The sequence below is a fragment of the Hyphomicrobium sp. genome, assembly GCF_019744875.1.
Classification (GTDB): domain Bacteria; phylum Pseudomonadota; class Alphaproteobacteria; order Rhizobiales; family Hyphomicrobiaceae; genus Hyphomicrobium_C.
This window is the reverse complement of sequence record NZ_JAIETU010000002.1, coordinates 1,014,929-1,130,271: the sequence shown is the minus strand read 5'-3', so window position 1 is coordinate 1,130,271 and position 115,343 is coordinate 1,014,929. Positions and strand designations below refer to the sequence as shown.

Here is a 115,343-nt window from a genome sequence, read left to right as displayed (position 1 = left end):
TTGCGATCTCGAAGGAGGAGGCCGCGACCTTCAAGGCATTCAAGTCGTCGCTCGACGACGCCACGCGCTTCATCCCGCTGTGGGTGAAGGTGGCGGTCGCCATCGCGCTCGGCCTCGGCACCATGATCGGCTGGAAGCGGATCGTGGTCACGGTCGGCGAGAAGATCGGCAAGTCGCACATGACCTACGCACAGGGCGCGTCCGCGGAGCTCGTTGCCGCGGGCACCATCGGCCTCGCCGACGTCTACGGCCTGCCGGTCTCGACGACGCACGTGCTGTCATCGGGTGTCGCAGGCACCATGGCGGCCAACGGCTCGGGCCTGCAGATGGCGACGGTTCGCAATCTGCTCCTGGCCTGGGTGCTGACGCTCCCGGTCGCGATCCTGCTGTCGGGCTCGCTCTACTGGGTCCTGGCGCACGTCTTCTAGGCTCTAACACGCTCCGATCGCCGCGCGGCCTATCCCGCGCGGCGATTGCCTTTTCGCCTGCTCGATTGTGACGCCACGCGCCTGAAATCGGGTAGTCTCCCCCGATGAACTGGTCCGATGAAGGCGTTATCCTCTCTGTCCGTCCGCACGGCGAAACCGCAGCCGTCGTGGAGGTCTTCACGCGCGCGCACGGGCGCCACCTTGGCCTCGTGCATGGCGGACGCTCGCGCCGCGCCCGCCCCGTGCTGCAGATCGGCAACCACGTCGACGTGAGCTGGAAGGCGCGGCTCGCCGATCACCTTGGGCACATCAACGTCGAGCTGATCCGCGGCTACGCGGCCGCCGCCATGGAGGATCCCGCAGCGCTTGCGGGCCTGACCTCGCTGAGCGCGCTCGCCCGCCTGCTGCCCGAGCGCGATCCCCATCCCAATCTCTACGAGGTGACGCTGTTCGTGCTCGCCTACCTCGATGACGCGAGTGTCTGGCCGGCGCTGCTTGCGCGCTGGGAGCTGGCACTGCTCGACGAGCTTGGGTTCGGCCTCGACCTCACGCAATGCGCCGCGACCGGCGTCAACGACGACCTGATCTACGTCTCGCCGAAAAGCGGCCGTGCCGTGTCGGCCTCGGCCGGCGAGCCCTACCGCGACAAGCTGCTGGCGTTGCCGCCGTTCCTGCTGCCGGGCCGGAAGGCGGCGCTCGCTCCGGGCGACGTCGAACGGAGCTTCGAGCTGACCGGCCATTTCCTCGAAACGCGCGTGCTCGGCAGCCGCGAAGAGACGATGCCGGAGCCGCGCGCGCGCATGCTCGCCCTGCTCAAACGCATGAATGCGGATGGGACGGCCGCCTAGCGCAGGCGCGTCAGCGGACGCGCTCGATCGGCGCGATTTCGATTTTGAGCCCGTTCGCGCTGTCCGGCTTCAGCATGTACACGAGCCCGTCGAGCGCCTGATAGCGCATCGAAAGCCGGCGCCCCCCGAACGTATCGAACGAGATCTCGCCCGGATTGCACGCCGAGTGCGTCATCGAATGAGAGGGCTGGAGATCGTGCGTCTCGCCGCCGAACGCATATCCGATGGTGTTCCGCGTCGTGTTCGAAATCTGGAACTCGTATTGGAGCGACTGCGGACGGCCGAACAGTTGCACCGAAATGAACTTCGGGTCCTTGCCCGGCGCACGCGCCACACCGACGCCGATTTCGGTCATGTCGGGCGCGACGAGGTTGGCCCGGTGCGGCGGCGAGTTGATCCAGCCTTCGACGGACTTCTGCGCCAGCGCCCGCGATTCGAACCCGGCGCTCGAGAGGTTCATGGCAAGGTTCTCGCCCACCTGGCACCATTCATACCCGGCCGACGTGATGCGGTCGCCCACGGCCCGTCCGTCGGCCGTGTGCGAGAACTGGCCGGACTTGGCGAGGTAGGCGGCATAGGCCCGCGCCGCCGCCCTGAGTTCCGGGTTGGCCGTCAGCGCGCCGAGCTTCTGGCGGCCGCGGAACGTATTCGTCAGTTCGATGATGGCGGCTTCGACGACCGGAGTTTCGGGGATAACGGCGGGCATGGATCTCTGCGGGCGGCATTGGATACTGGCCGAGGATCGAGCCTGAGCGCGGCAAAGGCAAGGCGGGAGGCCGGCCCCGTCTAGGGAAAACGCCGCGCATGCGGGCGGCCGGACAACGGGCCGCCTTTTCGCTGAGACAAATTGTGTGTTGGTGCAACTTGTTGCCCTCCAGCACTTGAGGGGAGCCGCGGGGAGACGTAACCAGACGCCATGACAGACAAACCGATTCTTCCGGGCCCCGGCCCGATCGAGCCCGTGATGCTGAAGGATGCGCTCGAGGAGCGCTACCTGGCGTACGCGCTCTCGACCATCATGCACCGCGCGCTGCCCGACGTGCGCGACGGCCTGAAGCCGGTGCACCGGCGCATCCTCTATGCCATGCGCGAGCTGGGGCTCGACCCTGACAAGGGCTACCGCAAGTGCGCCAAGATCGTCGGCGAGACGATGGGCAACTACCACCCGCACGGCAACCAGGCGATCTACGACGCGCTTGCCCGTCTCGCCCAGGATTTCGCCGTGCGCTATCCGCTGGTCGATGGCCAGGGCAACTTCGGCAATATCGACGGCGACAACCCCGCCGCCGACCGCTACACGGAAGCCCGCCTGACGAGCGTCGCAGCGGAGCTTCTCGACGGCATCGAAGAAGACACGGTCGCCTTCCGCCCCAACTATGACGGGCGCGAGCAGGAGCCGACGGTGCTTCCGGCGGCCTTCCCGAATCTCCTTGCAAACGGCGCGGCCGGCATCGCCGTCGGCATGGCCACGAACATTCCCCCCCACAACACCGACGAGCTGTGCGCGGCGCTGCTGCACCTGATCAAGCATCCGAACGCGTCCATCGAAAAGCTGGTCGAGATGATCCCCGGGCCGGACTTCCCGACCGGCGGCGTCCTCGTTGAGCCGCGCGAGCAGATCCTCGAAGCCTATCGCACCGGTCGTGGCGGCTTCCGCCTGCGCGCCCGCTGGGAGCGCGAGGACACCGGACGCGGCGGCTACCAGATCGTCGTCTCCGAGATCCCCTATCAGGTCCAGAAGGCGAAGCTGATCGAGAAGATCGCCGAGCTGATGACGGAGAAGAAGCTGCCGCTGCTGGGCGACATCCGCGACGAGTCGGACGAGAAGGTCCGCCTCATCCTGGAACCCAAGACCCGCACCATCGACCCCGTGCTGCTCATGGAAAGCCTGTTCCGGCTCACGGAGCTGGAGGTTCGTTTCGGCCTCAACATGAACGTGCTGTCGGCCGGGCAGATCCCGAACGTGCTGTCGCTGCGCGACGTGCTGCGCCAGTGGCTGGAGCATCGCATCGAGGTGCTCGTCCGCCGGTCGGAGTATCGCCTCAAGAAGATCGAGCATCGCCTGGAGGTGCTCGACGGCTACCTGATCGCCTACCTCAACATCGATGAAGTGATCCGGATCGTCCGCTTCGAGGACGATCCCAAGGCGAAGCTGATCGCCCGCTTCAGCCTCTCCGAAGTCCAGGCCGAAGCCATCCTCAACCTGCGGCTCAAATCGCTGTCGCGGCTGGAAGAGGTCGAGATCAAGGCCGAGCACGACAAGCTCTCGAAGGAACGGCGCGACATCAAGCAGCTCCTGAAATCGGATGACCTGCAGTGGGAGCGCATCTCGGAAGAGGTGCGCGCCACGCGCGAGCGCTATTCGAAGAAGACCGAGCTCGGCCGCCGCCGCACGAGCTTCGCCGACGCCCCCGAGGTCGATATGGATCTCGAGGCCGCGCTGGTCGAGAAGGAGCCGATCACCATCATCCTGTCCGACAAGGGCTGGATCCGCGCCTTGAAGGGCCACCAGGACGATCTCGCGAAGCTCGAATTTAAGCAGGGCGACAGCCTGAAGCGCGCGGTCAAGGCGCAGACCACCGACAAGCTCATTCTGTTTGCCACCAACGGCAAGTTCTTCACCCTCGATGCGAGCCAGCTTCCCGGCGGCCGCGGCCACGGCGAGCCCGTGCGCCTGATCGTCGATCTGGAGGAGAACCAGGACTTCACCGAGTGCTTCGTGCACGCGCCGGGCCGCAAGCTGCTGGTCGCCACCACGGGCGGCTACGGCTTCGTCGTGCCGGAGGACGAGGTCATCGCGTCGACCCGCAAAGGCAAGCAGGTGCTGAACGTCGGGCCGGGCGAGGAAGCCTGCGTCTGCGTTCCGGTTGAAGGCGATCACGTCGCGACCATGGGCGACAACCGCAAGATGCTGGTCTTCCCGCTCGACGAGATGAACGAGATGACGCGCGGCAAGGGCACGATCCTTCAGCGCATCAAGGACGGCGTGCTGACCGACGTGCGCGTCTTCACCAAAAAGGAAGGCTTGACGTGGCTGGACCCGGCCGGGCGCACCTTCACGCTGGCGTGGAGCGACCTGCGCGACTGGGTGGGGCAGCGCTCGCAGGCCGGGCGGATCGCGCCCAAGGGATTCCCGCGGTCCAACAAGTTCGGCCCGCCTTTCGGCTGACGACACCCGATCCCGAAAAGCCACGCTTCGCCGGGTCCGTGACGGAGTGAACTTGCGCCGCGCGGAGCGCCCCGGTAGGACAGTCGAAGGGGGCATTGCCTGCCTAGACGCGCGTACGGGGCGGCTGCTAGAAACGCGCCCCAACGAAGGGCCACGGTGTGAAGCGGGACGACGACAAGCGGGGAAGCCGCGCCGGTAAGCGCGTGCGGGGCGTAGTGGCCGCCTGGGCATCGCAGCTCGTGGTGGCGTTTGCCGTGACGAACGCGGCACCCGTTGCCGCCTGGGCGCAGGACGCCGCGCCCGCCGCACAGGAACAAGCTCCCGCGGCCGAGGGAACGCCGCCTGCCGCCACGCCGGGCACGTGCACCAAGTCGGAATTCGAAAGCGCCGTGGACGAAGCGGCCGAAAAGCTGCGCGACCTTAACAACACCCACCGCCCGACGTTCCAGGCCAAGCTGCGCCAGCTCAAGGACAAGCGCGCCTGGGACAATGATCAGTTCCTGAAGGAAGCCGCACCCTTCGTGAAGGACGACCAGATCACCATCTTCGACGACAAGTCGAACGAGCTGCTGGCATCCATTTCGACCATGGGCCAGGAAGGCGCGAACGCGTCCGAGCCCAACTGCAAGATGCTGGCTGACTTGCGCAGCCTGATGGGCGTGCTGGTCGAGACGCAGGGCGCGAAATGGACCTACATGTTCCAGAAGCTCGACACGGAGCTCGCAAAGTAGGCCTGTAGGCGCAGGGCAGGGTCTTGCCGCTTAGGATCGCGGGCGCAGAGCAATTTCCGATCACACGGCTTTGCGCTCGTTCGCTCAATGAGCACAGCTTGAAACGTGACTTTGCAGCGTGACTGGGCCCTGACCTTCGTCAGGGTGACGGATATATTGGTCGCGACGGACTGCCCATTCTCAACGTCATCCTGGCGGAGGCCAGGATCCAGTCACCTAGCCTCTTGCGGTTCTGTCAGACCGGAAATTGCCCGGTGCCGTGGCTCCGCCGCTCTCTTACTTCCGCGGCTCCGCCGCTCTCTTACTTCCGCGGCTCCGCCGCTCTTTACTTCCGCGGCTCCGCCATGCGCGTCCAGCCGCTGGGGCCCAGGTGCTCCTGAGGCTGATAGCGGGTCTTGTAGCTCATCTTGCGTGAGCCCTCGATCCAATAACCGAGATAGAGATACGGCAGCCCGAGCCGTCGCGCGTAGTCGATGTGCTCGAGGATCATGTACGTGCCGAGGCTGCGCTCGTCCTCGAGCGGCTCGTAGAAGCTGTAGACCATCGAGATGCCGTCAGACAGCCGGTCGCAGAGCGCCACGGCCGCCAGCGGCCAGGTCTCGGCGCGCTCTTCGAGCGGGTTCTCGGGCCGCGCGCGATACTCGGTGAGGAACGTGCGCACGACGCTGTCCTCGATCATCATCGCGTAGTCGAGCACGCTCATGTCGGCCATGCCGCCGTCCGAATGGCGCGCGTCGATGTAGCTGCGGAACAGGCTGAACTGCTCGGAGGTCGGGATAGCGGAGACGCGACGAGCCGTGAGGTCGCGGTTGCGCTCGATTGTGCGCCGCATGGTGCGGGCCGGCTGGAAGTCGTCGACGAGAATGCGCACCGAGACGCAGGCGTGGCAGCCTTCGCAGTACGGCATGTAGGCGATGTTCTGGCTGCGCCGGAAACCGCCCTTGAGAAGGTTGTCGATCAGCGCCAGCGGCTTTTCGTGGGTGAGATGCGTGAAGAGCTTGCGCTCCTGCCGTCCTGGCAGATAGGGGCAGGGTTGAGGGGTGGTGACGTAGAACTCGGGAAAGTGCTTCTGCTGTTCCGTCATTCGGAGTTCATCCTGCCTGCCGCCGGGGTGTTCGAGCCTGGCCTGAACGCGGCGGTAGCGGCAACGGTTCTGCCCGGCCGGATACGCGGCACGGAGGCAGTCGGGCGTTGAGCCACCGAAGCAAAGGATAATCGAGCACACCGGCCTCGATCAAGCCCGGCCTCAGCCACCACCGACCAAGGGAGTACCGGTGGAGGGAAAGGCCGGATCAGGGAGCGGCGAGCAAGCGTCCCCGGCGCTACGGCCCGCCGCTGCGGCGGCGGAGGTGGGGTTCAACCCTTGATGCCCTTGGTTTCCGTCCGCCCATGCGCGGCCGACTGCTCGATAAACCGGATGATTTCGCCGGCGACGTCGGCACCGGTCGCGCGCTCGATGCCCCCGAGGCCCGGCGACGAGTTAACCTCGATCACCACCGCCCCGCGATTGGAGCGGAGCATGTCGACGCCCGCGAGATTGAGCCCGAGCACGGATGCCGCCCGCACGGCCGTGTCACGCTCCTCGTCGCTGATGTGGGCCACTTCTGCGACCCCGCCGCGATGCAGATTGGAGCGGAATTCCCCCGCGCGCCCGACGCGCCGCATGGCCGCGACCACCCGCCCGCCGACCACGAGCGCGCGCACGTCGCTGCCTTCTGCTTCCGCGATGTACTCCTGGACCAGGATGTTGATGTTCGCGGCGCTGAAGGCTTCGACGATCGATTTCGCCGAAGCCTCCGTTTCCGCCAGGATCACGCCCATGCCTTGCGTGCCTTCCACGAGCTTGATGACGACCGGCGCCCCGCCCACCTCGCTGATGACGCTCTCGGCTTTCTTGGGCTTGTGGGCGAAGGCGGTGGCAGGCAATCCGATGCCGGCGCGCGCGAGAAGCTGCAACGCCCTCAGCTTGTCGCGCGACCGCCCGATGGCCACGCTCTCGTTGAGCGGAAACACGCCCTGCATCTCGAACTGCCGCAAGACGGCGAGGCCGTAGTGCGTCACCGAGGCTCCGATACGCGGGATGACGGCGTCGTAGAGCGGCAGCGCCTTGCCGCCGTACCGCAGCACCGGCTGGTTCGACGTGATGTTCATGTGCACTTGCAGCGTGTTGATGACGTCGAGCGTATGCCCGCGCGCGTGCGCGGCCTCAACGAGACGCTGGTGTGAGTAGAGACCCGCGTTGCGGGCCAGCATGGCGAGACGCATGGGAGAAACGGCCTGTTCGAGCGCCTGGGATCGTCAGGGTGGGCGATGCCCTGCCTCTAGTCGATAGAGGCATGCAGCACATTTATGCAATCGCGAAGACGGGCCTCGCGCGATCGCGGAAAATCACTCCGACTTGAGGCCGGCCGCGGCAGGGGGTGGCTTGGAAGAGCGCCGCGGCGGCGGGGAGCGATCGCCCGGCGGCGCGCCCGCATCGGCCCACGATCCGCCCGCATCGGACGGCGCGCGGTTGATGCTCGGTCCCGGCAGCGGCTGGGCGGTGTCGGGCCGATAGCTCGGCTCGCGCTCGCCGCGCTCGCTCAACGCCTTGAGGCGCCCGACTTGATAACCGGCGTAAAATGCGCCGGCGGCCACGAGGACGACGAGTACCAGATCATAAGGCGACATCGAGAGGATCCCGGAGGCCGTTGAAATATCGTCGAGATGCTAGCGCGCTTCCCCGGCGGTGGAAACCGCCAAACTCAAAAGCGGGTGGAAACCGCCAAACTCGCAAGCGGTGAAAACCGCTCAACGGCTCTGGATGGCACGGCTAGAGGGTTGTCGGCGCGTCCTAGAAGCCGACAGGAACCGGCTTGACCGGCGAGGGCGCAGCCGCGGTCGCGGCTTCCGCATCGAGCGTCGGATCGATCGAGGCATAGGTCAGCCAGGCCAGTCCGCCCATCGCGACGAGCAGGATAGCGATGCCGAGCAGCGACCTTTTGACGAACCAGCCCAAGGTGACGTCGCGCGCCGGGGGCACAGGAAGACCCTGCACGACTTGTGCGTCGCGACCTGTCATTGCCATGAACGTCCCCCACATTGCGGCGGATCGAGCATCCGTCCGCAGCCAACATTATTGAAAGCCTGATGAAACCGGCCGTCGTCGCCGCCCCAGGCTCTTCCCCATTTGACAGTATATACCATCTTGGATGAAAGAGCTTGGCCCTCGGGTCAAGCCGTCGTTTGACGGCCCGTCTTCTTCCGCGGCCGTGCGTGCTGCGCGGGCCACGGTGGGTCGAGAGTGCGGCCCGAAAATAGGCCTTACGATGGCCACGGACGGGTAGCGTCACCGCGACACGCCGCCGACGCCTCGCCGCAGGCTTCTCGTGTAACAATGACCCCATGATGGATTTGGCGCCGAACTGGAAAAGGCTGGCCGGTGTCGCGCTGCTCGCGCTCGCCGTGCTTCCGGCGCGCGGGGTTGAGGCTGCGGACACCCACGCCGGGCCCACACCCGTGGCCGAGGCAAAGACCCAGACCCAGACCAAGGCCGAGACCGAGACCGAGACCGAGGAGGCCGCGCCCACGGCCGCCCACGAGCCGGCGCCGGGCCGTGCCGCCGTCTGGCGTGCAATCTTTGCTCGCCCCGCTGCACCACCCCAGGGCGCGGCGGACGACCCGGCCAAGATCGCGCTCGGCTACGATCTCTTCCGCGACACGCGGCTTTCCGGCGGCGGGGCGACCTCGTGCGCGAGCTGCCACGATCCCGCCCGCGCCTTCACGGACGGCCGGCGCACAGGGCAGGGACCGGCAGGAGCTGGCCTCTCCCGCAACGTGCCGTCTCTCTACAATCTGGCCTGGGCGACGAGCTTCTTCTGGGATGGGCGGGCCCAAACGCTCGCCGAGCAGGCGCGCGGACCGATCCTCGCCGAAAACGAAATGGCCGGACATTTCCCGGCCATTGCGGGCCGCCTGGAGCACGACCCGGCGATGATGGCGCGCTTCGCAACGGTCTTTCCCGCGTCGAAGCACATCGCAGAGCCGGAGATCGTCGATGCGTTGGCCGCATATGAGCGCTCGCTCGTCTCGCCCATGACGCGCTTCGATCGATGGGTCGCTGGCGATGACGGCGCGCTGGGCGAAAACGAGCAACGCGGCTTCGAGATCTTCGTCGGCAAGGGCGGCTGCATCTCCTGCCACGGCGGCTGGCGCGCCACCGATGACGGTTTTCACGATGTCGGAGTGCCGGGAGCCGACCTCGGACGCGGCGCCTTCGATGGGCCGATGAAGGGACTGCCGCAGTTCAAGACGCCATCGCTGCGGGAGGCCGCCCACACCGCGCCCTACATGCATGACGGCTCGCTCGCGACCCTGCTCGACGTCGTAGCGCACTATGCCGGCGGTCACGTGAAACGCCCGTCGCTCGCCCCGACCCTGGTGCCAGATCTCACGCTGGACGACGCCGAGCGCGCCGACCTCGTGGCCTTCCTGAAAACGATGTCCAGTGAACGTGGCCCCGGCGCCTCGGCCGATGAGACAACTCGTCCCGTGCTCAAGAAATGAGCCGATCGGCAAATCCGATCGAAACGGCAGGCCCCCCAAAAAAGCCAAACAAGTCCGCGGGGATTTGAAGATGGATGGGCGCGCGGCCCTAGATGCCAAAACAACTCAGCATAAAACATTAGCACATTCTGCTTAGCATTGTTTCTTGTGCGGAACCTGATTCGCCGCCTAGCGTTGGTACAAATAAAAAAAGAAAAGGGACGATGCGCCTCGAGGGTTCGGACCGCCACAAGCGGACAACTCAAATTGCCTGAGGTCGCAAATGCTGGAGCTCGTCGTCTCGGTCTGCCTCTTGGAAGATCATTCCCGCTGCAAGGAGGTCAGCCTCACGTACATGGCTGAAAGCATGACTCCGATGCAGTGCATGATGGCCAGTCCTGCCGAAATCGCCAAGTGGGCCGAAGGCCATCCGAAGTGGTTCGCCAAGAAATGGTCGTGCCGCCCAGCCGGACGCGTAGCCAAGATCTGAGACCGATTTCACAATGTCGATTGGCTTCGGTCGGCGTCGACGCAAAGCACGGCATTGATGAAGCGTAGGCGCCTTTCATCGCGGTGTTATATCGTTTCACAAAAACCGTGCGAAGGCGAAACGATCGCTTCGCAAAAACAACGGAATTTCGGATCGTAGGTTTGCAAGTCGCCGACGTTTGCAATGCACTTGCGTGTAAGAGTCACCTGAGACGGCGCGCGCCGCTCATCGATCCACGGTTTGTCGATCCACGCCCGGCATTCTCCTCGGATGCCCCGGCTGATGACCTCGCATCCGGCTCGCGAAAACGCGGCGGCCGGCATCGGCGCATAGTCCCCACAGCATCGCGCTCATAATTTCGATCGGTGCACGCCTGCCCCGTCGACGGCTGCCGCGAACCCGGGCAGAGTGAAGCGCCGCCTCCTGGGAGCCCCGCCATGCGCCTCGCCCGTGTCCTATCGCTTTGCCTGCTCGCGCTCGCGCCGGTGCTCGGCCAAGCGCCTGCAGTTGCTGGTGACATCCAGCAGCCCGCCAAAGGTTCGGAGCTGCGCACGACCCTTCTGAACGCGGCCCGCCCTACCTTCGAATCCGAGATCGGTGGTCCCGTCGAGTTCGTCGTGACGACGCTCAACGTGATGGACACATGGGCCTACGGCGACGTGAAGGTGCAGCGGCCGGGCGGCGCGCCGATCAATTGGAGTGCCACGAAATTCGCAGACGATAACGCGCAGGGCATGTTCGACCCCGAGCACAATCTGTTCCTGCTCACACAAGGCGCCAACGGCTGGTCGCTGGTCGAGGTCGCCATCGGGCCGACAGACGTGGCATGGGACTGGTGGCGCCAGCAGCACAACCTGCCGGCCGAACTGTTCGGCGCCTCGTCGGTAGACTATCCGCCCGTCGGCTCCCCCCGCCCGCGCCCCGGCAATTGACACCACCGGCCACCGAGCGACGCTACTGCCCGCTGCCTACTTATTCGTCAGCTTGAGCTCGATGCGGCGGTTCTTTCTGAGGCTGACCTCATCCACGCCGGATTCGAGCGGCTGGAACTCGCCATGGCCTGCTGCGACCAGGTTCTGGGCCGGCACGCCGCGGCTGATGAGATACTTCACGACCGCCACGGCACGCGCCGTCGACAGCTCCCAGTTGGAGGGGAACTGTGAGCTTGCGATCGGGCGGATGTCCGTGTGGCCGTCCACCTGCAAGGCCCACTGCAGTTCCGGCGGAATGGTCTTCGCGAGATCGACGATGGCCATGGCGAGCTGATCCATGGCGCCGAGGCCCTCGGGGGTCAGCGTCGCCTGCCCGGACGGGAACAGCACTTCGGATTCGAACACGAACCGGTCGCCGACGACGCGAATGTCCTTGCGATCCTTGAGCAGCTCACGCAGGCGGCCGAAGAAGTCGGACCGGTAGCGCTGCAGCTCCTGCACCTGGCGCGCCAGCGCCGCGTTCAGCCGTGCGCCGAGATCCTTGATGCGGTCCTGGCTGTCCTTGTCTTTCGTCTCGGAGGCTTCCAGCGCGTCGTTGAGTGCTGCGAGCTGGCGGCGAAGTGCGAGCATCTGCTGGTTCAAGAGGTCGACCTTCGCCAGCGCCTCGTTCGAGATGTTCTTCTGCGCTTCGAGGTCGGCCGAGAGCGACTGGATGCGCCCCTCGGCGGCCTTCGCCTTTTCGTCGCCCGTCAACGCGAAGCCGGAAAGCTTTTGATGCTCGGTCTTGAGGTCGGCCAGCGTCGATTGCAGCGCCGCGAGCTCGTCGGCCGACGAGCGCGACTTGCCCTTTTCCAGCGACAGGAGATTGGTGAGTTCCGAAATCTGCCGGTTGAGCCGCTGGAGCGCGGTGTCCTTGCCGCTCGCTTCCTGCGTCGCATAGAACTGCGAGACCATGAAGATCGACATCAGGAACGTCACGACCAGGAGCAGCGTGGAGAGAACGTCCACGTAGCCCGGCCAGAATTCGCCGTACTCGCCGCTGCGCCGTGAACGCCCGCGCGCCATGCTTATCAGCCCTTCTTGAGCATGTTCTGCGCGAGTTCGCGCAGCACGCTCGTCACTTCGGTCTGCTGCGAGGCCTGCTCATCGACCCATTCGCGCACCACCTTTTGCTCGGCGCGCATCTGGTTCACGAGCTGGTTCACGCCGCGCGCGAGGTCGCGCACTTCGTCCGGTCCGCCGCCCAGGCCGCTGCCGGGGGGCGACGAGGGCAGGAACGACGAGCCGCTGCCCTTGAGCCGTTCGGACAGGTCCTCGACAGCCCGCTGCATCTCGAACACGGCCGAAAGCAACTGGCGGCTGGCCTGCTCGTTGGCGCTCGACGTGCCGGGGGTGAGCTCCGTGATGCCCGACAGCCATTCTTCGAGCTCGTTATAGAAGCGGTTGTGCGCGTGGCTGGCCTGCAGCTCGAGGAAGCCCAGCACGAGCGATCCCGAAAGACCGAGCAGCGACGACGAGAACGCCGTGCCCATGCCCTTGAGTGGCGCGGCGAGGCCCGCCTTGAGTTCGTCGAACACCGCGACCGACTCGCCCCCGCCCGTATTGAGCGTGCCGATCACGCCGCCCACCGATTGGATGGTTTCCAGCAGGCCCCAGAAGGTGCCGAGCAGGCCGAGGAAAACGAGCAGGCCGACCATGTAACGGCCCGTGTCGCGCGCCTCGTCGAGACGCGACCCGATGCTGTCCATGATCGTGCGCATCGAAACGGTCGAGAGCGAGAGCGCCCCGGTCCGGTCGCGCAGCATCGTTGCCATCGGCGAGAGCAGCACCGGCTGGTGCGAGCCCGCGATGCCGGGGTCCGAGATGCGGAACGCGTTGACGAAGCGAATTTCCGGATAGAGCCGGATGACCTGCCGGAAGGCGTAGATGATGCCGATGGCGAGCACGCCGATGATGAGGCCGTTGAGGCCCGGGTTGGTCATCAGCGAGGTCGAGAGCTGCTCGTGCAGAATGGCGACCAGGAACGCGACCAGCGTCAGGAACACCAGCATGCGGACCAGGAACAGGCCGGGCGGCGTGAGCGTCTTGTGCATCGGCGCCCCGGCCGGGTCGTTACGCTTTCGTGCCATTCCAGGTCTCCGCCATGCACCGAGATGAAGCTCCCAGGTTGTGCGCCCTGCGAGGGTCGTGTGGCCTGGGAATGCGCGGCCCGACCTTAGCTGAACCCAATGTCACCGAAAACCGGCAACATCGTGCTCTGGAGCGCGCAATCCGGCTGATTTAGGGCACAGGCGGGAGCCAGCCCGCGAAAACGATCACGGTTCAGAGCATTTCCTTGATCGCGCGCCGCAGCTCGGCGGAGAGGTCCGCGCGTTCGAGGCCGTAGGCGACATTGGCCAGCAGGAAGCCGATTTTCGACCCGCAGTCGTAGATGGTGCCGTCGAAGCGGACCGCATGGAACGGGTTTGCCTTGGATTGGCTGAGCGTGATCATGGCGTCGGTGAGCTGGATCTCGCCGCCCGCGCCGGCCTCCTGCTTGGCCAGCAGCGGGAAAATCTCGGGCTCGAGAATATAGCGGCCCGTGATGTGCAGGTTCGAGGGCGCGGTGCCCTTGGGCGGCTTCTCGACCATGGTGGTGATGCGGCTCACCTTGGCCGCGCGGTCTTCGACGCCGACGATGCCGTACTGATGCGTCTGGTCGTCCGGCACGGGCGAAACGGCGACGAAGTTGCCGCCGCCGGTTTGCGCGTAGGCGTCCACCATCTCCTGCAGGCACGGCGTCTTGCCGTGATGAAGCATGTCGGGCAGCAGCAGCGCGAACGGCTCGTCGCCGACGAGATCGCGCGCGCACCAGACGGCGTGTCCGAGGCCGCGCGGTGCTTGCTGTCGCGTGAAGCTTGTCTCGCCTGCGCCCGGCAATTCCGAGAGCAGCTCTTCGAGTTCCTTCGTCTTCTTCTTGCCCGCAAGCGTCGCCTCGAGTTCGAACTGGTGGTCGAAGTGATCCTCGATGCAGGCCTTGCCCCGTCCGGTGACGAAAATGAAATGCTCGATGCCCGCCGCGCGCGCTTCGTTCACGACATGCTGGATCACGGGCTTGTCGACGACCGTCAGCATTTCCTTGGGCACGGCCTTCGTCGCCGGGAGAAAGCGGGTGCCGAGACCGGCAACAGGGAACACGGCTTTACGAATGCGCTTGGCTTTGGACATTAGGCACCGGTTTTTTGGGGGTCGATTTGGGGGGATCGGGGCTTGGCGGGAGAGACGTGGACTGTATCCGATTTTGCGGGGGCAACGGGCAAGGGCCAAAAGCGTCGTTACCTCGTCGGCCGCACGCTGAAAGGCCGACCGGCAACCGGAGCAAGCCAGACCCGCTTCCGGTAGGGATAATATCGAGGACGGCCAGCAGGTTCCAGGGGGCTCGGATGTGTGGGGCCCATCCGCTTTGAGGGTGCGGGGCCGTAAAAAAACCCCGAATCCGGGCCACGCAGACCGATGGTCCGGAGCCCGGGCGCCTCAAGCGCGTTGGAAGACCACCGGCCGACGTTCACTCAAGTCTCGAAACGGGACTGAAATCAGGCCGGACAACGAGACAGGATATTTTGGTGCGCATGATCTCTCGTGTTCTTACGCTGTCCGCCGCGATGCTCGTCGCGCTCGCCGCCGCTCTCACGGGTGCACCCGCTCCCGCCCGCGCCGATGCCAAGCTCGACGCGTGGATTGCTGCGCTCTGGCCCGATGCTGAGGCGGCCGGTGTGTCGCGCGCGACGTTCGATGCCGCCATGCGCGGCTTTACGCCGGATCTCAAGCTGCCGGACCTCGACCTGCCGGGCCGCCCCGCAAACGATGCGCGCGGCCAGGCCGAGTTCACGCGCGCGCCGTCTGAATATCTCGATCGCGCCTACCTGATGCGCCTTGCCGCCACCGGCAAGGAGCTGGCCGCCAAGCACAAGGCGACGCTCGAAAAGATCGAACGCGAGCTTGGCGTGGACCGCTATTCCGTGCTGGCCATCTGGGGCCGCGAAACCGCCTTCGGCAATCACAAGCTGCCCCATGACGCCATCAACGTCGTCGCCACCCAGGCGTACCTGGGACGGCGCAAGGACATGTTTCGCTTAGAGCTGATCGCCGCGCTGCGCATGCTGGACTCCGGCATTCCGCGCGCCAAGATGCGCGCCTCGTGGGCCGGCGCCATGGGCCTGACGCAGTTCATGCCGAGCGAGTTCTTCACGCACGCCCACGATCTCGACGGCGACGGCAAGGCCGACATCTGGAACTCCGTGCCGGATGCGCTCGCCTCTGCCGCCAGCCAGCTCAAGGGCAAGGGATGGGTCGCGGGCCAGACGTGGGGCTACGAGGTGATCCTGACCCCGCAGGCCGATTGCGGCCACGAAGGCCCGACGCAGGGGCGCACCATCGCCGACTGGGCCAAGCTTGGTCTCAAGCGCGCCAACGGCAAGGCCTGGACACCAGAGCAGCTCGCCCTCGAGGCCTACATGATGAGCCCGGCGGGCGGCTATGGGCCGTCGTTCCTCGTGCTTGAAAACTACAAGGTCATTCGCCGCTACAACATGTCGGACCTTTACGCGGTCTTCGTCGGCCATCTGGCGGATCGCATCGCGGGCGGCGGTGATTTCGTCACCCCCTGGGGCGGAACCGCACCGCAGAAGACCGCGAACATCGTGGAAATCCAGGAGCGGCTCGGTCCTCTGGGCTACGAAGTCGAGAAAGTCGATGGCAAGGTCGGCTCGAACACGCGCAAGGTGATCGGCCTCTATGAACGTGCCAACAATCTGAAGGTTGACTGTTGGCCATCGGATGCCGTTCTTAACCACATCCGCAAGGGTGGCGTTCGCGAGTCGCGCAGGTAGCGCCTGCCCGACGCGACGCCGATCGATCGAGAAACGGCCGGGACGATATGCTCGCGCGTTTGGGTCTGCCGCTGATAGCCGTGATCGCGTGCCTCTGGGCCGCGGTGCTGCCGGCTGGTGCGCAGGAGGACGCGGCCGGCGCGAGCTTCATCACGCCGTTCCCTCCCGGTGATACCTACAACCTTGTGATGATCGGCGACGACCTTGCGGAAGGGCTGCTCGCCGGCGCGCGCGAGATCTTCCAGAAGGATCCTCGCCTCGTCATCGGCACGCATCTGGCAGTCAACGGGCTGATGCGCAGCGACTACGCCGAAAAGCTGGTCGATCTCGAGGACAAGCTGAAAACCACGCCGCCCCAGATCGCGATTCTCATGATGGGCGCGTGGGATCGCGTCTCCGTGCGCCACGCGTCCGGCAAACGCCTGATGGTCGGCACGGACGCCTGGCGGCAGGAATACGCCGCGCGCGCCGACCGCCTGCTCAAAATTCTCCGCAAGTACAACATCGCCGTCTACTGGCTCGGCCTGCCCAACGTGCGCCGCTACGATGCCAACGAAGACGTGCAGATGATGAACAACACGCTGCGCGAGCGCGTCTACCTCAATGGCGCGAAGTACATCGACACCTACGCGGGCTTCGCCGATGAGAACGGCGGCTACAGCGCCTACGGCCCCGACGTGACGGGCAAGATCCGTCTGCTGCGCTCGGGTGACGGCGTCTACTTCACGTATGAAGGCAACCGCAAGCTCGCCTACTTCGTCGATCGCGAGCTGCGCCGCGATATCACGCAGGCCCGCGCCGATCGTGCCGTGCCGCTGGACGGCGCGGAAGCGGACCAGGCCAAGATCAATCCCGGCGCCGTGAAGCTCACCGGCCCCGCCGCGCCGAAGGGCCCGCAGGCGCCCGTCGCCGGAGACGTTGTCTCCGCCGCCAAGGCGAAAGAGGTCATCCCGGCCGGCATCGGCGATCAGAAGGCCGACAACGGCAAGATCAACCTGCGCATCGTGAGCGAAGGCGGGCGCGAGGAAATCGTCGCCCTCGATATCGTGCGCCCCGCCATCCCGGCGTCGGTCGTCGCCCTCGTGACGCGCCGCGAAAGTGCAGACCGCGCCTCGCAGCTCGGCGAGTCGATTGTCGATCAGATCTCGGGCGGCCTGACCGTTATGAGCACCGTGGCGCTCGCGACCGGCGGCGGAACGGCGAACAATCGCCGCGCGCTGGCGCCGTCTCAATCGCCGTACTTCCGGGTGCTGTTCAAGGGGGAGCGTCTGCCGCCGAAGCCCGGCCGCGCCGACGACTCAAGGTGGCCCCGGCCGGCTCCCCCGCCTGAGCAAGCCTATGTGCCGCTTGCCGAGCCCCTGGAAACGGGCGCAACGCCTGATCCCGCCGGCAAGCCGGGCGCAACCAAGCCGGACGACACCAGATCCGGCCGGCGCAAGAACTGACGCGCCGGCCTACTAGGGTCTTAAGCATCGCGGGCCTTAAGTCGCCCAGCCTCCGTTGAACTCCGGAAGCAGCCTAATCGAGTTCGGAAAGTTTCACGGGACGGCGGCGGCTGCGCTCCGCGCGCGAGGCGCCGTTCTTCTTGTCGACCAGTTCGTCCAGTCTCCGGTCTGCGGCATCGAAAGCATCGCGCAGCGCGATTTTCAGGTCTTCCTGCGCTTGCCCGACCGGCGACTCGTGCGTCACGATCAGCGGCGCGGCACCCGGGATGCCGATATCGATCTTGATCTCGTAAGTCTTGCCCTTGTGGGAGTGCTTGTGCGGCGCGGCCACGACGACGCGGCAGTGTGTCATACGATCGAAGTGCTTCTCGAGCCGGGCGGCCCGTTCCGCGATTTTGGCTTCGATCGCCGTGCTCCTATCCAAACCCTTGAACGAGATATCGAGCGGAGTATCCATTTGATTTCCCACGTTGGTTGGTGTCGACCCCCAACTTGGACCTGGGGATCGTCCCGCCCACGATCAAGGGCAACCGACAAACGAATCGGGCCATTGGCCGCGCTGCGGGGGAGATCATCGTAACATCGGACGCGTCAATGCGTCACGCGCCCAATAAGGAAGCGTCATACTGCCGATAAAAAAGCGTCAAGGAGCGTGCCGCGTCCAACGCTGAGGGCGTGAGCGGGGCGATCTCGATCAGCGCGGAAGCGTGGTGGAGCCCATCAGGTACTTGTCGATGGAGCTTGCGGCCTGCCGTCCCTCGCGGATCGCCCAGACCACCAGCGATTGTCCGCGGCGAACGTCACCGGCCGCGAACAGCTTGCCGCTGCCCGGCAGCTTGTAGTCGCGCTCGTTGGCGTCGACGCCCTTGAAACGGCCACGCGCGACCGCTTCGAGCCCGAGGCCGCTCAGCACGCCGCCGTCCGTCGGGCCCGAGAAGCCCATCGCGAACAGCACGAGATCGGCATCGAGCGAGGCATCCGAGCCCGGCACCGGCGCCATCGTGCCGTCCATCTGCACGTAGTTGAGCTTGGTGACCTTGCCGTTCTTGCCGGTGAAGCCCGTCGTCGAGACGGAGTACTCGACATCGGCGCCCTCGGCCTGGGACGAGGACACGCGCAGCTTCAGCGGCCAGTTCGGCCAGGAGAGCGCCTTGTTCTCGCGTACCGGCGGCTTCGGCATGATTTCGAGCTGCGTGACCGACTTGGCGCCCTGGCGGAACGACGTGCCGATGCAGTCGGAGCCGGTGTCGCCGCCGCCGATGACGACCACGTGCTTGTCCTTGGCCGAGATCTCCTTCGTGCCGGGAAGCTGCGCCTCACCCGCATTACGCCGGTTCTGTTGCGTCAGGAAATCCATCGCGTAGTGAATGCCGTCGAGATCGCGGCCCGGCGATTTGGCGAAGAAGTCGAACGGCGTCTCGGAGCCCATGGCGAGCAGCACGGCGTCGTACTTGTCTTCGAGCTCACGTGCCGTCACGTCGCGGCCGACATTGACGCCGCAATGGAACACGACGCCTTCGGCTTCCATCTGCGCGCGCCGGCGTGCGATGAGGCCCTTCTCCATCTTGAAGTCGGGAATGCCGTACACGAGCAGCCCGCCGGGACGCGCGTTCTTTTCATAGACATGCACGTCGTGGCCCGCGCGTGCGAGCTGCTGGGCGGCGGCAAGGCCAGCGGGGCCCGAGCCGACGATTGCGACGGACTTGCCGGTTTTGACGTCCGGAAGCTGCGGGATCACCCAGCCGGATTCGAACGCGCGGTCGACGATCGAGCATTCGATCGTCTTGATCGTCACGGGCGCGTCGTCGATGTTGAGCGTGCAGGCCGCTTCGCACGGCGCCGGGCACACGCGACCGGTCACTTCCGGGAAATTGTTGGTCGAATGCAGGTTCTCGGCCGCCGTCTTCCAGTCGCCCTGGTAGACGAGATCGTTCCAGTCGGGGATCTGGTTGTTGACCGGACAACCGTTGTGACAATACGGAATGCCGCAATCCATGCAGCGCGACGCCTGGGTTTTGACCTCCGGCTCCGGCAGCGGCACGACGAACTCGTGCCAATGCTTCACGCGCGCGTTCGCCGGCTCGTACTTGCGATCCGCGCGCTCGAACTCAAGAAACCCCGTCGGCTTTCCCATCGTCACTTCTTCTTTCTTTTCATTCCCTCACCCGCAGTTGCCGGAAGAGGGGCAGGATAGAGAGGCGGCAATTACTCCGCCTCGCACTCCAAACTAAGCTTGCACCCGCTCGGCAGCCGCGGCCTTGGCCTTCGCCATCTCCGTGAGTGCGCGCTTGTATTCGAATGGCATGACCTTCTTGAACTTGGCGACAGAGCCCGCCCAGTCGGCCAGGATCGCCTGCGCCTTCGTCGAGTTGGTGTAGTGCGCATGCCGCACGATCAGCGCATGCAGGCGCTCCAGATCCTGCTCGCGCATGTCGAGCATCAGCTCGGAGAGCTGCTGCGTCGCCTCGCGCGAGTTCTTGGCGAGCTTGTCGATCAGCGCCGCGTCGAGCGCGAGCGGCTCGATCTCGACCATTTCCTTGTTGAGGCGCGTTTCGAGATCGCCCGCTGCGTCGAACACGTAGGCGACGCCGCCCGACATGCCGGCCGCGAAGTTGCGGCCCGTCGGACCCAGCACCACTACGCAGCCGCCCGTCATGTATTCGCAGCCATGATCGCCCGTGCCCTCGACCACCGCGTAAGCGCCCGAGTTGCGCACGGCGAAGCGCTCGCCGGCGACGCCGCGGAAGTAGCACTCACCCGTGATCGCGCCATACATCACCGTGTTGCCCACGATGATGCTCTCCTCGGGCACGATGCCCGAGAGCGCGTTCGGCCGCACGATGATCTTGCCGCCCGAGAGGCCCTTGCCGACGTAGTCGTTGCCTTCGCCCACGAGATCGAGCGTGAGGCCGCGCGCGGCCCAGGCGCCGAAGCTCTGCCCGGCGGTGCCCTTCATGGTGAGCCAGATCGTGTCTTCCGGCAGACCCGCATGCCCGTAGCGCTTGGCGATCTGGCCTGAAAGCATCGTGCCGGCCGTGCGGTCGGTGTTCTTGATCGCGAACTCGGCCTTCACCGGCTTCTTCGCGTCGAGCGCGGGCAGGGCAGCCTTGATCAGCTCGTTGTCGAGCACCTTGTCGAGGCCGTGGTTCTGCGTCTCGCAATGGTGGATCGCCACGCCCTTGCCGGCGTTCGGCTTGTGGAACACCTTCTCGAAATCGAGCCCGCGCGCCTTCCAGTGATGAATGGCGCGATCCTTGTTCAGCCAATCCGTCTGGCCGACGAGCTCGGAGAGCTTGCGATAGCCCATGGCGGCCATCATCTCGCGCACTTCCTCGGCGACGAAGAAGAAGTAGTTGATGACGTGCTCGGGCGCGCCGGTGAAGCGCGCGCGCAGCACCGGATCCTGCGTCGCGACGCCGACCGGGCATGTGTTGAGATGGCACTTGCGCATCATGATGCAGCCGGCCGCGATCAGCGGCGCGGTCGCGAAGCCGAACTCGTCCGCGCCGAGCAGCGCGCCGACGATCACGTCGCGCCCCGTCCGCAGGCCGCCGTCGACCTGCACGGCGATGCGCCCGCGCAACCGGTTGATGACCAGCGTCTGATGCGTCTCGGCGAGGCCGATCTCCCACGGAGAGCCCGCATGCTTGAGCGACGTCAGCGGCGAGGCGCCGGTGCCGCCCTCATAACCCGAGATGGTGACGTGATCGGCGCGCGCCTTGGCGACGCCCGCCGCAACCGTGCCGACGCCCACTTCAGACACGAGCTTCACAGACACCTGCCCGTCGGGGTTGGTGTTCTTGAGATCGAAGATGAGCTGCGCCAGGTCTTCGATGGAATAGATGTCGTGATGCGGCGGCGGCGAGATCAGGCCCACGCCCGGCGTCGAATGGCGCACGCGCGCGATCGTCTCGTCCACCTTGTGGCCGGGCAACTGGCCGCCCTCGCCGGGCTTTGCGCCCTGCGCCATCTTGATCTGCATCATGTCCGAGTTGACGAGATACTCGGTCGTCACGCCGAAGCGGCCCGAAGCAATCTGCTTGATCGCCGAGCGCATGCTGTCGCCGTTCGGCAGCGGCTTGAAGCGGTCCGCTTCCTCGCCGCCCTCGCCGGTGTTGGACTTGCCGCCGATACGGTTCATGGCTATCGCGAGCGTGGTGTGTGCCTCGCGCGAGATCGAGCCGAAGCTCATCGCGCCCGTGGCGAAGCGCTTGACGATCTCGGTCGTCGGTTCGACCTCTTCGATCGGAATCGGCTTGCGTCCCATGCTCTCCGCCGAGCGGATGCGGAACATGCCGCGGATCGTCAGAAGCTGCTCGGATTGCGCATCGATGGCGCGCGCGTAGTCGCGATACTTCTGCGGCACCTTGCCGGCCTTGGCGTCGGCATTGTCGGTTGAGCGAACGGCATGCTGTAGGTCGGCAACGACGGACGGGCGCCACACATGCGCTTCGCCTCGTACGCGGTAGGCATAATCGCCGCCGACATCGAGCGCATTGGCGAGCACCGGTGAATCGCCGAACGCCGCCGCATGGCGGTCGAACGTCTCGCGCGAGATCTCGCGCAGGCCCACGCCTTCAACCGGCGTATGCGTGCCCGTGAAGTACTTCCGCACGAACGTGGAGCGCAGCCCCACGGCGTCGAAAATCTGCGCGCCGCAATAGGACTGATAGGTGGAGATGCCCATCTTGGCCATCACCTTCATGAGCGCCTTGCCGATGGCCTTGATGTACTTCTTCTGCACCGCCTCTGCCGTGAGGTCCGCGCCGAGGCTCGGCGCCATCACCGACAGCGTGTCGAAGGCGAGGTAGGGGTTGATGGCTTCCGCGCCATAGCCGGCGAGCGTGCAGAACTGATGCACCTCGTGCGCTTCGCCCGTCTCGACGACGAGACCGACAGACGTACGCAGGCCCTGGCGGATGAGATGATGATGCACGGCCGAGGTCGCGAGCAGCGCCGGGATCGGAATCCGGCCCCGGCCCGCGGCGCGGTCGGAGAGAATGATGATGTTGTAGTCGTTCGAGCGCACGGCCTCTTCGGCCTCGGCGCAGATCACGTCGACCGCGGACGCCATGCCGGCCGGACCCTTGTCGACCGGATAGGTGATGTCGATCGTGATCGACGCGAAGTGGTTGTCGCGCACTTCGCCGATCTGGCGGATGCGCTCCAGGTCCTCGTTGGTGAGGATCGGCTGGTTCACCTCGAGGCGCTTCACCTTCGAGGTGCCTTCGAGGTCGAGAATGTTCGGCCGCGGCCCGATGAACGAGACGAGGCTCATCACCAGCTCTTCGCGGATGCTGTCGATCGGCGGGTTCGTCACCTGCGCGAAGTTCTGCTTGAAGTAGGTGTGCAGCAGCTTGGGCTTGGAAGACATCGCCGAGATCGGCGTGTCGTTGCCCATCGAGCCGATCGCTTCCTCGCCGCGCGCGCCCATTGGCGTCATGAGGAACTTGAGGCTTTCCTGCGTGTAGCCGAACGCCTGCTGAAGATCGAGCAGCGAGGCGTCGTTGCGCGTGGCGGGGCCCTTCTTCGGCGAGAGCGGCAGATCCGAAACCATGATCTGCGTGCGCTTGACCCAGGTTTCATAGGGGTTCTGCGCCGTGATCTCGGCCTTCAGCTCTTCGTCCGAGATGATGCAGCCCTTTTCGAGGTCGATCAGCAGCATCTTGCCGGGCTGCAGGCGCCACTTCTTGACGATGTTCTCTTCCGGCACGGTGATGACGCCCGCTTCCGAGCTCATGATCACCATGCTGTCCTTGGTCACGATGTAGCGGGCAGGGCGCAGGCCGTTGCGGTCGAGCGTGGCGCCGATCTGGCGCCCGTCGGTGAACGCCATCGCTGCCGGGCCGTCCCACGGCTCCATGAGGCAGGCGTGATATTCGTAGAATGCGCGCCGCTTGGCATCCATCTGCGGATTGCCGGACCACGCCTCGGGGATCAGCATCATGGCGGCATGCGCCAGGCTGTAGCCGCCCATGGTCAGGAATTCGAGCGCGTTGTCGAAGCAGGCCGTGTCCGATTGACCCTCGTAGGAGATCGGCCACAGCTTGGAAATGTCGCCGCCGAACAAGGGCGAGGAAACGGACGCCTGGCGCGCCGCCATCCAGTTGACGTTGCCGCGCAGCGTGTTGATCTCGCCGTTGTGGGCGACCATGCGATAGGGGTGGGCAAGGCGCCAGGACGGGAACGTGTTGGTCGAGAAGCGCTGATGCACGAGCGCCATCGCCGAGACGACGCGCGGATCCGAGAGATCCTTGTAGTAGACGCCCACCTGGTACGAGAGGAACATGCCCTTGTACACGACCGTCCGCGACGACAGGCTGACGGTGTAGTGGCCGACGTCGCGGCCCTTATAGGTGTTGTGGATCGCGTTCGAGACGATCTTGCGCACGAGATAGAGGCGACGCTCGAACTCGGCCTCGCTGACGCCCGCTGGCCGCGCGATGAACACCTGCCGGTGGACGGGCTCGGTCGCGCGCACGAGTTCGGAGAGGCACGAGTTATCGACCGGCACGTCGCGCCAGCCGAGCAGACGCAAACCCTCATCGCGCAGCACGCGCTCCCAGGCGCGCATGCCGTGCGCGTTCAGGCGCTCGTCCTGCGGCATGAAAAGCTGGCCCACGGCGTACTGCAGCGGCTCAGGCAGAGTAATGCCGATCTTGGCGCATTCCTCTTTGAAGAATGCATGCGGAATCTGGATCAGCATGCCCGCGCCGTCGCCGGCCAGCGGGTCCGCGCCCACGGCGCCGCGATGCTCGAGATTGCAGAGCATGCTGATGGCGTCGGAAATCACGCGATGCGATTTTTCGCCTTTGAGATTGGCGATGAAGCCCACGCCACAGGCGTCGCGCTCGAAGCTGGGGTCGAACAGACCTTCCGCTTGGGGACGCTCATAGGTGCCACGAACGGGCATGTCATTGGTCATGGGGTGGTCCTCGGGTATCAACGCCGGCAATCGCAATGCCGGTTTCGTAACGCATCGCCGTATGGCCGCCGGCCGCAGTCGTCTGCCGGCGAGGGTGGTCTAGGCCGTGCGCGCTCGCGCCAGAGCAGTCGGCGCGGAGCGATAGCCTGCGCAAAGCAAGCTCGACCCGTAATCGGGCGGGCATCCACTCACGAGACGTGGCAGCTTTGCGACCACCGTATTCAATCTCCGCCGACGGATACGGGCTACGCAGTCCGCTGCCCAGCCAATGAGACAACCTCACTCTCCCCAGCGTAGCAGGCAAGGCGAGAGCGCATAAAGGACAGCAATGCTGACCTTTCGGGCCAATGTTGCAGATTTTGCCCTGCAACACAAGAGCGATTAGAGCGCGATAAGAGTCTAGACCGCGCCCCGGGCACAGGCTTGTCGAGGTGATGCGCCACTGAGGCGTTGATGTACCGGTGCGCGGGTGCTCGCCGCCTAAAAAGAAGGCGGCGGCATCGCTGCCGCCGCCTCCCTGGGAGGTCGCGAGCTAGGGGGAAGGGGTTAGCCCTGCGCCTCAATCTGCTTGGGCGCGTCGCTGCCGGTGCCGACGGCGATCGGAATGGACCGCGGCCGCATACGCTCGGGCAGGTTGCGCACGAGATCGACGTTCAACAGCCCGTCCTTGAGCACGGCGCCTTTGACCTCGACGTGGTCGGCGAGCTGGAAGCGCCTTTCGAAGCTGCGTGCGGCAATGCCGCGATGCAGGAAGCGCCGCTCGCTGTCGGTTGCCTCCGGCGATTTCTCGCCGCGCACCGTGAGCGTGCTTTCCTTGACGTCGACCTTGATCTCGTCGGTCGTGAAGCCGGCCACAGCCATGGTGATCCGGTACTCGTTATCGCTCAGCCTCTCGATGTTGTACGGTGGGTAGGCGACGTCCGCGTCGGAGCCTGCAGCGTTGTCGAACAACTGGGCGAGACGGTCGAAGCCGACGGTCGAACGGTAGAGCGGCGTGAGATCGAAATGTCGCATGACAAAAGTCCTCCATGAGAAGCGACTGATTTGGGACCCGGCCGATTGGCCCGGGCCTCTGGTGTTGCGCACCCGCTTCGGGCGTGCGCAGCCATTGATTTAGGTGGCGCGGGATCGGCTTCAAGAGGGGCCAGCTCTTTTGTCAGAACGGCGCAAAGGTCTTTGGACGCAGCAGGAATGCGGCGCCCTTCATGCCCCGTTCATGTTGCAGGGTGGATCCTAGATCAGCGAGCCGCGTTAGAATTTTCGCGCCGCTTCAGGACTGCTCGGATCCACGAGGGAGATCACCAATGAGAGCGTCATCGTCTCTGGCTGCGATTGCCTTGTCGGTTTTCACGTTCGCGGGCGCACCGGGCTTCCCGGTGGTGGCCCATGCTGCGGATCTCGATGGCGAGGCTTATGCAGAGCCGCCGTATGACGACAACGGATACGCCGACGAGAGCGCGGGCCCGGAGGACTATGCCCCCGCGGAAGACTACGGCGCGCGCGCCGAGCACGGCGTCACGAGAGACTACGACACTACGAGAGAGTACGGCGCCACGCGGCAGTACAATGGTCCTTCCAGAGAGTACGGCGCAGCCGAACCCCTGCCGGGATCGGTGAAGGACGGCTATCCGGTCCCGATGCCGCCGCCCGGTTACAGCGAGGAGCGCTCCTACCAGCGCGTCGAACGCATCGAGCGCCGCGACGACCGCCACGCCTGCCTTGGGCGCTGGCAGATCCGCCGCAGCCTGAACCGTGACGGCTGGGCCGACATCCGGCCGATGGGCGGCGACGGCGCCACCGTGCGCATCCGAGCCACCCGGTTCGACACGGGTCGCGTGTTCAATCTCCGCGTCGACAAATGCTCGGGCGAAGTGATCGCCGCCCGCCCGCACTTCCTGCGCAGCTACGCCTATCGCGACCGCCCCTGGCGCTAAGCGAACTGGCGGCCGTTCGCTTGGCGACGCTCGGCCAAGAACGCTGTCATGAACGCAGCCGAGGACGCTGGCCAAGGACGCTGGCCAAGGACGCTGGCATGCGCTCGGCCCCTCCATGCTATCCTTGCCGCAAAGTGATTTGCGGGGTCTGACCCATGAAGCTGGTTGCGCTGGCCAAAAATCCGGTTCCGGGAGGCGCGGTCCCGGGCGAGCTGATCGCGCATGACGGCGCGCGCCTTCGGTTCGTGCGCTGGGAAGCAACGCGCGGCCCTCGGCGGGGCACCGTCTGTCTCTTCGGTGGACGAGGCGAATACGCCGAGAAGTACTTTGAGGTGGTCGCCGACCTGCGCCGCCGCGGTTTCGCCGTCGCCACGATGGATTGGCGCGGCCAGGGCGGCTCGTCGCGCCCGCTGCCCAATCCCCTCAAGGGCCACGTCTCGAGCTTCAACGAGTTCGACAGCGATCTCACGCTATTCATGAAGGAGATCGTGCTGCCGGATTGCCCGCCGCCTTTCATCGCGCTGGGCCATTCGATGGGCGCGAACATCCTGCTTCGCAACGCCGCTCGCCCCGGCTCTTGGTTCGAGCGCATGATCCTGTGCGCGCCCATGATCGAGTTCGCCGAAAAGAAGGTGGGCTTTCCCCAGTCCGTCGCCCGCGCTTATGCCGAGGCGGGCTGCCTCCTGGGGTTCAGCCGCAGCTACGTGAAGGGCGGCTCCGACCGGGTCGTCGAGCGCGGCGCGTTCGAGGGCAATGAGCTCACGAGCGACCGCGAGCGCTGGTATCGCAACAAGGCCGTGCTCGACACCAATCCGTCGCTCGCTTTGGGATCGCCCACCATCGGCTGGCTGCGCGCCGCCTATCGGTCGATGGCGCTGGTGCAGTCGGAAGGCTTCGCGGCGTCGATCAGGGTGCCGATGATGGTGTTCGTCGCTGGCAAGGACCAGATTGTCTCCTCGCGCGCCGTCGAAGATTTTGCAGTGGGCCTCAAGGTCGGCACGCACGTGCTGCTGCCGGCAGCTCAGCACGAGATCCTTCAGGAAGCCGACACGATCCGGCTCCGCTTTTGGGCGGCCTTCGACGCCTACATGGGCCTCGACGAGGCGGCCGCTTAGTAGCCAGGTTCAAACCAACCCGCTGAACGCAGGAGGATAGACGAGTGCCTCGGCTGGGGTGTCGTCGCCGGGCCGCGCAATGAGTGTGTATTCGAGGGGGTAGGGAGACGTAAGGCTCTGCGCACGTGCCGCGCTGAAACCAGCCCGCTCATAGAAGCTCGGCCGGCCGACAACGACAATTGTTGTCGGAACGAGGGGCCCGCCAGCTCGAAGTTGCTCCGAGCAATTTACGATCGTTGCGATCTCGCGGACCAGTCGCGTTCCAATCGCGTAGAATCGCCGTTGGCTTTCATCCGGCGCGGCCGCTGCGCGCTGAAAACTTGGAAGAACGGCGAGCGGGGCAAGGCAAGCCCATCCTTCGGGTGCTCGCATCCGGGAAAGAGCTGCGTAACCAACAATTGCTCCAAGCCACGGCGTGACGAGTTCCACCCACATGTCTCCATCCGCACGGAGACGCCGAACAAGCTCGGCCTCGTCGGAGCGGCCGAACGCAGCGCTAAGGAGCGCTGCAATCTCCTCCTCGTCTCCTGCTCTTGCGTTACGGTAGCTGTCGGGTCCGATAGCCATGTGATCTCGAAAGGTCCTCGCGGCCACGGCAGGACGGCCCTCCCGCGACCTACCGATTGAGCAGTTTGAGCGCGCGATCGTGCAGCGCCGGATCGCCCGAGGCCAGGATCCGCCCGCCTTCCGTCGCCGGCCGCCCGTCCCAGGTCGTCACGCGCCCACCCGCGCGCTCCACGATCGGGATCAGCGCCACGATGTCGTAGTTCTTGAGCCCGGACTCGACGATGAGGTCGACGAAGCCCGCAGCCAGTAGGCAGTAGGAGTAGCAGTCGCCGCCGTAGCGCGTCATGCGGGCTTCCTTCTTCACGCGCAGGAACCCGTCGGTCTCGGCGCCCGCCTGGAACAGGTCCGGACTGGTCGTCATGAGGATAGAGTCCGACAGTCGCGGGCAGGCGCGCGTACGGATGCGGCGCGGCTTGGCCGTGCCCACCCCGAGATACGCGGCCGTCCGGTCCGACCAGAAGCGCTCGGCGGTGAAGGGCTGGTCCATGAGGCCCAGCACCGGCTCGCCCTCGCGCAGCAGGCCGATCAGCGTGCCCCAGAGCGGCGAGCCCGTGATGAACGACCGCGTGCCGTCGATTGGGTCGACCACCCACTGATAAGGCGCCTCCTGCCGCTCCCGGCCGTATTCCTCCCCGACCAGCCCGTGGTCGGGTGCGCGCTCTCGAATCAGCTTTGCGATGGCCCGCTCGGCGGCCCGATCGGCCTTCGTCACGGGATCGAACGCCTGAGCGCCCGCCTTGTTGGCGACGTCGAGCGGTTTGCGGAATTGGGGCAGGATCACAGCCCGGGATCGGTCGGCCAAGTCGTGGGCCAGCGAGAGAAGAGGTTTGAACTGCGTTTGGCTAGGCAAAGTCACAATGGATATCCGTCACTTAAGTTGACGCGGCTGCAACGTGATTACATCCACGAACAAACAACATTTGAAATACTCCCTTTGAGAGTAAAACAAACAGATGAATTACGCTGTGTTGCGAGGCCGCACCACGCCCCCAGTAATAGTCACCAAAGTTCGCTGCTTAAGTTGCTGACATTTGCGAACAGGAGCATAAAAAAAACGCAGCTTCGAAGCACACTTCTTCGCATCTGCAGCCCTATACGGGCGTTTCCTCCCTAGACTTGGGCCGTTCGCTCGTTCGAACGGTCCTCTTTTTGAGCCCACCGCCATGCGATGCGGGCTCCCGCAGTCTCCCAGCTTAGCCTCGAGACCGCTCCTGAACTGCCCTTAAGCGTGGCCCCCGGTTGCGCCACTCCAGATCCACACACCCCAGATCCACAAACCCAAGTGTGCCCCTCACGTTCGTAATGGCAGCTCTGCAGTTTTTGCACTTTTCTTTCATGCCGGTGGATCTGATATATTGCATTGCGACATCGCTGAGCTAGCGCTCGCGTGTCGTTGCCCTCCTTGGGCGTTTCCTCCCTAGACTTGGGCCGTCCAGCACCTGGACGGCCTTTTTTTTTACGTTTTTTCCGGCGGCTGAATAACTAAGTGAAATAGTTAGATAAATCGACCCATGCTTTGCGTCGGCGGATTGCGGGGCGTCCATTGCGCGATGTGTTGCAAATGAACCTCGCTAACGCGTCGCAGCAATTTATCCCTACTGGTGGGCTTGCGCTTTGACGCGCTGCAGCATACTTTTGGGATGTGAGAACGAGGTGCGGCCTCGCCGCTGCCTTGTGATCACAGCCCTCCTTGGGCGTTTCCTCCCTAGACTTGGGCCGTCCACTGGGACGGCCCCTTTTTTTGTTCGGAGCCGCGCATTGCGCATGCGCGTCGGTTAACAACGGCGCGGCGCGTGAACTATTCCGCAGCCGCCGGACGATCGATCGCCGGGCCGAAAGCCGGAAACAGCAAGCCGGCGATTTGCGTCAGATCCCGCTGAAGGCGCTCGAAGCCGGATGTCCGAACGAATGTCATCTCGTTGAGATACCGCGCGCGGTTGATTTCGATCTGCACCGCCTGAACGCCGCGGTAGGGGCGCCCGTAGTGCTCCGTGATATAGCCGCCCGCGTAGGGCCGGTTGAGCTGCACGTCGTAGCCGGCTGCCGCAATCGTATCCCTGAGAAAACGCGTCAGGCGCGGATCGCACGCCGCCCCGAACCGGTCGCCGATCACGAAATCGGGGCGCGGCGCGCTCGATTGCGCCATCTGCGCCGACGGCATCGAGTGGCAGTCGATGAGAATGGCGTGGCCGAACTTCGCCCGCGTCGCCTCGATCAGGGATTCGAGCGCTGTGTGGAACGGGAAGTACAACTTCTCGATGCGCGCGAGCGCTTCGTCCACGGTAAGCCGCGAATGGTAGATCTCCTCGCCGTCGGCGACGATGCGCGCGATGGTGCCGAGCCCGCCGACAACCCGCACCGACTGGCAATTGGCATAGTCGGGCAGCGGATCGGCGAACAGCTCCGGATCGAGTTCGTACGGCTCGCGGTTGACGTCGAGATAGGCGCGCGGGAAGCGCGCCGAAATCATCGGCACGCCAAGCTGGGCCGCGCCCTGAAACAGCTCGTCGACGAAGCAGTCTTCGGATTTGCGAAGCGTCAGCGGATCGAGCCGCGACTGGGCGAGAAAGGCAGGCGTATAGGTTCTTCCCGAATGCGGAGAGCAGAGCACGAACGGCGCGACCTGCGTTTCGGGCGTGAAGATCGTAAACGGCGGATCCAGCGGATCGCTGGCCGGTGAGAACGTCTGGGCGATCATTCGCTCCTGCTTTTCACGAGCGCCTCGGGACTGCGTGCCGATTGCTAACATTGAAGGCGCGAAGCCGGCGACGCAAGCGTTGCAGTGTGCCAACCTCGGTCGATGCTGTCCACGTCGCGGCGGACTTTTCGCGCGCCGGACGTGGAAAAATCGGCTAGACTATCGCCTTCGCCATCCTGGCCCGCCTCTTGCTCATCTCTTGAGTGGCCAAAGGTGCGAGTGGAATATCGGGGGATGCTCCTTCAGCTTCACGCTCCGTTTACCAAACTGGCGCCAGAGTTACGTGTTCCACCGTCTCATCAGTATGTAGTCATTTCGAGTAAGACATCCATGACAGCAAAGCCCTCAAGCCTCCCCAAGTGCCGAATTCTGCTTGCTGAGGATGATGACTCGATGCGCGGTTTCCTGGAGCGCGCTCTCGCCAAGGCCGGCTACGAGGTGACCTCGTTCGCCAACGGCGAAGAGGCCCACGAGCGCCTGCAGCAGGAACCGTTCACGCTTCTTCTCACCGATATCGTGATGCCGCGCATGGATGGCATCGAGCTCGCCCGCCGGGCCTCCGAGATCGATCCCGAATTGAAGATCATGTTCATCACGGGCTTCGCGGCCGTGATCCTGAACAACGAGCAATCCGCCCCCAAGGAGGCGCGGGTGCTCTCGAAGCCCTTCCACCTCAAGGATCTCGTGCGCGAGGTCGAGCGTCTGTTGGCTGCCTAAGCCCAACGGCGAAAGGGCGTTTTGTCTTCCCTGCGACGCCTTTGCAGATAGTTGGTTTCCGCGCTTGCGCGGCTTCGGCAATGCCAGTATAGGAGGCGCTGCCGAATGACTTTCTTGGCTCGGATGGGCACTTAGCTCAGCGGTAGAGCACTACCTTGACATGGTAGGGGTCACAGGTTCGATCCCTGTAGTGCCCACCATCCGCCCGCCTTGCCTCAAATGGTTGAGAACAATGAAGGTAAGAAACTCGCTTAAGTCTCTTCGCTCGCGCCACCGGGACAACCGTCTCGTGCGCCGCAAGGGCCGCATCTACATCATCAACAAGACGCACCGCCGCTTCAAGGCCCGCCAGGGCTAAGCTTGGAGGCCCGCCAGGGCTAAGCGCGCCGCAGTTTTGCAATCGAAATTCTCCGCCCGGCGCCCACGGCGCTCGGGCGGTTTTGCTTGTGCAGTTGGCGCGTGACGCGCCCTGCCGAAGCCCTTTGACGTCGCGAGCCGCACTTCCTATCTTTGACCGATGAAACATCGCCCCCTCGGACGTCCTGCGGCGCGCGCCGCTCGTAATGCCGCCGCCGCGATTCTCTTGCTGCCGGTTGCCGCCTTGGGGCACGCAGCCCTCGCTGTGGCCGCCCCGCCCTCCGAAAGGCCGCCGCCCGATTGGGCAGACCCCGGCCCAAGCGTGACCCCGGACGGAAGACCGCCTCGCCATCCCCCGCCGCTGGCCAGTCCCGATCGCTCGCGATCGGATCGGCTTCAGTCCGGCCCACAGGGGCCCGTTGGTCCGGCGCCAGGACCATCCGCACAGGAAAACCCCGCCAAACTCCTCGAAGAGCTCTATGCGCGCCTGGCCACTGCGCCCGACGAAACGACCGGCGCCGAAATCGCAGCCGCCGTCGAGCAGCTCTGGCAGCACTCGGGCAGCCCGACGGCCGACCTGTTGACGGCGCGCGCCGCGGCCGCAATGGAGGCGAACAAGCGCGACCTGGCCATGCAACTGCTGAACGCCGCAGTCGAGCTGCAGCCGGACTACGCCGAAGCCTGGAACCGCCGCGCCTACCTCTTCTACCTGGAAGACGACTACAAGCGCGCGCTCGGCGATCTGCGCCGCGTTCTCGCGCTTGAGCCGCATCACTTCAAGGCGCTCGAAGGCCTCGCCGGCATCTTGCTGCATCTCGGCGAGAAGAAAGCCGCCCTCGAAGCCTACGATGCCCTGCTCAAGGTTCACCCGCAGGTGCAGGGCGGCAAGAAGGCGCGCGACGACCTCAAGGTCGAGGTCGAAGGCCAGGGAATCTAAGGCCAAGGGAATCTAAAGGGCCGAGGCATCGGAAGCCCAAGGCAACGAGCGTCCCCCACTCCCAACTTCATGGGAGTGGCCGCGCATCGTTCTGAGAACTCTTATTCCGCGTTCTTGGGCGCCGTGCGGCGTTCCACCGGCACCTTGCCGCCGGTCGGAATGTAATCCGGGCTGTGACCGTCCGGCAGACCATGCTCGTCCACGAACGCGAGCCGGATCATGTTGGTCGCGCCCGGCGAGCCGAGCGGCACGCCGCACGTGATCACCACGCCTTCGCCCGGCTTCACGAAACCGCCTTCATAGGCGATCGTCGTCGCCTTGCGCACCATGTGCGCTAGGTCGTCCGGGTCGCTCGTCAGCACCGTTTCGATACCCCACACCAGCGACAGGCGCTGAGCCGTGCGTGCAATCGGCGTAAGACCGATGACCGGCAGGTTCGGACGCTCGCGCGCGACGCGCAGTGCCGTCGAGCCGGTCGCCGTGTAGCAGAGAATGGCCGCCACCTTGAGCGTGCTGGAGATGGCGTGCGCGGCGGCCGCGATCGCGTCGGCGCCCGTCGGGATCTTCGGAACTTCGATCGCGTGCACGTAGGCATCGTAGCTCGGGTCGGCCTCGACCGAACGCGCGATGCGATTCATCATCTCGATCGTCTCGACCGGGTACTGCCCGACCGCGGATTCGCCCGAGAGCATGATCGCGTCCGCGCCGTCGAACACCGCCGTCGCCACGTCGGACACTTCGGCCCGCGTCGGCATTGGCGATGTGGTCATGCTTTCCAGCATCTGCGTCGCGACGACGATCGGCTTGCCCGCGCTGCGCGCCTTGCGCGTGATCTGCTTCTGCAGGCCCGGCACGCGCTCCACCGGCAATTCAACGCCAAGATCGCCGCGCGCGACCATGAAGCCGTCGCCGGCGGCGATGATGTCGTCGATCTCGTCGATAGCCGAAGGCTTCTCGATTTTGGCGAGCACCGCGGCCCGGCCGTCGATGATCTTCTTGGCTTCGATGATGTCCTCGGCGCGCTGCACGAACGACAGCGCGATCCAGTCCGCCCCCAGCTTGAGCGAGGTATCGAGGTCGATGCGATCTTTTTCCGTCAGCGAGCTGATCGGCAGCAGCGTGTCGGGCATGCTGATGCCCTTGCGGTTCGACAGGATGCCGCCTGTCACGACCTCGGCCACCACGCCGGAGCCGTTGACCTCGATCACGCGCATGCGCAGCTTGCCGTCGTCGATCAGCAGCGTGTGTCCCGGCTCGACCGCCTCGAAAATGGCAGCATGCGGAAGGCTTACGCGCTGCGAGGTGCCCGGCGCGCCGGACTGGTCGAAGCGGAAGATTTCGCCCGGCTGCACCAGCGCGCGCCCGTCGACGAATTCGCCGAGGCGGAACTTGGGGCCCTGAAGATCGCACAGAACGCCGATGGAGCAGCGATGCTTGGCGGCCACGTCGCGCACGGATCGCACCAGCGTATGAGCCGACTCGGCGCTCGTGTGGCTCATGTTGACGCGGAATACGTCCGCTCCGGCGATGAACAGCTTCTCCAGCATCCCGGGCGCGGACGACGCGGGCCCGAGCGTCGCAACAATCTTGACCCGCCGATGACGTCTCATTGCCCGTTTGCCTCTTTATTGTCGGGATCGGTGAGGCGCACCGTCCACTCTTGTGCCTCTCCGGTGTCGACTTCGAAAAAACCCGTGCGCTTATAACCGCGCTTCGGGCAGTCTTGAACACCCCGGATTGCAAATGATTTATCGGCCGAGCACATGAAGTTCGAACCGGCCCATTCCCCGCCGCGGTCGTAATCGACTGCGTGGACGTAGATAAACCTGCTTGGCAAGGCACCTTTCAAGATTGTTTCGCATGCCTGCGACGCGATGTTCCACCATCCCTCTGTCGCCCAGCCATCGGCATCCTGATAGCCGATGGCAACACCCACTCGGCTCTGCGACGCGTTGCAGAACTTGAGGTCGGCCAATGCGGGATGCGGCACCGCCAGAAGCAGGGCGGTCGCGAGCAGGGGAATGGAGACGTTCCGTATCATGCCGTCACGGGTTTGAGGAAAGCGTGCCCTCACACGTCCGAATCTCGGATGGCCGAGACTGTGGCAACGAAAGCGGGCGTCTTTTGGGTTTGCGCCGCGAGTGGCGCCGCAGAAGCGTCCATTGAAGGCCGGGATACGCCATTACGCAACCCCCTGCCGGGTGGCGCGCTGAAATGGTAACAGGATCGGCACGGATGAGATGCTGATGCGACATTCCGGCTCGCGAGCTCAACGCGGCCGGGACGCCAGTAAAAGGAGGCAAAAATGCCGGAATCGACCCAATCGCGGGATCCCGCCACCGATCCGTCTCTGACGCTCGAGCTGGAAGCGGCGGCCTTCCGCCGGCTGGTGGCTCATCTCGGCGAGCGCACCGACGTCCAGAACATCGACCTCATGAACCTCGCGGGCTTCTGCCGCAATTGCCTGTCGCGGTGGTACCAGGAGGCCGCGGCCGAACGCGGCGTCACGCTCTCGAAGGATCAGTCGCGCGAGATCGTCTACGGCATGCCCTACGCCGAATGGCAGCAGCGCTACCAGACGGACGCTTCCCCCGAGGCACGTACCCGCTTCGACGCCGACGGTTCCCATCATGCAAGTGCGCCCCGCGATGCAACGGACAAGCGCTAACGGCAGAGCGGCGGATCCATCCACAGGATTAAACTCTGGATGACGCTACACCCTGCCTTGCTGGTGTCTGGAGCGGTCACTAGCTTCTCCTCCATGCGCGATCCCGGATTGGCGGATCGCGGAGGGACTGGACAAGTTGGGGGTATGCATGACCACGCTTCAAGCATCGGCGCAGAAGCAGCTTCGCCAAATGATTGAAAGCATCGAGCGCCTGGAAGAAGAGAAGAAGGCGCTCGCGAGCGACATCCGCGACAAATACCTGGAAGCGAAGGGCATTGGCTTCGACGTCAAGATCCTGCGCCAGATCGTGCGGCTGCGGAAGAAGAGCCAGACCGAGCGCCAGGAAGAAGAGGGCCTGCTCGAGGTCTACATGCATGCGCTCGGCATGCTGGACGGACCGATGTCGTCGGACGCGGAATCCGCCGCCGACCGGATGATCGCAGCCGAGTAGGCCACGAGACGTTAAGACGGGTGGGTGAGCAGGGCGGGCGCCGGGTCAGGTGCCCGCCCGCTTTTCGCTTGTTCGCGGAGTGCGCGGGCTGGGCGGAAATGAAAAACGTCTCGGGCCGGTTCGGCGCACGGCCCGAGACGCTAACGGACGAGAGAAAGCCGGAGCTTTTCCTGCCGTATCTGGGAAAACGTGATGCGTTAAGTGACCGCGATCACGATCGTTTGTTCACTGCGAACATAGACCGCAGGCTATATCAGAGCTAATCGTTATTTGTTTCTTCTCTGATCAGGCGGCCTTATGACGACGGTGACCCTCAAGCAGTTGCGCTACTTCGATGCGCTCGCCCGCGAACTGCATTTCGGCCGCGCAGCCGACGCCTGCGCGGTCACGCAGCCTGCGCTCTCCATGCAGATCCACGAGCTTGAGCAGAACCTTGGCCTGGTCCTCGTCGAGCGCACGCGATCGGGCGTGCAGCTCACCGCCAAGGGAGCGGAGATCGCGGCGCGCTGTGCGCGGGTGCTGGGCGACGTGCGCGACCTCGTCGCCTTTGCGCAGCACGCAAACCGGCTTCTCGCGGGCACGCTCCGTCTCGGCGTTATTCCGTCGGTCGCGCCGTACCTGCTGCCGCCGCTGTTGCCGCTGCTGCGCGATGCTTATCCCGATCTCGAGCTCCACGTGCGCGAAACGCAGACGCAGATTCTCACCGACGAATTGCTGGAGGGGAAGCTCGACGTCCTGCTGCTCGCGCTGCCTCTCAAGCATCCGGATCTCACCAACCTGCCGCTGTTCGAAGACAAGTTCCTGCTGGCCGCGCCCAAGGATCGCAAGATCTCGGGACGCGTTCGCGCGACCAAGGAACTGATCGAGCACGAGCGCCTGCTGTTGCTGGAGGAAGGGCACTGCCTGCGCGATCAGGCGCTGACCTATTGCAGCCTGCAGCAGGTGGACGCCGTAAACACGTTCGGCGCATCGAGCCTCGCCACCATCGTCGAAATGGTGTCGGCTGGCTTCGGCATCACGCTTCTGCCGGAGCTGTCGATCGGCGTCGAGGAACGCGGGCGCGACATCACGCTGGTGCGCTTCATCGAGCCGGAGCCTGCGCGCACCATCGGGCTCGTCTGGCGCACGACGTCGCCGCAGAAGCAGGATTTCGAGGAGCTGGGCCGGCTTGTCGCCAAGGCCTGGAGCGAGGGCGCGCTCGCCGCTACGCGGTCGGGCGCACGCGGCAAGAAACCTCTCAGCGCGTCTTGACGGAGCGCGAAACGAGCTGGCGGGCGGACGCGTTCGGGCTCTGAGGCGCGGCTGCGAGCGAGTCGAGATCGACCGAATCCCCGCGGAACTCCTGCGCCCACGCCATGGCCGTCTGCTGGTGCCCGGCGCCGAACCGCATCGGCAGCGCAACGCCTTCATCGTCGATCATGTCGATCGCCATGTCGGGGTCGGGGTGAACCAGCGTCTGCAGGGCGGGATCGTCGAACGAGGCCGTCTCCGTCAGCAGCGGAGCCAGCGCAAACGGCCGGTAAGACAGCTCTTCCGGATGGTCTTCGTCATACTCCGTCGCGGCGACCCAGCCGCTGCACCAGTCGGTCGAGCCTTCGCCGAGCGGATGCGGCTCGGCGCCTGCGCCGGCCACCGCCGGGCGCGGCTCGGCCGCGGCGGCGGTCACGGGCTTCTTCGGGAACGGCAGATCGGGCGTCATCGAAGCAGCCATGGCGTTACGGATCGGCGTCGAGCCGGTCACAAGCCGCGCCGGCGCTTTCGCGGCAGGCGGCACAACGGCTGCGGGAGGCGGCGGGCTCTGCGCGTCATGTTCGAGCGAGGCCAGCGTCACGAGCATGTCGAGGCGCGAGCGGTCGGCGTCGGGCAGCTTGCTTACGAACTTCGAGGGCTTGTCGACCGGCTTCGGAGCCGAAACGAGCTTGGGCGGCGGGGCCGGGGCTTCCACGATCGGATCGAGCGCCACGCGCGTCACTTTCGCGGCAGCAGGAGGCGGCGGCAGGGCGGCGACGGAAACCGGGTTGTTCTCAGGCGCGAGATCGGCCGGCGAAGGCTGCGGCGCGCCGACGGCCATGCGCTGGTGCGGCTGCGGCGGGCGGACAGCCAGTGACGGCCGTGGCGGCTGCGGCAGCGAGGCGACGACCTGCGGCTTTGGGAGGGCCGGCGCGGCTTCGGCGACCATCACGCTGGCGGGACGCGGATTGTTGTGCAGCTCCATGAACTGCGCGACCTCTTGCACGATGTCCTTGCGGCGCTCTCGCGCGGCGCGCGCGACCGCGGGACTTACGCTTCCGTGCTTCGAGCCGGAGGGAAAGAGGATGGCGAGTTCGTCTTGCGGCATGCGCGGCCAGTGGCGCACGCGGGCCGTGTCGACATGCACGAACGGAATGCCGGATGTGGGATAGTAGCCGACGCCTCCGCGCTCTCGGATCATCGCCGAGTAGCGCATGCGCTTGATGGGCACGTCAGGGAACGAGAGGTCGATTGCCTTGCCGGTCATGTGCTGGCTCTGGCTCGCCTGTCCGCCGCGGGTTCGCCGCAGCATCTCGTTGGTCGCGGGCGCGCGGTAGCCGCAGATGATGTGGACGGGTTGCTGCGAGCCGAGCTCGCGATGCATTTCCCAGATGATGTCGACGGTGTTCGGATCCATCGCGATCGACTTGCCGAGGCGCCAGTCGCGCATGATCCAGTTGATCTTCTCGAGCGCTTCGGGAACGAAGCGGCCGTCCTTCTTGTAGAGGACGGTCAACGTCTCTTTGGTGTGGATGTGGTAGAACGAGATGGTGCGGTCGTCGCGCGCCTGCGCCACCGCCACCTGCGCGATCAGGGCCAGGGTGGCCGTCGCGGCAGCGGATAGAAACCGGCAGGTCAAGGCTCCCGCCTTTACGCTCAAGCGATATCCCCCATCGAGAACACCAAGGTTAAGGCATACGCCCCGTTGCTTAACGGTTGGTAACCTTGGAATGCGCGATCAAGAGGGCCTGTAGGCGGCGTAAAAAGGGCGGGCGCCCGTAAAATCGGGCCCCGCCGCGGATCAGGGTTAACAAACCCTTTCCAGGATCGATCAAAAGCCGCCGAACAGATTGTTCATGAACGTCTCGAGCGGGTTGCCGCCGGTGTAGCGCGTCTGCGTGTATTTGACAGGCGCCAGGTGATCGTCGCCGCGCGCGATCTGGTCGAAGCGCCCGTCGAGCGCCAGCATCACGCGCTGCTCGTGCCCGTAGACGTCGGGATAGCGCAGCACGTCGCCGTTGTCGGCGATGACCTCGGTGAAATAGACGAGATGCACGGGAAGCTTCTTTTCGAGCGGGATCGGGTTCTCGACCGGCGGGCCCGAAACGAGCGCCGCGACCTTGTCGGCCGTCCATCCCTTGTCCGCTTCGAGCACGAGTTCGGCGAGCCGCTCCGGATTGCGCACGCGCACGCAGCCGTGGCTGAACGGACGGCTAGGCCGTTCGAACAGGGGCTTGGTCGGCGTGTCGTGCATGTAGACGATATGTTTGTTGTGGAACGTGAACTTGAACAGCCCGAGCACGTTCGACGGGCCCGGCGGCTGCTGCACGTCGTAGCTGCGGATGTCGGCCGAGCCCCAATCGATGGAGTAAGGATCGACGGGGCGGCCGTTGCGCGTCATGCGCAATCCCTGCTTTTCGAAGTAGGTGCCGCCGCGCGCGAGGCTGGGGTACAGCTCCTTGACCTTGATCGAGTCCGGCACGTTCCAGCGCGGATGCGCCGTCACCATGTCCATCTCGGCCGTGAACGTTGGCGTCTGCTTGTCGACGAGCCCGGTGATGACGCGCTCTTCGTGGACGACCTTGCCGTCACGCACGAACTGGTAGGTGAACGCGGGCAGGTTGACCCACACGTGCGTCGCGCCGAGATCCGTTGGAATCCAGCGCCACATCTCCATGTTGGCGCGCACCTTGTCGGGGCTCGGCACGTCGATGGCGTTCAGGGCCGCGCGCGTGCCGTTGCCGACGACGCCGTCGGGAGAGAGACCCTTTTCGGTTTGAAACGCACGCACGGCCTCGGCGAGCGTGTCATCGAACAGGGTGTCGGCCGGTGCATCGCCCGTCGCAGTGGGCGAGGGAACTTTCAATCGCTGCCGCAGCAGCGCGACATGCTCGTGGCGCTGGCCTGGCGAGATCACGGGCCCCTTCGGAATGAGCACCACCTCTTCGGCTTCTGCCGCGCGCAACAACGTCAGATAGCGCTGGCGCAGCTTCTCGAACTGGGGGTGCTGCGGGTGGAAGCCGCGCAGCGTCGCGTCCGGCGTGGTCGACGTGGCGAGCTGGTCGAGCACGACCTTGGGCTCGAGAAGCTGCGGCATCCGGTCGACGTAGGAGGAGAGCTGCACGGCCGGGTTCGTGATCCGCCCGCCGCGCGCGTGGCGGGCATAGGCGAGGGCCGCAAGCGAGAGCTTGAGCTCGGCCTCAGCGGCGCTGTCTTCGGACGGAAGCGCTGCGACCTCGGGCAGTGTGAACGCCGCGGCATCCAGCCCCCAGTCGTTCGCCTTCTTGATTTCGGCGAGCACGAGCACGGCGCGGTCGTTGAGCGCGCCGTCGGCAATCCAGAGCGGAGCATCCGCGCGCGCGAGATAGAACGCCTTGAGGGCCGCGCCGTCGCTGAGTTCCGCTTCCGAGGCTTGCGCCTCGCGCGCGTCGATCTTGGTGCGCACGAGCGCGCCGAGCTGAGGCTTGGCCGGTGGCGTCGGCGCTGCCACCGTTGCGGCGGGCGGCGCGGCAGCAGGCGCGGTCGCGGCGGGTGCCGGGGCGACTGGCGGAGCCTGAGAAGCAGCAGCCGGAGGTGTGGGGGAAGGAGCAACAGGAGCGGCCGCCTGCGCAGGAGGCGTCACCGCGGGTGCAGGTTGAGCGACAGCCGGAGCGGCTGCCGGAGTTTGAACGGGTGGTGCCTGAACGGGCGCGGCCTGGACGGCGGCAGCAGCCGGTGCCGGAGCTTGAGTCTGAGCCTGAACGGAAGGTGATGGCGCAGTAGGTGTTGCGACGGGCGGCGCCTGAACTACGGGAGCGGCCGGGCTTTGCGCGCTCGGGGCAGGGTCTGCCGGGTCGGCTCCGGCCAAGCCCGGCATCGCAGCCGCGGCCAGCACCAGCGCCAACGGGCGCGCAACCAAACTACCGTGACGCATAACACGTCCCCCAATGCGATCGTCCACGAAAAGCCGCGGTACGCTAGCCGAGGCCAGCCGCATTGAGAAGATCTCGAACGTCCAAGCCCATGGCAGCCTGGGACTTTGACTTCGGACTGTTGTGGAATTGTGATGCGCCGGCGTTCGTCAGCCGGCGCATATGGTTATCGGTCCGGAGACTTTAGTTCACGCGGGGCTCGAGCCCGTATTCCTGCATCTTGCGGTAAAGCGTCGAGCGGCCGATCTTGAGCCGTTTCGCGACTTCCGTCATGTGTCCGCGATAGCGCCCGAGCGCGAGGCGGATCATGTCGGCTTCGATGTCTTCGAGCGCGCGGATCTCGCCGCTCTCCGTCACCGCCGCGATGCCGAGAGCGGAGGCGCCGCCGGCGCGCACTTCGAGCGTCTGCGGAATGGTGTCTTCTGCGCCGAGCAGTGCCGGGCCCGTATAGGCCGCGGGCTTCTGGAGCGCCGTGGGCGCTGCCGGAATCTCCGCTTCGAAGCCATCAACCTGGCTCGCGATCTGCGGGAACTCGTCGACCGTGAGTTCGCTCCTGTCGGCAAGCACGACGGCACGGAAGATGGCATTCTCGAGCTGGCGCACGTTGCCGGGCCAGTCGTAGGCCATCATCATGCGCATCGCCTGATCCGAGAATCCTGAAATGCGCTTGCCTTCCTCGGCGCCGAAACGGGCGAGGAAATGCTGGGCCAGCTCCGGCACGTCTTCGCGGCGCTCGCGCAGCGGCGGCACCCAGACCGGGAACACGTTGAGACGGTAGTAGAGATCCTCCCGGAACTTGCCTTCCTTCACGAGCTGGATCATGTCGCGGTTGGTCGCCGAGACGAGGCGGAAGTTGACCTTCACCGGCTTCTTCGCGCCGACCGGATCGATCTCGCCTTCCTGAAGCGCACGCAACAGCTTCACCTGCGCGTCGAGCGGCAGCTCGCCGATTTCATCGAGGAACAGCGTGCCGCCGTCCGCTTCCTGGAACTTGCCGACGCGCCGGTCGACTGCGCCCGTGAAAGCTCCCTTTTCGTGGCCGAACAGGATGCTTTCGACGAGGTTTTCCGGAATGGCGCCGCAGTTGACCGTGACGAACGGCCGGCCTGCGCGCTCGCTTTCGCCCTGGATGGCGCGTGCGATCAGCTCCTTGCCGACGCCGCTTTCGCCTTCGATCAGAACGGGGATGTTGGAGGTTGCGGCGCGCTTGCCGAGCGCGATGACGCGCTGCATGCCCTCGCCGCGGATGATGAGATCGTCGAAGGTCAGCGTGCCTTCGGATTTCTTCTTGATGCGGGTGAGTTCGTCCGACAGCGCCTCGATCTTCATGGCGCTCTTCATCGAGACTTCCAGGCGCTCGGGCGAGGCAGGCTTGATGACGAAGTCGACCGCGCCGAGCCGGATCGCGCCGACCGCGGCATCGACCGAGCCGTTGGCCGTGAGCACGATGATCGGGGGCGAGGTGCGTCCCTTGAAGTGCTCGAGCACGGCCATGCCGCCGATACCGGGCATCACGAGGTCGAGCAGCACGAGGGAAATGGAGTTTCGCTCTGCGCCTTCGAGGGTTTCGATCGCTTGTTCCCCGGAATTGGTGGAACGCGTTTCAAAACCGAACCGTTTGACGGTTTCTTCGAGAATGCGACGCTGGGCAGGATCGTCGTCGACGATGAGAACACGCTTGACCATGAAACACTCGTTACACAACACGAACTGGAACACTTTGCCCGCTGGAACTCGCGCGCCTTCGAACACTGGGGCACACAGCAACCGGCAACTCAACTCGGCTTGAGATTGCCCCACAACGGTAAACAAGCTCTTTCGGAGAAGCCCACCTTGAACCTTTTTTGGCGCGCGGGGCCGGCGCCCCGCCGCGTCGTTATGCTCGGGGTGCGGCCCGGAAAGGGAGGACCCTCGGAGAAGGATGGAGGTCCCCATCGTGGCCGCCTGGCGTCCCGCGGGGGCTTGAACTTGTCCTGCGGACGCCTCAGATTGAGGCAACCTCATCCTCATTCACCGGAGCCTCTTGATGACGCCGATCTCGCGCGCACGCCCTTTTTCGGACCTCGCCCAGCCGGCCGCTCAGGCGGCTCACGGGGCGGCGGCCGATGCGCCCGATCTCGGCTCCATCCCCGAGTGGGATCTGTCTGACCTCTACAAGGGGATGGACGATCCGGCCGTGGCTGCCGATCTCGATCGCGCCGCGGCCGATGCGCTGCGCATCAAGGAAGCCTGCCAGGGCAAGCTCTTCGGCATGGCGGGGGATGGGGCGAAACTTGCCGACGCCATCGCCTCCTACGAGCAGATCTCCGACCTGATGGGCAAGCTCGGCTCGTTCGCCGGGCTCTTGTATGCCGCCAACCAGGCCGATCCCGCGCGCGCCAAGTTCTACGGCGACGTCTCCGAAAAGCTGACGCGGATCTCGACCGATCTCATTTTCTTCGAGCTTGAGCTCAATCAGATCGACGAAGCAGCCCTTTCGCCTTCGCTGAGCAACCCGAAGCTGGCCCGCTTCAAGCCCTGGATCGAGGATCTGCGCAAGGAGAAGCCCTATCAGCTCGACGAGAAGATCGAGCAGCTCTTCACCGAAAAGAGTCAGACCGGGCGCGGCGCCTTCGGCCGCCTGTTCAGCGAGACCATGACCGGGCTGCGCTTCGACGTCGAAGGCGCGCCGCAGCCGCTGGCGCTGGAGGCAACTCTCAACCTGCTGTCCGACGCCGCCGAACCGCGCCGCCACGCCGCGGCAGAGGCGCTGTCCAAGGTCTTCAAGGACAACATCCGCCTCTTCACGCTGATCACCAACACGCTCGCCAAGGACAAGGAAATCTCGGATCGCTGGCGCGGCTTCAGCGACGTCGCCGACAGCCGTCACCTCGCCAACCGCGTCGAGGCGCCGGTGGTGAACGCGCTGGTCGAAAGCGTGCGCGCGGCCTATCCGCGTCTCTCCCATCGCTACTATGCGATGAAGGCCCGCTGGCTCGGCATGGATCGTCTCTCGCATTGGGATCGCAACGCGCCCCTGCCCGACAAGCCGGAGCAGGTCTTCACCTGGCCGCAGGCCCAGAACATCGTCCTCAAGGCCTACGGGTCGTTCGCGCCCGACATGGCGAACATCGCAGGCGAGTTCTTCGACAAGGGCTGGATCGACGCGCCGCTGCGCGAAGGCAAGGCCCAGGGCGCGTTTTCTGCCGCCACCGTGCCATCGGTCCATCCCTATGTCCTGATGAACTATCAGGGCAAGCCGCGGGACGTGATGACGCTCGCCCATGAGCTGGGCCACGGCGTGCACCAGATGCTGGCCCGCGCGCAGGGGCCGCTGCTGGCGCCGACGCCGCTCACGCTCGCCGAAACGGCATCCGTGTTCGGCGAGATGCTGACCTTCCGCGCACTGCTCGCCGAGACGAAGAGCCCGCGCGAGAAGAAGGCGATGATCGCCGGCAAGGTGGAGGACATGCTGAACACGGTGGTGCGCCAGATCGCGTTCTACCAGTTCGAGCGCAAGGTGCACGAAGGCCGCCGCAAGGGCGAGCTGACGAGCGACCAGCTCAACGAGTTCTGGCTCGACGTGCAGAAGGAAAGCCTGGGCCCGGCGATCGATCTGAAGCCCGGCTATGAGGTGTATTGGGCCTACATCCCCCACTTCATCAATTCGCCGTTCTACGTCTACGCCTATGCCTACGGCGATTGCCTCGTGAACTCGCTCTATGGCCTCTACCAGGAAGCCCACCCCGACTTCGTCACCAAGTACTTCGACCTTCTGCGCGCGGGTGGCTCGAAGCACCACTCCGAGCTTCTCGCCCCGTTCGGCCTCGACGCCGCCGACCCGACGTTCTGGTCGAAGGGCCTCAAGGTGATCGAGGGCATGATCGACGAGCTGGAAGCGATGGACGCCGGGAGCGCGTAGCCCGTCTCGCCATCCGGGCGTTATACATTTTGTACAACGGCGTGCAGCTGTGTTATACAATTTGTATAACGCCCGGATGGAGCGCGCCCCATGAAGCTTGAGATCAAGAAAATCGGCAATTCGACGGGATTGATCCTGCCGAAGGAGCTGCTGGCCCGCCTTGGGCTTTCGCAAGGCGACCACGTCCTGGTCACCGAGGGCCCGGACGGGCTTCAGATCTCCCGCTACACACCCGATCTTGAGCGCGGCATGGAAATCGCGCGTGAGGCGATGAAGACTTACCGGGCGGCCCTCACCGAACTCGCGAAATGAGCGAGCCCTTCTGGCTGTTTCCGGAGCTTGTCGTCGCATTCCACGGCGAGCTTCTTCACGAGTTTGGCGGCCCCGCAGGCGTACGCGATCTCGACATGCTCGAATCCGCGCTCGACAGGGCGAGAAACAAATGGACCTACGGCGAGACGGACCTCGCCGCGCAGGCGGCCGCTTATGCCTTCGGCATCGCCAGGAACCATCCTTTCGTCGATGGAAACAAGCGCACCGCGCTATTGTCGATCGTGACCTTTCTCGGTCTCAACTGGATCGCGTTCGTCGCCGACAACGCCGAAGCGGTCGTGATCATCCAGGGCCTCGCCGCCGGCGAAATCGACGAGAGCGGTCTCACCCGGTGGATCAGGGACAACTGGCCGGCTCCGTGACGACAGGGCGCGCGCTGATGAATGCCCACGGCCGATGTCAAGCTGGAACCGTGCCGCAACGCCCGAATTTGTCCGCTGACAAGGTTTTGGGAACGGGCGTATAAGCGCCCAAAACTTGCTGCTTCTGCAGCGCAGTGGAAGAGGCCATATCGTGGCACGGCCCAAAGCCACCGAATCCGGTGGCGATCAAGGCGAGAAATCGCACGACGCGCACTTTTGGACGCTGGTCGTGGGATCCGTCGGGGTCGTTTACGGCGATATCGGCACCAGCCCCCTCTATGCGTTTCGCGAAGCCGTCCGTGCCGCGAGCGGTGGCAGCCCCGCCAACTCAGAAGCGGTCTTCGGCGTCCTGTCGCTCATCTTCTGGGCGCTGATCCTGATCGTCACCTTGAAGTACGTAATCGTGCTTCTGCGGGCCGACAACAAAGGCGAGGGCGGCACCTTCGCGCTGATGGCGCTCGGCCAGTCGGTCGCCAAGCGAAGCTCTCCGTTGATCCTGGCGCTGGGCATCGCCGGCGCGTCGTTTTTCTATGGCGACGCCGTCATCACCCCGGCCATTTCCGTGCTGTCGGCAGTCGAAGGCCTGAAGCTTGTTTCGCCGATATTCGAGCCGTGGGTGCTGCCGATCGCGCTCGTCGTCATCGTCGGGCTCTTCGCCGTGCAGTCACACGGAACGGCGCGCGTCGCGACGTTCTTCGGACCGCTTACCATTCTCTGGTTCCTGTCGCTGGCCGTCGGCGGACTGTTGCACATCTTCGACAGTCCCGGCGTCATCGCCGCGCTCAATCCGTGGTACGGCCTCAAGTTCCTGCTGACGCACGGCCTGCTCGCATTCACCGTGCTCGGCCTCGTCTTCCTGGCCGTCACGGGCGCGGAAGCACTCTACACCGATCTCGGCCACTTCGGCCGCAAGCCGATCCAGGTCGCATGGCTCGGCTTCGTCTTTCCCTGTCTGATGCTGAACTACCTCGGCCAGGGCGCGCTCGTGCTCGCCAACGCCGAGGCGTTGGAGAACCCGTTCTACCGGCTCTATCCGGACTGGGCGCTCGCGCCGATGGTGGTCCTGGCGACCTGCGCCACGGTGGTGGCCAGCCAGGCGGTCATCACGGGCGCGTTCTCGCTTGCGCGCCAGGCCGTCCAGCTCGGGCTGCTGCCGCGCTTCGCGATCAAGCACACGTCCGAGAGCATGGCCGGCCAGATCTACCTGCCGCGCGTCAACTGGCTCTTGCTGGTAGGCGTCGTCCTGTCGGTGATCACCTTCAAGAGTTCGTCCCACCTTGCCTCCGCCTACGGCGTCTCGGTGACGGCGGCCCTCGTCATCGACACGCTGATGGCGTTCTTCGTCGTGTGGAAGTACTGGAACTGGCCGCTTTGGAAGGCGGCGGGCCTGATGGTCCCGCTGCTGCTGATCGAGCAGACGTTCTTCGCCGCCAACATCCTGAAGCTGTTCGAGGGCGCCTGGGTTCCGCTCGCCATCGCCGGTGTTCTGGCCCTCATCATGTTCACCTGGGTGCGCGGCTACCGCATCCTCCTCAAGATCACGCGCCGCAACGAAGCCGATCTCGATTGGCTGGTCCGCAAGCTCGAAGCCAAGCCGCCGGTGCGCGTCCCCGGCACGGCCGTGTTTCTGTCGTCGGATGTGAATGCCGCCCCGACGGCGCTCATGCACAACCTGAAGCACAACCGCATTCTGCACGAGCGCAACATCGTGCTCTCCATCCGCACCGAGGACACGCCGCGCGTGCCGCGTCACGAGCGCGTCGAGATCGACCGGTCGAGCGAGACGTTCATCAAGGTCGTGGCGTCCTACGGCTTCATGGAAACGCCGAGCATTCCGAAAATCATGGAAAGCTGTCGCCGCAAGGACCTCAACATCGACATGGGTGGAACGTCGTTCTTCCTGTCGCGCCGCTCACTGCGGTCTACGACGCGATCTGAAATGCCCCGCTGGCAGGAAAAGCTGTTCATCTGGCTGGCGCGAACCGCTGAGGACGCGACGACGTACTTCCAGATTCCGACCGACCGTGTGGTCGAGGTCGGAACCCAGGTCGCCATCTAGCCAGTTTGCACCTAGGCCGCGTCAGCGCGCGCTCAGGCGGCTTCTGCCTCCCGCCGGCCGATGAGCGAGGCGGGCTGTCCGAACAGGAAGCCCTGCACGCTTTCGCATCCGCGACTGCGCAGGAATTCGAACTGCGCCTGCGTTTCCACGCCCTCGGCGAGAACGGGAATCTCAAGCGCCTTGCCCAACGCCAGAACCGCGAGCATGACGGCGCGCGCCTGCGCGTCCTTCTCGATCCCGTCGATGAAGGTCTTGTCGAGCTTGATCTTGTCGAAGTTGAACGCGCGCAGCGTCGAAAGCGATGAGTAGCCGGTGCCGAAATCGTCGATGGCGACAGACACGCCGAGCGACTTGATGCGGTTCAGAACGTGAATGGCACGCTCCGGATCCTGCATCAGCGACGTCTCGGTGGTTTCGAGTTCGAGACGAGACGCGGGAAGCCCCGTTTCAGCCAGGATCTGTTCCAGAACCTCCGGCAGATCCATCTGGTGAAGCTGGATCGCGGAGAGGTTCACGGCAACGGTCAGGTGATCGTCCCAATGGGCGGCGGCCTTGCAGGCCTCACGCAACACCCACTCGCCGATCGGCATGATGAGGCCTGACTCTTCCGCGAGATGAATGAATTCGAGCGGAGACACGAACCCCCGTTCCGGGTGGCGCCACCGCAGCAGCGCCTCGTATCCGATCGTCTTCTGCGTCGCGATGTCGACCTGCACCTGATAGTGCAGCTCGAACTGGCTGCGCGAAATCGCCTCCCGGAGGTCGCCGATGAGTTTGCGCCTGTTGCGGATGACCTCGTCCATGGTCTCGGCATAGAAGCACACCGTATCGGCCAAAGACCCCTTGGCGCGATACATCGCGAGATCGGCGTTGTTCATGAGCTGGGTGGCGGTCTTGGCATGCTCGGGGAACATGGCCACGCCGATGCTTGCACCGCACACCGCGTCGGTTTGTTCGAGCCGTACTGTCGAGAACAGCGGCTTCTCGATACGCTCGGCGAATTCCAAAGCCTCCTCGCGGCTCGTCGTACGCCGGAGGGCGACGAACTCGTCTCCGCCGAGGCGCGCCAGGAACTCCCCGTCGCGAAGCACGGCGAGCATGCGTTCGGACAGCGCGCGAAGCACGGTGTCTCCAGCCGCGTGCCCGTGCAGGTCGTTCACTTCCTTGAAGCGGTTGAGATCGATGGCGAGAAGCGCGAGCTGGTTTGTGCCGCGCAGCGCTGCGATTTCGGTGTCGAGATGCTCGAGGAACGCCGCGCGGTTCGAAAGCCCCGTCAACGCGTCGGTCTTGGCGAGCGTGGCGATGCGCCGTTCCTGTTCGAGACGCGGCCGGATGTCCCGCAGCGCATAGACGCGCAGGTTGTCGCCGGCCTTGCCGGCTTCCGTGTGGACGGTGATCTCGACCGGGATTTCCTCGCCGTCCGAGTGTCTCAGGCCGCGCCGGTCGATAGCGCCGTCGACGAGCGTCATGGGATCGAAGCCGGCCGCACCCACCACCTGGCCGATGAGGGCCTGGCGCGGCGTCCCGCTCAGATGTTCGAATGCAGCATTCACCTCGGCGATCACGCCGTTCTGCGTGATGATCATGCCATCGGCGGAGCTGCTCGCGAGGTGGCGCAGGCGCGACGACGCCTGGTGGCGCATGCCCGCGTCGAGGAAGTGGCTGACCCAGACGATCCCGACGACGAGAATCGCGACGCCGGTGACGGCGAAGGCCAGCATCTCACGGGCGACGGCGCTGGTGACGGCGCCCTCGGCCGGTGCAAGCGGCGTGATGGTCATCGCCGCCATGCCGACGAAATGCAGCCCAACGACCGCTACGACAAGAAGTGCGCTCGCAAAGCGTTGGGCCTGTAGGGGCTTGGAAAGATCCACGGCCTGAAAGGCCAGCACCGAGCAGGTCATGACCCAGGCGATTGAAATCGCGAGATAGAGCGCGCTCCACGTAACCAGGGCATCGATGGAGAATGCTTCCATGCCCACGTAGTGCATCACGGCGACGCCTGCGCCGAACACCACGCCGGCCATTTCGGCCGCGCCGAAGAAGCGCTGTGCTGCAATCAGGAAGCCGGCAACGCTCGTGCACACGATCAGCACCAGCGACAACGCCGTAAGCTCGGGCTCGTAGCCGACCGCCGTATTAGGCTCGAATGCCAGCATCGCGACGAAGTGCGTGCACCAGATGCTCGATCCGGCCGCGATGCCGCCCAGCAAGGCCCACGCATGCGAGAAGCTTACGTCGCGGTCTTTTGCGCGCCGCAGCAGGCTGATGGATGTCGATGCACCGAACGCGCAGATGAGCGCGGCAAGGGAAACGAGGAAGAGGTTATGCTCTTCGACAAAACAGGTAACAATACGCATTTACGCCCGCCCAAATACATTGCGGGGAAATGCATAAGACAAAAGTCGTAAGAAACAGTTTTAACTGAACGCCGTACTTCCGGCGCAACGCCCTAGGTAGCGGCTCAGTCCTGCCGGGCGGGGGTGAGGTTGACGCTTTCGCCGCAACCGCAGGCGCCCGACTGGTTCGGATTGTTGAACACGAACGTCGAGGAAAGCTTCTCGGTCTTGTAGTCCATCTCGGTGCCGAGCAAATACAACACGGCCTGCGGGTCGACGATTACGCGCGCCCCGTCCTGCTCCACGACCTCGTCGAACTTCTCGATCTTGTCGGCCCAGGTCATGGTGTATTCCATGCCGGCACAACCACCCTTTTTCACGCCGATCTTTAGCCCGGCAATGTCTGGCCCCTTGGAGGCCATGATTGCGCGCACGCGCTCGGCCGCGCGCGGCGTGAGCGTCATCACTTTGGGGCGCGGCCGCCGCGCCGGGGGCGCGGCCTCGGAGGTCGTGAGTGGGGTCGGGGTCTGGTCGGTCATGTCTGCGCTGCTGTCCTGGTTCAAGGCCAAGAAGTCACGAGGTTGAGTTCAGGTCATAATATAGCGTGCGTCGGGCCCGTTTGCGAGATCGCCCGCCCGGGCGCGCCGGCGCCCACCCGCTGGGGCGTTGCCAGCCCTTAGAACATGTTGAGGGCCAGGCGGGCCTCGTCCGACATGCGGCTCTGGTCCCACGGGGGATCGAAGGTCAGCGTCACGGTCGTGCCGCTGACGCCCGGAACCGCGTTGATGGCGTCCTCGACCCACTTGGGCATTTCGCCGGCCACGGGACAGCCCGGCGCCGTCAGCGTCATTTCGACAGCCACCTCGCGCTCGTCGCTGATGTCGATCTTGTAGATCAGCCCAAGCTCGTAGATGTCCGAGGGGATCTCGGGATCGTAGACGGTCTTGAGCGCCGCCACGATGTCGCTCGTCAACCGGTCGATCTCTTCCGGCGGCAACGCCGAAACCTGCTCGGCCGCGTCTCCTGTGGCGGCAGGCTCCGCCTGCGGCTCGGAAGGCTCCGCTTGTAGCTTGGCGGGCTCCGCCAGCGGCTTGGCGTCGTTTGAGGTCAGGTCTGTCATGGCGGTGCCCGCCTGTCTTTCTCGCTAGATCGTCGGTTATGCGAAGAAGTCCTTCGCCCGCAGCAGCGCGGCCGCCAGCGCGTCCACCTCCGCCTTGGTATTGTACATCGCGAACGAGGCCCGGCAGGTCGCCGAAACCCCGAGCCGCTCCATCAGCGGCTGCGCGCAGTGGTGCCCGGCGCGAATGGCGATGCCGGCGCGGTCGATGATCGTCGACACGTCGTGCGGGTGAAGCCCTTCGATCGAGAACGAGACGATCGCGCCTTTGCCCTTCGCCGTGCCGTGAATGGTGAGTCCCGGGACCTCGGCGAGCCGCGCTGCGGCGTACGCCCCGATCTCGGCCTCGTGGCGCGCGATGCGGTCGCGGCCCGTCTGCATCATGTAGGAAAGCGCCGCGTTCAATCCAACCGCCTCGACGATGCCCGGCGTGCCGGCTTCGAACCGGTGCGGAGGCTTGGCGTAGGTGATCCGGTCGACCTCCACCACCTCGATCATCTCGCCGCCGCCCTGGTAGGGCGGCATCCGGTCGAGGTGCTCCTTCTTGCCGTAGAGCACGCCGATACCGGACGGCCCATAGGTCTTATGGCCGGTGAAAACGTAGAAATCCGCGTCGAGATCCTGCACGTCCACCGCCGTGTGAACGGCAGCCTGGCTGCCGTCGACGAGCACCGGAATGCCGCGAGAATGCGCGATCTCGATGACCTCCTTGATCGGCACGATGGTGCCAAGCACGTTGGACATGTGCGTCAGCGCAACGATCTTGGTCCGCGACGTCAGAAGCCGCTCGAACTCCTCGATCAGGAACTCGCCCGTGTCCGAGATCGGCGCCCACTTGAGAACCGCGCCGCGGCGCTCGCGATGGAAATGCCAGGGCACGATGTTCGAGTGGTGCTCCATGATGGAGAGCACGATCTCGTCACCCTCGCCGATCTCGATCGCGCCGAACGACGATGCCACGAGATTGATCGCATCCGTTGCATTGCGCGTGAAGATGATCTGGTCGCCCGAGGGCGCGTTGAGAAAGCGGCGTGCCGTCTCGCGCGCCTCCTCGAAGTGCTGCGTCGCCGTGTTCGAAAGGTAGTGCAGCCCGCGATGCACGTTCGCGTACTCGAAGCGGTAGGCATGATCCATCGCTTCGATGACGGACTGCGGCTTCTGGGCCGAAGCGCCGTTGTCGAGATAGACGAGCGGCTTGCCGTAGACCTCCCGATAGAGGATCGGGAAGTCCGTCCGCACGCGCTCCACGTCGAAGGCCGCGCTCGGGGCCCCACGTGCGTGCTCGCCGCCGCCGTCAATAACCCCGTCGCGGGTGCGAGTGTCGCGAGTGCCAGCCATGTCGCGCGGCTCCGTCGTCATGTGTCGGTCCTTCTCTGGTGGCGTGGGGGCGGCTTCAGGCCGCGCCAGCCTCACCGGCAAGCCACTGCTGGGCCAGCGTGCGCAACGCGTCCTGCACCTCGGCCGGTTCCGCCTTGTCGATGGCCTCGCCGGCGAAGCTCTCGATCAGCATCGCCTGCGCCGTGTGGCGGGGAATGCCGCGCGACTGCAGGTAGAACACGAGCTCGGGGTCGATCTCCGCCACCGTGCTGCCGTGTCCGCAGACCACGTCGTCGGCGTAGATCTCGAGCTCGGGCTTGCTGTCGAACTCGGCATCCGGAGACAGCATCAGCGCCTGCGCCATCTGCTTGCCGTCGGTCTTCTGCGCATCCGGCCGCACGATCACCTTGCCCTGGAACACGCCGCGCGCCTGATCGGCCAGCACGTTCTTGACGAGCTCGCGGCTCGTGCAGTGCGGCACGGCATGATCGACCACCAGCGTCACGTCCGCATGCCCGCGTCCGCGCAAAAGCTGCGCCGCGCCGAGATCGAACGACGAATGCTGGCCGCGGAAGGTCACGGAGAGGTCGTTGCGCGTCAGGCCCTCGCCGATCACCATCTGGAACGGGCGGTAGCTCGTGTTGGTGCCGAGCCGCGCCACGGTGCGGCCGAGATGGATCGAGCCTTCCCGGTTGTTGATGACGGTGACGTGCACGACCTCGGCGCCATCGCCGATGTCGAGCTGGGTCAGCGTGTTGACCTGGCGCGCCGCCTTGGGCGTCATGTGGCATTCGACGAGCACGACCTTGGCGCCCTTGCCCACGCGAACGACGTTGCGTGTCACCGTGGTGCGCGGCGCGTCATCGTTGGAGGCGAAAATGAGCGCGATCGGCGTCTCGATCTCGCGGCCAGCCGCGATGTCGAGCACAGCGCCGTCAGCGAAGAGCGCCGTATTGAGCGCGAGCGTCGCCTCGGTCACATGCTGGCTGACCTCGGAGATCTCGTTTTCGAGCCAGGCTGGCGGATGATCGGCCAGAGCAGCGAGGAAAGGACGCTCGGCGTCGGAAACCTTCGACAGGCCGTTCTCCGCCACGCCGGTTCCATCCATGAAGATCGCGAACGCCTGCGAGACGTCGAGGCCCGGCAGCGCATCGCGCACCGAAGCGGCAATCGCCTGAGGGTCGTGCGAGCCGGTCCCGGTCGCCGCGAGCGGAAACGCCTCGCGCATGGCGGCGCGCAGGTCCGTGAACTTCCATTCTTCCACGCGCCGGTGCGGCAGGCCCTCGGCCGCGAACGCGCCGATCGCCGCGCGGCGAAGCTGCTTCAGCCAGTCGCCGCCCGGTAGCCGCGGTTCGACGGACGGGAAAGCTTCCGCCAGCGCCGTCTCCGCCTTGGTCTTGAGCACCTGCACGGGCGCAGGGCGCCCGGCCGGTTGCGTCTTGAGTTGAGGGGCTGTGCTCATCGTTATGCCGCCTTGCCCTGATAGCTCGCGTAGCCGGACTTTTCGAGTTCGAGCGCCAGTTCCTTGCCGCCAGTAGCCTGGATCTTGCCGTCCGCGAGCACGTGCACCTTGTCGGGCACGATGTAGTTGAGAAGCCGCTGGTAGTGCGTGATCACCAGCATCGCGCGGTCGGGGCCGCGCAGCGCGTTGACGCCATCGGCCACGATCTTGAGCGCGTCGATGTCGAGCCCGCTGTCGGTCTCGTCGAGCACGCAGAGCGTCGGCTCGAGCACGGCCATCTGCAGGATCTCGGCGCGCTTCTTCTCGCCGCCCGAGAAGCCGACGTTCACCGGCCGCTTCAGCATGTCCATGTCGATGTTGAGCGCCTCGGCCTTGCCGCGCACGAGCTTCAGGAACTCGGGCGTGGTCAGCTCGGCCTGTCCGCGCTTCTTGCGCACCGCGTTGGCGGCCGTGCGCAGGAACGTGAGGCCCGCGACGCCGGGAATTTCCATTGGATACTGGAAAGCCAGGAACACGCCCTTCGCGGCGCGCTCGTCGGGTTCGAGATCGACCAGGCTCTCGCCGTTCCACAGCACGTCGCCGCCCGTCACTTCATATCCGGCGCGGCCCGCGAGCACATGCGCGAGCGTCGACTTGCCCGATCCGTTCGGGCCCATGATGGCGTGCACTTCGCCCTTCGGCACGGTGAGCGAAAGCCCCTTGAGGATCTCCTTGTCCTCGTCCTCGAGCTTCACCTGCAAATTCTTGATCTCAAGCATTCCAAATTACCTCTGTCGTCTTTTTGTTCGGCCTGCCGTCGGCCATCAATTCGTGTTTCCGTTCATCGTCCCGGCTGGCCGGGATCCAGATCCTTGTCGCCCCACCGCCAGGCCCAATCGCCTTCGGTCTTGACCTTGCAGAGCCAGACGAACCCGGCGGCCAGAACCGCGCTGAGCCCGAACGTGGCAACGAGGCCGGCCGTCGTCGGCTCTTCGCCGGCCAACGCCGGCGACAGCAGCCACGGCCACAGGAGAGCGAACTGCGCGAGCATGAACACGGGGATCGACGCCCATCCTTTCCAGGTCTTGGGCGCGGCTCCGTATCCGTATGTCTTCGGCTTGAACCAGTAGTCGGTCATTGGCCTACGCTCCTCTCCAAACTCGTGCCGCGCGGTCGCTGGCGTACCGCGTCGTGGCTAGCCGACGCTCCCTTCGAGTGACACGCCGATGAGCTTCTGCGTTTCCGCCATGAACTCCATCGGCAACTGCTGCAGCACGTCGCGCACGAAGCCGTTGACGACCAGCGCCACCGCCTCTTCCGCCGAAAGCCCGCGCTGTTGGCAATAGAACAGCATGTCGTCCGAGATCTTCGACGTCGTCGCCTCGTGCTCGAAATGCGCGCTCGAGTTCTTGGCTTCGATGTAAGGCACGGTGTGCGCGCCGCACTTGTCGCCGATGAGCAGCGAGTCGCAGTTCGTGAAGTTGCGCGCGCCCGTCGCCTTGCGATGCGCCGTCACGAGCCCGCGGTAGGTGTTCTGCGAGTGCCCCGCCGCGATGCCCTTCGAGATGATGCGGCTCGACGAATTCTTGCCGAGGTGGATCATCTTCGTGCCGCTGTCGACCTGCTGGCGGCCGTTCGAAATCGCGATGGAGTAGAACTCGCCGCGGCTGTTGTCGCCGCGCAGGATGCAGCTCGGATACTTCCACGTGATCGCCGAGCCGGTCTCGACCTGCGTCCACGAGATCTTCGAGTTGTGGCCACGGCAGTCGCCGCGCTTGGTGACGAAGTTATAGATGCCACCCTTCCCATCCTTGTCGCCGGGATACCAGTTCTGCACCGTCGAGTACTTGATCTCGGCGTCGTCGAGCGCGATCAGCTCCACCACCGCCGCATGAAGCTGGTTCTCGTCGCGCATCGGCGCCGTGCAGCCTTCGAGATAGGAAACGTAGGCGCCCTTCTCGGCGATGATGAGCGTGCGCTCGAACTGGCCCGTGTTCTTCTCGTTGATGCGGAAGTAGGTCGAAAGCTCCATCGGGCAGCGCACGCCCTCCGGCACGTAGACGAACGAGCCGTCGGAGAACACGGCTGCGTTGAGCGCGGCATAGAAGTTGTCGCCCTGCGGCACGACCGAGCCCAGGTACTTCTTGATCAGCTCGGGATGCTCGCGCACCGCTTCCGAGATCGAGCAGAAGATCACGCCCGCCTTGGCCAGCTCCGCCTTGAACGTCGTCACGACCGACACGCTGTCGAACACGGCGTCCACCGCCACGCGTGCGCCCTCGACGCCGGCGAGCACGGCCTGCTCCTTCAGCGGAATGCCGAGCTTCGCGTAGGTTTCGAGCAGCTCCGGATCGACCTCGTCCAGGCTCTTCGGACCCTCGGTGCCCTTCGGAGCCGCATAGTAATAGAGGTTCTCGAAGTCGATCTTGGGATAGCTGACCTTGGCCCACGACGGTTCGACCATGTTGCGCCAGCGCGCATAGGCCTCCAGCCGCCAGTCGAGCATCCACTGCGGCTCGCCCTTCTTCTCGGAGATGAAGCGGACGATATCCTCGCTGAGGCCGCGCGGCGCCTTGATCGATTCAATCTTGGTTTCGAAGCCGTACTTGTATTGATCGACGTCGATCTGCCGGACCTGGTCGATCGTCTCTTGAACTGCTGCCATTCAAACCACCTCTTGTGCGCGGCTGCCGAAGCCGCGTCGTGAACCGAACCTGCTGACTAAGCGGCGAGCGATGCGCCGCCGTGAATTTTTCGCCATGCGGAAATCAATGCCCCGATGTCGTCATCCGTCGTCTCCGGGCCGATGCTGATGCGGATGGCGCCGCGCGCCAGATCCGGCGCAAGCCCCATCGCTGCGAGAACCGTACTTTCACCGACCTTGCCGGACGAACAGGCCGAGCCTGCGCTGACCGCGACGCCCATGAGGTCGAACTTGATGACGAGCGTTTCGGCCGAAACGCCCGCGACCGCGATCGAGGACGTGTTCGGAAGTCGCCGCGCGCCCGCGCCGACGACGACGGCCTGCGGCGTCATGCGCAGCACCTCCGCTTCGAGCCGGTCGCGCAGCGCCGCCACCCGCTGGGCGGCCTTGAGATCGTCGAGGGCCGCCCGTGCCGCCGCGCCAAACCCGGCGATCGCGGCCACGTTTTCGGTGCCCGCACGCCGGCGCATTTCCTGCCCGCCGCCTGCGAGCAGCGGGGCAAGCGGCGTGTTCCCGCTGACCACGAGTGCGCCGATGCCCTTAGGCCCGCCCATCTTGTGCGCGGAAAGGCTGAGCGTCGTCGCCCCGAGCGTCGGGAAGTCGATCGGGATGCGGCCCGGCGCCTGCACCGCGTCGCAATGGATCCGCGCGCCGTGCTCGGTCGCCCAAAGCCCCGCCCGCGCGACGTCCTGGATGATGCCCGTTTCGTTGTTGGCCATCTGCAGCGCAACCAGGAGCCCGTCGCCGTGTCCGGCGGATGCGACATCCACGGAGCCGTCCTGGGCAACGGGAAGCGCCACCACTGGCAGATTTCGCGACGCCGCCACCTGCGCGGCAGGCGCACGCACCGAGTCGTGCTCGACACCCGCGAGAGCAATCCGGTCCCAGCCCTGCGAGAGCGCCCAGACGTTGGCTTCGGTAGCGCCGCTTGTGAAAACGACCTCGGCGGGGCGCGCGTTGACGAGCTGGGCGACCGCCTCGCGCGCCTCATCCACGATGGCGCGCGCGCGCCGTCCTTCGCCGTGCACGCTCGATGCATTCCCGAACACGTCGAGCGCCGCAACGATGGCGTCGCGCGCCGCCGGGCGCAGGGGCGCCGAGGCGTTGTGATCGAGATATGTGCGGCTCGCGCTCACTGCGTCGGCCCCTCCAGGTTGGCCAGGTTGGAAACGGTGCTCGAAGCGGTGTTGGAAGGCGTGGCGGAAGCCGCGGGTGAAATGTGCCGCGATGGCGTCGCGGTCTCGCGCGGAATGCCTTCGAGAACGTCGGTGAGGCTCACGCCCGCAAGAAACGATTCGATGCGGTCGCCGAGCGCCGTCCAGAGCTCATGCGTCAGGCAGCGGCTTTCGCCGAGGCATCCGGCCGCCTGGTCGCCGATGCAGCGCGTCATGCGCGTGCCTTCTTCCACCGCCGACATGATTTCGGCGACGAAGATCTCGCTAGCCGGGCGGCCGAGCTTGTAGCCGCCGTGTCGGCCGCGCACGCTGTCGACGAGACCCGCGCGCCGAAGCTTCAGGAAAAGCTGTTCCAGGTAGTCGAGCGAGATGCGCTGGCGCAACGCAACCGCGGAGAGCGGCACGGACCCGCCGTTTCCATGCTTGGCCAGATCGGCCATTGCCATCACCGCGTAGCGGCCTCTGGTATTGAGTTCCATCTCGTCACCACCGTGGCCCGGCGAGGGCTCATACTGCTTGCAACGCACCACCGGTCGTGTGCTAAGAGACGCCACACGCCGGAAAACACGGGGCCCGAAAGTCGGCCGCTTATGCGGTCTTTCTTTCGAACCGTTCTAAACTTGTAAGCGGAATATGAAAATTCCGAGCGGGGAAATCAAGCATTCTCTTGGGAACATCCGCGTGAAGTGTCGATAACGCGCACCCCGGCAGAATTTCCCCCGCTGGGCCCCATGCAACCCTTCAGATTTTGGACCCGAAGCAGGACCTATGCCCGAGCTGATCATTAATGGGCCTGCGGGCCGCATCGAAGCCCGCTACCACCATGAGCCGGCAAGCGACAGCCCGATCGCGCTCATCCTGCATCCCCACCCGCAGTTCGGCGGGACGATGAACAACCAGGTCGTCTACAGCCTCTATTACACGTTCGCGCAGCGCGGATTTTCGGTCCTGCGCTTCAACTTTCGTGGCGTCGGCCGCAGCCAGGGCTTCTGGGATGGCGGCCCGGGTGAGCTGGCGGACGCCGCCTCCGCCCTCGACTGGCTCCAGATCGTCAAGCCGGACGCGAAGTACTGCTGGATCGCCGGCGTGTCGTTCGGCACCTGGATCGCCATGCAGCTTCTGATGCGCCGCCCCGAGATCGACGGCTTCATCTGCGTCGCCCCGCCGTCCAATCTGTACGACTTCTCGTTCCTCGCCCCGTGCCCGTCGTCGGGGCTGATGGTCAACGGCGACAAGGATCGCGTCGTGCCGTCCAACTCGGTGGCCGAGCTGACCGGCAAGCTCAAGACGCAGCGCGGCATCAAGATCGACCACGAGATCATCCCCGGCGCGAACCACTTCTTCGAGAACAAGACCGACGAGCTGCAGACGTGCGTCGGCGGCTATCTCGACATGCGCCTCGCCAAGGCCATCGCCGACCGCGAGCAGCAGAAGGATCGCGAGAAGGAGCGGGAGGCCGCCCGCGAGCGCGAGCGTGAACGCGAGCGCGAGGAAGCAAGCCGCGGCGTCCCCGATACCGACGACGGTGACGACGAATAGTCTCATCCCAATGCTCGGCTAGTCTTGCCGTTGCTGACCCACTAAAAAGACCCTCGCGGCAGCCTCGCGAGGGTCTTGTGATTCCAGCCAACAATACGATCCCTTACACCGCGCGCCCCTGGGCGACCGGGAGCCTGATCGCGCTTTGCGTGCTGGTCTTTGCCTACCAGTTGACGCTCTCCGGCGCGGCCGAGGAGGCGTTTATCCGCACCTACGCTCTGGTGCCCGCGCGCTGGGATCCGATGTCGTTCGTCACCTGCATGTTCCTGCATGGCGGCGTGATGCACATCCTGTCCAACCTCTGGACCCTCTGGGTATTCGGCCCCGCGCTGGAGGACCGGTTGGGGCCTCAGCGTTTCCTTGCACTCTATTTCGCGTCGGGGCTCGCAGCGGGCCTCATGCACGTCGTCTTCAACTTCTCGTCGGCTGTTCCGACCATTGGCGCGTCGGGCGCAATCGCCGGCGTCATCGCCGCCTATGCGCGCCGCTTCCCCTACGCCTGGGTCAACATCCTGCAGCCCATCGTCATCGTGCCGGTGTTCTTCATGATGCCGGCGCTGCTGTTTGCGGGCCTCTGGTTCTTCTCGCAGATCATGCAGGCCGCCGGATCGCTCGCGCTTCCGGCGGGTGCGGGCGGCATCGCCTGGTGGGCGCACATCGGCGGCTTCGTCGCGGGATGGTTTCTCGTCCGCCGCCTCAGTCCCCCACCGAACGCAACCGAGGAAGCGACCGCCGCCGCCCACTCGGCGCTGTGGCCGTGGACGACGTGGATGCGCTGGACGCGATGGTGGTGGCGGCGCTGACGCGCACTACGCACGACTGAGAGCTCTCTAACTTTACAGCATCGTAAGTCCACAACCGCCGCGCGTGGCTTGACACGAACCGGACGCTGGCTTTGCATCGGTTTTGTGAAAGTGTGCACATCCCGGCGGAGGTGGTGCGTTGCTGGAGCGTCTACGCAGAGAAGTCGAGTGGCATTGCGCGACGGCCGCGCGCATTTTGCGCCTGACGCCGTTCTGGGTGCTTGCGGTCCCAGCCGTCGCGGCAGCCGCCATTTACAAACTGAACACCAGCCCCGCGATCGCGCCGTACCTGACCAAGGATGCGGCCGAGTTCACCTCGCCGATTATTCTGGCCGTTGCATTGACGCTCGCAACGGTGCTCGCCGCTACGCGACCGCACGTCTATTTCAAATGGCAGGCGCTCTTCGCGCTCGCGCTGTTTTTGCGTGAGCTGCATTTCACGGGCACCAACAGCGGCTTCTACATCGCCATCGTTCTGTTGCTCGGCTGGGCGTCGTATGCCCGCGAGCGGCTCGAGCCGTATTTTTCGAGCCGCGCCATCGTGACGGTGTTGACGACGATCATCTGGGTCTACTTGGTCTCAAAGACATTGGACCGTCACATGTGGGACCGCATCCTGCCGGCCGGTACGACCAACGATCTCTTCGAGGAAAATCTCGAAATCGTAGGGCACGTCCTGTTTCTGGTGCTCACCGTCGTATCGGCGTGTATCGACGGCGCAAGCCCGCCACCTCCAAGGGAGTGACGCCCTCCTGCCCGCGTATTGAGGCCAATAAATCGTCTTAGGCCTTCGCGCCCTTCGATCCGGAGAACGGCAAGGTGACGATCTTGACGACAATCGCCGTCGCCGCGCCGGCAATCAGGCCGACGACAGCCGCGCCCGATGCGCCCGCAAGCCACGCGCCCACCTCGGTGAGCACCGGCAGGATGCTGCGCACGCCATCCTGCAGCGCGTGAATGATGTGCTCGGGCTGCGAGATGCCGTACTCGTTGAGGCCGTGGACGAGAATTCCGCCGCCGACCCAGAGCATGGCGATCGTGCCGACAACGCTGAGCGCCTGCAGGAACGGCGGCATGCCGTGCACCAGCGCGCGCCCGATCGGGCCCGAAATGAAACCATTGCGGCGCGCCAGCGCCACGCCGAGGTCGTCGGCCTTGACGATCAGCGCCACCGCGCCATAAACGCCGGCAGTGACCAGCAGCGCCACGACGGTCAGCACGAGCGCTTTGCTGGTGAGGTCGGGCGCCTCGGTGTTCGCGAGCGCGATGGCCATGATCTCAGCCGAGAGAATGAAGTCGGTCCGGATGGCACCCGCCACGCGCTTGTCTTCGAGCGCTTTCGCGTCCGCGCCTTCTGCCGCGGTTTCGGCAAGCGTGGCGACCGGCGTGGCAGTCACCCAGTGCCACACCTTCTCGAAGCCCTCGTAGGCGAGATAAAGTCCGCCGAGCATGAGCAGCGGCGTGATGGCCGAGGGCAGGAAGACGCTGAGCAGCAGCGCCGCCGGCAACAGGAAGAGCATCTTGTTCTTGAGCGAGCCGAACGCGATCCGCCCGACGATCGGCAACTCGCGTTTCGCGGCGAGCCCCGTGACGTAGCGCGGTGTGACGGCCGCGTCGTCGATGACGACGCCCGCCGTCTTGGCGCCGACCTTGACGGCCTGTGCGGCGGCATCGTCGATCGTGACGGCGGTAAGCTTCGCCAGCGCGACGACGTCATCCAGAAGTGCCAGCAGGCCGCTCATGCTTTCGTTCCCCGTTGTAGGCTCGTTGCCCACGACATTGCCTTGATCCGCGCACGCGGAGCAAGCGGGCCGTGTACCGGCGACGCCGCGTGGCGGAAATTGAGGCAGAAGCAAAGAAGTCTTTGTCGCAAAACGCGAATTAGGCTCCAACAGCCGGGAGGGCGTTGGCCTTCCGGCCTACCTAGGGAACATCTGAGGCGCCGCGGTGCGGTTTGCACGCCGCGCCGTTCCGCATGGGGCCTGCCATGACCAACGGGAAGACGCGCTGACCCGAGGCCGCGGCCTCACCCCGCGACATCCGCGAACACGCCCCCGGTCAGCGGCGACGTCACGCCCGTCGTGCCGGGAAACGTGATCGGAAGGCCAAGGCGGGAGCGCACCGCAAGATACGCCCAAGCCTCCGCCTCCACGCCGTCGCCGTCGAAACCGAAGCCTTCGGCAGGCAGCACCGGCGCGTCCACGCGCTCCGCAATCATGCCGAGCAGCGTCTCGTTCTTGCGCCCGCCGCCGGATGCGATCCAAAGCTCGGGACGCTGCGGAAAATGATCGAGCGCCCGCGCGACCGCCGCCGCTGAAAACGCCGTCAGCGTCGCCGCGCCGTCCTCCACCGAATGCCCGGCGATCGGCGCCGCATCGAACGCGTTGCGGTCGAGGGACTTCGGCGGCGGCAGGGCGAAAAACGGCGCAGCCAGCCATTGCCGCACGATTGCGTCGTCCGCCGTGCCTTTCGCGGCGAGGCGTCCTTCGGCATCGAATGGCAGTCCGGCCTTCGCCTGGCACCAGTCGTCGATCATCGCCGAAGCCGGGCCGGTGTCGAACGCAATCAACGTCCCGTCCGCCCCGATCCAGGTGACGTTTGCGACGCCGCCGAGATTGAGAATGACGAGCGGCCGTTGCTCGACCTCGCCGGCCAGCGCGCGATGATAGACGGAGGCGAGGGGCGCGCCTTGTCCGCCGGCCGCCACGTCGGCCGCCCGGAGATCGTAGACCACGGGCCGGCCGCAGCGCTCGGCCAGCAGGGCGCCGTCGCCGAGCTGCACGGTCAGGCGCGCTTCGGGCCGGTGCAGCACGGTCTGGCCGTGAAAGCCGATGATGTCGATGCTCTCGGGCGCGATGTCGTGATCCGCCAGATAGGTGGCCACGGCTTCTTCGTGCAACTCCGTGAGGTAGCATTCGAGAAGCTTGAGCCGGCCGGGCCGCGCGTCGCGGCTTTCGAGCCCGGCCGCCTCGGCAAGCCCGTCGCGAAGCTGGCGGCGAAACGCGTCCGAATAGGGGTAGGTGGCCGGAAGGCCGCGCCCGAGCACGCGCTCGCCGTCGGTCTCGATCACGGCCACGTCAATTCCGTCGAGCGAGGTGCCGCTCATGAGCCCCAAGGCGCGCCAGACCTCTCCCTGCTGCTTGCTCACGCGCCTCTCCTCATGCATGGTCCTGCCCGAAAGCGACCCCCGGCCGTCCGTCCGGCGACGATCGCGCCGATCACCGGAGTTTTGGCGGAGCGGCGCGGCGCCGGACATTAAGAAGGTTCCCGCACGCCGTCATGACGAATTTCCGATCCGACTTCCTCAACATTCTGACCGAGCGCGGTTTCATCCACCAGTGCTCCGATAGCGCCGGCATCGACGAATTGGCGCGCACCGGCAAAATCGTGGCCTACACCGGCTACGACTGCACGGCCCCGTCGCTCCATGTCGGTCATCTGCTTTCGATCATGATGCTGCACTGGCTGCAGAAGACCGGCGCCGGCAAGCCGATTTCCCTGATGGGCGGTGGCACGACCCGCGTCGGCGATCCGTCGGGCCGTGACGAGACCCGCAGGATCCTGACCCTTGAGACGATTGAGGACAACAAGAACCAGATCAAGACGGTGTTCTCGAAGTTCCTCTCCTTCGGCGACGGCAAGGCCGACGCGCTGATGCTCGACAACGCCGAATGGCTGGCCAAGCTCAACTACATCGATTTCCTGCGCGACGTCGGCCGCCACATGTCGGTGAACCGCATGCTGTCGATGGACTCGGTCAAGCTGCGCCTCGACCGCGAGCAGGAGCTGTCGTTCATCGAGTTCAACTACATGCTTCTGCAGGCCTACGACTACGCGGAGCTCGCGCGCCGCTACGGCACCAACCTGCAGATGGGCGGCTCCGATCAGTGGGGCAACATCGTCACCGGCATCGATCTCGGCCGGCGCATGGGCGTGCCGCATCAGCTCTATGGGCTGACCTGCAATCTGCTGACGACGGCCTCGGGCGCCAAGATGGGCAAGACCGCGGCCGGCGCCGTCTGGCTCAACGAGGACCAGCTCTCCGCCTATGATTACTGGCAGTTCTGGCGCAACACGGAAGACGCCGACGTCGCGCGCTTCCTGAAGCTGTTCACGACGCTGCCGATGGACGAGATCGCGAAGCTCGCAGCACTTGGCGGGGCCGAGATCAACGAAGCCAAGAAGGTGCTGGCCACCGAGGCGACCGCGCTCGTCCACGGCCGCGACAAGGCAGCTGCTGCGGCCGAAACGGCGAAGACGACCTTCGAGCAGGGCGTGACGTCGAAAGATCTGCCGACCGTCGAAATGGACTTTAGCGCTGATGACGAAGGTGTTGAGCAGGGATGGACCGAGCGTCGCGCGGAAGCCATCCTAAAAAAGTCAGGTATCGCTTCCTCGCTCAGCGACGCTCGGAGGAAAATTGCCGAGGGTGCAGTTAAGATCAACGATGAGCAGGTCAAGGACCCTGGGAAATTGTTCCGAAAATCTGATGTTGAAATCGAGACCAGGGCGTTCAAAGTCCAATACGGCAAGAAGAGAATTGTCCTCGTGAAGCCTGTCTGACGCGCTTACTTTTTCTTGGATGCCCCGCCCGGCGTCGTCTCTGACGACCAGCCGTCGACCACGGATCCGCGCTCCGGGCTCGTGCTCGACGCGCGCACCTTCGGCTCGGCGGCGGGCCGCTTCGGCTCGCGCACCTGAACCTGCGGATTGGGGCTCGTCAGCTCCATGATGCCGCGCAGAATTCCAGGCGTGAACATCGACAGCGGATTGACGATGACCTCCGGCCCCGACATCGGCCCCTGGATCGCATAGGTGATGCCGAACACGCCCTGGCAATCGAAACCCGCCACGAGTGGACCGAACAGGGGGATGTCGCATACGGCGGCGTTGATGCCCTGCAGCGGAATGTAGGTGCCGCCGAGATTGACGCGCTGGGCGTTGAAATCGACGCGCCCGCGGATCGATGCGCCCATCAACGGGCCGCGCAGATAGGAATCGTCCAGCACAAACTGGCCGTGCCCGATTTGGAACGGCACCTCCATGCGCTGGAACTCGAACACCTGCCGCTCTGTCGGCTTCTTGGGGCCAGGCCCGCCCTCGGCGCTCGAATACACTTCCGAAATGATGGGATCGCCGAGCACGCGGAAATTGTCGATCGAGAGCACGCCACTCTTGTCGGCCGCGCCCTGGCCGTCGAGCTTGACCTCGAGCTCCATGCGCCCGCCCTTGATGTTCGGATAGAGCCCGATCATCTTGAGCATCGATCCGGCATCGCTCGCTTTTGCATAAGCGACGCGCGGTCCGCCCGGCTTGAGCTCCATCATCACGGGGTTGCCCCCTTCGAGCGTACCGTCGGCTTCAAGCGCGATGATCCTGTCCGCGCGCTCCGAGTATTTGATCTTGGCTTTGCGCAGCGAGATCTCGGCGTTGCCGATCACGGTATCGATTTCACCCGTGAAATCGACGCCCGCCGCCGGATGGCGCGGCTTGATCTCGTCTTCCTTGTTGCCGAGCGCGAGCATCGAGCGGAACACGTCCTTCGCCTCGAAGGTCGAGCCCTTGGCGGTCACGGTCCAGATCCGCTTGTCGCTCATGGTGCCGCGCACGTCGAGGCGTGAGACGACGTTGATCGAGAAGTTGGGGAACGAGAACTCGCTCACCTCGCGCCCCTCGGGCCGGTCTTCGACAACGGCCGATCCATCGATGGCGATGTTGTCGCCGACGACCTTGAAGTTGAGCAGATCGACCCTGCCGGGCGTCCCCGTTCCGAGGTCGAAATCGAGCGAGGCGGGTTTTCCAGCGGGCTTTTTCCACGCCACGCTGGAGAACAGAAGCTCGGCGTTGGTCAGGTCGCCGTGCACGTGAACGAGAGCAGGGGCGTCGGGCTTTTGCGTCACCGTGATCTCGACGGGCATCGTGCCCTGGATCAGATGGTTGACGTCGAGGCCGAGCTGCGTCCGGTCTGCGTTGTCGAGCGAGGCCGTGATCTTGAGCGGCGGCTGGGCTTCAGGCGCACCCTCGAGGATGCGGTGCATGTTGAGCTTGGCCAGCACGCCGTTGATCGTCAGGTCGCCCTTTGCGACCACGCCAGCGTCCGAAGCTTCGACGTCGATGGTGCCGCCGTTGAGGGTGACATTGTAGTCTTTGCTCGTGCCGCGGATTTCGCTGATGCGCGCCTTGCCGACCGCCTTGGGCACGCTCGAGTCGTTGACGAGCGGCATCGAGATTTTCAGCTCGCCGTCGACCTTGCCCTCGATCCCCGCGATCGGCAGCGGCCCCTGTCCGGCCAGATGAAGCTGGCTGCGGTTCAGCGTCTCGATGAGCACCGGCAACGTCGTTTGCGATTTGAGCGCAAGCTCGGCAATCGGCGCCTCGTGCCGAACGTCCACCACCGTCAGGCGCACGCCTTTGAGCGGCAGCCGGGCTTCGGGCCCGGCAATGATCGCAGCCTCCGGCACGTTCACTTCGAGCGAGCTGTTTTCCATCCGCAGAATCGCGCGCGGCGCTTCGATCGGCAAGCTGCGCGGCAGTGGCTCCATGTTGAGATCGGCCACCTCGAGGCTGGCCGACAGCCGCTCGCGTGACGTGCCCGCAACAGGATCCGCAAGTCCATCCTCGGTATCGAGGAAGCGCCCGGACAGGAACTTCAACGACGCCGACTGCAGGCTCGCCTTGTTCACCTGCTCGCCGACCCAGGTCCGCGCGGTGGGGGCAACGGCGCGCGGCCAGATCGTCTTGAGGGTTGCGAGCGGCATCGGCGAAATGGCTGCTTCGATGCGGGTGCTCGGCGGCCCGGAGCCGCTGATCACCTCGCCGTTGGCCGTCACAGCGCCGCCCCCGGCCTTGAAGAGGAATTCGGAAAGCTGGACCAGTCCTTCGGCCGGAATGACGCGCCCTGCCGCCTTGAATTCATCGATGGGCATGGCCGGCAGCTCGAACTCCTGCGCCGAGAGCACGCCGTCGGTGCCCTTGAGGTCGAAATGCCACTGCGGGGGGCCGTCTCCTGGCGGGTCGCTCGCGACCGAGCCGGTGAGGGTGATGCGGCTGCTGCCGGCCCAGTTCAGCGTCGAAGGCGCAAGTGTCATCTGCTGTTTGCCGGCGTCGTAATGCAGCGCCACCTTGCCGCTGTCCAGCGCAACGGGCGCGTTGCCGAGCGACGAAAGGACGAGCGATCCCTGCTCCACGTCCAATCCGAGGTCGGCGGTGCGAAGAGTCCCGTCACTCGAAAGATCGACGTTGAGTTCGCCCGTCATCGGCATGTCGAGTGCTTCGAGCAGAGTGAGGCGCGGCGACAGTCTGGCGAGCGTGCGCGGCACGAGCCTGTCGACGTTGACCTTGAGATTGATGGCGTCCGCACCATCCGCCTCGTCCATTCGGAACGCAAAATGCCAGGGCTGCTCCGGCGAGCTGATCGTCGCTTCCCCGGAAATGACGCTGTGTCGCGCCGTGTGATCGAGGTCGACGGTCGCTTCCTGGACGTGGATCTCGCTGAGCCTGCCGTTGTCCGTGACGCTCACGATGGCATCCAGCACGCCGAACTTTCGCAGCAGCGTGTCGCTCTCGTCGCCTTGCCGCGCCCGCTGTGAAGCGTCCGACAGCACTTTCGCGATGTCGATGCGATGGTAGCGCGAGGCGTCGCCCGCGGTGCCGACGGCTTGCGCCGCCCCGCCGTGGAGGCCCGTTTGAGGACGCGAGGCAGATCCATCGCCGCCCTGTCCGCCGTTCGCGATGCTGAGCGAGAAGCCGTTCGCGTCGCTGTAGACCACGGCCAGCTTCGGCTGGATGAGATTGATCCGCTCCGGCACGGCATCCAGCCGCCACAGCGCCGCCTTGCTGAACTTCACGGCCGCTTCGGGCGCCGAGACGACATCGTCGCCGTCCGCTTCCTTGATGCGCAGGTTCGTGATCCTGAGCTCGACGCCCTTGTCGGCGCCGATGGCGAGATAGGCATCGTCGATGTCGGCGCGGAATCCGCTGAGCGACGCGTTGATCCGGGATTCGATGCGCTTGCTGAACGATTTAAGTGGCACCGGGCTGTGCATCAGCCAGACGTAGCCGACCGCCGCCGCGCCGAACGAAAGCAGCAGCACCGGCACGATGACATACAATCCAAGGACGCGGGCCGTATCGCAGGCGAACGCGGCGACCGGGCCGAGGCCGCGGTCGTCGTCGGCCGTCTCGGACACGCCGACGAACGGCGCTTGCTCGCGCCGCGCAGTGCCCCTTGAGGTGCCGGGCCGATGTGTCGTCATCCCCAAATACGTTCTCCGGCCCAGGTCACTGAAAAGGATGTCGCTGAAAGACTAAGAGCATTTTCCGGTCGCCTGGTCACTTTCCGCGACCGGTGGCTAAGGAACAGCATGCACCTGCGTTGCGACGGGCGGATGAGGATCGCGGCCCGCACCGGCAAATGCCGCGCGAAGGGTCTTCCGCGCCACGCATGTCGAGCTGTCGCCGCAATAGTCCGCGCCAGTTGAAATACGCTTACGGCCGAGGGCACCTTGCGCCCGGCCCGATGTAACCCTATTGCACGCTGACGTTCGCGGATTTTTTCCCCGGCGCCCACCGCCGAAGGCCGTGATTTGGCTCACAGAAAGCGACAAAAGAAAGGCGCAAACCCATGCTTCAGGACGGCGATTTGGCGCCCCTCTTCGATCTCCCGTCTGACGGCGGCGACCGGCTGGCGCTCGCGGACTTTCGCGGCCGTTGGGTCGTGCTTTACTTCTACCCCAAGGACGATACCGAAGGTTGCACCATCGAAGCCCGCGAGTTCAGCGCGCTGACGGCGGACTTCGCCGCCGCGGGCGCCGTCGTGATCGGCGTTTCGCCGGATGGGCCCAAGAGCCACCACAAGTTCAAGTGCAAGTACGAACTCGATCTTCTCCTGGCCGCGGACGAGGAGAAGACGGCGGCGAACGCCTACGGTGTCTGGGTCGAAAAGAAGATGTACGGAAAGACCTTCATGGGCGTCGAGCGCGCGACGTTCCTGGTCTCGCCCGAGGGCCGGCTGGCCCGCACCTGGCGCAAGGTTTCGCCGAAAGGGCATGCCGCTGAGGTGTTGGATGCCGTTAAGGCGGCAAAGCCTTCAGCTTGATGCAGAATGTGCGGGTTCGAGAGCGCGTGCGCCCCTCTGCACGCCAAGTCACGCACAGTACTTTTTCCCCATGTGCGCGAGATATGATGACCGCCTGATGAAACCGTGCTAGACGCCTGTTGGGGAAGGATGCCAATCGGTTAGCGCTTTCGAGGCGTGCCGGTTGGAGGGTTGCTCAAAGCCAAAAGCACCATAAAAAGCACCTTCAAAGGTGTGCTGATCAGAAAATTCGCGACAGGTCGAGCGTAACCGCGGAGGTTCAACGTATGCTGCCTCAATTCCGCAAGCCGGAAACTGATAGCCCCCAGTCCAACATTTCAAACCTCTCGGCGCCGCCGTCGACCCTTGGTCCGAGGCAGACCGCAGCGTCGTTCCGCCCGGGTGGACCTTCCGGCGCGTCCGTCATCGGCGTCGATCTCGTCATCCATGGCAACCTGACGTCCAAGGGTGAAGTCCAGATCGAGGGCGAGGTGCAGGGCGACATTCACGGCACCCACGTCGTGATCGGCGAGCGCGCGCGCGTCACGGGCGGCGTCATCGCAGAGGAATGCGTCATTCGCGGCCATCTTCTCGGCACGGTGCGCGGCCGTCGCGTGCTGTTGCAGAGCTCGAGCCACGTCGAGGGCGACATCTACCATCAGACGATGGCCATCGAGCAGGGCGCCTTCTTCGAGGGCAAGTCGCGGCGCACGGACGATCCGTTGGCTGGCGTGAGCCGGCCGGAGCGGGCACAAGGCGAGAGCTCGTCGTCGTCGCTTGCGAGCGAGGGCAGCCAGCCCGAACCGTACCGCTCCGAGACGCCGCCGCCGCTGGTCTGACGACGCACCATCCCATCATGCAAGGCCGCGCTGTCCCGAGAGGGGCGGCGCGGCCTTTATGCTTTGTGCGGAGGATCGACGCCGTAGGGCGCAAGCCGCGGGACGCCATCACCCCGGATCGGCCTTAAGACAACTGTGCAAAACCTCGCCTGCCGTGCCAAAAAACACTGTTCTATGTTTGTCCGAGCGAGTGCGAATCAGTGGATAGCCTGTGGATAACCTGTGAAAAGTGAGAGCTAGTTGGCTGTAGAAAAACAAGAAAATGAAAAAAAGAATCATTAGAGAACACGGCGTGGCGACGCGCCCAAGAGACACGCGTCAAGCAAGAGACACGCGTCAAGCCGGGCCATGACAGCGCCCGATGTCGAGACCGTCGTCGTGGGGGCAGGCGTCGTCGGACTGGCGGCGGCCCGGGCGCTCGCGCTCGCCGGCCACGACGTCCTGGTCGTCGAGCGTCACGCCGCGATCGGCCAGGAGACCAGCAGCCGGTCGAGCGAGGTCATTCACGCCGGTCTCTACTACCCGCCAGGCAGCCTGCGCGCGACGCTCTGCGTGGAAGGCCGCCGCCTCCTCTATGATTTTGCAGATGCCGCCGGCGTGCCGGTGGTCCGCTGCGGCAAGCTCCTCGTTGCGGCAACCGCCGAGGAAGGCCCCCGCCTCGACGCCCTGGCGGTGAACGCGCGCGCCTGTGGCGTATCAGACCTCGTCGCCCTGTCCGCCGCCGAGGCGCGCCGCCTCGAACCCGAGCTGGCCTGCGCCGCCGCCGTGCTGTCTCCGTCCACCGGCGTGATCGACAGCCACGCCCTGATGGTCGCGCTCGAAGGACACCTTCGAGCGGAAGGCGGCAGCGTCGTCCTGAACCATGCTGTTGAAGAGATCGGGATCGGCCGCGACGGCGCCTTCGAACTGACCATTGCAACCGGGACCCAGGCCCCGTCGCGTCTCTCCGCCCGAAATGTCGTTCTTGCAGCCGGATTGGGGGCAACCCGCCTTGGCGAACGCGCCCCGCGCCGCGCCGCCTATCGCGTCCCCGAGGTCTATCCGGCGCGTGGCCATTACTACGCGCTGGCCTCTCCGGCCCCGTTCCGCCACCTCGTGTATCCCATGCCCGAAACCGGGTGGCTCGGCATCCACCTGACCCTCGACGTGTCCGGCCGCGCCAAATTCGGCCCCGACCTCGAATGGCAGGCCAGCCTCAACACGCAACACTACGAGCCGAGCTATGTGTTCGACGAGAAGGACGGCGCGCGCCGCACGGCGTTCGAGGAAGCGATCCGGCGCTACTGGCCTGGTCTGCCCGGCAATGCACTGGAGCCGGCTTACGTCGGTGTCCGGCCGAAGCTCTATAAGCCCGGCGAGGCGGCGCCGGACTTCGCCATTCACGGGCACGCCCAGCACGGCATCGAACGCCTCGTGGCGCTCTACGGCATCGAGAGCCCAGGGCTGACGTCGTCGCTTGCAATCGGCGCTCATGTCGCCGCGATGCTCTGAGCGCGCCCCGGAAACGATCACGCGAACCGGAAACGAAAAAGGGCGGCTCGATGCGAGCCGCCCTTCTGATGTCGAGCCGTGCGACCTCTTAAGGCGCGGGCGTCGGAGCTGCCGGTGCCGGAACGATGTCCGTTGCGGCCGGGATCGCGATGCCTTCGCGGTCAGCCACGTAGGTGAGGCCGCCGAAGACTGCAGCGAACACGATCGCCGTCACGAGCGCGCTGACGAAGCGGTTCGAGAACGAGAGCAGGTTGCCGAGCAGATCGACGACGAACACGATGGCCGCAGCGATCAGAACGAGTTCAGCAACGGCGTATTCGCCGGGCAGGAAGTGCGGCGGCGGTGCGTTGACTTTGCTGACGAACGCGAGCGCGCCGAAAATGACGGCGAAGATCACGGCTGTCAGGAATGCGTTTCCTACGCGGCTCGAGAACGAGAGGACGTTGCCGATCAGGGCAACGACGAAAACGATTGCGGCTGCGATAACGACAGGTTCATAGATGACGTGTTCAGCAGGCAGAAACATGGAAATCCCCCAGTTTTGCGCCACCGGATTTTGTTTTTGATGGCGGCCAATCCTTATACCAGCAGGGCCGGGTTGTCATGCGTTCTGGGCTGGCGGGACTTTTGTCCTCAACGGCGATGGGACGTCTCGAGACGCCGTTCGAGCGTTGCCGAATAGCGCGACATTGCAAAACAGAACGCCCAAAACACCACTGCGGCGAAGAAATATCCGGTGGAGGCCGTTTGCGGCGAAAACCATTTCGCGTCCGCCTGGATGGACTGTTCCACGATGCCGATCAGATCGAACAGCCCGATAATCAGCACCAAACTCGTGTCTTTAAAGAGCGAGATGAAGGAGTTGACCAGTCCGGGAATGACGATCCGGATGGCCTGGGGCAGCACCACGAGGCCCACCTTTTTCCAGTATCCGAGCCCGAGCGCTTCGGCCGCTTCGTACTGTCCGCGCGGGATGGCCTGCAGTCCGCCGCGAATCACTTCCGCGATGTAGGCGGCCGAAAACAGCGCCACGCCGACCAGCGCCCGCACCAGTTTGTCGACGGTGACATCCGGCGGCAGAAACAGCGGCAGCATGACGGACGCCATAAACAAAACTGTCACAAGCGGCACGCCGCGCACGAGTTCGATGTAGCCGATCGAGAGCCAGCGCACGATCGGAAGCTCTGAACGTCGGCCGAGTGCCAGCAGCACGCCGAGCGGGAACGATGCGGCAATGCCGACGCTCGCAATCACGAGCGTGAGCAGAAGCCCGCCCCAGCGTTCCGTGCCGACATGCGCCAGTCCGAACGCGCCGCCATAGAGCAGCAGCGATGCCAGGATCGGAAAGACGACCAGCATGTAGAGCGACAGCGCCAGCTTGTGCGGCACGCGTGGCGTCATCAGCGGCACGAGCCCGCCGAGCGCCAGCACGCCCGTCAGGTGCACGCGCCAGAGTTCCGCCTCCGGATAGCGCCCGTAGAGAAACAGCCCCATCTTGTGCGTGATGAAGGGCCAGCAGGCGCCCGCGCCCGGAACCCGGCAGGCTGACCCGTCGCTGCCATGAAACACCGCGCTGACAATGGCCCAGTCGACGAAGGCGGCGACGATCCATGTGGCTGCGGCAAGCAAGACGACGCTGATCGCCGCCTGCCCCGGCGTCGGGAACAGCGTGCTGCGCATCGCAGCGACCCAACGGGCAGCAGGGATGCCGAATGCGGAGGCCCGGATCATCGCTCCCTCCAGGCCGTGCGCGCGTTGAGCCAGTTCATGAAGAGCGCGGTCGCGAGGCTGATCGCGAGATAGACGGCCATGGTGATGGCGATCACTTCCACCGCCTGTCCGGTCTGGTTGAGCACCGTGCCCGCGAACACGGAGACGAGATCCGGGTATCCGATGGCAACCGCGAGCGAGGAGTTCTTGATCAGGTTCAGATACTGGTTGGTGAGCGGCGGAATGACGATGCGGAGCGCCTGCGGCAGGATCACGAGCCGCAATGCCTGGCGGCGGTTGAGCCCCAGGGCGGCCGCCGCTTCACGCTGTCCTTCGGGCACGCCCAGAAGGCCCGCGCGAACGATCTCCGCGATGAAGGCGGCCGTGTAGATCGAAAGCCCGACCAGCAGCGCAAGGAACTCCGGCTCGATCGAAACGCCGCCGTCATAGTTGAAGCGGCCGAGCGTGGGCACGGTCACGGTCGTCGTCGATGCCGCGACCGCGAGCGCAATAAGAGGCGCCAGCGCCACCGCCGCCCACGCCGCGCGAATGACCGACGGGCTTCGCGCCGTCCCGCGTGCCCGCAAGCCGCGCGCGTCACGCCACAACAGCAAAGCGCCAACGATGGAAAGCGCGAATGTGAACGCGACCGCCGATCCGTGCTCGAATGCGAGCCGCGGCACATGCAGGCCCCGCACGTCGAGAACCGTACCGCCCGGCAGTTGGAAAGCCGCACTCGGCGCGGGCAGGCTGCGCAACACGGCGACGTACCAGACGAGCAACTGCAGCAGCAGCGGCACATTGCGAACGATCTCGACATAGACGAGCGCCAGCCGCGAGGCGAGCCAGTTGTCCGATACGCGCGCGATGCCGAGCGTGAAGCCGAGCACGGTCGCAAGCACGATGCCGAGCGCGCCCACGAGCAGGGTGTTGCTCAGCCCCACCCAGAACGCCTGCGCGTAGCTGCTTTTGCTGGAGTAGGGAACAAGCGCCTGCGAAACGTCGAAGCCCGCTGTGCGCGACAGGAAATCGAAACCCGAAGCGACGTTCTGCGCCTTGAGGTTGGCCGCCGTGTTGAGGCCGATCGTGACCGCGAGCATGGCCACCGCCATCAGCAGCAGCGCCTGCAGCGCGATCCCCCGCATGCGCGGGTCGTAGGCTGCGTCGATCCAGGCGGAGCGGTCTCGCCAGCGGAATGCGATGGGCTTGCTCATCGCGGCCTCAGCGCACCGGCGGGGCGTAGATCAGCCCGCCGTTGGTCCACAGCGCATTGCGTCCGCGCGCGATGTTGAGCGGTGACTGCGAGCCGAGGTTGCGCTCGAAGCACTCTCCGTAGTTGCCGACCGCTTTGACGATCGAGACGACCCAGTCTGTGTCCAGCCCGAGCGCCTTGCCGAATTCGCCTTCGCCGCCGAGCAGCCGGCGGATCTCCGGATTGGAGGATGCGAGCTGCTGATCGACTGTGTCCTTCGTGACGCCGAGCTCTTCCGCGTTGATCATCGCAAACAAGGTCCAGCGCACGATGTTGGACCACCCGGCATCGCCCTGGCGCACCGCAGGCCCCAGCGGCTCCTTGGATATGAGGTCGGGCAGCATTTCGTGCGTGTCGGGGTCCGGCAGCCGCGTGCGCTCGGCGATGAGCTGCGAGCTGTCGGTCGTGAAGGCGTCGCAGCGTCCGTTGACGTAGGCGCCCCGCACCTCGTCGAGGCGCTCGAACACGACGGGGCGATAGGTGGCGCCGCGCGTCGCGAAGTAGTCGGCGAGGTTGAGCTCGTTGGTCGTGCCGCTCTGCACGCAGATGCTGGCGCCGTCGAGCTCCTTGGCGGACTTGAGGCCGAGCGCCTTGCGCGTCATGAACGCCTGCCCGTCGTAGTAGATCACGCCCGTGAAGTTGAGCCCGAGCGAGGTGTCGCGGCTCATGGTCCAGGTCGTGTTGCGGCTCAGGATATCGACCTCGCCGGATTGCAGCGCCGTGAAGCGCTCCTTGGCGTTGAGCGGCACGAACCGCACCTTATCGCCGTCGCGGAACACGGCCGCCGCCACGGCGCGGCAGAAGTCGGCGTCGATGCCGGTCCAGCGCCCGCGGTCGTCGGGCACGCTGAAGCCCGCCAGACCCGTATTGACGCCGCAGTTGAGGAGACCGCGTTTGCGAACCGTATCGAGCGTCGGCGACTGCGCTGCCGCGATGGATGAGAAGAAGCTCACGGCCGCCAGCATGCTGGCGACGGCGGCCAAATTGGAGCCAAGCACGGAGGAAATGCGGAGCGCCATGTCAGTGCCCCAGAATCTGCGAGAGGAACGCGCGTGTGCGCTCGTGGCGCGCCGCCGTGAAGAGCACGTCCGGCGATCCGGACTCGACGATCTCGCCGTGGTCCATGAACACGACGCGGTCGGCGACGGCCCGTGCAAATCCCATCTCGTGCGTCACCACCAGCATCGTCATGCCCTGGCCCGCGAGTTCGATCATCACGTCGAGCACTTCCTTGACCATCTCGGGATCGAGCGCGCTCGTCGGCTCGTCGAACAGCATGATGCGCGGGTTCATGGCGAGCGCGCGGGCGATGGCGACGCGCTGCTGCTGGCCGCCGGACAGCTGGCTCGGAAACTTGCGCGCCTGGTCCGCGATGCGCACGCGATCGAGCAGGGCCAGCGCGGTCGCCTCGGCCGTCGCCTTACGCACGCCGCGCACCCATTGCGGCGCGAGGCACAGGTTGTCCATCACGGATAGGTGCGGAAACAGGTTGAAGCTCTGGAACACCATGCCGACTTCGGAGCGGATCTTGTCGAGCGTGCGCAGGTCGCGCGTCAGCTCCGTGCCGTCGACGACGATGCGCCCGCCGTCATGGCGCTCGAGTCCGTTGAGGCAGCGGATGAGCGTCGATTTTCCCGAGCCCGACGGCCCGCAGATGACGATCTTCTCGCCTTCCTGCACGGTGAGCGAGATGTCGCGCAGCACATGAAAGTCGCCGAACCACTTCTGGACGTTCTCGATCAGCACGGCCGGCGACGTGCCGGAACGGGGAGGGGCGGAGGGTTGCGAAGGGCTTGCGGTCATCGACCCTCATCTGAGCGCGGTAACGGCGGTTCGCGGAAATAGCGGCCCCGCGGAAACGGCGGTTCTTATCGAATTTACCGAACTATGCCCGAGACTTGCCGGCCGCGTCCAGTTACGGCGTCTGCATCAGGTGTCGCGGCAGAGGAAAAGCAGCTCGCGCCCGTTCATCACCGTCGCGCTGCGCTCCGCAAAGCCGTTGGCGAGATAGAAGCCGACGTTGCGCATGCCGCGCGTGCTGATCGCATGAACGCCTGGGGAGCCCACTTCACCCGCGAGCTCGACGAACGCGCTGACGAGGGCCGCGCCGACGCCCCGCCCGCGCCAGTCGGCATCGATATTGATGTGCAGTTGCGCCGGATAGCGGGCCGTCAGTTGGGCGAATTCGGCGAAGAAGGCGAGATCTGCGAACAGCGGGTCCTGGGCCGGATCGTCGAGACTGCCGACGACGTATCCGAACGCACGGCGATTTCCATCGAGCGCCACGATGGCGCATTCGGGAAAGTATTTGAGGTAGCGGCCGAGCCAGCGTTCGCGGAACTGGTCTTTTTCCTGGTCGGATTCGAACGACTGGCGCGCGCTGGAGGAAAAGAAAACCCGGTCCAGGTCGACGATCAGGCCGTCGCGCTCCGTCGGCGCGAGTTCGATCCAGCGGCAGATCTGGTAGTCGGACATGGACGTTCCGCTGCGATCGGTCGAAGGCCGCCTATTCGGCCGCCGTGCGCACCGGCTGGGGCGTCACCGTAGATAACGCCGCCGCCGCTGCCGACCAATACCGCGCCTCCGCCTCGGCCGCGAGCCTTTCCTTGCGGAAGGCGTCTATCCACTCCCACACGAGCATGGGGTTGGTTTCGGCGAGTGCGGCCAGATCCTCGGGCGATTTGCAAAGCACGGTGCTGGCAAGGCGCCGAAGCTGCGCCGCCTCGATCATGTCCGGCGCAACGTGGGTGACTTGGGACCGCAACGGGCCGGGTGTGGACGGTGTCGCCAGCAGCGGGCCAGATGGTGGGAGCGGATGATGACGCATGGCTTTGGCCTCCAACGCCATTCGACACTAGACCCGAGGCCGCCGAGAAATTGGGCAGCGCGAAATCTGTCCACAGCTTATGGATGCTGCAACGCAAAAATCGCTTGACAGAGAGTTGTGCAATGCAGAGCCGCGGGCAAGCGAACGCGCATGACACCACGTCTGCATTTGGCGGACAAGCCTATGACATGCAACGCGAAAGCGCTGACAGCACGCCGCCTGTGCAAGCGCGAAGCACTGGCATGCGGGCCTGTCACCTAGGGAATCGGAATGGCAATCGGAAAATGGCGGAGCGAGCCGTACGCGGCTCGCTCCCGATGCGAATCGGATCGCAGCTATTCGTTGGCCGCTTTGACCGCGCGCGGCGGGCGCCGCATGAACGCAGGCACGTTGCCGGCGAATGCACTGACGGCCGCCTTGCTGTCTGCAGCGTCTCCGGCACTGGCCGGGCGTGCAGAGCGGGCCGGACGCGACGCCTGAGCGGCAGGACGCGCGTCGCCCCGCTGCTGTGCACTGCGCGAAGGCTCGGGCTGGCCGCGCGGAGCATCCTGCGCGCGCTCGGGCTTGGCGTCGGCGGCGGGTGCGGCGCGCTCGCGGCGCGGCTCCTGCTGCCTGCGAGGTTCGGACCGCTTCGGCGCGGGCCGCTCGTCGCGCGGCTGCCGGGCCGGTGCCATATCGACCTGCGGCTGCTCGCCGGTTCCGTTGTCATGCAGCACTTCTGCTTCGGCGGCGACAGGTGCCCTCTCCGGGCGTCCCTCGCGACCGCGCTCGCCGCGCCGGCCGCCACGGTCTCCACGACCGGACGCGCCACGGCCTTCACCGCTGCGAGACTCACCCCGGCCGCCTTCACTGCGTCCACCCTCGCGCTGTGCGCCAGGACGTCCACCTCGGCCACCGCGACCCCGCTTGCGCTTGCCCGCATCGGCGAAGTCGTCGTCGGACGGCGGCGCGCCGATCCACTCGGCGTCGACACCGAGCATCTTCTCGATGTCCTTGAAGGATTTCAATTCGTCCGGCGTCACGATCGAATGCGCCGTGCCTTCGCGCCCTGCGCGTCCCGTGCGCCCGATGCGGTGCACGTAGTCGTCGGACTGCCAAGGCAGATCGAAATTGAAGACGTGCGAGACGTCCGGAATGTCGAGGCCACGGGCTGCAACGTCGCTCGCAGCCAAGAGGCTGATCTCGCCGTTGCGGAACTTGTCTAGCGTCTCCATGCGGCTCTTCTGGTCCATGTCGCCGTGCAGGGCGCCGGCGTTGAAGCCGTGCTTCTGAAGGGACTTGAGCAGGATCGCCACGTCGCGCTTGCGATTGCAGAAAATGATCGCGTTCTTGACGTTTTCTGTGCGGATCATGTCGCGCAGAAGTTCGCGCTTGACCCAATCCTCGCCGTCGGGCGTGAACCGGAAGCGCTGCGTGATGGTTTTCGCCGTCGTGGCCGGCCGCGCCACTTCGATCCGCTCCGGATCGCGCAGGAACTGGCTGACGAGGCGCGTGATCTCCGGCGGCATCGTGGCCGAGAAGAACAGCGTCTGCCGGCGCGGCGGCAGCAGCTTGCAGATTTTCTCGATGTCCGGGATGAAGCCCATGTCGAGCATGCGGTCGGCTTCGTCGATGACGAGGATTTCGACGCCCATCAGCATCAGGCGTCCGCGCTGGAAGTGATCGAGCATCCGGCCCGGTGTCGCGATCAGCACATCCACGCCGCGATCGAGCTTGCGGACCTGATCGTCCATCGAAACGCCGCCGATCAGGAGCGCGACGTTGAGCTTGTGATTGATGCCGTACTTCTCGAAGCTCTGCGCCACCTGCGCGGCAAGCTCGCGCGTCGGCGCCAGAATGAGCGAGCGCGGCATCCGCGCCCTGGCCCGGCCCGTTTCGAGCCGCGCGATCATCGGCAGAACGAACGAGGCGGTTTTTCCGGTGCCCGTCTGCGCGATGCCGAGAACGTCGCGCCCCGTGACCGCCACCGGAATGGCTGCTTGTTGGATGGGGGTCGGATTGGCGTAACCGGCGGCCTCGATGGCCGCCTGCACCTTGGGGCTGAGACCGAGCTCAGCGAACGTCTTCGTTTCCAAAAAACTAAGTCTCCATACTGCGATCTCAAGGCCCCGAGCGCACACCGAAATAACGAAGACCGACGGAGGTCACCGGGCGCAGCTGCAAGACGACGAGAGCGCAGGGGAATGGCAGATGCCGCAAGCGGGCAAATACAGGAATTGGGGCTCGAAAAGGGATCAATGAGATCGAAGCCCCTGCGCCCGAGCCGATGCCTAGCTGACATAGCCCCCCATAAAAAGCAAGAAAAAACAGTGACTTTTCAAGTGCGCAATGTCGCAGAGTTGAATTCGTTTGTCGGATCAATGCGAAAACGGCCGCCTCGGGAGAGGCGGCCGTTCGAAAAAATAGGGCGTTGAGTTCTTTAAGCCTATTCGTCGAGCCACTTGTAAATGAGCGCGCCGACAATTGCGCCGAGGATCGGCGCGGCAAAGAACACCCAGACCTGGGTGAGGGCTTCGCCGCCGGCAAAGAGCGCCGGCCCGAGGCTGCGGGCGGGGTTAACCGACGTGTTGGAGACCGGGATCGACATCAGGTGGATGGCGGTCAGCGTAAAGCCGATGGCGAGGGGCGCAAACCCGGCCGTCGCATTCGGACGCGTAGCCCCCATGATGACGATCAGGAAGAACGCCGTCAGCAGGGCCTCGATGATGAACACGCTGGTGAGGCTTGCATTCAGCATCGAAAGGGTGCCGTAGCCGTTGGCAGCGAATGTCGCGGGTGCGTTGCCGATCAGCGAGAACACGCCCGTGGCTGCGATCGCGCCGAGGCACTGCGCCACGATGTAGGGAACCGCGTCACCTGCCGGGAAGCGTCCGCCTGCAACGAGGCCGATGGTTACGGCGGGATTGTAGTGTCCGCCCGAGATGTGTCCGATCGAGCGCGCGAGCGCCATGACCGTAATGCCGATCGACAACGCGACACCGATGATGCCCGCCGCGCCCGAGGGTGCGCCGAACGAGTAGAATGCTGAGCCGAGTACCGAAGCGGTCAGCATGAATGTGCCGATAAATTCGGCCCCGAGTGCTTTAATTTTCATTTCAAGTCTCCCCTGCGTCGTCTCCAAGCTGGCGGCACGCCGATGCTCCGATCTTGGAAATTGCAGGCTAGGTGCTTTCGCCTTCCGACGATTGCGAATCGCGCGTTGCCAGCAAGCTGTCTCTAGCACGATTGCCGGTCACGCGCCGCCAGGGCGCACATCGCCCGCAGGCCCGCGAATCGAAGTCGCGCCGAGGCCCGACCAATCGATTCGGAGGGTCGCGAACATCACCACCGTCAGCGCCACGAAGCCGAGGCCGGCGCCGGCGAGCAGCGCATAATCCTCGAGTTGCAGGATGAGATAGAGGAAGCCGTAGAGGAGCGCGAACAGCGCGGCCATGATCAGGCCGCTGCGCGCGCTTTCCAGTGCGCGGCTGACATAGGTCGAGAGCATGCCGCCGGTTGCAACCGAGGCGGCGATGTAGGCGGGCGTAAAGCCGATGTGTTCGGCCAGAGACAGCAGCAGCACGTAGAAGAACACCATCGCCAAGCCGACAAACAGATACTGCACCGAATGCACGCGCTTGCCGGACAGGAGCTCGAGCATGAACACGCCCATGAAGCCCACCGCCAGGAACAGGATGCCGTACTTGAGCGCGCGCGTGACGAGCCCGTAGAAATCGAGCGGCTGATAGAATGCCACGCCGAACTGGTGTTGCGAGAAGCGCTCGAAGCCGCCATCGGCGAGCATCCAGGCCTGCGGCACGCTGCGCGCCAGATGCGGCACGCGCCACTTGGCCGAGAAGCCTTTCTCGCTCACCGTGCGGTCGACCGGCAGGAAAGCGCCCATGAAGCTCGGATGCGCCCAGTCGGATGTCAGCTCGAAACGTGTCTCGCGAGCGGCGGGTGCGATCGTCATCGTTCCCGATCCCGTGAAGACAAGGTTGGCCTGGAACGAAAAGTCTTTGAGGGCCGTGTCGCCTTCGATCGCGGACGGTGCGCCGGAAAGCTTGGCGTGCATGCCGCTCGTGTACGTGCCGGGCACGCCGAGGCTGGGCGCGAAGGGAATGGCCTCGCGCCCGTTGATGGTCACGGTGGCCGCTTCCTTCAATCCGGCGACGTCGCTGAGCGCGAGCACCAGCGTGGCGTCGCGCCAGCGCACGGAGATGGCATTCGGGTCGATCTCGTTCATGTCGGGCGCCGCGAAACGCCCCGAGACCGCGAGCGAGGCCGTATAGACATTGATGTCGAAAATCGAGCGATGCAGCACCTTCGAAGCGCCTGTGCCGGAGATCGTCAGGTCCTCGGGCAGAAACACGGCGCGCCGTTCTTGCGTCTGCGCGATCAGCTTGTCGCCGTCCTTGGTTTCGATCCGCACCATGTACGGCACGACGATGAACGGTCCCGTGAGCTGCTGCGCCCCGCCCCAGGTGCGCGCCACGTCCCGCTCGACCTCGCGCGAGCGCCCTTCACGTTCGGACACGAGGCCGGACACGATCAGCAGCGGAATGAGCAGCAGCAGGATCTGGAATGAGATCAGGAAGAACTTGAACGCAGGCGAGCGCGCCACGCGACCGGCGGAATACATGATATCGGACATGGAAGAACCTCGTGTGCTCGGATGTGCGTTCGAACTCGGATGAGCGTCGGAACGTGTGTCGGGATCTGTCCGGGCGAAACTGAGGCGCGGGCCCGTCGCGTGGCGGGGACTTCGGCTATCGGGAGTGAATTTGCTCCCAATGCGGAATTCCGGAAGTTAGCTGAACTTTCCGCGCGCGCGCCTGAGCCGCAAAATGCGGACGCGAGCATGAGCGTGACGGGTGCCGCCGGAAGGCCACCCGGTGAACGCACGGACCAGGAAGCGGTGGGCGGCCTCGCGCAGGAAATTCCGTCGCGCACCCCGTTGTGCTACACTGGAGCGCGACAGGCCCGCGAGGGCGGGGGCGAACAGATGACGCGACGCGCGATCAGGATTGCTTGGGTTGGCGTAGGCTTGTGCCTGGCGATCGGCGCAGTCGCGAGCATATTGACGTTCGTCGGCCCGCCGGATCAGCCCTGGCACCGCGGCCTACGCGAGCTCTCCACGTTGATGGACGTCGCCGCGTTGCTGTTCTGGATCGCGGTGTTCGCGATCTATTGGGCCAGAAAACGCCGCAACGGATAGCCCCCACGCGGACCATCAGACTGCTGTCCGGGTCGCTTCAGTGCGTCGTCTCTGCGGGTCTTCTCGCCGCGTTGCGTTACACTGCATTGCAATGGTCGCAGGGCCACCGTTAGACTTCACCGGTTTGGCGGTCAGGGCGCATGTGTCCTTGCGCCGTCGAACGAGCTTGCGAACTGCACTCCGACACGATGAGCCACACTGTGCCCGACCGCGACGTCCCTGCCCGCGATGCCCCGAACCTGAACGCCGTCGTCGAGGAGATCGCCGAAGAGATGCGCAAGCGCACCGATCGGGGTGAGGTTGCGACCTACATTCCGGAGCTGGCGCGCGTCGACGCCGGGGCGTTCGGCATGGTCGTGATCGATGCCGACGGCAACGTCGCGGCAGGCGGCGACAGCGATGTCCCGTTTTCGATCCAGAGCATTTCCAAGGTGTTCACCCTGACGCTCGCTCTCGGCAAGGCCGGAGACCGGCTGTGGCGGCGCGTCGGACGCGAGCCGTCCGGTAGCCCGTTCAACTCCATCGTCCAGCTCGAGCGCGAGTGCGGTATCCCGCGCAATCCCTTCATCAATGCCGGCGCCATCGCCGTGACGGATCTCATCCTCTCGGGCCATCAGCCGCGCGAGGCGCTGGGCGAGATCCTGCGCTTCATGCAGTTCCTGGCCGACGACACGACAATCACGATCGACAACGCCGTGGCCGCGTCCGAGCAGCGGACTGGGTTCCGCAATGCGGCCCTCGCCAACTACATGAAGTCCTTCGGCGTCCTGGAAAACCCGGTCGACTTCACGCTCGGCGTCTACTTCCACCACTGCGCAATATCCATGACCTGTCGGCAGTTGGCGGCGGCCGGGCGCTTCCTGGCACACCTCGGGCGCAATCCGGCGACCGGCATGTCGGTGGTCACGCCGGAGCGCGCACGCCGCATCAACGCAATCATGCTGACCTGCGGCCACTACGACGGGTCGGGAGAGTTCGCGTATCGCGTGGGCTTGCCGGGCAAAAGCGGCGTCGGCGGCGGCATCCTGGCCATCGCACCGGGCAAGGCGTCGATCGCGGTCTGGTCGCCGGGATTGGACGCTGCAGGAAACTCACATCTCGGTCGCGTCGCGCTCGAAGCGCTGACGAAGCGGATGGGCTGGTCGATTTTCGGCGTCTGAGCCACCGGAGCCATCGTGAGCCCGTCGCTCCTCATCAAGGGAGAGGCCGCGCTCCAATCATTGAAACGAGAAAATCCCGCTTAGTGCTTCCGGGCCTGGTCTTCCGCGTCCTGGATCGCCTCGTCGTGATACCAGCCGGCGCCGTAGACGATTTTGGCCGCGCGCGCGTCGGGTGCGGCGGCGGGACGGTCGGCCTTCGGCAGGCCGAGGTGGGGCTCGATTGGCCGCGATGCGCGCCCGCCAGTCGGGAATTGATAGATCTTGGCTGTAGTCCGCAGAGAATTCGAAGTCATCGTCAGCCTCTCATTTCGAACGGTCTGATGACGCGCGAATAAATGAGCGTCGATATGCCGTAGTTTGCATGAAGTTCGACCAGTTTGCCCGCAAAAAATCAGCAATTGCCTAAACTTTGTGCATGATTGTTTCTGCGTGTTTGAGTAGCATTTTTGTGAAGGCGAGTTTGTCTTTCTGCCTTCTCTCTGATCATGAAACACGCTCGGCAGGTGTTTTGTTCTCTGCCGGACAACGCTTCTTCCTTCGGGGAACACAGTGGCCGGATGAAACAGAGCGGTTTGCGGACGGAACCTCGCCGCCTCGGCGCAGAGCAGAGGCCCCCGCGCAGCCGCTAAGCGGACCACCATCCAGCCGCCACGCACGTGAGCCTCAGCCGTCGGTGGCGAGGCATCGAACTCTTGATCCAACTGGGAGCTGCCTATGACGAAGTACAAGCTCGAATACATCTGGCTCGACGGCTATTCGCCCGTGCCGAACCTTCGCGGCAAGACGCAGATCAAGGAATACAGCGCCTTCCCTGAGCTCTCGGATCTTCCCCTCTGGGGCTTCGACGGCAGCTCGACCATGCAGGCCGAGGGCCACAACTCGGATTGTGTGCTGAAGCCCGTCGCGGTCTACCCGGACGCGGCGCGCACCAACGGCGTGCTCGTCATGTGCGAAGTCATGATGCCGGATGGCGTCACGCCGCATGCCACGAACAACCGCGCGACCATTCTCGACGACTCCGGCGCCTGGTTCGGCTTCGAGCAGGAATACTTCCTGTACGAGAACGGCCGCCCCTACGGCTTCCCCGTTGCCGGCTACCCGGCTCCGCAGGGCCCGTACTACACCGGCGTCGGCTACAAGAATGTCGGCTCGCTCGCCCGCCAGATCGTCGAGGAGCATCTCGATCTTTGCCTCGCCGCCGGCATCAACCACGAAGGCATCAACGCCGAAGTGGCGAAGGGCCAGTGGGAATTCCAGATCTTCGGCAAGGGCTCCAAGAAGGCCGCCGACGAGATGTGGATCGCGCGCTACCTGCTGCAGCGCCTGACCGAGAAGTACGGCATCGACATCGAGTATCACTGCAAGCCGCTCGGCGACACCGACTGGAACGGCTCGGGCATGCACGCCAACTTCTCGACTGAGTACATGCGCACGGTCGGCGGCAAGGCCTACTTCGAGGCGCTGATGGCCGCCTTCGACAAGAACCTGCAGGACCACATCGCGGTCTACGGCCCCGACAACCACATGCGCCTCACCGGGAAGCATGAGACGGCTCCGTGGAACAAGTTCAGCTACGGCGTCGCCGACCGCGGCGCATCGATCCGCGTTCCGCACAGCTTCGTCAACAACGGCTACAAGGGCTACCTCGAGGATCGCCGCCCGAACTCGCAGGGCGACCCCTACCAGATCGCTTCGCAGATCCTGAAGACGATCGCCTCGGTTCCGCTCACGGGCTCCATCGCCGCGGCTGCTTAAGCCCCCGCACGCCCACTGTTCGTCGCGGCACCGGACTGACCGCTGGTGCCGCGACGTGCCTCCCGCCCAAAGGCGACACTCCCCGTGTTGTTCAAAGTCTTTGGGCGGGCCACCTTCTTTGAAGGTCCGCCAATCTTCGAATTCAGAGCGCGCGAACCAGCGTGCGCACCGCCTGGATGAGCGGCGTGCACGCCGTCAGGTGCGCCTCCTCGCGGTCCAGCACCGCGGCAAAGGCCTTCTTCTTGAAGGCCGGAATGTCGATCCGGTCCGATGTCAGGCTGATCTCGGCCGCATCGCAGATGATGTCGATGAGCCGGTCGATCGCATGCAGCCGCCCCAGCAGATAATCGTTCTCGCGATAGCCGCGCGATAGAAACCCCGCGAAGTTGGCGAACCCCGTGCCCTTGAGCGCAGCGCCAGGCAGGCTCGAGAGCGTGCGCGCGTCGAGCGGGCTGATACGGTCCACCAGGATCTCGCGAAACTCGCCCGGCTCGCGCGTCATCGAGACCGGAAACGTCAGCAGGTCCCAGTAGGGAAAGCCCAGGTAGTTGACGAGCACTTCGCGGCGCGCCTCGTGCGGCCATTCGCTGGTGTCCATCGCGGCGAGCAGCAGGTCGACGTCGCGCGTGCTGGTGGTGAGGTTGATCTCGTCCGCAAGCCGGTCGATCAGCGCCGAAAGCTGCTCGTGATGGCTCGCGACGAAAATTCCGGCCGAGGCCTGCAGGTTGCGCGCATCCGACGGCGAGGGTGGAGCGGGAAAGATCTCCGATACCAGCGCGTGCGTCTCGATGCTGAAGCGCCGCCAGTCCTGCCGCTTTCGCAGCGTATCGAGGCACGCATAGAAATCCCGCTTGAGATGATTGACGGTTGCCGCCTCCAGCCCCGCATACCCGCCCTCGGCTTGGCGCTGATAGAGACCGTTCTGTCCTTCGATCAGAAAGTTGAGCCGCCGCTTGCGGTAGTCGAGATCGAACTTGAGCAGGAAGTCCGCCCAGGGCTTGAGCGGCGCGGCGGACGAGCCTTCCCCGTGCAGGCTCTGCGCGTCCGTGGTCTCGTAGACGATGCCGCTTTGCGCCGCCCACGCGTCGATGGTGGCGGCAACGGCGTTCGCCATCGGTGAGCCGGGCGCGACGCCGAGCATGGCGCTGATCGTGCGGCTGACGAACCGCAGGATGGACGCGAGCTTCAGGCGCACGTAGCCCTCGTAGGCAAAGCCCGCCTCGCGCGCCACCTGCGCGTTCATCTGCTCGCGCCAGACGCTGATCTGCGCCGTGGCATTCGACCAGTCGAGTTCGGCCGGCACGATGCGGTTGACGTAGCGCGTCACCTGCGGGCGCGCGCCTTCGATGATGCCGCGCAATTCCCGCATCCGGTCGTTGAAGCCGATCACCCAGCCGAGATCGTCCGTCACAGGCTGCGCGCGCGGAAGATCCGAGATCGCGCCGCGAATGGTCGAGAAAAAGCCGGGCACGCCGAGCCGCTCCCGGGTCGCCGGCATCGAGGGATTGGGCTCGATGTAGACCAGCCGCCGTTCCGCCTGCCGGTAGGCGGGCCGCCCGTGGATGGCCGCAATCGCCTCGCGAAACGGGCGATTGTTGAGCACGCTGCCGTCGATGAAACTCGCATACGTTGGGTCGAGATTGGCATCGAGATAGCGCGGAAAATTCTTCTCCAGAAACTCCTGCCGCGTTGGCCATGCGACGCCGCGGTCGCGCATCAGATGGTCCATCTCGGCGATCTGCGCCGGCGGAAACACGCCCGGAAACGACGACGTGGCGCGCGCGGCAAAGGCGAGGGCGGGCGCGTTGGCGAGATCGAAATCGCTTTCCACCGTGCCGCCCTGGCTGCGCCGGAAGCCGAAATGCAGCACGTGGCGATGCTCGCGCTCGTGGATGAGCGGCGGGTCGTGGATCTGCACCAGATGAAGCTGGCCATAGTAGTCGGTGAGCGTGACGAACAGGTCGAGCCGCTGTCCTGAGGGCAGCAGCGCGCTGCGCTTCGTGGGCTCGCCCATGGCGACGATCGCGTCGAACATCAGCCCCGACATGCCCGGCCCGTCGAGCGGCGGCTTGAACCAGCGCGACCGCATGAAGAGCGAGAGGTTGCGCCGCACCTCGGCGTCCTTGATCGAGGGGATCGCGCCGGAGGCCGCAGCACCCCAGAAGAACGGCCTCAGCGCTACCTTGCTCCAGCGCCCGGCGCGCGCTTCCCGCGCCAGCAGAACGTTGACGTCGGCGTTGTCGAGCCAGAGATCGCGCAGGCCGTCGATGGGAAGGTCGTGGCTCAGCGCGCGCGCCAGCATCGTGCCGTTGATGCCGCCCGCCGACGCCCCCGCGATGATGTCCACGATCACGCGCAGATCGAGGTCGCGGCCGATTTCGCGCAGCAACTCGAAGTAGATCCGCTCGGTGTCGGTCTCAGAGGCGGGAAGCCGCGTGTTCTCGGGGAGGGTTGCGGAGGCGCGCGCGCGCCGGTCGGAAATGTTGTGCAACGCTGAGGACGCGCGCACCAGCTTCAGGATTTCCTTGCTGATCCCATGCATGTAGACAGCGAGCGAAACGCCGCCGAAGCACACGAGCGCAATGCGCAGCTCCTTCTCTCGCATGGAGAGCCCCCGCGCCCTTTAAGCCGGCCGCGCGCAGTCGGTTGCGGCCAACCCGCTGGCGCCATGTTGGAACGAGTCTCGGCCCCGCGTCCACTGCGCCGGGACGATATCAGGTCGCTGCCGCCGGGACGGGATTGGCGAGCGCGCCTTGTAGGTCTTCGAGATCGAAGGGTTTTTGCAGCCGCAGCAGGCCAACGCTCCCCTGATCGGAGAAATCCGCGTAGCCCGTGGCGATGATGACGGGAAGGTGAGGCCGCTCCGTGGCGAGGATCCGCGCCAGCTCAAGCCCCGTCATGGAGGGCATGGCGTGGTCCGTGATGACAACGTCCACAGGCACGTCCGTCGCCAGTATGGCCAGCGCGTCTTTCGCGGAAGTCGCGGTGACCGGTGTGTGTCCGAGCTCTTCGATCATGGCCGTCGTGTTCATCAGAACCAGTCGATCGTCGTCGACCGCCAGCACCACGAGGCCCTGCTTTTGCGTCGCGGGAGCGGGCGCCGCGTCCTGGCGCTCGGACACGCTCATCCCGGCTGCCGTTGGAAACCACAGTTCGACGGTTGCCCCGGTCCCAGGCTGGCTTTTCAAAACCAGCTTGCCGCCCAGTTGGTCGACCATGCCGCGAACCATCGAGAGGCCGAGGCCCGTCCCCTTGCCCACGCCTTTCGTGGTGAAGAACGGCTCGGTGGCGCGGGCCATCGTATCTTCACTCATGCCCTCTCCCGTGTCCCGCACGGCGAGGCAGACGTAATCGCCCGGCGGCAGGTTGGCCTCGCCGGTGATCGACTTGGACTGGATCTCAAAGGTCAGCGCGCCTCCCTCCGGCATCGCGTCACGAGAGTTTACCGCGAGGTTCAAGAGCGCGAGCTCGAGCTGGTTGGGATCGACGAGGGCCAACTGCGGGGCGGATGGAAATCTCGTTTTGATCGAGATCGTCGGCCCCAACGCGTGCTGGATCATTTCAAGCACGCCGTGCACGAGCTTAATGAGGTCGGTGGGCTTGGGTTCGAGCTCCTGTCGGCGCGCGAAGGCCAGCATGCGCTGCGTCAGCGTGATGCCGCGTTGCGCGCCAAGCATGGCATTCTGAATGAAAGGCTGCAGCCGCGGATCGGGCGGCAGGCGCTTCTCGAGGATCGAGAGGCTTCCGGTGATGGCCATCAACAGGTTGTTGAAATCATGCGCGACGCCTCCGGTCAGCCGCCCGATGGCTTCCATCTTCTGGGCCTGCATGAGTTCTTCGCGCGTGCGATCCAGCGATTCCTGCGCCTTACGGCGCTCCGTGATGTCGCGCGTGATTTTTGCGTACCCGATGATATCGCCCGCTTCGCTCCGGATCGGGTCGATGACGACGTTGGCCCAGAATTGGCTGCCGTCCTTTCGAACGCGCAAGCCTTCTTTCTCAAAACGCCCTTCGCGCGCGGCCGTGTCGAGCGAGCGCTGGGGCCCGCCCGCCGCCACGTCTTCCGGCGTATAGAAAACGCTGAAGTGGCGCCCGACGATTTCCGATGCGGAATAGCCCTTGATGCGCTCGGCGCCGGCGTTCCAGTTGGAGACGTTGCCGTTTTCATCGAGCATGTAGATCGCGTAGTCGGTCACGCTCTGCACGAGCAGGCGGAACTGCTCCTCGCTGCGGCTCAGCTCGGCGGCCGCCTCTCGCCGCTCCGACAGGTCGCGCGTCACCTTGGCGTAGCCGATCACTCCCCCGGTCGGCGTTAGAATGGGGTCGATGACGACATGCGCCCAGAACCGCTCGCCATCCTTGCGGACCCGCCAGCCTTCGCCCTCGAACTTTCCCTCGCGGCGCGCGATTTCCAGCGCGCGGGCCGGCATGCCGGCCCGCCGGTCCTCCTCGGGATAGAATGTGGAGAAATGTCGTCCCACGATCTCCGACGCTTCGTAACCCTTGAAGCGGCGCGCGCCGTTGTTCCAGCTCGATACATAACCGTCCGGGTCAAGCATATAGATGGCGTAGTCGAACACGGACTCGACGAGCAGCCGATAACGCCCATCATCCATGGGCGAGGCTTGTAGTTTCTGCACGTTTTCCATTTCTAAACCTGGACCCGACCAGCCATAACGCGGCGGTCCGCTTTCCGTTCCGATCGTCGCCTGACCCGTAGGTTAAAGCAAGGGATCTGCCGGACCGCACTGGGCAGGACGGAGCAATCCGAGGGTCGTCAGATATCGAGGTCCTTGGCGAAAGCGGCGCGGTCCTGGATGAAGCGGAAGCGGGCTTCCGGCTTGGAACCCATCAGCGCGTTGACGGCATCCGAAATACCCGTGCGGTCGCCGTCGCCGATTTCGACCTTGAGCAGCAGGCGCTTCTTGGGATCCATTGTCGTCGACTTGAGATCCTTGAAGTCCATTTCGCCGAGGCCTTTGAAGCGCGTCACGTCGGGCTTCTTGCCCGCGAACGTCGTCGCCAGCAGGCGCTCCCGGTGCGCTTCGTCGCGGGCATATTCGACATCGCCCTTCCACGTCAGGCGGAAGAGCGGCGGCACAGCCAGGAACAGATGGCCGTTTTCGATCAGCTCCGGCATCTCCTGGTAGAAGAAGGTGATCAGCAGCGAAGCGATGTGCGCGCCGTCGACGTCGGCGTCCGTCATGATGATCACGCGCTCGTAGCGCAGATCCTCGTCGCGATACTTGCTTCCTGTGCCCGCCCCGAGCGCCTGGATGAGGTCGGAGAGCAACTGGTTCTGGGACAGCTTGGCCGACGAGGCGTTGGCCACGTTGAGGATCTTGCCGCGCAGAGGAAGGATCGCCTGCGTGTCGCGCGCCCGCGCGCTCTTGGCCGAGCCGCCGGCGCTGTCGCCTTCGACGATGAAGATCTCCGTTCCGGCCGCCTGCTGGATCGAGCAATCCGCGAGCTTGCCGGGAAGGCGCAGCTTGCGCGTCGCCGACTGGCGGCCGACTTCCTTTTCGCGCCGCCGCTTAAGGCGTTCCTCGGCCTGGTCGACGGTCCACTCGAGCAGGCGCGTCGCCTGCTGCGGGCTGTCCGTCAGCCAGTGATCGAAGGCGTCCTTGACGGCCGATTCGACCAGCCGCGCAGCCTCCTGCGTGGCGAGCTTGTCCTTCGTCTGGCCCTGGAATTCGGGCTCTCGGATGAACACCGACAGCATCGCCGCGGCCGTGCCCATCACGTCTTCGGCCGTGATCTGGCCGGCCTTGCGATTGCCGACACGCTCGCCGAATTCGCGCAAGCTCTTGGAGAGCGCCGAGCGGAAACCGTTCTCGTGCGTGCCGCCTTCGCCGGTCGGGATCGTGTTGCAGTACGAGCGGCAGAAGCCGTCCTCGTCCGCCACCCAAGCGACTGCCCATTCGACGGAGCCGTGCTTGCCCTCGCGCTCGACGTTGCCCGCGAACAGATCCTTCGTGACGAACGTCTGCCCGGCGATTTCGGACGCGAGATAATCCTTGAGGCCGCCCGGAAAATGGAAGACGGCTTCGGCCGGCGTGTCGTCCTTGATCAGCGAGGGATCGCAGCTCCAGCGGATCTCGACGCCGCCGAACAGGTAGGCCTTCGAGCGCGCCATCTTGAGCAGGCGCGAGGGTTTGAAGTGCGCCCCCTTGCCGAAGATGGCCTCATCCGGGTGGAAGCGCACCTTCGTGCCGCGCCGGTTCATGACCGGGCCGAGCTTTTCGAGCTTGCCCTGCGCGATGCCGCGCGAGAACACCATGCGATAGAGCTGCTGGCCGCGCGCCACCTCTACTTCGCACGTATCCGACAGCGCATTGACGACCGAGACGCCGACGCCGTGCAGACCGCCCGAGGTGTTGTAGGCCTTGCCGTCGAACTTGCCGCCCGAATGCAGCGTGCACATGATGACTTCGAGCGCGCTCTGGTTCTTGAACTTGGGATGCGGATCGACGGGGATGCCGCGCCCGTTGTCGGCGACCGACAGGAAGCCGTCCGCGTCGAGCCGCACGTCGATCCAGGTCGCGTGCCCCGCGACCGCTTCGTCCATGGAGTTGTCGATCACTTCGGCGAACAGATGGTGCAGCGCCTTCTCGTCCGTGCCGCCGATGTACATGCCGGGGCGGCGGCGCACGGGCTCGAGCCCTTCCAGCACCTCGATGTCTGCGGCGGTGTAGGCGTCGGAAGCGTCACCCGTCTTGCGGGCGCGTTGGGTCTTGTCGGTCATGCTGCTCGTAATGCTCGAAAAAAGATCACGGATTGATTGGGCCATGCGCCGTCACCTTGTCTCGGATGGTCAGGGCCCGGGGCCGGTAACGCGAGACAATGGCGAGCGCGGGGCCCGAATCTGCGGCAGAAGCTTTGAGCGGAGACGTGCCACGTCCGCCGGTGCATTGGCAAGCCAGCGTGCGAAAGAGGCCACAGGCATGGGCCTTTCTGTGCCCCGCAGCACCGCCGTTCGTCCGGGAGAATGCACCGGAATGTGCGCCGAAACGCCGCCTCACGGCGGTTCCCGGCCCCGAGATGACGCGGGTCTGGTATCACGGCGACTGAATCTGGGGTCACCGAAAGCGCCGACGTATGACAACTTCGCCGAATGAGCCCGCGGCCCCGCCCGCGGGGCGGCGCGCCCTGATCGATGAGCCGCGGTTTCTCGTGGTGCTGCCCGGCTTGTTCTGGGCCGGCAATTCCATCGTGGCGCGGTCGATCGCCGGCGACATCCCGCCGATCGGGCTTGCCTTCTGGCGCTGGGCCGTCGCGGCCCTGCTGGTGCTGCCGTTCGCCTGGCCGCATCTTCGCCGCGACCTTCCGGCCATGCGCCGCAACTGGCCCATCATGCTCGTTCTGACGGCCCTCGGCGTCGCGATCTACAACACGTTTCTCTACATCGGCGCCCAGACAACCACGGCGCTGAACCTCGTCATGCTGCAGACGACGATGCCGCTCGTCGTGTTTGTCGCGTCCTTTCTCGTCTTCGGCCAGCAGGTGACGCGGGTTCAGGCGTGCGCGATCGCGATTTCGCTGTTGGGCGCTGTGACGTTGATTTCCCACGGCGATCCGGCCGTTCTGACGGAGCTGCAGTTCAAGCGCGGCGACCTTTGGATGCTGGCCGCGATCGTGTGCTACGCCTTCTACACCGCCTTGCTGCGGCTTCGCCCGCAGGTGCACGGCCTGAGCTTCGCCTGCGCGACCTTCGCGTTGGGCGCGCTGTTTCTGCTGCCGTTCTATGTCGCCGAAACGATGCTCGGCCGGCCGATGCCGGTCACGACGACCTCGGTGCTCGCGATCGCGTACGTCGCGCTGTTCGCGTCCGTGCTGGCCTACCTTGCGTTCAACCGGATCGTCGAGCTTCTCGGCGCGAACACAGCGGGCATGGTCGTGCATCTGGTTCCGGTTTTCGGGACAATCCTGGCCGTGCTGCTGCTGGGCGAGAGCCTGCACCTCTACCACGGCGTCGGCATCGCCCTTATCGCCACCGGCATCTGGCTCGCCACCCGCAAGCCCGCGCCAGCTTAGGAAAGCGCCAGCCTTAGGTCAGCACGGTACATTGTCGATCAGGCGCGTCTTGCCGAGCCAGGCGGCGGCGAGCACGCGGCCGGGGCGGCCCGAGCCGGGCACGAACGGCGCCAGCGTTTCCGCGTCGCGCACCTCGATGTAGTCGATCTTGGCAAAGCCGGCCGCGAGCAGCGCCTGTCCGGCCTCGCGCGGATCGCGCCCCTGGGCCACCTGCAGGATCGCCTTGTAGAGCATCGGCGCGACGTAGCGTTCGTCTTCAGTCAGGTAGGCATTGCGCGACGAGAGCGCGAGCCCGTCCTCCTCACGCACCGTATCCATGCCGCCGATCACGACGGGCAGATTGAGGTCGCGCACCATCTGGCGGATGACGGCGAGCTGCTGGAAATCCTTTTCGCCGAACAGCGCCAGATTGGGCGTCACCGCCGAGATCAGCTTGCACACCACCGTCGCGACGCCGCCGAAATGATGCGGCCGGAAGGCGCCTTCGAGCGGCAGTGCCGCCCCGCCCACCGCAATCTGCGTAGCATAGCCGTCCGGATACATGTCGCCGACCGAAGGCGCCCACAGGAGATGCGCGCCCGCACCCGCAAGCTTGGCCGCGTCGCCCGCCTCGTCCCGGGGATAGCGCGCCAGATCCTCGTGCGGCGCGAACTGGCTCGGATTGACGAAGAGCGACACGACCACGCGGTCGGCCGCCGAAAGGGCTGTCGCGACAAGCGCGATGTGGCCCGCGTGCAGGGCGCCCATGGTCGGCACCAGCGCGATGCTCTCCCCGGCCGCGCGCCACTCCGAAATCTGTGCGCGCAAGTCCTGGACGGTGCGGACGATTTTCACGGTGCTTCCTCTTCTTCGTAGTGTGGCGGACGGCTGCGGCCCAACCCGTTGGGCTCACGGCTCTTTCAACGCAAGCCGCGCTGGCGAGCCGGGCAGCCGCAAGAGCAGGTGAGGCAGGCGGTGCCGGTCCGTCAAGTGGCCCGATGTCCCGGCAACAATCCGGTTCGGACGGCTTTTCGAAGGCCGTTGCAGAACCCGGCAGCAAGCGCCATTTGCAGAAAGCACAAGCAGTGGTGCGCAGAAGTGCACAGGCCAATGTGCGGGAGTGCAAAGCCCTGCAGAATCAGGTGTGCTCGCCGCGGCAAGAGAAGGCACTCGTGTGATGATCGAGAAATTCGCCACATTGGGCGGCCAGGGTCCAAGCGGATTTCTCAAGCTGAATCATACGAGCACGTCGACGGCACTCGTGTCCCTGATGGTTCCGAAGTTCGCTCGGGACCTAGCCGCAAACTCAAGCGAACTCCGGAATCGGGACACTTAGATGGTTGCGCTGAGAAAATCCGATTTTGCAGGCGGACGCGCGGGCGAGCCCGAGCTGCCGTCGCGCGACGAGATTGCATCACATCTGTTCGCCGACGAAACGCGCCTCGTGGGCGGCCTGATCGAGCGCGCCGTTTTCACGGAAGACGAGCGCCGCCGCACCGCCGAGCGCGCCCGACTGCTCGTCGAAGCCGCCCGCGATGACGTGGGCAAGCACGGCGGCGTCGATGCATTCATGCGCGAGTACGGCCTTTCGAGCGAGGAAGGCGTCATCTTGATGTGCCTCGCGGAAGCGCTGCTGCGCATTCCCGACGCCGACACAGCCGACCGTTTCATCGCCGAGAAGATCGCGGGCGGCCAATGGGACCGCCATCGCGGCCATTCCGACAGCATTCTCGTGAACGCGTCGACCTGGGGCCTGATGCTGACGGGCCGTCTCGTCAAGCTCAAGGAGGCGCGCGGCGCCAACCCCTGGGAAGCACTGAAGCGCCTCGCCGCGCGGTCGGGAGAGCCGGTCATTCGCCAGGCGGTGCGCCAGGCCGTGAAGCTGCTGGGCGACCAGTTCGTGCTCGGCCGCTCCATTCGAGAAGCAATTTCCCGCTCGGCCGCCTTCGAAGCGCGCGGCTTCCGGTTCTCCTACGACATGCTGGGCGAAGCGGCGAAAACCGAGCGCGACGCAGCCCGCTACTTCGAACGCTACATGGGCGCCATCGATGCCGTCGGCCATGCCGCCGGCCCGAACCCGCTGTCTCATCCGGATTCTCTGCTCGCCCGCCCGTCTCTGTCGGTCAAGCTGTCGGCGCTCCATCCGCGCTACGAAGCAGGCAAGGAAACGCGCCTCGCCGAAGAGCTCTATCCGCGCGTCCTCACATTGCTCAAGTCCGCTGAAGCTCACGGTCTCGCCGTCACCATCGATGCCGAGGAGCAGGATCGCCACGAGCTGATGCTCGACATCTTCGCGCGCGCCTACATGGACCCCGCGCTTGAACGCTGGACCGGCCTCGGCCTCGCCGTGCAGGCGTACGGAAAACGCGCCATTCCGACGATCCGCTGGCTGCGGCGGCTTTCGGAGCTCGGCGGCAAGCGCATCCCCGTCCGGCTCGTGAAGGGCGCCTACTGGGACAGCGAGATCAAATGGGCGCAGGAGCGCGGTCTCGCCGACTATCCCGTCCTGACGCGCAAACTGCACACCGACGTGTCCTATCTCGCGTGTCTGCGCCTGCTGTTGTCGGACGAGAAAGCCTTCTATCCGCAGTTCGCCACCCACAACGCGCAAACCGTCGCCGCAGCCACCGTCGCGGCGGGACAGACGGGGTTCGAGTTCCAGCGCCTCCACGGCATGGGCGAAGCGCTGTACGAGGAAGTGTCCGCGCCCGGCAAGCTGCGCCATCCGTGCCGCATTTACGCGCCCGTCGGCGAGCATGAGGACCTGCTGTCCTATCTCGTGCGCCGCCTTCTCGAAAACGGCGCCAACACGTCGTTTGTCAACCGCCTCGCCGACGAGGAAGCGCCCATCGCGCAGATCATCCGCGATCCGGTGGAGACGGCCGAACGCGAGCGCGAAACGCCGGCCGCGGTGCGGGCTTTGCCGCGTCCGCGCGAAATCTACTGGCCGGAGCGGAAAAACTCCGCCGGCATCGCGCTCACCGACCGCGCCCATCGCCAGTCTCTGCTGTCCGCCATGGACGCGGCCCTCGCGCGCCCGTTCGACGTCGGCCCGATCGTGGACGGCATCGAGCACGTCGGCGGCCCGCAGGCGACGCTTCTCACCTGCCCGCACGACCGGCGCGAGCGGCTGGGCTCCGTCCGCATTGCCACACCGCGCGAGGTCGACACGGCCATTGAGGTCGCCGAGCGCGCCGCGCACGACTGGGATCGAATCGGCGGACTGGCGCGCGCGAAGGTGCTGGACTTCGCAGCCGACATGTTCGAGCGCGATCGCGCGCGCCTGATGGCGGTGCTGATCCGCGAGGCGGGCAAAACGATACCCGCGGCCCAGGCCGAGGTTCGCGAAACGGCCGATCTGCTGCGTTACTACGCCATCGAGGCGCGCCGCCTGCTGAGCGCAGCCGCGCCGTTGAAAGGCCCGACGGGCGAACAGAACGCCATCGAGCTGCGTGCACGCGGACCGTTTGCCTGCATCGCGCCGTGGAACTTCCCGCTCGCAATCTTCGTCGGCCAGATCGCGGCAGCACTTGCGGCGGGCAATCCCGTGCTCGCCAAGCCCGCCGAGCAGACGCCGATCACGGCCATGCTCGCCGTGCGCCTTCTGCATGAAGCCGGTGTTCCCAAAACCGTGCTGCATCTCTTGCCGGGCTCGGGCGCAGTCGGTGCGGCGCTCGTCAAATCTCCGAAGATCAAAGGCGTGGCCTTCACCGGCGGCAACGAAGCGGCCTGGTCCATCCAGAAGGCGCTGGCGGATCGCCGCGCCGAGATCGTGCCCTTCATCGCCGAGACCGGCGGCCTCAACGCCATGATCGCCGACAGCAGCGCGCTGCCCGAGCAGGTCGTGCGCGATGCCGTCACGTCGGCTTTCGACAGCGCGGGGCAACGCTGCTCGGCACTTCGCGTGCTGTTCGTGCAGGAAGAGATCGCCACCCGCACGCTGCGCATGCTGACCGGCGCCATCGAAGCCCTCGATGTCGGCGACCCGTTCGACTACGCGACGGATATCGGCCCCGTGATCGACGAAGCGGCGCAGGATACGCTCGAAGCGCACAAGGTGCGGATGCAGCGTGACGGCCGCGAGCTGATCGACGTGCGCCTGCCGTCGGCCTGCCGCGCGGGCACCTACGTCACGCCCGCCTGCTACGAGATCGACCGTATGGCACTGCTGGAACGCGAGGTCTTCGGCCCGATCCTGCATGTCGTCCGCTTTGCGGGCGGCCATCTGCCGAAGGTGGTCGAAGACATCAACGCCACGGGCTACGGCCTGACGCTCGGCCTCCACAGCCGCATTTCGAACGTCGCGGATTACGTGGCCGAGCACGCGCGCGTCGGCAATCTCTACGTCAACCGCAATCAGGTCGGCGCCGTGCCGGGCGTCCAGCCGTTTGGCGGTGAGGGGCTCTCCGGCACCGGACCGAAGGCGGGCGGACCCAACTACGTCGCCCGCTTCGCGACCGAGCGCGTCCGCACGGCCGACATCACGGCCACCGGCGGCAACGTCGGCCTGCTGACCCAGGACGTCTCCGACGACGACTAGTCGAGAGAAGACGGCCGTTGTCTCAGCTCCCGCTTCCCACCATGTTAGGGCCAGCAAGGAGATCTGGCCCGCAATGGCGCGAGACGTGAAGACACCGGGCAACGCGACGACGGATCCGGCCGCGACGGGCAAGGCCGCCGGCGGCGTCCCCGCGCGCGAGACATCGTCCGGCAGTGAGATCGCGGATTTCGTCGCCAAGGTGAAGGCGCTGGGGCCCGCTGTGGGGCCAGGGCGCGGCCGCCTGCTGTTCGCCATGGACGCCACCATGAGCCGCGCGCCGACGTGGGATATGGCGCTCGCGCTTCAGTCCGAGATGTTCCAGGCGGTCAAGGAAATCGGATCGCTCGAAGTGCAGCTCATGTACTTCCGCGGCGCGGGCGAGGCGCGCGCGTCCCGCTGGGTCTCGAACGCCGACGCGCTCGCCGGGCTCATGCGCCAGGTCGCCTGCCACGGCGGCTACACGCAGATCGGCAAGGTGCTGACGCACGCGCGGCGTGAGTCGGAGACGAAGCGCATCAGCGCGCTCGTCTACGTCGGCGATGCGGTTGAGGAGTCCATCGACGATCTTGCGGGGCGCGCAGGCGAGCTGGCGTTGCTCGGCGTGCCCGCGTTCCTGTTTCAGGAGGGAGATGATCCGCATGCCACGCGGGCCTTCGCCGAGATCGCCCGCCTCACGAAAGGCGCCGCCTGCCGCTTCGGCCCCGGTTCCGCCGCAGAGCTTCGCGATCTCCTGACGGCGGTCGCCGTTTATGCGGCCGGCGGCGAGAAAGCTCTGCAGGCATTGCTGGCCAAGCCGGGCTCAGCCGGCGCGCGACGCCTGCTCGGCCAAATGAAGCGGTAAGGACGCGGACCCGCGTCGGTATCCGAATGCGACTGCGGTGTTTATAGTGCGCGAAGCGTTTGCCTTTGCCGGGTCTGGCTAGGGCTCGCCGTTTCACGGAAAAGGAAAGTGCCGAGGTCGACGCGCAGATGCAGTTTCTACTCCTCGGCCTTGCCGCGCTCGTCCTGGCGCTGTTTTCGATAGGCGGCTTCACGCGCGCCAATCCCGCCGCATTGGCGCGGCAACTCCGCCTGGCGGGCGGCGCGGTGGCACTCGGTGCGTCGGCCCTGTTTCTGATCCGCGGCGCGCCCGGCGTCGCCGCTGTGCTCGGTATGATTGGAAGCTGGCTGCTGGGCTGGAACGGCACCGCGCCCACCTGGCGCCGGCCTCAGGCCCCGAAGACGGGCCAGTCCTCCACCGTGACCACCGATCATCTCGAAATGGAGCTGGATCACGACAGCGGCGCCATGGGCGGGCGCGTGCTGAAAGGCATGTTCACCGGCCGCAACCTCGACACGCTGAAGCCCGCCGAGGTCGCGCTGCTCTGGCACGACTGCCGCTTCATCGATCCGCAGTCGGCGCAGTTGCTCGAGACGTATCTCGATCGCGTCCACCCCACCTGGCGGGAGGACGTTTCGCGCGGCGAGCGCGAGATGCGCGACCATGACGGCCGCATGCAGCCTGAGCAGGCCTATGAGATCCTGGGGCTGAAACCCGGCGCGACCGATGAGGAAGTGCGCCGCGCCCATCGCGACCTGATGCTCAAGCTGCATCCCGATCGGGGCGGCTCGACGTATCTGGCCGCCCAGGTCAACGAAGCCAAGGACGTCTTGCTCAACCAGCGGTGATCAGCGCCGACACGATGCTTTCGGGAAGCTGGCCGGCAAGCTGCAGCAGCGAGCCGAGCACGATCAGTATGGTTGCGAGCACGAAAAAACGCTTGCGCGCCCTAAGCGTCGCGATGTGCCGCGCGCGAACGCTGCGGTCCACCATCTCGTCGTGAAGCCTGTGGTGCGTATCGAGGTGCGACCGGAGCTGATCGGACGCATGCGAGGTCTGGTGGTGGCGCAGCGACTGCTCCCAGGCGCGCTTCTGCTGGTGTTCGAGCGCCGCGTTCTCGTGGAAGAACGCGATCCACCATTCCCTGAGCAGCAGCAAAAATCCGAGCAGATCGAGCGCGATGCCCGCGACGGAGATCCAAGCCTGTGCGGCCGCCATGAACTTTTCTACTCCGCCCGCATGACGAGGCAATCGACGGCGAGGCGGCGCAGCTCCAGGCAGGTCGCCGAGGCCGCCGGTTCGTCGAAGTTCACGAACCGGGCGCGGTAGACCTGCCGGTCGGCCTTCTGGAAGGGCAAGGTGACGCCGTTGTGGCCTTCGAGCAAAGCGACCGCGCGCGAACGCACGCCATCGATCTTCGATTTCGCTTCGTCCGGCGTCGAAAAGGCGCCGATCTGAATTTCATAGCCTTTGCCACCGGTCGCGCTCGGCTGGGACGGGGCGGCTGCGGGTTGGCGCGGGGCCGAAGGTTCGTGTGCAGCGAGCAGTGCGGCATGCGCCGGCGAGCCGTCTTCGTTCATGCCGCCGCGCGCAATATCGCTGGCGCCGAGTGCGTTGGCCTGCGCACCGAGCGTGGACGCAGGACGCGCGACAGCGCCGCTCGCGTCCGCAACCTGAGCGCCGGACGGAGGTGTCGTCGGTACGGGCGCGCCGTCGATGAGAGATTTGCGGATCAGCCCGGCAATATCTTGTGGTGTGCCGGCCGAAGCCTGCGTGGCCGGGGTTCCGGCCGAAGCCTCCATCTCGCGCACGGACGGTGCGTCGTCTTCAGTCGCCGCGGCGGTCGATTTCTCTTCGATCTCCGCGTCAGACATCGCCTCGCGCAAGGCCTGAAGATCGAGGCGTGGCGACTCGGCCGGCTGCGCCTCTTCGCCCGGCGCGGGCAGTTGCGCGACGGCGACTGGCTCCGCGGGCGGAGGCGCGCTGGCAGGAGGCGGGGTGGCCGTCTCCTTCTCCGTCGACAGAACCTGCGCGATGGCATCCGGCTGGCGGCGCGCGGCGCGCACGGGAAGCGGCACGTTCGAGGGCGTCAGAGCGGCAACGGCGACCTTTTTCTTCGCGGCGGGAGCCGGAGCCGGAGCGGGTGCTGCAGCGGCGAGAACGGGCGCGGGCTTCGAGGGCTTCCGCGCCGACGCGATCAGCTTGGCCGGCTCACGAGTCTTGCTGGTGGAAGCATCCTGCAACGCGGCGTAGAGCAGCGAGCGCATGAGCGCGTTGCGGGTCGCCGCCGTCTTGCCGCCGAACACCGCGCCGACGATGTGCTTGCCGTCCGCGCGCACCGACGACACGAGATTGAAGCCAGAAGCGCGCGTGTAGCCCGTCTTCACGCCGTCCATGCCCGGGAAACCGCGCATCAGCGTATTGTGCGATTTGTAGACCTTGCCCCCGTACTCGAACGACGGGAGCGAAAAATACTTGTAGTGCTGCGGATAGTCGTCCTGCAGCCGCAGCGCCAGGATGGTCATGTCGCGTGCGGTCGAGAACTGCGCAGGATTGGGCAGTCCGGACGCATTGCGGAACGTGGTGTTGCGCATGCCGATCTGACGGGCGCGCTCGGTCATCATGCTGGCGAACTGATATTCCGATCCGCCGATGCGCTCAGCGACGGCCACGGCGATGTCGTTGGCCGATTTGACGACGAGCGCCTTGATGCAGTCGATTACCGCGATCTCTTCGCCGACCTCGAGCCCCAGCTTCGACGGCGCCATGCCGTTGGCGCGCTCGCTGATCCGGATCTTGCTGTCGTAGGTGAGGCGCCCCTGCTCGATCTCGCCGAACAGCATGTAGAGCGTCATCATTTTGGTGAGCGAGGCGGGGAAGCGCAGCTCGTCGCCGTCTTGATCGTGCAACACGCGCCCGGTGTTGGCGTCGATGATGATCGAGGCCTGCTTCTTGGCATCACCTTTCGCGTGTGCGGTGCCGAGCGGCAGCAATGACAGTCCGCAGACGGCCAGCAGCAGCAGCATCGATCGCGTCACGACAGTCGCCAAGGAGCCCCCAGAGAGTGAAATGAGTATGTGAACTGAGAGTGTGAAATGCTCGAAGTGTGAAGTGCTTGCCAGGTCACCGGACCCAGTGCTCGGAACCGGCGCGCTGGAGCCGGTCATCGGCGCCTATACGTGCCCACCCGTTGGCCTGCCGAGCCGTCAACCATATCCGATGCCGGTTTTCATGCCTATTCTTCTGGGCCACTTTGGGGCCACCCTGAGCCTTTCCAGCGCCACAAGTGGAGGCGCCTTTCCGGCGTCACGACGGACCCAGCCCATGCCGCCGTCACGCTAAACGAAGCCGCCCTGCCATTAGGTTAACGAACCCGATACAGGACCGCGCACTGCCATGTTGCGGCGCAACGTAAGGCTTGAAAACCATGCTGCAGCGCTTATAATTATGGGGCAAGACTCTCCACCGGATCAGGACGGGTAGCAGCTCATGATCAACAATCTGCAAGACATTCAGAAGATTAGTCAGACCAACGTCGACACGGCTTTGAAGATCTTCGGCGATTGGAACAAGGGTTGGCAGGCAATCGCCGCCGAAATGACCGATTACTCGAAGCGCGCCTTCGAGGATGGCACGGCAACCTTCGAAAAGCTGGTGTCGGCAAAGTCCGTCGAGCAGGCCGTCGAGATTCAGACGAGCTTCGCCAAGCGCGCCTACGACGACTACATGCATCAGCTCTCCAAGATCGGTGGCATGTACAGCAGCCTCGCCAAGGACGCCTACAAGCCGGTCGAAAAGGCCTTTCAAAACGTCAGGTGAGCCGATGCTCGCCAGCTTGTTCGACAAGTGACGGCAAAATAGGCCCTGGCTTTTCAGCCACGGGCCTTTTTTATTGACCGGAGCACCCCACTTTCTTTTGGCCCGATTGATCTGCTCCGATCTCTCCAGCAAGGAGGCCAATCAGAGGCCCGCAATAGCGGGCAAACCCGCAAAGGGCATTGCTGGCGCAAGCTACCTGCGCAAACATGGCACTAGGAGGCGGCCGCGTGGCGGCAGCCAAAGATCGACAACACGTAAGATGACACTGGGACTGAGAATGGCCGGACGGAATGGGGCGGGCAACAACGACAAGAGTGGCGAGGAAGGCAAGACCGGCCTTGTCACCAAGACGCGGCCAAAAACCAAAAAGCCGTCACTCTACAAAGTGCTGATTCTCAACGACGACTACACGCCGATGGAATTCGTCGTGCTCGTGCTGGAGAAGTATTTCAGCAAGGGCCGGGAGGAAGCCACGCGCATCATGCTGCACGTGCATCACAAGGGCGTCGGGATCTGCGGCGTCTTCACTTACGAAGTCGCAGAGACGAAGGTGACGCAGGTGATGGACTTCTCGCGTCAGCATGGCCATCCTTTACAATGCACCATGGAGAAAGAGTAGGTCGAACGTGCCATCCTTCTCGAAGAGCCTTGAAGCATCTCTCCACCGCGCTCTGGAGTTCGCGAACGAGCGCAATCACGAGTTCGCCACCCTCGAGCATCTGCTCGCTGCGCTGATCGATGATCGCGACGCGGCCGCTGTCATGCGCGCCTGCAATGTCGATCTCGACCAGTTGCGCCAGCGTGTCACCGAATATCTCGACACCGAGCTCGGCAACCTCGTTCACAAGGGCAGCGCCGAAGCGCAGCCGACCACGGGTTTCCAGCGCGTCATTCATCGCGCCGTCGTGCACGTGCAGTCGTCTGGGCGCGAGGAAGTCACCGGCGCCAACGTGCTGGTCGCCATTTTTGCGGAACGCGAGAGCCACGCGGCGTTCTTCCTGCAGGAGCAGGAAATGACGCGCTTCGACGCGGTCCAGTACATCAGTCACGGAATCGCCAAACGAGCTGGGATGGCAGAGCCCAGGGGAGTGCGCGGGGTGGATGACGAGCAGGCGAGCGAGACCGGCGAAGACAAGAAGCCCGGTCAGGATGCGCTCAACACATATTGCGTCAATCTGAACAAGAAGGCGCGCGACGGCCGCATCGATCCGTTGATCGGCCGCGAGCAGGAGGTGCTGCGCACCATCCAGGTGCTGTGCCGTCGCCAGAAGAACAACCCGCTGCTGGTCGGCGATCCGGGTGTCGGCAAGACGGCCATCGCCGAAGGCTTGGCGCGCAAGATCCTGCGCGGCGAGGTCCCCGAAGTGCTGAAGAATGCCACCATCTTCTCGCTCGACATGGGCGCGCTGCTGGCTGGCACGCGCTACCGAGGAGACTTCGAGGAACGCCTGAAGGCGGTCATGAAGGAGGTCGAGAACTATCCCGGCGCGATCCTCTTCATCGACGAGATCCACACCGTGATCGGCGCGGGCGCCACGTCCGGCGGCGCAATGGACGCATCGAACCTGCTGAAGCCCGCGCTTCAGTCGGGCACGGTGCGCTGCATCGGCTCGACCACCTACAAGGAGTACCGCCAGCACTTCGAGAAGGATCGCGCGCTCGTCCGCCGCTTCCAGAAGATCGACGTGAAAGAGCCCACGATCGAGGACAGCATCGCGATCCTCAAGGGTCTGAAGCCGTACTTCGAGGAGTTCCACAAGCTCAAGTACACGGGCGAGGCCATCAAGGCCGCCGTGGAGCTGTCGGCGAAGTACATCCACGACCGCAAGCTGCCCGACAAGGCGATCGACGTGATCGACGAGACGGGCGCCTCGCAGATGCTCGTGCCGGAAGGCAAGCGCAAGAAGAAGATCACGGTGAAGGAGGTCGAGGCCACCGTCGCCACGATGGCGCGCATCCCGCCGAAGACGGTCACCAAGTCCGACGCCGAGGTGCTCTCGAACCTCGACAAGGACATGAAGCGGCTCGTGTTCGGCCAGGACAAGGCCATCACCGCGCTCTCGGCCGCCATCAAGCTCGCGCGCGCAGGCCTGCGGGAACCGGAAAAGCCGATCGGCTGCTACCTGTTCTCCGGCCCCACCGGCGTCGGCAAGACCGAAGTCGCCAAGCAGCTCGCCAACCTGATGGGCGTCGAGCTGCTGCGCTTCGACATGTCGGAGTACATGGAAAAGCACACCGTCTCGCGGTTGATCGGCGCGCCTCCGGGCTATGTCGGCTTCGACCAGGGCGGCTTGCTGACCGACGGCATCGATCAGCATCCCCACTGCGTGCTGCTGCTCGACGAGATCGAGAAGGCCCATCCGGACCTGTTCAACATCCTGTTGCAGGTCATGGACCACGGCAAGCTCACCGATCACAATGGCAAGAGCGTCGACTTCCGCAACGTCATCCTGATCATGACGACGAATGCGGGAGCGACCGACATGGCGCGTCCGCCCATGGGCTTCAACCGCGAGCGGCGCGAGGGCGAGGATACCGAGGCCGTGAACAGGCTGTTCACGCCGGAGTTCCGCAACCGTCTCGATGCGGTCATCCCGTTCTCCGGCCTGCCGCCGGAGGTGATCGCCAAGGTCGTCGAGAAGTTCATCTTCCAGCTCGAGGCCCAGTTGGCTGATCGTGGCGTCACGATCGAGCTTTCGGAAGGCGCACACAAATGGATCGGCGAGAAGGGCTACGACGAGAAGTTCGGCGCAAGGCCCTTGGCCCGCGTCATCCAGGAGTACATCAAAAAGCCGCTGGCCGATGAGCTGCTGTTCGGCAAGCTCGAGAACGGCGGCACCGTGAAAGTGCTCGTTCAGGGCAAGGGCGAGGACAGCACGCTCACGTTCGAGATCATCCCCGGCGATCCGTCCAAGAAACCGCGCGCCAAGGACGAGGACGACGAGGACGACGACCTCGAAGTGGCCGAAGCGGCGAGCCTGGTCGAGGTCGCGCCGCCGCGTAAGGCCCTGCCGGGCCCGAAGGACAAGAAGGACAAGCCCCCCCGTTCGGGTGGCGCAGTCCCGAGTGTCCCGCGCAAAAAGGAAGATTGAGGCGCCTCTCGCCCCACACGCCAATCGAAACGCCGCGAAGCCTGAGCTTCGCGGCGTTTCGCGTTTCACTGGCCCCAATGCGCTTGCGGGTGGCGCGCTTCACGGCCATAGTCTCGATACGCATCAAATCCGCTTGCGGACGCATCTTGAACGAGCGGACGCATCTTGAAGGAGCGCCGGCGTGACCGAGCATTCCGTCCGGCTTCACATGTTCTCGGAGGTCGCGTCGTACAGCCTCGCGAACGACGGTCTCGTCGTGCAGTCCGGCGGGGCGACGAAGCGCATCCCGTATGCGGACATCGAAAGCGTGCGCCTGATCTCGTATGCGAGCTTCGAAAGCACGCACGCGCAATGCACGATCGCAACCCGCTCGCAGGGGAAGATCACCGTCCGCTCGCATCATTTTCTGTCGGTCGGAGAGTTCGAGGATCGCTCCCCCACCTATGCGGCTTTCGTGCGCGGCCTGTGCCGCCGCGTGAGTGCGGCCAACGCGAAGGCCCAGTTCATTCAGGGCAGCGGCGGCCTGCAGATCGTCTGGATCGTCGTTCTGCTGCTTGCCGCGATCGGTGTCGCCGTCTGGATCGCCGCCGTCTATGAGGGCGCGGTCAGTGCGTGGCAGGCCCTCGCCGTCGTCGCCGTCCTGGCGTTGGGCGCATACGTGGGCCTGCATGGTTTTGCCGGAAACAAGGTCAAGCACTTCGACCCGATGAACCCGCCGCTGCCTTAGCTCTTGAACGGCCGCGGCGGGCTAGGCGATGTCTCAGGTCTCGACGCAGATCTTGCCGAAGTGCTGCGCCTGTTCCTCGTAGCGGAAGGCGTCTGCAAGCTGGTCCAGCGCGAACGTCTTATCGATCACGGGCCGGATGCCCGTCGCTTCGAGTCCGCGTACCATCTCCTCCTGATGCCGTCGGCTGCCGACGACAATGCCCTGCAGCTTGATCTGCTTGGCCATCATGGCGAGCGTCGGCACCTCGCCTTTGATCCCCGTCAGGATGCCGATCAGCGCGATGTGTCCGCCGACGCGTGCCGCCGTGATCGATTGCGCGAGCGTGCCGGGCCCGCCGATTTCGAGCACATGATCGACGCCACGCTTGCCCGTCCAGCGCCGCACGGTGTCGCCCCACTCGGGGTCTGTCTTGTAGTTCACGGTAAAGTCGGCGCCCATCTCGCGGGCCCGTTCGAGCTTCGCGTCCGACGACGATGTGACGATCGCCACCGCGCCCATGGCCTTGGCCATCTGCAGCGCGAAGATCGCGACGCCGCCGGTGCCGAGAATGAGCACGCTGTCGCCGGCCTTGAGCTGGCCTTCGACGACCAGCGCGCGCCATGCAGTCAATCCCGCGCACGGCAAGGTCGCGGCTTCTGCGTGCGTCCAGCCGGCGGGCGCGCGCGTGAACCAGTGAGCGGGCGTGACGACGGCTTCACAGGCATAGCCATCGATGCCGTCGCCGGGCACATGGCTGAAATTGCCGTGCGGCGGCACGCCGTCCTGCCAATAGGGGAAGAAGCACGAGAGGACGTGATCGCCGGCCGCGAACTCCGTCACGCCCTCGCCGACCGCTTCGACGACGCCCGCGCCGTCCGACAGCAGAACGCGCCCGTTGGCGGTCGGGATGGCGCCGGCGGCCACCGCATAGTCGTGATAATTCAGCGAGTTCGCGGCCAGGCGCACGCGGATCTGCCCGGCCCCCGGTGCACCCGGATCGCCGCGCTCGACAACCTGCAGATGATCGAGCCCGGCGGGGCGAGACACAATGACGGCTTTCATGGGGGAGGCTCCGGTGGTGGCTTGCGGCGTAAGAGACACCCTAAAAGTAGGATGCCAACCGCCCCATCGCCACCTGCACTAAAGGCCCAGTGGACGTTTTTGTGAGGCCGGGTGTGCGGCTGAGGGCAGATGAGGAGAGGGCACGAAAGTGGGGGAGCGGTCGAAAAAGGGTGAGGGGCCGCAACCAACTCAACATCCGCAACTGTCTTCCTAGGCGTTGTGCCTAGGATCCATCTCTCCGCATGGGAAAGCGGAACGTGCTCCACCCATGATCACCGAACTACGCAACATTTCCCAGCCCACCAACATCGCCGCGGCGCGCTAAAGCGCGCCGCGCAAATGCGCGGCCCGGCCTTTCAGGCCAGCCGGGTCAATGTTGGTGGGGCAGGCATGACGGGACTTGGAGGTGGCTCCGCCCGTCTACTCCGCCGCCGCCTTCGTGTATCCGTACTTCTCGTTGAGCTTGGTGATGAGGTCCGCTGCCGCCTTCGGGATGTTGGTGCCCGGGCCGAAAATCGCTGCAGCGCCCGCCGCGAACAGCGCCTCGTAATCGTGCGGCGGGATCACGCCGCCGACCACCACCATGATGTCCTCGCGGCCATCCTTGGCGAGCGCCCCCTTGAGATCCGGTACCAGCGTCAAATGGCCGGCCGTCATGGTCGAGACGCCGATCACATGCACGTCGTTCTCAACCGCCTGGCGCGCCGCTTCTTCCGGCGTCGCAAACAGCGGTCCGATGTCGACGTCGAAGCCGAGGTCGGCAAACGCGGATGCAATCACCTTCTGTCCGCGGTCATGACCGTCCTGGCCCATCTTGGCGATAAGAATGCGCGGGCGCCGCCCGTCCATCTTCTCGAACGCCGCCGCCATCTGAATGACCGTGCCGACATCGTCGTTCATGGAACCCGCTTCCGATCTGTAAACGCCCGAAATGGTGCGCACTTCCGCGCGATGACGCGTGTACACCCGTTCCATCGCTTCCGACATTTCGCCGACGGTCGCCATCGCGCGCGCCGCCTTGACGCCGAGGTCGAGCAGGTTGGCGTTGCCCTTCGCGCCTTCCGTCAGCGCGTTGAGGGCGGCCTGCACTTCCACTTCGTTACGCTCGCCGCGAAGCCGCTTGAGCTTGGCGATCTGCTGCTCGCGCACGGACGCGTTGTCCACCTTGAGCAGGTTGATCTTGAGGTCTTCCGTCGTTTGCAGCTTGTTGATGCCGACGATGGTCTGGCGCCCGCTGTCGATACGCGCCTGCGTGCGAGCGGCGGCTTCCTCGATGCGGATCTTCGGAATGCCCGCCGCAATGGCCTTCGCCATGCCGCCGAGCTTTTCCACCTCGTCGATATGCTTCATGGCCTTGAGCGCCAGCTCGTAGGTCAGCCGCTCGATAAAGTGGCTGCCGCCCCACGGATCGATCGGACGCGTCGTGCCGCTTTCCTGCTGCAGCACAAGCTGCGTGTTACGCGCGATGCGGGCCGAGAAGTCGGTCGGGAGTGCGATGGCTTCGTCGATGCCGTTGGTGTGCAGCGATTGTGTGTGCCCCTGCGTGGCCGCCATGGCCTCGATGCAGGTGCGCGTCGCGTTGTTGAAAATGTCCTGCGCCGTGAGGCTCCAGCCCGACGTCTGGCAGTGCGTGCGCAGCGACAGCGAGCGCACGTCCTTGGGCGCGAACTCGCGCTTGATGAGCGTCGCCCAGAGCAGGCGCGCGGCCCGCATCTTGGCGATCTCCATGTAGTAGTTCATGCCGATCGCCCAGAAGAACGACAGGCGCGGCGCGAACTTGTCGATGTCGAGGCCGCCGGCAACGCCAGCGCGCGCATACTCGATGCCATCGGCGATGGTGTAGCCGAGCTCGAGGTCCGCCGTCGCGCCCGCTTCCTGCATGTGATAGCCGGAAATCGAGATCGAGTTGAACTTCGGCATGTTGGCCGACGTGTAGGCGAAGATGTCGGACACGATCCGCATCGAAGGGTCGGGCGGATAGATGTAGGTGTTCCGCACCATGAATTCTTTGAGGATGTCGTTCTGGATCGTGCCGGCGAGCTTGGAGGCGGGAACGCCCTGCTCCTCGCCCGCCACGATGAACAGCGAGAGAATCGGCAGCACCGCGCCGTTCATCGTCATCGAGACGGTCATGTCTTGCAGCGGGATGGAGTCGAACAGCGTCCGCATGTCGTAGATGCTGTCGATGGCCACGCCCGCCATGCCGACGTCGCCGCGCACGCGCGGATGATCCGAGTCGTAGCCGCGATGCGTCGCCAGATCGAACGCGACCGAGAGGCCCTTCTGTCCGGCCGCGATGTTGCGCCGGTAGAACGCGTTGGAATCTTCCGCCGTCGAGAAGCCCGCGTACTGGCGCACCGTCCACGGCTGCGTGACGTACATCGTCGGATACGGCCCGCGCACGTAAGGGGCGATGCCCGGCCACGTGTCGAGGAAATCGAGCCCCGCCGTATCGGCCTCCGTATAGACCGGCTTGACCGGGATGCCCTCCGGCGTCGCGAACGTCTCGCCGGCCGGGAGCGACGATGCTCCGCCCGCATTCGGCGCGCTCTCGAGCTTGACCTGGGTAAAGTCCGGAATGGTGGTCATGCCTGTCGTCATCTCTTGCTAGGCCCGGTTGGGGCGACGTCCAAAGAGTGTAGTCCAGAACGGCTGCGCTTATGAAGTGACGCGGCGCGATCTCGTCAAAAGCCAGAACAAAAGCCCGCCGGCACCGCCGGAAAGCCCGTGGAAGGTGGCCATCTCGCCGGCCGCAGCCAGGGTGTTCGCGCTGTCGGCCGGCACATAAAGGCCCAGGAACGGCAGCATCCAGATGAGCGCCGCGAGGGCAGAAAGCGCAACGTACCCCGCAAGATCGCGCAAGCCGCCCGCAGGCGATGCGGAGAACAGCCAGCGGATCGCCAGCAGGGCCGGGATCCCGGGAAGCGCGCCGTAGACGAGCCCGGCCACGATGAACGCCCGCGCCGGGTCTTCGAACATCCCCTGGCCGAACACGAGCCAGAGGCCGGTCGCAGCCGCACCGAGAGACGCGAGCGCCGCGGCGGAGAAAACGTAAAACGCGCCGGTTCGCGATCCGGCGCCGGGAGCCTCCGACATGCTCGCGATCTGGCCGCTCACGCCGTCACTCCCAGCTTCCCCTGCAGCCCCTTCAGCGTCGCGACTGCGTCCGCACCGACGAACAGGAACTGGTCGACGCCTGCCGCCTTGAGAGCAGCTTCGCGTTCACCCGGCCGCCCGGCCATCAGCACGAGCTTCGCGCCCGCCGCCTTGAGCGCCTTCGCGGTTGCTTCCGCGTGCTCGGCGTAGAGCGCATCCGACGAACAGATGCATGCCGTCGTCACGCCCGACGCCTTGAACGCCTTTGCCGCGTCATCGGCCGACGCGTACCCGTCGGTCGTGAGCGAAGCGATGCCGCCGGCCGCGAGGTAATTCTTGACCCACGTCGAACGCCCGGTGTGATCGATTACCGCGCCGATGCTGGCGAGGAAGATGGTCGGTGCCGGATTGCCCTTGGCGACGAAGGCGTCCGATGCGTCGCGCAGCGCCTCGAATGGCTCGGCAAGCCGGTGTGGCACGAGCGGGCGCACCATCTCTTCGCTGCGGACGGGCGGCACGGCCGCAGGCGGGGCGAACGTGACGCCGTCGTCGCCGAGCAGCGGAAACGCCGACACGCCGGTGAGATCCTGCTTGCCGGTCGCGATCGCCTTCGCGCGCGCGGCCGCGTCGGCTGCCACGCGATCCTGGATGAAGCCCTGGTCGAGCGCGGCGATGATGCCGCCCTTCGCCTCGATCTCCTGCATCAGCGCCCAAGCCGCCTTCGCGGTCTCGTCCGTCAGCGCCTCGATGAACCAGGAGCCGCCCATCGGATCGACCACGCGGCCGAGCCAGCTTTCCTCCTGAAGCACGATCTGGATGTTGCGCGCGCAGCGGCGAGCGAAATCGTCGGCTTCCCCGAGCGCCGCCGTGAACGGCAGCACGGTGATGGCGTCGGCGCCACCGAGCGCCGCGCCCGCGCACGAGAGTGTCGAGCGCAGCATGTTGGTCCAGGAATCGCGCTGCGCCATGACGCGCAGCGAAGCGCGCGCGGAAATGTGGAGCGCGCGCGCCGCATCACCCGCGCCCGATGCGTCCGCGATGCGCCAGATCAGGCGGCGCGCGGCGCGCAGCTTGGCGACCGAGGCGAACAGGTCGGTGTCGGTCGAGACGGCGAACGACATCTGCGCCAGAGCGTCGGCCGGTGCCGCGCCGGCCGCCTCGAACATTCTGAGGTAGGCGATGAGCGTCGCGCCAAGCGCGGCCAGCTCGAGCGCGTCGTTGGCGCCGGCCTCGTGATAGATGGTGCTGTCGACGCGCACGGTTCGCACGGCGGGCGCCTCGGCGCGGGCGACGCGAACGATCGCGATCGTCTCGGCCAGCGTCTGCGTGAGGGATGCAGGCCGCGTTCCCCAGCGAGCGAGCGAGCCGATCGGGTCGAGCCCGAGAAAGAGCAGCGCCGACTTGGACGGAATGTCGAGGCCGGGAAGGGCTGCGATGAGATGGCGGGCCGCCTCCGGCGCGCCGAGACCGGCCTTGAGCTCCAGCGGCGCAAGGTCGAGCCGCATGCCGCTGAGCGCGGTCTTCATGTCGGCGGCACTCGTGATCCGGCAGCCGGCCTGACCCGGCGCCTCGATTTCGAGCAGCACCCCGTTGCTGCCGCCGTTCAGCTCGGTCAGAATTTCCGTATTGGCCCGGGCGGGATCGGTGGCGCGGATCCCCTGGCGGATTTCCCAGCCCAACCCCTCGACGGCCGCGCTCGCCCCGCGCGTGAACGGCGCCTGGCCCGGCAGGGCCGACTGCTGGCCCTCGTTTGCGGTGGCGCGGGTATAGATCGGCTCGACCCGGATGCCGTCCGCCGTGCGCGTGACGAGCTTCTTTTCGAAGTCCGCGCCCTTGATCGCCTTATCGACCAGGGCAAGCCATTGTTCGCGTGTCGCCGCCTCGAAATCCGACGCGAGAGGAATGGCTGAGGCGCCAGCAGCGGGGTCGGTGGCCGTCATGTCGTTCTTGATCCTCGTTCATCGGGGTCCGTGCCAGCCGGGACAGGCCGTACCTTCTGGGTTTTCTATAGGGAAAACCACAAGCGCGCGCACGCGGAAAGGGGGAATGTGACGGGTCCGCGACGGTTCGGCGCGCTTGCCGCTCTCTGTGGCCCGAAAGGGGGCGCCGGACGGGTTTCCCCAGCTTGACGAAGCGGGCCATGCAACTGAATTTGCAATGAAGCTATCGGCATGCAAAGACGGCCCTAAGTCGGAATTTGTGCGAGTCGGTTGGCTGATCCGCCGCTAATTGCGCCGAGACACCCGCCGCGAGCGTCACTTCGGAGATCTGAATGAGCGAGCAGGTGTTGGTTGACGGCAAGATTTTCATCGGCAAGAGCACGAAGCCCGAGTACCTCGAGCTTCGTTTCGCCAACCGTCACGGCCTGATCACCGGCGCAACCGGTACCGGCAAAACGGTGACGCTGCAGGGACTGGCAGAGGGCTTCTCCGCGGCCGGCGTGCCGGTGTTTGCGGCCGACATCAAGGGCGACCTCTCGGGCGTCGCGGCCGTCGGCGAGCCGAAGGATTTCCTCGTCAAGCGCGCGGCCGAGGTCGGCCTCGGCTCGGACTGGCACCAGCGCGCCTACCCGACCATTTTCTGGGACGTGTTCGGCAAGGAAGGCCACCCCATCCGCGCCACCGTGCTCGACATGGGCCCCCTGCTGCTGTCGCGCATGCTGGAGCTCAACGAGGTGCAGGAAGGTGTGCTCAACATCGCCTTCCGCGTCGCCGCCGATGAGAAAATCCCGGTCCTGGATCTTAAGGACCTGCGCACCATCATCACCAACGTTGCCGAACGCTCGAAGGAGCTGGTCGCCAAGTACGGCAACGTCGCCACGACGTCCGTCGGCGCCATTCAGCGCCGCCTCCTGGTGCTCGAGGAGCAGGGCGCCGGCCAGTTCTTCGGTGAGCCGTCGCTCGACATCAACGACTTCATGCGCTTGGCGCCAGATGGCCGCGGCGTCATCAGCATTCTCGCCGCCGACAAGTTGATGGAGAAGCCGCGCCTCTACACCACGTTCCTGCTCTGGATGCTGACCAAGCTCTGGCAGACGCTGCCCGAAGCCGGCGACCTGCCGAAGCCGAAGCTCGTCTTCTTCTTCGACGAAGCGCATCTGCTGTTCAACGAAGCGCCGAAAGCGCTGCTGGAGCGCATCGAGCAGATCGCCCGCCTGATCCGCTCGAAGGGCGTCGGCGTCTACTTCATCACGCAGAACCCGATGGACGTGCCGAATTCCGTGTCGGCCCAGCTCGGCAACCGCGTCCAGCATGCGCTGCGCGCCTTCACGCCCCAGGAGCAGAAGGCCGTCAAAGCCGCAGCCGAAACCTTCCGCAAGAACCCGGACCTCGACACCGCGCGCGTGATCCTGGAGCTCAAGGTCGGCGAGGCGCTCGTCTCCACGCTTGAAAACAAGGGTGAGCCGTCCATCGTCCAGCGCACGCTGATCCGCCCGCCCGAGGGACGCGTCGGCCCCGTCACCGCCGACGAGCGCCTGAGCGTCATCGAGTACAGCCCGGTCTACGGCAAGTACGAAGAGACGATCGATCGCGAGAGCGCCCACGAGATCATTACCAAGCGCGCCGACAAGGCGACCGATGAAGCCGGTGCCGGCAGTGGCGGCGGCTGGGGCGACATCATTTTCGGCGGAGGCGGCGGCACCACGGCCGACGGCAAGTCCAAGGGCCGGCCGCGCCAGGGTATGGGCGAAATGATCGGCAAGGACCTTCAGCGTTCAATTTCACGCACGATTGCCACCACGATCAAGAACATCATCATCAAGTCGATCACCGGGCGCAGCCGCTGAGGCGGCCCGGAAGTTTGCGTCTCGCATCTGAGCTTGAACGAGGGAGCCTCGGGCCAATCCGGCCCACGCTTTGAAAACCAATGGCGCGCATCCTCATTTGCCACGTGCCGAAGGATGGAAGTGTTGCCCGCGAGCTCGGCTCCGCGCTGATGGGGCGCGGACACTTCGTGTCCTTCGACGGCGAGCCCGATCAGCCGCGCGAAGTCCGTTCGGCCCGCCTGCGCCAGTTTGAGGCCGTCATCGTCATCTGGACGGAGACGTCGGCGCAAAACGTCGGTCTCTCCGATATTGCCCGCGAAGTGATGCCACTCAACCAGCTCGTGCCGGTGCGCGCCGACGATCTGTCGCCGGCCCGCCTGCCGCTGATGTTTCGCAAGCTGAGCATGATCGCCCCACGCGACATCGACGGCATCGCCCGCGTGGTCGCTCGCATGAGCACGGCAGCCTCGTCGTTGAGGGAAATGGCCGAGCGCGATACCGCGCGCCGCACGGCGTCCGAAGCCGCCGATCAGCCCACGCCCGGCGCCGCCTCCCAGGGGTCGCCCTATGTCGCCAGCCGCAACCGCCCGAAGCCCGCGGGTATGCCGCCCCGCATCCCGGACGACGACACGTTTCAATACAAGCCCGGTCAGTTCAAGCCGAGCGACTCTCCGGTTGTCGAAACGGGCGCCGCCGCGCAAGCGCGCCCCCTGCTCGCCCTCCCGGAAGCGGATGCGGAACAGGCGGCCTACGGCGAGCGGCAGTTGACCGGACAGCCTGTGACGAGCCAGTCCGCGGCCGCCCCCCCGCGCGCCGGCCGCACGTTCGCTTCGCCGCCGGAGCGCCCGTCCGCTACCGTCGTGACGGCGGAAGATCTCGGCCAGGCATTGGACGCGGGCCTCCTCGTGCCGCGCATTCCCGGCGCCATGTGGCTCGGCGAGCCGGCCACCGTCGAGTTCACACTCGGTCGTGACTTCATGTCCGGCCTCGTGCACGCCAGCGTGCCCCCACACATTGCCGAGGTTCGCCAGTCGCTGGAGACGCTGTCGATCAGCCTTTACGGCGAAGCGGCCGCCTTCGAGATCGA

At 65.4% G+C, this 115,343-nt stretch carries 94 protein-coding genes and 1 tRNA gene (2 of these 95 running past the window's edge); 42 read left to right on the top strand and 53 right to left on the bottom strand.

Annotated features, from left to right (window positions below; translation table 11 throughout):
- Positions 1-428 carry the final stretch of an inorganic phosphate transporter gene (locus tag K2Y42_RS05350; RefSeq protein WP_291149354.1) on the top strand. The gene continues 1,177 nt to the left of window position 1, outside the view, so 428 of the gene's 1,605 nt are visible here — the last part of the coding sequence; the start codon falls outside the window, past its left edge; its stop codon occupies positions 426-428.
- 104 nt (positions 429-532) lie between these two features.
- Positions 533-1,276: a DNA repair protein RecO gene (gene recO / locus K2Y42_RS05345; RefSeq protein WP_291149353.1), complete on the top strand. Its 744-nt coding sequence runs from the start codon at positions 533-535 to the stop codon at positions 1,274-1,276.
- A 10-nt stretch (positions 1,277-1,286) separates the two neighbouring features.
- Here recO and K2Y42_RS05340 read toward each other — a convergent pair whose 3' ends face one another.
- Positions 1,287-1,982 carry a CAP domain-containing protein gene (locus tag K2Y42_RS05340; RefSeq protein ID WP_291149350.1) on the bottom strand — a complete coding sequence of 232 codons (696 nt, stop codon included), beginning with the start codon at positions 1,980-1,982 and terminating at the stop codon, positions 1,287-1,289.
- 210 nt (positions 1,983-2,192) lie between these two features.
- Between K2Y42_RS05340 and parC the strand changes: the two genes are divergently transcribed.
- On the top strand, positions 2,193-4,445 hold the full coding sequence (gene parC / locus K2Y42_RS05335) for a DNA topoisomerase IV subunit A (protein WP_291149345.1): 2,253 nt from the start codon (positions 2,193-2,195) through the stop codon (positions 4,443-4,445).
- Between the two features lie 158 nt (positions 4,446-4,603).
- Positions 4,604-5,176 carry a hypothetical protein gene (locus tag K2Y42_RS05330; RefSeq protein ID WP_291149343.1) on the top strand — a complete coding sequence of 191 codons (573 nt, stop codon included), beginning with the start codon at positions 4,604-4,606 and terminating at the stop codon, positions 5,174-5,176.
- A gap of 325 nt (positions 5,177-5,501) precedes the next feature.
- Here the strand turns inward: K2Y42_RS05330 and K2Y42_RS05325 are convergent, their stop codons facing one another.
- From K2Y42_RS05325 to K2Y42_RS05310, 4 genes are all read right to left on the bottom strand, one after another.
- The gene (locus K2Y42_RS05325) at positions 5,502-6,260 is read right to left on the bottom strand and encodes an arginyltransferase (protein ID WP_291149339.1); all 759 of its coding nucleotides are present in this window, start codon (positions 6,258-6,260) and stop codon (positions 5,502-5,504) included.
- A gap of 272 nt (positions 6,261-6,532) precedes the next feature.
- Positions 6,533-7,441: a 30S ribosomal protein S6--L-glutamate ligase gene (gene rimK / locus K2Y42_RS05320; protein WP_291149335.1), complete on the bottom strand. Its 909-nt coding sequence runs from the start codon at positions 7,439-7,441 to the stop codon at positions 6,533-6,535.
- A 123-nt stretch (positions 7,442-7,564) separates the two neighbouring features.
- Complete coding sequence (locus tag K2Y42_RS05315; protein ID WP_291149332.1) at positions 7,565-7,846, bottom strand: hypothetical protein; 282 nt, start codon at positions 7,844-7,846, stop codon at positions 7,565-7,567.
- A 163-nt stretch (positions 7,847-8,009) separates the two neighbouring features.
- Positions 8,010-8,243, bottom strand: a complete 234-nt coding sequence (locus K2Y42_RS05310; RefSeq protein ID WP_291149329.1) for a hypothetical protein — start codon at positions 8,241-8,243, stop codon at positions 8,010-8,012.
- Positions 8,244-8,560: 317 nt separating this feature from the next.
- Between K2Y42_RS05310 and K2Y42_RS05305 the strand changes: the two genes are divergently transcribed.
- The 3 genes from K2Y42_RS05305 to K2Y42_RS05295 all read left to right on the top strand — a co-directional run bounded on the left by K2Y42_RS05305 (position 8,561) and on the right by K2Y42_RS05295 (position 11,122).
- Positions 8,561-9,721 (top strand): cytochrome c peroxidase, encoded by a 1,161-nt coding sequence (locus K2Y42_RS05305; protein WP_291149326.1) that lies wholly within the window; start codon positions 8,561-8,563, stop codon positions 9,719-9,721.
- Positions 9,722-9,983: 262 nt separating this feature from the next.
- Positions 9,984-10,190: a hypothetical protein gene (locus K2Y42_RS05300; protein ID WP_291149324.1), complete on the top strand. Its 207-nt coding sequence runs from the start codon at positions 9,984-9,986 to the stop codon at positions 10,188-10,190.
- A gap of 437 nt (positions 10,191-10,627) precedes the next feature.
- A complete protein-coding gene (locus tag K2Y42_RS05295) occupies positions 10,628-11,122 on the top strand; it encodes a hypothetical protein (RefSeq protein WP_291149322.1) in 495 nt (164 codons plus the stop codon).
- Positions 11,123-11,158: 36 nt separating this feature from the next.
- Here K2Y42_RS05295 and K2Y42_RS05290 read toward each other — a convergent pair whose 3' ends face one another.
- The 3 genes from K2Y42_RS05290 to galU form a co-directional block, all read right to left on the bottom strand.
- Complete coding sequence (locus tag K2Y42_RS05290; RefSeq protein WP_291149321.1) at positions 11,159-12,187, bottom strand: peptidoglycan -binding protein; 1,029 nt, start codon at positions 12,185-12,187, stop codon at positions 11,159-11,161.
- Between the two features lie 5 nt (positions 12,188-12,192).
- The gene (locus tag K2Y42_RS05285; RefSeq protein ID WP_291149318.1) at positions 12,193-13,251 is read right to left on the bottom strand and encodes a flagellar motor protein MotA; all 1,059 of its coding nucleotides are present in this window, start codon (positions 13,249-13,251) and stop codon (positions 12,193-12,195) included.
- A 193-nt stretch (positions 13,252-13,444) separates the two neighbouring features.
- Complete coding sequence (galU, locus tag K2Y42_RS05280) at positions 13,445-14,329, bottom strand: UTP--glucose-1-phosphate uridylyltransferase GalU (protein WP_291149311.1); 885 nt, start codon at positions 14,327-14,329, stop codon at positions 13,445-13,447.
- 401 nt (positions 14,330-14,730) lie between these two features.
- On the opposite strand from galU, the gene K2Y42_RS05275 reads away from it, so the two are divergent.
- A complete protein-coding gene (locus K2Y42_RS05275; RefSeq protein ID WP_291149308.1) occupies positions 14,731-15,990 on the top strand; it encodes a lytic murein transglycosylase in 1,260 nt (419 codons plus the stop codon).
- A gap of 47 nt (positions 15,991-16,037) precedes the next feature.
- The gene (locus K2Y42_RS05270; RefSeq protein ID WP_291149306.1) at positions 16,038-17,435 is read left to right on the top strand and encodes a DUF459 domain-containing protein; all 1,398 of its coding nucleotides are present in this window, start codon (positions 16,038-16,040) and stop codon (positions 17,433-17,435) included.
- A 73-nt stretch (positions 17,436-17,508) separates the two neighbouring features.
- Here K2Y42_RS05270 and K2Y42_RS05265 read toward each other — a convergent pair whose 3' ends face one another.
- The 4 genes from K2Y42_RS05265 to K2Y42_RS05250 all read right to left on the bottom strand — a co-directional run bounded on the left by K2Y42_RS05265 (position 17,509) and on the right by K2Y42_RS05250 (position 25,374).
- Positions 17,509-17,892: an HPF/RaiA family ribosome-associated protein gene (locus tag K2Y42_RS05265; RefSeq protein ID WP_291149303.1), complete on the bottom strand. Its 384-nt coding sequence runs from the start codon at positions 17,890-17,892 to the stop codon at positions 17,509-17,511.
- 237 nt (positions 17,893-18,129) lie between these two features.
- Positions 18,130-19,569: a glutamate synthase subunit beta gene (locus K2Y42_RS05260; RefSeq protein WP_291149301.1), complete on the bottom strand. Its 1,440-nt coding sequence runs from the start codon at positions 19,567-19,569 to the stop codon at positions 18,130-18,132.
- A 93-nt stretch (positions 19,570-19,662) separates the two neighbouring features.
- The gene (gene gltB, locus K2Y42_RS05255; RefSeq protein ID WP_291149299.1) at positions 19,663-24,360 is read right to left on the bottom strand and encodes a glutamate synthase large subunit; all 4,698 of its coding nucleotides are present in this window, start codon (positions 24,358-24,360) and stop codon (positions 19,663-19,665) included.
- Positions 24,361-24,906: 546 nt separating this feature from the next.
- Entirely contained in the window at positions 24,907-25,374 is a 468-nt protein-coding gene (locus K2Y42_RS05250; protein ID WP_291149296.1) for an Hsp20 family protein, read from the bottom strand.
- Positions 25,375-25,664: 290 nt separating this feature from the next.
- Between K2Y42_RS05250 and K2Y42_RS05245 the strand changes: the two genes are divergently transcribed.
- Together K2Y42_RS05245 and K2Y42_RS05240 are read left to right on the top strand one after the other, a co-directional pair.
- Entirely contained in the window at positions 25,665-26,294 is a 630-nt protein-coding gene (locus K2Y42_RS05245) for a hypothetical protein (protein ID WP_291149294.1), read from the top strand.
- A 155-nt stretch (positions 26,295-26,449) separates the two neighbouring features.
- Positions 26,450-27,409, top strand: a complete 960-nt coding sequence (locus tag K2Y42_RS05240; RefSeq protein WP_291149292.1) for an alpha/beta hydrolase — start codon at positions 26,450-26,452, stop codon at positions 27,407-27,409.
- Between the two features lie 616 nt (positions 27,410-28,025).
- Here the strand turns inward: K2Y42_RS05240 and hisN are convergent.
- Positions 28,026-28,790: a histidinol-phosphatase gene (hisN, locus tag K2Y42_RS05235; protein WP_291150194.1), complete on the bottom strand. Its 765-nt coding sequence runs from the start codon at positions 28,788-28,790 to the stop codon at positions 28,026-28,028.
- A 984-nt stretch (positions 28,791-29,774) separates the two neighbouring features.
- Complete coding sequence (locus K2Y42_RS05230) at positions 29,775-30,674, bottom strand: N-formylglutamate amidohydrolase (protein WP_291149289.1); 900 nt, start codon at positions 30,672-30,674, stop codon at positions 29,775-29,777.
- 330 nt (positions 30,675-31,004) lie between these two features.
- On the opposite strand from K2Y42_RS05230, the gene cpdR reads away from it, so the two are divergent.
- From cpdR to K2Y42_RS05210, 4 genes are all read left to right on the top strand, one after another.
- Complete coding sequence (gene cpdR, locus K2Y42_RS05225; protein WP_291149287.1) at positions 31,005-31,391, top strand: cell cycle two-component system response regulator CpdR; 387 nt, start codon at positions 31,005-31,007, stop codon at positions 31,389-31,391.
- Between the two features lie 125 nt (positions 31,392-31,516).
- A tRNA-Val gene (locus tag K2Y42_RS05220) sits at positions 31,517-31,591 on the top strand.
- A 32-nt stretch (positions 31,592-31,623) separates the two neighbouring features.
- The gene (gene ykgO, locus K2Y42_RS05215; RefSeq protein WP_291149285.1) at positions 31,624-31,749 is read left to right on the top strand and encodes a type B 50S ribosomal protein L36; all 126 of its coding nucleotides are present in this window, start codon (positions 31,624-31,626) and stop codon (positions 31,747-31,749) included.
- Between the two features lie 321 nt (positions 31,750-32,070).
- A complete protein-coding gene (locus K2Y42_RS05210; protein WP_291149282.1) occupies positions 32,071-32,685 on the top strand; it encodes a tetratricopeptide repeat protein in 615 nt (204 codons plus the stop codon).
- A 101-nt stretch (positions 32,686-32,786) separates the two neighbouring features.
- Here the strand turns inward: K2Y42_RS05210 and pyk are convergent, their stop codons facing one another.
- Positions 32,787-34,295 (bottom strand): pyruvate kinase, encoded by a 1,509-nt coding sequence (gene pyk / locus K2Y42_RS05205; protein WP_291149279.1) that lies wholly within the window; start codon positions 34,293-34,295, stop codon positions 32,787-32,789.
- On the bottom strand, positions 34,292-34,726 hold the full coding sequence (locus K2Y42_RS05200) for a DUF1036 domain-containing protein (RefSeq protein ID WP_291149276.1): 435 nt from the start codon (positions 34,724-34,726) through the stop codon (positions 34,292-34,294). Before K2Y42_RS05200 ends, pyk begins: the two co-directional genes overlap by 4 nt.
- Positions 34,727-34,990: 264 nt before the next feature.
- On the opposite strand from K2Y42_RS05200, the gene K2Y42_RS05195 reads away from it, so the two are divergent.
- The 3 genes from K2Y42_RS05195 (at position 34,991) to K2Y42_RS05185 (ending at position 37,055) form a co-directional block, all read left to right on the top strand.
- Positions 34,991-35,353 (top strand): DUF1244 domain-containing protein, encoded by a 363-nt coding sequence (locus K2Y42_RS05195; protein ID WP_291149275.1) that lies wholly within the window; start codon positions 34,991-34,993, stop codon positions 35,351-35,353.
- 148 nt (positions 35,354-35,501) lie between these two features.
- Entirely contained in the window at positions 35,502-35,804 is a 303-nt protein-coding gene (locus K2Y42_RS05190) for a DUF2312 domain-containing protein (protein WP_291149270.1), read from the top strand.
- Between the two features lie 297 nt (positions 35,805-36,101).
- Positions 36,102-37,055, top strand: a complete 954-nt coding sequence (locus K2Y42_RS05185) for a LysR substrate-binding domain-containing protein (RefSeq protein WP_291149267.1) — start codon at positions 36,102-36,104, stop codon at positions 37,053-37,055.
- Here K2Y42_RS05185 and K2Y42_RS05180 read toward each other — a convergent pair.
- The 3 genes from K2Y42_RS05180 to K2Y42_RS05170 all read right to left on the bottom strand — a co-directional run bounded on the left by K2Y42_RS05180 (position 37,042) and on the right by K2Y42_RS05170 (position 42,631).
- Positions 37,042-38,694: a DUF882 domain-containing protein gene (locus K2Y42_RS05180; RefSeq protein WP_291149265.1), complete on the bottom strand. Its 1,653-nt coding sequence runs from the start codon at positions 38,692-38,694 to the stop codon at positions 37,042-37,044. The genes K2Y42_RS05185 and K2Y42_RS05180 overlap by 14 nt on opposite strands.
- Positions 38,695-38,865: 171 nt before the next feature.
- On the bottom strand, positions 38,866-40,947 hold the full coding sequence (locus tag K2Y42_RS05175) for a L,D-transpeptidase family protein (protein WP_291149262.1): 2,082 nt from the start codon (positions 40,945-40,947) through the stop codon (positions 38,866-38,868).
- A gap of 181 nt (positions 40,948-41,128) precedes the next feature.
- Positions 41,129-42,631, bottom strand: a complete 1,503-nt coding sequence (locus K2Y42_RS05170; protein ID WP_291149260.1) for a sigma-54 dependent transcriptional regulator — start codon at positions 42,629-42,631, stop codon at positions 41,129-41,131.
- 340 nt (positions 42,632-42,971) lie between these two features.
- Here K2Y42_RS05170 and K2Y42_RS05165 point away from each other — a divergent pair, with 340 nt between their 5' ends.
- The 4 genes from K2Y42_RS05165 (at position 42,972) to K2Y42_RS05150 (ending at position 47,600) form a co-directional block, all read left to right on the top strand.
- Positions 42,972-44,846, top strand: coding sequence for a M3 family oligoendopeptidase (locus K2Y42_RS05165; protein ID WP_291149258.1), 1,875 nt, complete (start codon positions 42,972-42,974; stop codon positions 44,844-44,846).
- Positions 44,847-44,936: 90 nt separating this feature from the next.
- Positions 44,937-45,158 carry an AbrB/MazE/SpoVT family DNA-binding domain-containing protein gene (locus K2Y42_RS05160; RefSeq protein ID WP_291149256.1) on the top strand — a complete coding sequence of 74 codons (222 nt, stop codon included), beginning with the start codon at positions 44,937-44,939 and terminating at the stop codon, positions 45,156-45,158.
- A complete protein-coding gene (locus tag K2Y42_RS05155; RefSeq protein WP_291149253.1) occupies positions 45,155-45,541 on the top strand; it encodes a type II toxin-antitoxin system death-on-curing family toxin in 387 nt (128 codons plus the stop codon). The genes K2Y42_RS05160 and K2Y42_RS05155 overlap by 4 nt, the downstream gene beginning before the upstream one ends.
- A gap of 151 nt (positions 45,542-45,692) precedes the next feature.
- Positions 45,693-47,600 carry a potassium transporter Kup gene (locus K2Y42_RS05150; RefSeq protein WP_291149251.1) on the top strand — a complete coding sequence of 636 codons (1,908 nt, stop codon included), beginning with the start codon at positions 45,693-45,695 and terminating at the stop codon, positions 47,598-47,600.
- A 32-nt stretch (positions 47,601-47,632) separates the two neighbouring features.
- Here K2Y42_RS05150 and K2Y42_RS05145 read toward each other — a convergent pair whose 3' ends face one another.
- The 10 genes from K2Y42_RS05145 to K2Y42_RS05100 form a co-directional block, all read right to left on the bottom strand.
- A complete protein-coding gene (locus K2Y42_RS05145; protein WP_291149248.1) occupies positions 47,633-49,960 on the bottom strand; it encodes an EAL domain-containing protein in 2,328 nt (775 codons plus the stop codon).
- A 104-nt stretch (positions 49,961-50,064) separates the two neighbouring features.
- Positions 50,065-50,478 carry an iron-sulfur cluster assembly accessory protein gene (locus K2Y42_RS05140; protein ID WP_291149246.1) on the bottom strand — a complete coding sequence of 138 codons (414 nt, stop codon included), beginning with the start codon at positions 50,476-50,478 and terminating at the stop codon, positions 50,065-50,067.
- Positions 50,479-50,615: 137 nt separating this feature from the next.
- Complete coding sequence (locus K2Y42_RS05135) at positions 50,616-51,059, bottom strand: SUF system Fe-S cluster assembly protein (protein ID WP_291149244.1); 444 nt, start codon at positions 51,057-51,059, stop codon at positions 50,616-50,618.
- A 36-nt stretch (positions 51,060-51,095) separates the two neighbouring features.
- Positions 51,096-52,415 (bottom strand): cysteine desulfurase, encoded by a 1,320-nt coding sequence (locus K2Y42_RS05130; protein WP_291149242.1) that lies wholly within the window; start codon positions 52,413-52,415, stop codon positions 51,096-51,098.
- A gap of 34 nt (positions 52,416-52,449) precedes the next feature.
- Positions 52,450-53,835, bottom strand: a complete 1,386-nt coding sequence (sufD, locus tag K2Y42_RS05125; protein WP_291149240.1) for a Fe-S cluster assembly protein SufD — start codon at positions 53,833-53,835, stop codon at positions 52,450-52,452.
- A gap of 2 nt (positions 53,836-53,837) precedes the next feature.
- Positions 53,838-54,593 (bottom strand): Fe-S cluster assembly ATPase SufC, encoded by a 756-nt coding sequence (sufC, locus tag K2Y42_RS05120; protein ID WP_291149239.1) that lies wholly within the window; start codon positions 54,591-54,593, stop codon positions 53,838-53,840.
- Positions 54,594-54,655: 62 nt separating this feature from the next.
- On the bottom strand, positions 54,656-54,952 hold the full coding sequence (locus tag K2Y42_RS05115; RefSeq protein WP_291149237.1) for a hypothetical protein: 297 nt from the start codon (positions 54,950-54,952) through the stop codon (positions 54,656-54,658).
- 57 nt (positions 54,953-55,009) lie between these two features.
- Positions 55,010-56,479, bottom strand: a complete 1,470-nt coding sequence (sufB, locus tag K2Y42_RS05110; protein WP_291149235.1) for a Fe-S cluster assembly protein SufB — start codon at positions 56,477-56,479, stop codon at positions 55,010-55,012.
- Between the two features lie 56 nt (positions 56,480-56,535).
- Positions 56,536-57,654 (bottom strand): cysteine desulfurase family protein, encoded by a 1,119-nt coding sequence (locus tag K2Y42_RS05105; protein ID WP_291149232.1) that lies wholly within the window; start codon positions 57,652-57,654, stop codon positions 56,536-56,538.
- Complete coding sequence (locus K2Y42_RS05100) at positions 57,651-58,172, bottom strand: Rrf2 family transcriptional regulator (RefSeq protein ID WP_291149230.1); 522 nt, start codon at positions 58,170-58,172, stop codon at positions 57,651-57,653. The genes K2Y42_RS05105 and K2Y42_RS05100 overlap by 4 nt, the downstream gene beginning before the upstream one ends.
- Before the next feature lie 289 nt (positions 58,173-58,461).
- On the opposite strand from K2Y42_RS05100, the gene K2Y42_RS05095 reads away from it, so the two are divergent.
- From K2Y42_RS05095 to K2Y42_RS05085, 3 genes are all read left to right on the top strand, one after another.
- The gene (locus K2Y42_RS05095; protein WP_291149227.1) at positions 58,462-59,232 is read left to right on the top strand and encodes an alpha/beta hydrolase; all 771 of its coding nucleotides are present in this window, start codon (positions 58,462-58,464) and stop codon (positions 59,230-59,232) included.
- 77 nt (positions 59,233-59,309) lie between these two features.
- Entirely contained in the window at positions 59,310-60,035 is a 726-nt protein-coding gene (locus K2Y42_RS05090) for a rhomboid family intramembrane serine protease (RefSeq protein ID WP_291149225.1), read from the top strand.
- 139 nt (positions 60,036-60,174) lie between these two features.
- On the top strand, positions 60,175-60,780 hold the full coding sequence (locus K2Y42_RS05085) for a hypothetical protein (protein ID WP_291149223.1): 606 nt from the start codon (positions 60,175-60,177) through the stop codon (positions 60,778-60,780).
- 37 nt (positions 60,781-60,817) lie between these two features.
- Here K2Y42_RS05085 and K2Y42_RS05080 read toward each other — a convergent pair whose 3' ends face one another.
- Both K2Y42_RS05080 and K2Y42_RS05075 read right to left on the bottom strand, forming a co-directional pair.
- The gene (locus K2Y42_RS05080) at positions 60,818-61,777 is read right to left on the bottom strand and encodes a DUF808 domain-containing protein (protein WP_291149221.1); all 960 of its coding nucleotides are present in this window, start codon (positions 61,775-61,777) and stop codon (positions 60,818-60,820) included.
- A gap of 284 nt (positions 61,778-62,061) precedes the next feature.
- Entirely contained in the window at positions 62,062-63,201 is a 1,140-nt protein-coding gene (locus tag K2Y42_RS05075; protein ID WP_291149219.1) for an anhydro-N-acetylmuramic acid kinase, read from the bottom strand.
- Between the two features lie 113 nt (positions 63,202-63,314).
- On the opposite strand from K2Y42_RS05075, the gene tyrS reads away from it, so the two are divergent.
- Complete coding sequence (gene tyrS / locus K2Y42_RS05070) at positions 63,315-64,598, top strand: tyrosine--tRNA ligase (protein WP_291149216.1); 1,284 nt, start codon at positions 63,315-63,317, stop codon at positions 64,596-64,598.
- Positions 64,599-64,603: 5 nt separating this feature from the next.
- Here the strand turns inward: tyrS and K2Y42_RS05065 are convergent, their stop codons facing one another.
- Complete coding sequence (locus K2Y42_RS05065; protein ID WP_291149213.1) at positions 64,604-68,290, bottom strand: AsmA-like C-terminal region-containing protein; 3,687 nt, start codon at positions 68,288-68,290, stop codon at positions 64,604-64,606.
- 368 nt (positions 68,291-68,658) lie between these two features.
- On the opposite strand from K2Y42_RS05065, the gene K2Y42_RS05060 reads away from it, so the two are divergent.
- The 3 genes from K2Y42_RS05060 to K2Y42_RS05050 all read left to right on the top strand — a co-directional run bounded on the left by K2Y42_RS05060 (position 68,659) and on the right by K2Y42_RS05050 (position 71,441).
- Positions 68,659-69,132, top strand: a complete 474-nt coding sequence (locus K2Y42_RS05060) for a peroxiredoxin (RefSeq protein ID WP_291149210.1) — start codon at positions 68,659-68,661, stop codon at positions 69,130-69,132.
- A 266-nt stretch (positions 69,133-69,398) separates the two neighbouring features.
- Positions 69,399-69,950, top strand: coding sequence for a polymer-forming cytoskeletal protein (locus K2Y42_RS05055; protein ID WP_291149207.1), 552 nt, complete (start codon positions 69,399-69,401; stop codon positions 69,948-69,950).
- A gap of 348 nt (positions 69,951-70,298) precedes the next feature.
- Positions 70,299-71,441, top strand: coding sequence for an NAD(P)/FAD-dependent oxidoreductase (locus tag K2Y42_RS05050; RefSeq protein ID WP_291149204.1), 1,143 nt, complete (start codon positions 70,299-70,301; stop codon positions 71,439-71,441).
- Positions 71,442-71,529: 88 nt separating this feature from the next.
- Here the strand turns inward: K2Y42_RS05050 and K2Y42_RS05045 are convergent, their stop codons facing one another.
- The 10 genes from K2Y42_RS05045 to creD form a co-directional block, all read right to left on the bottom strand.
- Positions 71,530-71,967, bottom strand: coding sequence for a hypothetical protein (locus K2Y42_RS05045; RefSeq protein WP_291149201.1), 438 nt, complete (start codon positions 71,965-71,967; stop codon positions 71,530-71,532).
- Between the two features lie 107 nt (positions 71,968-72,074).
- On the bottom strand, positions 72,075-73,172 hold the full coding sequence (locus K2Y42_RS05040) for an amino acid ABC transporter permease (protein ID WP_291149199.1): 1,098 nt from the start codon (positions 73,170-73,172) through the stop codon (positions 72,075-72,077).
- Positions 73,169-74,365: an ABC transporter permease subunit gene (locus K2Y42_RS05035; protein ID WP_291149197.1), complete on the bottom strand. Its 1,197-nt coding sequence runs from the start codon at positions 74,363-74,365 to the stop codon at positions 73,169-73,171. Before K2Y42_RS05035 ends, K2Y42_RS05040 begins: the two co-directional genes overlap by 4 nt.
- A gap of 7 nt (positions 74,366-74,372) precedes the next feature.
- Positions 74,373-75,368 carry an amino acid ABC transporter substrate-binding protein gene (locus K2Y42_RS05030; protein WP_291150192.1) on the bottom strand — a complete coding sequence of 332 codons (996 nt, stop codon included), beginning with the start codon at positions 75,366-75,368 and terminating at the stop codon, positions 74,373-74,375.
- 55 nt (positions 75,369-75,423) lie between these two features.
- Complete coding sequence (locus K2Y42_RS05025; RefSeq protein WP_291149194.1) at positions 75,424-76,206, bottom strand: amino acid ABC transporter ATP-binding protein; 783 nt, start codon at positions 76,204-76,206, stop codon at positions 75,424-75,426.
- A gap of 126 nt (positions 76,207-76,332) precedes the next feature.
- Positions 76,333-76,878 (bottom strand): GNAT family N-acetyltransferase, encoded by a 546-nt coding sequence (locus K2Y42_RS05020; protein ID WP_291149191.1) that lies wholly within the window; start codon positions 76,876-76,878, stop codon positions 76,333-76,335.
- 31 nt (positions 76,879-76,909) lie between these two features.
- Positions 76,910-77,230 (bottom strand): hypothetical protein, encoded by a 321-nt coding sequence (locus K2Y42_RS05015; RefSeq protein ID WP_291149188.1) that lies wholly within the window; start codon positions 77,228-77,230, stop codon positions 76,910-76,912.
- Between the two features lie 335 nt (positions 77,231-77,565).
- Positions 77,566-79,305, bottom strand: a complete 1,740-nt coding sequence (locus tag K2Y42_RS05010; RefSeq protein WP_291149185.1) for a DEAD/DEAH box helicase — start codon at positions 79,303-79,305, stop codon at positions 77,566-77,568.
- Positions 79,306-79,655: 350 nt separating this feature from the next.
- Entirely contained in the window at positions 79,656-80,324 is a 669-nt protein-coding gene (locus tag K2Y42_RS05005) for an aquaporin (protein ID WP_291149182.1), read from the bottom strand.
- Between the two features lie 138 nt (positions 80,325-80,462).
- Positions 80,463-81,863: a cell envelope integrity protein CreD gene (creD, locus tag K2Y42_RS05000; RefSeq protein WP_291149180.1), complete on the bottom strand. Its 1,401-nt coding sequence runs from the start codon at positions 81,861-81,863 to the stop codon at positions 80,463-80,465.
- Between the two features lie 207 nt (positions 81,864-82,070).
- Here creD and K2Y42_RS04995 point away from each other — a divergent pair, with 207 nt between their 5' ends.
- Entirely contained in the window at positions 82,071-82,427 is a 357-nt protein-coding gene (locus K2Y42_RS04995; RefSeq protein ID WP_291149177.1) for a hypothetical protein, read from the top strand.
- Between the two features lie 188 nt (positions 82,428-82,615).
- Positions 82,616-83,587: a glutaminase gene (locus K2Y42_RS04990; protein ID WP_291149174.1), complete on the top strand. Its 972-nt coding sequence runs from the start codon at positions 82,616-82,618 to the stop codon at positions 83,585-83,587.
- Positions 83,588-83,667: 80 nt separating this feature from the next.
- Here the strand turns inward: K2Y42_RS04990 and K2Y42_RS04985 are convergent, their stop codons facing one another.
- Positions 83,668-83,880 (bottom strand): DUF2735 domain-containing protein, encoded by a 213-nt coding sequence (locus K2Y42_RS04985; RefSeq protein ID WP_291149172.1) that lies wholly within the window; start codon positions 83,878-83,880, stop codon positions 83,668-83,670.
- Between the two features lie 421 nt (positions 83,881-84,301).
- Between K2Y42_RS04985 and K2Y42_RS04980 the strand changes: the two genes are divergently transcribed.
- Complete coding sequence (locus tag K2Y42_RS04980; RefSeq protein WP_291149170.1) at positions 84,302-85,342, top strand: glutamine synthetase beta-grasp domain-containing protein; 1,041 nt, start codon at positions 84,302-84,304, stop codon at positions 85,340-85,342.
- Between the two features lie 142 nt (positions 85,343-85,484).
- Here K2Y42_RS04980 and K2Y42_RS04975 read toward each other — a convergent pair whose 3' ends face one another.
- From K2Y42_RS04975 to parE, 3 genes are all read right to left on the bottom strand, one after another.
- A complete protein-coding gene (locus K2Y42_RS04975) occupies positions 85,485-87,947 on the bottom strand; it encodes a patatin-like protein (protein ID WP_291149167.1) in 2,463 nt (820 codons plus the stop codon).
- Between the two features lie 109 nt (positions 87,948-88,056).
- Positions 88,057-89,958 carry a PAS domain-containing sensor histidine kinase gene (locus tag K2Y42_RS04970; protein WP_291149165.1) on the bottom strand — a complete coding sequence of 634 codons (1,902 nt, stop codon included), beginning with the start codon at positions 89,956-89,958 and terminating at the stop codon, positions 88,057-88,059.
- Positions 89,959-90,119: 161 nt separating this feature from the next.
- Complete coding sequence (parE, locus tag K2Y42_RS04965; protein ID WP_291149163.1) at positions 90,120-92,087, bottom strand: DNA topoisomerase IV subunit B; 1,968 nt, start codon at positions 92,085-92,087, stop codon at positions 90,120-90,122.
- 353 nt (positions 92,088-92,440) lie between these two features.
- On the opposite strand from parE, the gene K2Y42_RS04960 reads away from it, so the two are divergent.
- Positions 92,441-93,376 carry a DMT family transporter gene (locus K2Y42_RS04960; RefSeq protein WP_291149162.1) on the top strand — a complete coding sequence of 312 codons (936 nt, stop codon included), beginning with the start codon at positions 92,441-92,443 and terminating at the stop codon, positions 93,374-93,376.
- Between the two features lie 18 nt (positions 93,377-93,394).
- On the opposite strand, the gene panC is transcribed toward K2Y42_RS04960, so the two are convergent.
- Entirely contained in the window at positions 93,395-94,210 is an 816-nt protein-coding gene (gene panC / locus K2Y42_RS04955; protein WP_291149161.1) for a pantoate--beta-alanine ligase, read from the bottom strand.
- A 481-nt stretch (positions 94,211-94,691) separates the two neighbouring features.
- Here panC and putA point away from each other — a divergent pair, with 481 nt between their 5' ends.
- The 3 genes from putA (at position 94,692) to K2Y42_RS04940 (ending at position 99,563) form a co-directional block, all read left to right on the top strand.
- Positions 94,692-97,895, top strand: a complete 3,204-nt coding sequence (putA, locus tag K2Y42_RS04950) for a bifunctional proline dehydrogenase/L-glutamate gamma-semialdehyde dehydrogenase PutA (RefSeq protein WP_291149160.1) — start codon at positions 94,692-94,694, stop codon at positions 97,893-97,895.
- A gap of 73 nt (positions 97,896-97,968) precedes the next feature.
- Positions 97,969-98,736: a VWA domain-containing protein gene (locus tag K2Y42_RS04945; protein ID WP_291149158.1), complete on the top strand. Its 768-nt coding sequence runs from the start codon at positions 97,969-97,971 to the stop codon at positions 98,734-98,736.
- A 128-nt stretch (positions 98,737-98,864) separates the two neighbouring features.
- Complete coding sequence (locus K2Y42_RS04940) at positions 98,865-99,563, top strand: DnaJ domain-containing protein (RefSeq protein ID WP_291149156.1); 699 nt, start codon at positions 98,865-98,867, stop codon at positions 99,561-99,563.
- On the opposite strand, the gene K2Y42_RS04935 is transcribed toward K2Y42_RS04940, so the two are convergent.
- Both K2Y42_RS04935 and K2Y42_RS04930 read right to left on the bottom strand, forming a co-directional pair.
- Positions 99,550-99,933, bottom strand: coding sequence for a hypothetical protein (locus K2Y42_RS04935; protein WP_291149153.1), 384 nt, complete (start codon positions 99,931-99,933; stop codon positions 99,550-99,552). The genes K2Y42_RS04940 and K2Y42_RS04935 overlap by 14 nt on opposite strands.
- Before the next feature lie 8 nt (positions 99,934-99,941).
- A complete protein-coding gene (locus tag K2Y42_RS04930) occupies positions 99,942-101,753 on the bottom strand; it encodes a serine hydrolase (protein WP_291149151.1) in 1,812 nt (603 codons plus the stop codon).
- A 451-nt stretch (positions 101,754-102,204) separates the two neighbouring features.
- Between K2Y42_RS04930 and K2Y42_RS04925 the strand changes: the two genes are divergently transcribed.
- The 4 genes from K2Y42_RS04925 to K2Y42_RS04910 all read left to right on the top strand — a co-directional run bounded on the left by K2Y42_RS04925 (position 102,205) and on the right by K2Y42_RS04910 (position 106,353).
- Positions 102,205-102,534, top strand: coding sequence for a phasin family protein (locus K2Y42_RS04925; protein ID WP_291149149.1), 330 nt, complete (start codon positions 102,205-102,207; stop codon positions 102,532-102,534).
- A gap of 277 nt (positions 102,535-102,811) precedes the next feature.
- The gene (gene clpS / locus K2Y42_RS04920; RefSeq protein ID WP_291149146.1) at positions 102,812-103,153 is read left to right on the top strand and encodes an ATP-dependent Clp protease adapter ClpS; all 342 of its coding nucleotides are present in this window, start codon (positions 102,812-102,814) and stop codon (positions 103,151-103,153) included.
- Between the two features lie 7 nt (positions 103,154-103,160).
- Positions 103,161-105,626: an ATP-dependent Clp protease ATP-binding subunit ClpA gene (clpA, locus tag K2Y42_RS04915; protein ID WP_291149143.1), complete on the top strand. Its 2,466-nt coding sequence runs from the start codon at positions 103,161-103,163 to the stop codon at positions 105,624-105,626.
- Between the two features lie 181 nt (positions 105,627-105,807).
- Positions 105,808-106,353 (top strand): hypothetical protein, encoded by a 546-nt coding sequence (locus tag K2Y42_RS04910; RefSeq protein ID WP_291149139.1) that lies wholly within the window; start codon positions 105,808-105,810, stop codon positions 106,351-106,353.
- A gap of 33 nt (positions 106,354-106,386) precedes the next feature.
- On the opposite strand, the gene K2Y42_RS04905 is transcribed toward K2Y42_RS04910, so the two are convergent.
- The 4 genes from K2Y42_RS04905 to K2Y42_RS04890 form a co-directional block, all read right to left on the bottom strand.
- A complete protein-coding gene (locus tag K2Y42_RS04905) occupies positions 106,387-107,394 on the bottom strand; it encodes an NAD(P)-dependent alcohol dehydrogenase (RefSeq protein ID WP_291149137.1) in 1,008 nt (335 codons plus the stop codon).
- Between the two features lie 420 nt (positions 107,395-107,814).
- Positions 107,815-109,983 carry a methylmalonyl-CoA mutase gene (gene scpA, locus K2Y42_RS04900; protein WP_291149135.1) on the bottom strand — a complete coding sequence of 723 codons (2,169 nt, stop codon included), beginning with the start codon at positions 109,981-109,983 and terminating at the stop codon, positions 107,815-107,817.
- 69 nt (positions 109,984-110,052) lie between these two features.
- Entirely contained in the window at positions 110,053-110,511 is a 459-nt protein-coding gene (locus K2Y42_RS04895; protein WP_291149133.1) for a hypothetical protein, read from the bottom strand.
- The gene (locus K2Y42_RS04890) at positions 110,508-112,430 is read right to left on the bottom strand and encodes a methylmalonyl-CoA mutase family protein (RefSeq protein WP_291149131.1); all 1,923 of its coding nucleotides are present in this window, start codon (positions 112,428-112,430) and stop codon (positions 110,508-110,510) included. The genes K2Y42_RS04895 and K2Y42_RS04890 overlap by 4 nt, the downstream gene beginning before the upstream one ends.
- A 332-nt stretch (positions 112,431-112,762) precedes the next feature.
- Here K2Y42_RS04890 and K2Y42_RS04885 point away from each other — a divergent pair, with 332 nt between their 5' ends.
- On the top strand, positions 112,763-114,277 hold the full coding sequence (locus K2Y42_RS04885; protein ID WP_291149129.1) for a helicase HerA-like domain-containing protein: 1,515 nt from the start codon (positions 112,763-112,765) through the stop codon (positions 114,275-114,277).
- Positions 114,278-114,357: 80 nt separating this feature from the next.
- Positions 114,358-115,343, top strand: the 5' portion of a protein-coding gene (locus tag K2Y42_RS04880) for a hypothetical protein (RefSeq protein WP_291149126.1). It continues 265 nt past the right edge of the window; 986 of the gene's 1,251 nt are visible here — the first part of the coding sequence; it begins with the start codon at positions 114,358-114,360; its stop codon lies off the right edge, out of view.

Excerpts from the sequence above, each read along its gene's own strand:
- K2Y42_RS05230 (WP_291149289.1), bottom strand. The coding sequence starts at position 30,674 with ATGATCGCCCAGACGTTCTCACCGGCCAGCGATCCGCTGGATCCGCCG.
- creD (WP_291149180.1), bottom strand. The coding sequence starts at position 81,863 with ATGTCCGATATCATGTATTCCGCCGGTCGCGTGGCGCGCTCGCCTGCG.
- K2Y42_RS05190 (WP_291149270.1), top strand. The coding sequence starts at position 35,502 with ATGACCACGCTTCAAGCATCGGCGCAGAAGCAGCTTCGCCAAATGATT.
- recO (WP_291149353.1), top strand. The coding sequence starts at position 533 with ATGAACTGGTCCGATGAAGGCGTTATCCTCTCTGTCCGTCCGCACGGC.
- K2Y42_RS05140 (WP_291149246.1), bottom strand. The coding sequence starts at position 50,478 with ATGACCGACCAGACCCCGACCCCACTCACGACCTCCGAGGCCGCGCCC.
- sufB (WP_291149235.1), bottom strand. The coding sequence starts at position 56,479 with ATGGCAGCAGTTCAAGAGACGATCGACCAGGTCCGGCAGATCGACGTC.
- K2Y42_RS05170 (WP_291149260.1), bottom strand. The coding sequence starts at position 42,631 with ATGGTCAAGCGTGTTCTCATCGTCGACGACGATCCTGCCCAGCGTCGC.
- K2Y42_RS04960 (WP_291149162.1), top strand. The coding sequence starts at position 92,441 with ATGACAACTTCGCCGAATGAGCCCGCGGCCCCGCCCGCGGGGCGGCGC.
- K2Y42_RS05155 (WP_291149253.1), top strand. The coding sequence starts at position 45,155 with ATGAGCGAGCCCTTCTGGCTGTTTCCGGAGCTTGTCGTCGCATTCCAC.
- K2Y42_RS05285 (WP_291149318.1), bottom strand. The coding sequence starts at position 13,251 with ATGGCACGAAAGCGTAACGACCCGGCCGGGGCGCCGATGCACAAGACG.
- galU (WP_291149311.1), bottom strand. The coding sequence starts at position 14,329 with ATGTCCAAAGCCAAGCGCATTCGTAAAGCCGTGTTCCCTGTTGCCGGT.
- K2Y42_RS05080 (WP_291149221.1), bottom strand. The coding sequence starts at position 61,777 with ATGAGCGGCCTGCTGGCACTTCTGGATGACGTCGTCGCGCTGGCGAAG.
- K2Y42_RS05165 (WP_291149258.1), top strand. The coding sequence starts at position 42,972 with ATGACGCCGATCTCGCGCGCACGCCCTTTTTCGGACCTCGCCCAGCCG.
- K2Y42_RS04980 (WP_291149170.1), top strand. The coding sequence starts at position 84,302 with ATGACGAAGTACAAGCTCGAATACATCTGGCTCGACGGCTATTCGCCC.
- K2Y42_RS05065 (WP_291149213.1), bottom strand. The coding sequence starts at position 68,290 with ATGACGACACATCGGCCCGGCACCTCAAGGGGCACTGCGCGGCGCGAG.
- ykgO (WP_291149285.1), top strand. The coding sequence starts at position 31,624 with ATGAAGGTAAGAAACTCGCTTAAGTCTCTTCGCTCGCGCCACCGGGAC.
- K2Y42_RS05275 (WP_291149308.1), top strand. The coding sequence starts at position 14,731 with ATGATCTCTCGTGTTCTTACGCTGTCCGCCGCGATGCTCGTCGCGCTC.
- K2Y42_RS05045 (WP_291149201.1), bottom strand. The coding sequence starts at position 71,967 with ATGTTTCTGCCTGCTGAACACGTCATCTATGAACCTGTCGTTATCGCA.
- K2Y42_RS05015 (WP_291149188.1), bottom strand. The coding sequence starts at position 77,230 with ATGCGTCATCATCCGCTCCCACCATCTGGCCCGCTGCTGGCGACACCG.
- K2Y42_RS04945 (WP_291149158.1), top strand. The coding sequence starts at position 97,969 with ATGGCGCGAGACGTGAAGACACCGGGCAACGCGACGACGGATCCGGCC.
- tyrS (WP_291149216.1), top strand. The coding sequence starts at position 63,315 with ATGACGAATTTCCGATCCGACTTCCTCAACATTCTGACCGAGCGCGGT.
- K2Y42_RS05145 (WP_291149248.1), bottom strand. The coding sequence starts at position 49,960 with ATGCGTATTGTTACCTGTTTTGTCGAAGAGCATAACCTCTTCCTCGTT.
- K2Y42_RS05025 (WP_291149194.1), bottom strand. The coding sequence starts at position 76,206 with ATGACCGCAAGCCCTTCGCAACCCTCCGCCCCTCCCCGTTCCGGCACG.
- K2Y42_RS04925 (WP_291149149.1), top strand. The coding sequence starts at position 102,205 with ATGATCAACAATCTGCAAGACATTCAGAAGATTAGTCAGACCAACGTC.
- K2Y42_RS04985 (WP_291149172.1), bottom strand. The coding sequence starts at position 83,880 with ATGACTTCGAATTCTCTGCGGACTACAGCCAAGATCTATCAATTCCCG.
- K2Y42_RS05300 (WP_291149324.1), top strand. The coding sequence starts at position 9,984 with ATGCTGGAGCTCGTCGTCTCGGTCTGCCTCTTGGAAGATCATTCCCGC.
- K2Y42_RS04940 (WP_291149156.1), top strand. The coding sequence starts at position 98,865 with ATGCAGTTTCTACTCCTCGGCCTTGCCGCGCTCGTCCTGGCGCTGTTT.
- K2Y42_RS05095 (WP_291149227.1), top strand. The coding sequence starts at position 58,462 with ATGCCCGAGCTGATCATTAATGGGCCTGCGGGCCGCATCGAAGCCCGC.
- K2Y42_RS05315 (WP_291149332.1), bottom strand. The coding sequence starts at position 7,846 with ATGTCGCCTTATGATCTGGTACTCGTCGTCCTCGTGGCCGCCGGCGCA.
- K2Y42_RS05245 (WP_291149294.1), top strand. The coding sequence starts at position 25,665 with ATGAGAGCGTCATCGTCTCTGGCTGCGATTGCCTTGTCGGTTTTCACG.
- K2Y42_RS05055 (WP_291149207.1), top strand. The coding sequence starts at position 69,399 with ATGCTGCCTCAATTCCGCAAGCCGGAAACTGATAGCCCCCAGTCCAAC.
- K2Y42_RS04995 (WP_291149177.1), top strand. The coding sequence starts at position 82,071 with ATGAGCGTGACGGGTGCCGCCGGAAGGCCACCCGGTGAACGCACGGAC.
- K2Y42_RS05250 (WP_291149296.1), bottom strand. The coding sequence starts at position 25,374 with ATGCGACATTTCGATCTCACGCCGCTCTACCGTTCGACCGTCGGCTTC.
- K2Y42_RS05135 (WP_291149244.1), bottom strand. The coding sequence starts at position 51,059 with ATGACAGACCTGACCTCAAACGACGCCAAGCCGCTGGCGGAGCCCGCC.
- K2Y42_RS05030 (WP_291150192.1), bottom strand. The coding sequence starts at position 75,368 with ATGCTGGCGGCCGTGAGCTTCTTCTCATCCATCGCGGCAGCGCAGTCG.
- K2Y42_RS05185 (WP_291149267.1), top strand. The coding sequence starts at position 36,102 with ATGACGACGGTGACCCTCAAGCAGTTGCGCTACTTCGATGCGCTCGCC.
- K2Y42_RS04890 (WP_291149131.1), bottom strand. The coding sequence starts at position 112,430 with ATGACGGCCACCGACCCCGCTGCTGGCGCCTCAGCCATTCCTCTCGCG.
- putA (WP_291149160.1), top strand. The coding sequence starts at position 94,692 with ATGGTTGCGCTGAGAAAATCCGATTTTGCAGGCGGACGCGCGGGCGAG.
- K2Y42_RS05325 (WP_291149339.1), bottom strand. The coding sequence starts at position 6,260 with ATGACGGAACAGCAGAAGCACTTTCCCGAGTTCTACGTCACCACCCCT.
- K2Y42_RS05005 (WP_291149182.1), bottom strand. The coding sequence starts at position 80,324 with ATGAAAATTAAAGCACTCGGGGCCGAATTTATCGGCACATTCATGCTG.
- K2Y42_RS05160 (WP_291149256.1), top strand. The coding sequence starts at position 44,937 with ATGAAGCTTGAGATCAAGAAAATCGGCAATTCGACGGGATTGATCCTG.
- K2Y42_RS05265 (WP_291149303.1), bottom strand. The coding sequence starts at position 17,892 with ATGGATACTCCGCTCGATATCTCGTTCAAGGGTTTGGATAGGAGCACG.
- K2Y42_RS05035 (WP_291149197.1), bottom strand. The coding sequence starts at position 74,365 with ATGAGCAAGCCCATCGCATTCCGCTGGCGAGACCGCTCCGCCTGGATC.
- K2Y42_RS05295 (WP_291149322.1), top strand. The coding sequence starts at position 10,628 with ATGCGCCTCGCCCGTGTCCTATCGCTTTGCCTGCTCGCGCTCGCGCCG.
- K2Y42_RS05270 (WP_291149306.1), top strand. The coding sequence starts at position 16,038 with ATGCTCGCGCGTTTGGGTCTGCCGCTGATAGCCGTGATCGCGTGCCTC.
- K2Y42_RS05340 (WP_291149350.1), bottom strand. The coding sequence starts at position 1,982 with ATGCCCGCCGTTATCCCCGAAACTCCGGTCGTCGAAGCCGCCATCATC.
- K2Y42_RS04975 (WP_291149167.1), bottom strand. The coding sequence starts at position 87,947 with ATGCGAGAGAAGGAGCTGCGCATTGCGCTCGTGTGCTTCGGCGGCGTT.
- K2Y42_RS05310 (WP_291149329.1), bottom strand. The coding sequence starts at position 8,243 with ATGGCAATGACAGGTCGCGACGCACAAGTCGTGCAGGGTCTTCCTGTG.
- rimK (WP_291149335.1), bottom strand. The coding sequence starts at position 7,441 with ATGCGTCTCGCCATGCTGGCCCGCAACGCGGGTCTCTACTCACACCAG.
- sufC (WP_291149239.1), bottom strand. The coding sequence starts at position 54,593 with ATGCTTGAGATCAAGAATTTGCAGGTGAAGCTCGAGGACGAGGACAAG.
- K2Y42_RS05075 (WP_291149219.1), bottom strand. The coding sequence starts at position 63,201 with ATGCATGAGGAGAGGCGCGTGAGCAAGCAGCAGGGAGAGGTCTGGCGC.
- K2Y42_RS05040 (WP_291149199.1), bottom strand. The coding sequence starts at position 73,172 with ATGATCCGGGCCTCCGCATTCGGCATCCCTGCTGCCCGTTGGGTCGCT.
- cpdR (WP_291149287.1), top strand. The coding sequence starts at position 31,005 with ATGACAGCAAAGCCCTCAAGCCTCCCCAAGTGCCGAATTCTGCTTGCT.
- K2Y42_RS04990 (WP_291149174.1), top strand. The coding sequence starts at position 82,616 with ATGAGCCACACTGTGCCCGACCGCGACGTCCCTGCCCGCGATGCCCCG.
- K2Y42_RS05305 (WP_291149326.1), top strand. The coding sequence starts at position 8,561 with ATGATGGATTTGGCGCCGAACTGGAAAAGGCTGGCCGGTGTCGCGCTG.
- K2Y42_RS05020 (WP_291149191.1), bottom strand. The coding sequence starts at position 76,878 with ATGTCCGACTACCAGATCTGCCGCTGGATCGAACTCGCGCCGACGGAG.
- clpS (WP_291149146.1), top strand. The coding sequence starts at position 102,812 with ATGGCCGGACGGAATGGGGCGGGCAACAACGACAAGAGTGGCGAGGAA.
- parC (WP_291149345.1), top strand. The coding sequence starts at position 2,193 with ATGACAGACAAACCGATTCTTCCGGGCCCCGGCCCGATCGAGCCCGTG.
- K2Y42_RS05050 (WP_291149204.1), top strand. The coding sequence starts at position 70,299 with ATGACAGCGCCCGATGTCGAGACCGTCGTCGTGGGGGCAGGCGTCGTC.
- K2Y42_RS04935 (WP_291149153.1), bottom strand. The coding sequence starts at position 99,933 with ATGGCGGCCGCACAGGCTTGGATCTCCGTCGCGGGCATCGCGCTCGAT.
- K2Y42_RS05175 (WP_291149262.1), bottom strand. The coding sequence starts at position 40,947 with ATGCGTCACGGTAGTTTGGTTGCGCGCCCGTTGGCGCTGGTGCTGGCC.
- K2Y42_RS05195 (WP_291149275.1), top strand. The coding sequence starts at position 34,991 with ATGCCGGAATCGACCCAATCGCGGGATCCCGCCACCGATCCGTCTCTG.
- pyk (WP_291149279.1), bottom strand. The coding sequence starts at position 34,295 with ATGAGACGTCATCGGCGGGTCAAGATTGTTGCGACGCTCGGGCCCGCG.
- K2Y42_RS05130 (WP_291149242.1), bottom strand. The coding sequence starts at position 52,415 with ATGACGACGGAGCCGCGCGACATGGCTGGCACTCGCGACACTCGCACC.
- K2Y42_RS04885 (WP_291149129.1), top strand. The coding sequence starts at position 112,763 with ATGAGCGAGCAGGTGTTGGTTGACGGCAAGATTTTCATCGGCAAGAGC.
- K2Y42_RS05060 (WP_291149210.1), top strand. The coding sequence starts at position 68,659 with ATGCTTCAGGACGGCGATTTGGCGCCCCTCTTCGATCTCCCGTCTGAC.
- K2Y42_RS05240 (WP_291149292.1), top strand. The coding sequence starts at position 26,450 with ATGAAGCTGGTTGCGCTGGCCAAAAATCCGGTTCCGGGAGGCGCGGTC.
- sufD (WP_291149240.1), bottom strand. The coding sequence starts at position 53,835 with ATGAGCACAGCCCCTCAACTCAAGACGCAACCGGCCGGGCGCCCTGCG.
- K2Y42_RS05260 (WP_291149301.1), bottom strand. The coding sequence starts at position 19,569 with ATGGGAAAGCCGACGGGGTTTCTTGAGTTCGAGCGCGCGGATCGCAAG.
- K2Y42_RS05115 (WP_291149237.1), bottom strand. The coding sequence starts at position 54,952 with ATGACCGACTACTGGTTCAAGCCGAAGACATACGGATACGGAGCCGCG.
- K2Y42_RS05200 (WP_291149276.1), bottom strand. The coding sequence starts at position 34,726 with ATGATACGGAACGTCTCCATTCCCCTGCTCGCGACCGCCCTGCTTCTG.
- scpA (WP_291149135.1), bottom strand. The coding sequence starts at position 109,983 with ATGACCACCATTCCGGACTTTACCCAGGTCAAGCTCGAGAGCGCGCCG.
- K2Y42_RS04905 (WP_291149137.1), bottom strand. The coding sequence starts at position 107,394 with ATGAAAGCCGTCATTGTGTCTCGCCCCGCCGGGCTCGATCATCTGCAG.
- K2Y42_RS04970 (WP_291149165.1), bottom strand. The coding sequence starts at position 89,958 with ATGGATGATGGGCGTTATCGGCTGCTCGTCGAGTCCGTGTTCGACTAC.
- gltB (WP_291149299.1), bottom strand. The coding sequence starts at position 24,360 with ATGACCAATGACATGCCCGTTCGTGGCACCTATGAGCGTCCCCAAGCG.
- parE (WP_291149163.1), bottom strand. The coding sequence starts at position 92,087 with ATGACCGACAAGACCCAACGCGCCCGCAAGACGGGTGACGCTTCCGAC.
- K2Y42_RS05100 (WP_291149230.1), bottom strand. The coding sequence starts at position 58,172 with ATGGAACTCAATACCAGAGGCCGCTACGCGGTGATGGCAATGGCCGAT.
- K2Y42_RS05290 (WP_291149321.1), bottom strand. The coding sequence starts at position 12,187 with ATGGCGCGCGGGCGTTCACGGCGCAGCGGCGAGTACGGCGAATTCTGG.